The sequence below is a fragment of the Apilactobacillus kunkeei genome (genome assembly GCF_001421115.1).
In the GTDB taxonomy this organism is placed as follows: Bacteria; Bacillota; Bacilli; order Lactobacillales; family Lactobacillaceae; genus Apilactobacillus; species Apilactobacillus kunkeei_F.
The window spans coordinates 1-115,343 of record NZ_JXCW01000004.1; the positions used below are offsets into that span (position 1 = coordinate 1).

Here is a 115,343-nt window from a genome sequence, read left to right on the forward strand (position 1 = left end):
CTAGAAGGATACACCTGTTCCCATGCCGAACACAGAAGTTAAGCTTCTAAACGCCGATAGTAGTTGAGGGATCGCCCTCTGCAAGGGTAGGACGTTGCCGCGCGTTATTCCGAATTAGCTCAGTTGGTAGAGCACCTGACTGTTAATCAGGTTGTCGTCAGTTCGAGTCTGACATTCGGAGTTATAACTGGTCTTGGAGAGTTGTCCGAGTTGGCCGAAGGAGCATCATTGGAAATGATGTAAACGGGTGAATGCCTGTTTCAAGGGTTCGAATCCCTTACTCTCCGTATACCTTATAGTTATGACCCGTTGGTCAAGTGGTTTAAGACACTGCCCTTTCACGGCAGTAACATGGGTTCGAATCCCGTACGGGTCATTTATATTTGGAGGATTAGCTCAGTTGGGAGAGCATCTGCCTTACAAGCAGGAGGTCACAGGTTCGAGCCCTGTATCCTCCATTCCAAATATATTGGACTGGTTCGTTGGTCTAGTTGGTTTAGGACGCCTGCCTGTCACGCAGGAGGTCACGAGTTCGAGTCTCGTACGAACCGTTGTTGTCATTGACAACATAATTGAATATTTATCTATAGCAAAACATAAATGGTATGGCTCGGTAGCTCAGTTGGTAGAGCAACGGATTGAAGCTCCGTGTGTCGGCAGTTCGATTCTGTCCCGCGCCATTTATGGAGGGGTAGCGAAGTCTGGCTAAACGCGGCGGACTGTAAATCCGCTCCTTCGGGTTCGGTGGTTCGAATCCACTCCCCTCCACCATAGGGATATAGTATAATGGTAGTACAACGGTCTCCAAAACCGTTGGTGCGGGTTCAACTCCTGCTATCCCTGTTAATGTTGCTATGGCGGTAGTGGTGAAGTGGTTAACACATCGGATTGTGGTTCCGACACGCGTGGGTTCGATTCCCACCTACCGCCCTTTTTAATTGGGCTATAGCCAAGTGGTAAGGCACTGGACTTTGACTCCATTATGCGCTGGTTCGAATCCAGCTAGCCCAGTTGAATTCGAACTAAAATGGCGGTATAGCCAAGTGGTAAGGCAGAGGTCTGCAAAACCTTTATCATCGGTTCAAATCCGATTACCGCCTTTGGCTTCATTTTAATATTATGCCGGAGTGGCGGAATTGGCAGACGCGCTGGACTCAAAATCCAGTGATCGCAAGATCGTGTGGGTTCGAACCCCACCTCCGGTACTAATTAAAAAAGACTATCCGAAAGGGTAGTCTTTTTTTGTATTTGTGATTACTTTAAAAAATATTAAAGTTATGATATTATTTTAAGAGTTATAAGCGTATTCCCGATAGGATTCACCTTGATAGTGAAGATGCCTTGTAACCAAATTAATAGGGGGAATCATTAAAATGCAAGAAAGACATTTATTTACATCAGAATCTGTTTCAGAAGGACATCCAGATAAAATTGCTGATCAAATCAGTGACGCTATTCTAGATGAAATGCTAAAGCAAGATCCTGATTCCAGAGTTGCTTGTGAATGTTCAGTAACTACTGGTTTAGTATTAGTTTTTGGTGAAATTACTACCAAAGCTTACGTTAACATTCAAAAAATTGTTAGAGAAACTATCAAAGAAATTGGTTACGACAATGACCAATACGGTTTCGATGGTAATACTTGTGCAGTATTAGTTGCCATTGATGAACAATCACCTGATATTGCTCAAGGTGTTGATGATTCTCTAGAAACTCGTGACAGTAGTGAAGATGCTCTAGATAAGATTGGGGCAGGTGACCAAGGTTTAATGTTTGGTTACGCTGTTGATGAAACACCTGAACTAATGCCACTACCAATTTCTCTAAGTCACAAATTAATGAGAAAAATTGCTGACTTAAGAAAAGATGGTACAATTCCATACTTAAGACCTGATGCAAAGGCCGAAGTAACTGTTGAATACGATGACAACAACAAGCCAGTTGCGGTTGAAACTGTTGTTTTAAGTACTCAACATGATTCAGATGTTACTTTAGAACAAATTAGAAAAGATGTTATCGAACAAGTAATCAAGGCTGTTATTCCAGCTGAATTACTAAATGACAACACCAAATTCTTCATTAATCCTACTGGACGTTTCGTAATTGGTGGACCTCAAGGTGACGCCGGTTTAACTGGTAGAAAGATTATTGTTGATACTTACGGTGGAGCTGCTCACCATGGTGGTGGTGCATTCTCTGGTAAGGATGCTACTAAGGTTGATAGATCAGCAAGTTATGCTGCTAGATACATTGCTAAGAATATCGTTGCCGCTAAGTTAGCTACTCGTATTGAAGTACAAGTTGCTTACGCTATCGGTGTAGCAAAGCCTGTTTCAATTTCTGTAAATACTTTTGGTACAGCTACTGTTTCAGAAAACGACCTAATTAAAGCAATTAGAGAAATTTTTGACTTAAGACCAGCTGGTATCATTAAGATGCTTGACTTAAAACGTCCTATTTACAAGAAAACAGCCGCTTACGGTCACTTTGGTAGAACTGATGTTGATTTACCTTGGGAACACACCGACAAGGTTGAAGAACTACAAAATTTCTTTAAATAATATATCTTAAAACGATAAAGACGATTTATTTGTAGAAAATTACTTATAAATCGTTTTTATTTTGATGGAGGAACAATGAGTATTAATACGCAAAAGAACAATGTTTTATTAGTTACCATATCATTGTTTATCGCTACATTTATGAGTGCCGTTGAAGGAACGATTGTATCAACTGCGATGCCCACAATTGTAGGGGATTTACATGGTGTTTCAATTATGAACTGGGTGTTCTCAGTTTACCTACTTACCAACGCGATATCGACACCAATCTATGGGAAATTATCTGACCAATTCGGTAGAAAGAAGATTTTCATCTTTGGGATTGGAATCTTTTTAATCGGATCAATTTTTTCCGGATTGTCTAATTCGATGACAACATTGATTATTTGGCGAGCAATTCAAGGGGTCGGTGCTGGTGTAATTATGCCATTATCCTACACGATTGTTGCTGATATCTATTCAGACGAGAATAGGGGTAAAATCTTAGGATTAAACGGTGCTATTTGGGGAATTGCATCCATTATGGCGCCTTTAATCGGTGGATTTTTAGTTGATAGTCTTAGTTGGCACTGGGTTTTCTTTTTAAACTTGCCACTAGGAATCATTGCTTTAATTATTTTTATCATGAGTTTTCATGAAAAACACGTCGTGGTTAAACAATCAATTGACTATCTAGGAATGGTTTATCTATCACTATTATTACTATCATTGATGTACATCATCCAATTGATTAGTGATTTATCAGATAACTGGCAACCAATTTCATACTGTATTTTCTTCTCAATATTATTGTTAATCTTATTTGTAAGAAAAGAACATTGTGCTGAAAACCCAATCATTCCAATGAAGTTATTGAAAAACAGAACGTTTGTTATTCAAAACATCATTGCCTTTCTAATCAGTGGGTTCTTGATGGGGCTAGAAGTTTATCTTCCAGTTTGGACACAAGGAATCTTTGGTTATCCAGCAACGCTTTCCGGACTAGCTATCACACCAACTTCAATTCTTTGGATCTTTGGTGCATTTGTATCTGGATGGCTATTATCAAAAATGAAGGCATTTTACGCTACAATGTTTGGTTTATTCTTCATTTTAGTCGCTGCCATTTGGGTAGTATTGCTTCCATTTACCGTCTCATTTGCTTGGTTCTTTGCCATCGCAGCAATTTGTGGAATCGGTTTTGGTATCACCATTACCAATGGAACAGTTATCTCACAAAACAGTGTTGAAAAATCAGACGTTGGTGTTGCGACATCATTCAATACATTATGTAGAATCTTTGGTCAAACATTGATTGTGGCCGTTTTAGGTATCGTGATGAATAGACAATTAACCATTGGAATTCTTCATACTGATGGTGCCAAAATGGATATGATTAATAAAATTGTTAATGTTAAAACTGCTCATTTAGTTCCTGCTAAGTTAATGGAACCATTAAGAAACGTGATTTACGACTCACTACACAAAGTATTTTGGGTATGTTTGTTTATCGTTATCTTTGCGGTAATTGTAAACTTATATGATCGTATTTTAGCTAAAAAATAAAATAAAAAATTCCAACTTTAATTAGTTGGAATTTTTTTGTATTGCCAATAGGATAGGTGGGCAATGGACCTGATTGATAAATTGATATTGCATAACAGAAAATGATTTTTGATTTAAACTTTGAGCATATTTTATAACAGCGTTCTTTTCCTGTGGACCGCCATCGTGACCGTAGTACAGAACTAAGACGACAATGCCGTTTTCCTCTAGTTTGTCCAGGCACTCCTTAATCGCTGTCAGGGTGGTGTCAGGTTTGGTAATAATGTCCTTGTTACTTCCCGGTAGGTATCCAAGGTTAAAGATGGCGGCATTAATTGATCCATCGACTAGGTTTGCAATATTTTCATGACCAGTATTAAAAAGTGTGACATTGCTACTTAAATTTTTGTCAACTAATCTCTTTTTGGTGTAGTTAATTGCTTCTTCCTGCACATCGAATCCGTAAACTTTACCATTTTCACCAACTAACTGTGATAGAAATTCAGTATCATTGCCTTTTCCGACGGTTGCATCAACGACGGTGTCGCCGTTTTGCACCAATTGTGATAATAGGGTATGACTATATCTAACTGCTGGTTGAATTTTCATTATTTAATGCTCCTTAATTAATAACTATCAATAATTCTAACACATTTGATAATTGTCCTTGATTTTAATTCTGTAGACTGGTATATTTAAAATAATTAAATTACCGAATAGAAATTGTTGATACGAGGTAGTAGATTGGCGTTGCTTTTCAGAAACTAAATGGCCGCTGTGAATTTAGACCAATGCTAATTGAACTAGTCGTAGAGATCTTGACTGAATCTCAGTAGGTTAAGACGTTTTCCGCGTTAAGGACTTGAGATGTATCTATATTTTATAGATAAACTTAGGTGGTACCGCGGAATTTTCGTCCTATAGGCTTTATAGCTTATAGGACTTTTTTTATTCGATAACTGATTAAAGGAGGAATTTTTTATGGCTTATAATCACAAAGATGTTGAAAAGAAATGGCAAAAATATTGGGAAACCAATGAAACTTTTAAAACAACAAATGATGAAAACAAAGAAAATTACTATGCTCTAGATATGTTCCCATATCCTTCTGGTCAAGGACTTCACGTAGGACATCCTGAAGGATACACTGCGACTGATATCATGGCTAGATTTAAGAGAATGCAAGGAAAGAACGTATTACATCCAATTGGATTTGATGCATTCGGTTTACCTGCAGAACAATACGCATTGAAGACAGGTAACCATCCTGGTTCATTTACTCAAAAGAACATCGAACACTTTAGAGAACAAATTAAGTCATTAGGTTTCTCATACGACTGGGACAGAGAAGTTGATACTACTGATCCTAAGTACTACAAGTGGACTCAATGGATTTTCGAACAATTATACAAAAAAGGTTTAGCTTACGAAGATGAAATCGAAGTTAATTGGGCTCCAGACTTTATGGGTGGAACCGTTGTTGCTAACGAAGAAGTTATCGATGGTAAGACTGAACGTGGTGGATACCCAGTATACCGTGTTCCAATGAAACAATGGGTATTAAAGATTACTGCATACGCAGATCGTTTAATCGATGACCTAGACGACTTAGACTGGCCAGAAAGCATTAAAGAAATGCAAAGAAACTGGATTGGTCGTTCAAAGGGTGCCAGCGTATTCTTTGGTGTTAAAGACCATGATGAAAAGATTGAAGTCTTCACAACTAGACCAGATACATTATTCGGTGCTGGATACATTGTGTTAGCACCTGATCATGATTTAGTAGATAAGATTGCTACTGACGACAATAAAGAAGCAATTGAAGCTTACCGTAAGGAAGTTGCTACTAAGTCTGATTTAGAACGTACTGATTTAAACAAAGACAAGTCTGGTGTATTTACCGGAGCTTACGGAATTAACCCAGTTAATGGTGAACAAATTCCAATTTGGATTGGTGACTACGTTCTTTCATCATACGGAACTGGTGCAATTATGGCTGTTCCAGCACATGATGACCGTGATTATGAATTTGCCAAGAAATTTGACCTTCCTATCAAACCAGTTATCGAAGGTGGCGACATTGAAAAAGAAGCATACACTGGCGACGGTGTTCACATTAACTCAGACTTCTTAGATGGTATGAACAAAAAAGATGCCATTGACGCTATCGTAAAATGGTTGGAAGACAATAAAGCAGGTCATGCTAAGACTAACTACCGTTTAAGAGATTGGATTTTCTCACGTCAAAGATACTGGGGTGAACCAATTCCAGTTATTCATTGGGAAGACGGTGAAACTGGTTTAGTACCAGAAGATGAACTTCCATTGGTATTACCAGAAACTGATAACATTGAACCATCAGGTACTGGTGAATCACCATTAGCTAACATCGACGAATGGGTAAACGTTGTTGATGAAAATGGTCGTAAGGGTAAACGTGAAACTAACACCATGCCACAATGGGCTGGTAGTTCATGGTACTACTTAAGATACATTGATCCACACAACGATAAGATGATTGCTGACCCTGAATTATTAAAGAAATGGCTACCAGTTGACCTATACATTGGTGGTGCAGAACATGCTGTTCTTCACTTACTATATGCACGTTTCTGGCACAAGGTTCTTTACGATTTAGGTGTTGTTCCTACCAAGGAACCATTCCACAAGTTAGTTAACCAAGGAATGATCTTAGGTACTAACCACGAAAAGATGTCTAAATCAAAGGGTAACGTTGTTAACCCGGACGATATCGTTGAAGAATACGGTGCAGATACATTGAGATTATACGAAATGTTTATGGGCCCATTAACCGAATCAAAACCATGGAGTACTGAAGGTATTAATGGTGCCAACAGATGGGTTAACCGTGTTTGGAGATTAATGATCGATGACGAAGACAAACTTCGTGACCGTATCACTACTGTAAACGATCATAAATTAGATAAGATTTACAACCAAACTGTTAAGAAGGTAACTGACGATTACGAAAACCTTCGTTTCAACGTTGCAATTTCAAGCATGATGGTATTTGTAAACGAATGCTACAAGCAAGATAGTTTATTCCTAGACTACATGGAAGGCTTTGTGAAGTTAGTTTCACCAATCATTCCACATATGGCTGAAGAACTATGGAGCAAGTTTGGTCATGACGACAGCATTACTTATGCTAAATGGCCAGAATACGATGAAAGTAAACTAGTTGATGATGAAGTACAAATCGTAGTTCAAGTTAACGGTAAGGTTAGAGCTCATATTAAGGTTGCCGCTGATGCATCTAAGGATGCTACTCAAGAAGCAGCTATGAGTGACGACAAGATTAAGGCAGATATTGAAGGAAAGACAGTTAGAAAGGTAATTGTTGTTCCTGGTAAGATTGTAAATATCGTTGTTAACTAAAGAAAAAGAGTGATAATTTAACGATTATCACTCTTTTTTTGTGTCTAATAGTGGTATCATGTTGATTACGAGTAAAATATTGATTAAAATGAACAAGTTAGAGAAATTTGAAAGTGGGAATGCGATATGCATGAACAAGATAAAAATATGAAAGACAATTTAGCTCAGGATAAGATGATTGAGGGATCCGCATGGATGACTGCGGGGAGCATCTTATCAAGAGTATTGGGAGCAATATACATAATTCCTTGGAGAATGATGCTTGGTGTTCTGTATTTACAAGCTAATTCATTGTATGTACAAGGATATAATTTTTATAGCATGATATTAATTATTTCAATTGCCGGAATCCCATCCGCAATTGCCAAACAGGTTGCTCATTATAATGCCTTAAATGAGTACGGTGTCAGTGTTAGGTTGTACAAACGAGGATTATTATTATCACTAATCACAGGGATTGTTTGTGCATTAATCCTATATATCGGAGCACCTGCATTTGATAACGGAAATCCTGATTTAATTCCGGTTATGAGATCATTATCATGGGCCGTATTAATCATTCCAACCATGAGTTTAACCCGTGGTTACTTCCAAGGATTCCAAGATATGGCACCTTCAGCCATTTCACAATTTGCTGAACAACTATTCCGTGTAATATACATGTTGTTAGCAGTTTTCTTTATCATTAAAGTTATGCATGGTAGTTGGGTTACTGCTGTTTCACAATCAACATTTGCTGCCTTTATTGGTTCGGTTGCAGGATTATTAGTTTTAGGATGGTATTACTTAAAACGTCGTCGATACTACCGTTCGTTGGTTAAGAATAGTAATAATGAAATCCATGTAAATGCTAATAAACTATATACGGAAATAATTCAACAAGCTGTCCCATTTGTTATTCTTGGTGCCGGGATTACTATTTTTCAATTAATTGATCAATTTACCTTCTTTAAGATTATGCATGTTGCCACAAATGCTTCAAATTTAGTTTTGAATCAATTATATGCAATTTTTGCAGGTAACGCCAACAAGCTAATTATGATTACCATCTCACTTGCTTCATCTATGGCAATCACAGTTGTTCCCTTACTATCAGAAGCGTACACAAAGGGTAATAGAAAAGAAATTAGCCACCAAATTTCAAGTGGATTTGTGCTATTCTCATTCGTGATGATTCCAGCAGCGTTAGGGATGACTGCTATTGCTGGTCCATTAAACCGAGTCTTTTACGGAACTGGTAATGGGGCACTATCAGCTAACGTATTAGCATTCTCATCCATTATTTCAATCTTCTTTGGATTGTTCACCGTTGTGACTGCGATGATGCAAGGGATTTCTCAAAACAAGGTTGCCGTTAAGTACTTTGTTTATGGAATTATTGCTAAAATTATCACTCAGTTCCCAATGGTATTCTTCTTCAAGGAATTCGGCCCTTTAATTTCTTCTGCAATAGGGTTCATGGTTGTAAATGGATTGATTATCAATTCATTGGATCGTCAGTTCAAGATTAGAAGTGATAAGATGCTAAACCAGATTAACTGGATTGTATTATTCGCACTTGTAACTTACCTTGTTGCGTTAGCATCAGTATATGCTGGTAATATGATTATTGGTTTATTGATGAATCCATTTACTAGTGTTGGAAGTTTAATTGTTGTAATAATTGCTACTTCATTAGGTGGATTTGTTTATGTTTACTTGGCACTGAAGAGCAGAATTGCCAATATAGTGATTGGAAGTAAAGCAGACTCTTTAAGACGAAAATTACACATTAAATAAAACTGAAAGCATGGGTAATTAAGATGAAAAATAAAGATATATTTACGCATCCATTAATCGCAATCCTATTGGCAATAACCAGTGGTGGAATTGACGCCTATACCTTCATCGAACAAGGCGGGGTATTTGCCGGATTACAAACAGGTAACTCAATTTTATTTGGGATTAGTTTAGCTAATCACGACTTTGCTCAATCTTTGAAGTATATTTTCTCAATTATTTTCTTTGCACTAGGAATTGTGATTATCAAGGTAATGCAAAGAAAACTGGACTCCATCAATACACGAAAAGTGATAATCATGTTTTATGAAATTGTGGTTATTATGCTCGTTGGTCTATTAGTCAAAGATACCTCATCAGTTTTAATCGTGGGACTGTTATCGTTAGTATCAGCTGCCCAATTACAAGAATTCAAACTGCTAAAGGGCAATCCTTTTAATCCACTTATGATGACCGGAAACATTAGCAAGATCGCTAATAATGCTTATTTGGCACTGGTTGATCATGATAAAAAAGCCAAATCACTATTGATTGATACCATCATGGTAATTACAAGTTTCATTCTAGGAACTTTCATCATGGGGATTGTCGACCATTATCTAAATGCTTATTCAGTACTAGTATTAATTATTCCATTATCGTTGGTAATAATTTTTAACTTTATAAATCGTAAATAAAAAAGACGGAATCAATTATGATTCTGTCTTTTTTTTGTTTGCTTTCATGAATTCAGGGATGTGTTCAATGATTTGGGTAGGAAGAACAACATATTGCTTTTCTGCTAATTGATCTGCGATTGCACTGTGGGCGTATACTGCAGATAAAACAGCATTAGTTGTATCTGAGAATTGTGCGACGAATCCGGCAACCATTCCAGCTAAAGTATCACCCATGCCACCAGTTGCTTGAGCAGGGGTACCACCAGGGTTAACCCAGATATTATCGTTATGGTATACCTTGGTATGGTGTGATTTAACAACAACTGTAGCGTTTAATTGTTTAACTGCTTTTTGATTGTTTTCATCGGTTTGGTCACTGATTTTGATACCAGATAATCTTTGCCATTCCATTTGATGTGGTGTGAAAATAAGATTTGCATCTGGCAGGTCAAGATTATGGTTGGCGATAAGTGTAATTGCTGAACCATCAATAATTAATTTTTGTGTTGGTTGGATGTTATTGAAAACAGTCTTTAAGATTGTCAGACTGTTTTCGTCAGTTCCTAGGCCTGGACCAATTAGGACAACATCGAATCCGTTAAGCATTGATTTAATGCTATCTAAATCGTTAAAGTCTACAAACATTGCCTCAGGAATATGGGTATGAAGACTGGAAAGATTGACCGGATCTGTAAAAGTAGTTGTTAATCCTGCACCAGAATAGACACAGGCCTTAGAAGCCATGATAATGGCACCGCCAAAGTTATTAGTGCCACCAATAATACCAACTCGTCCAAAGGTGCCTTTATGGCTATTATTTGGGCGTTTAATAATGGTGTTATTAACGATGTCAGTTGAAATTTCTGTCATATTAATTCCTCCTAACGCTTTATCTTCAGTATATCACTAAAAATTTGGTACTTCATTGATGTGTTTTTATTAGATTATGCTAAAATATATGGAAAGGTAAAGGAGGATTTCAAAATGATTAATTGGGATAAATTAGCTCAAGACTACAAAGAAGATTACCTAAAGGATTTAGCTGATTTAATTTCTATCGATAGTGAAAGAAATGATAACGAGGCTACTGATGAATTTCCTTTAGGACCTGGTCCAGCTAAAGCATTAGTAAAGTACTTAGAGTTTGGTAAACGAGACGGTTTCACTGTCAAGAACCTAGATAACCTAGTTGGTTACATAGAATACGGTAGTGGAGATAAGACATTTGCTATTTTAGCCCATGCTGATGTCATGCCAGCCGGTGAAGGATGGGACAGCAATCCATTTGAAATGATGATCAAAGACGGTAAAGTATTTGGTCGTGGTGCCTCCGACGACAAGGGACCTGGTTTGGCAGCATACTATGGTCTAAAGATGATGAAGGACCAAGGAATTGAACCTAACTGCAAGATTCGATTCATTATTGGTACTGATGAAGAAAGTAACTGGACTGGAATGAAGCATTACTTCAAGTTAGAACCAGAACCTGACTTTGGATTCTCTCCAGATGCTCAATTCCCAGTTATTAATGGTGAAAAAGGTAATACAACATTTGAAACTACTTTTGGTACTAACCAAGAAGACTCAGCTGATTACTACTTAGCTAACTTCGATGCCGGTTTAAGAGAAAACATGGTACCAAGGGATGCTTTTGCTGATGTTAAGACTGCATTTAAAGACCAAATGGCAGAAGAATTCTCAACATTTATGCAAGATCGTAAACTAGACGGTGGTTCTGAAATCACTGAAGATGGTATTAAGTTACACTTAATTGGTAAGTCAGCACACGGAATGGAACCAAGAAATGGTGTTAATGGTGGAACATTCCTAGCTAACTTCCTACGTGGCTATGATTTTTCTGGTGATGCTAAGAACTTCATTAAGTTTGTTGCAGAATTTCTACACGGTGATTCTCGTGCAAACAGAATCGGTGCTAACTACACTGATGAAATCATGGGTGACTTAACAATGAACGTTGGTATCCTAAAGTTCAACCCAACTGATGGTGGTTTCGTTAACACTAACTTTAGATATCCTAAGGGTATTAGTGTTGAAACCATTGGTGAATACCTAAACCAAGCTGCTAAGGTAATGGATGGAACTGTTAAGAACACAGATGACATGGTTCCTCACTATGTTGATCCAAAAGACCCAATCGTAAATAAACTAATCAATGTTTACCGTGAACGTACTGGTAAGACTGAAGCTCAACCACAAGTTGTGGGTGGTGGTACTTACGGTCGTATGATGAAGAGAGGGGTAGCATTCGGTGCTGAATTCCCTTGGACTGTAAACACAATGCACCAAGCTAACGAATACCAAGTTGTAGACGACTTGATGTTAGCAATGGCAATTTATGGTCAATCAATCTTTGAACTAGGTACATTAGAAGATAACTAAACACAAAAAAATCCCAAATCATTATGATTCGGGATTTTTTATTATCTGATTTTTTTAAGTTCTTCATCAATCATGTTTAAAACGATGTCGACGTTAGCATCTTCTGATAGGTCATATTTTTGAAGGTCAATCTTCATCTTAGGACTCTTATCATATTCTTCATACCATTGTTTGTATGCTGACCACATGTGATAGTAATATTCTTTTAACTTAGGATCGTTATCGAATTGTTCGTAGTCACGGCCGCGCATTTTAATTCTGTGTAGAATGGTTTCAAAATCGGTTTCAGCATATACCATTAGGTCTGGAGCTTTTTTAGGAAGTTGATCTAATTCGCTCATCATTTTGTCCAATAATTCTAGGTAAATTTTCAATTCCATGTCTGAAATATTACCTTCAGCATTATTTTGTTTTGTGAAAAGGGCATCTTCATAGATTGATCTATCTAAGATATTGTTATCATCTGATAGCGCCTTTTTAATCATTGAAAAACGTTTGTTTAAAAAGTAAATTTGTAATAAGAATCCATATTGTTCCGGATTGTTATAGTACAAAGGCAAAACAGGATTTTCACCAACTGGTTCATAGAAGGCCTTAGTGCCTAAATGTCCTGCGATTTTACCGGTCAGAGTTGTCTTACCAACACCAATCATCCCTGCTGTAATTATCACCATATTAACTCCTCATTTTTTGAAATAGTAATAATATTTTATCATATTTTAAAACCGAACTTAATATCAAAAAGAAAAACCCAGGCATAAAAATACCTGGGTTTGTTGTTATTTGTTATTTTTTTGTTCTGAAAGTAAATCACGGATTTCACCCAATAGGATGTCAGTCTTGGTATCCTTAGGAGTAGTATCGCGTTTTGAAACTTTGTTGTAAGTTCTTACGATCAAGAATACAACGAAGGCAACAATCAAGAAGTTAATAACATCGTTGATGAAACTACCGACTCTGAAGTGAGCTGAACCCACTGAGAAGACGATTGATGATAAGTTCATTTGACCCATGAAAATTCCAATTAAAGGATTAATCAAGTTAGAAGTAAATGACTTAACGATGGTTGTAAATGCTGAACCAATGATTACACCAACGGCTAAATCTAAGACATTACCTTTAGAGATGAATGCTTTGAATTCTTTAAACAAATTGCAAACCTCCTTTCACTATGTAACTACATTTAATACTAACATAAAAAATTATAAAGAATTGCTTAAATCTGTATACTTAAGATATTTTTAGGAATATTATGAAACTACATAAGGGGTGATACGAGTGAATTATAGAAAAACAATTATTGCGACACTAAGTGCCTCTGTTTTATTGGGAACAGCATTTAACTACAACGTTGATGCTCAAGCTAAGAAAACAGTACATAAGGTCAAGATTCATAAGAAGGCCAAAGCTAAATCTAGTTCAGTGACTTCAAACTTCGCGATTATTCTAAAAACCAGGAGTAATAGCAAACTAGAAAATTATGTTTTGACCAAGCATAAGAAGTTCTTATCTACCAAACAGTTTGCCAATCGTTATGGACAAACCAATAGAACTGTCGCTGCAATTCAAAAGTATTTCAAAAAGTATCATATTAAGACTACCAAGTACGCTGGTAACCTTGTTTTAAGAGGTTATGGTAGCAAGACTAACATTCAAAAAGCGCTTAAGTATAAGCAAGTGAGAGTGAAGGTCAACGGTAAGTTCGTCTACCGCCCAAACCACGAACCAAAAATGAGAGGGAATCTTCAAAAGCATGTTAATGGATTCATGGGGCTAAGTAATTATGATCACGTTAATAGCAATGCTGCTAAGAAAACTAAGAGTAGTTCAATGAAGCGTAGCCCTAAGGACTTCATCAGTCGTTACGGTGCAACCTCATTAAAACAAGCTAAACGTGGTGATAAACACGGAATTGGGATTATCTCATTTGGTGGCTTCAATAATTCTGACATTTCCAGATTTTGGAAGAAGGTAGGGGTTCCTTCAAGCATTAAACGAGTTCACGTTTACAAGGATGTCTATGCCTCAATCAAGTCACAAAGTGATGAAACTACAATGGATATCCAACAAGCTGGTGCAATTGCGTCTAAATCAAACATCAATGTTTATATTTCTCAACCAACCATCTCTGGAATGGTAGAGAGCTTCGCTAAAGCAATCAGTGCTAACAAGTCCGACAGTTTATCATTGAGTTGGGGAATTAGTGAAGCCGAACTACAACAAATGATGAATGAAGGGTTCATTTCTAAGAACTACAATTCAATTATGAATAGCTTGTTACTACAAGGTGCTGCACAAGGAATTAGTATCTTTAATTCAACCGGTGATAACGGTGCCTATGATGGTATTGAAGGTGGGGTCACTGGGTTAACAGTTGAATCTCCAGCTTCATCTCCATTCATTACAGCTGTTGGAGCAACCAGTGTGCCAATCAATTATACTGTCAACGGTCACAAGGTTAAGATTGATAGGGAACGTGCATGGTCAAATGATTTCTTATATCCATACTTTAACCAATTGAAGCTATATAACAGTGATCAAAATAGTTTCCTAAGCACTTACTTTGCTGGAACCGGTGGTGGTTTCAGTAAGTTCAACCAAACACCTGCATACCAAAGTAATGTCAGTGGTGTAAATAGTTACAATGCTATTCAATACTGGAACATGGATAGTGGTTATGCAAAACAATACGCAAAGCCAACTCAAACTTCTGGAACTGCATCTGGTAGAAACCTACCGGACATTGTTGCTAACGGTGATCCTCAAACCGGATACACTGTGTTATATAACAACCAATGGTTTACCGATGGTGGGACAAGTATTGTAGCTCCTCAAGTTGCTGCGGTAAATTCTTTATTCGCTACTAGAGCAAACCATCGTTTCGGATTATGGAATCCACAATTATATGCGCTTGCTAACAATGGCAACTCACCATTTAACACTTTAGATTCTGATAAAGACAATAGTAACTTGTATTACACCGGACAACCCGGGAAGAAATACAACCAATCTACTGGTTTGGGAACCGTTAACTACGGTAAGTTATATCAATTAATGAAATAGAAAAAAGCCATCCTAATTAGGATGGCTTTTTTTAGTTATTTATTAGTCTAGTGGTTCGTTGATTCGTTCTAACATTTCCTTAGCAATTAAGGCATGCTTTGAATATTTCTTTAATTGATGGGTAGTGATTTTAGTAGCAGTCATTTTTTCAAATGCAGCACTGTAATCAATAGCGACAGTGTCAGCTGGAATCTTAATTGGTTCTAAGATACGCTTCTTGAAAGCATCACAAGAATCTTGATAAGCCTTTTGTAATCTTTCAACAGTTTCATCATAGCTGTGTGAGATTAAAGACTTTGCGAAACGAAAATCCTTACGATTGTACTTGTTACAAATGAACATTACTAAACCAATCATTTTATCTCTTTTTTCTTCTGCCATAATTTCATCTTCTTTCGATTAGATATTGTGTCTATGCTTTAATTATAGTATTAAAAATTTATTTTTCTCAAGAAAACAGATTATCTTTATAAATTCTTAATTATTAAACAAGATAAATGAAATTGATGCTTATAACTACTATAATTGTTACTACAAAGTGAATTCAGGAGGATTGAAATGCCAAATCAAGATTATATCGAGGTTCATAATGCTTTTCAAAACAACTTAAAGCACTTGGATATCAGCATCAAAAAACATGCGATTACTGTATTCACGGGACTATCTGGTGCCGGAAAGTCATCGCTTGTTTTTGATACGATTGCCGCTAACTCTAGAAGAGAGTTAAATGAAACATTTCCTAGTTTCACACAACAATACCTACCAAAGTATGGAGCTCCACATGTAGGAAGAATCGACAATCTACCTGTAGCGATTGTGATTCAACAAAAGAAGGTCGGTAAAAATCCACGATCAACACTTGCTACCTACACTGGAATTTATTCATTATTGAGATTATTATTCTCTAGAATTGGTAAGCCTTGGGTTGGATACTCTGATACATTTTCATTCAATTTACCTCAAGGGATGTGTGATAAGTGTCAGGGGCTAGGTTACATTGATCACATCAATCCAGATAAGGTAATTGATTACGATAAGTCATTAAACGAAGGGGCAATTACATTCGTAAGTTTTGGCCCTGGAACATGGCGTTGGAAACGTTATGCATACACTGGCTTATTCGATAATGATAAGAAGATTAAAGACTATTCTGAAAAAGAATTAAATGATTTATTATATGCACCTCAACACCATTTAACTGATGCTCCTAAGGAATGGAAGAAGTCCATTTTGTATGAAGGTGTCATTCCAAGAATTAAACGTTCAATCATCGAAAGTAAAGAAGGAGAACATCACAAGGAAGCCATTCAAGAAATCGTTACGAGAACGGCTTGTGATAAGTGTCATGGTACTAAGTTAAGACCAGAAGTGCTTACTTGTAAGATTAATGGATATAATATTGCCGATGTCTTACAAATGGACTTAAACCATGTCATCGAATTCCTAGACTCAATCGATGAAAAGCTAACAGTCGATTTATTGAGAGAACTAACTACTAAGATTCAATCATTAATCGATTTAGGTTTAGGTTATCTAACATTGGATAGAAGTACTGACACATTATCCGGTGGGGAAACTCAAAGAATTAAGATTGCTAAATACATGAATAGTTCATTATCTGACATGGTTTACATCCTAGATGAACCAAGTGTTGGATTGCATCCAGCGGATATTAAACTAATCAGTCATGCGTTGAGAAAATTAAAGGATAAGGGCAACACAGTCCTAGTCGTTGAACATAACCCAGAATTGATTCCAATTGCCGACTACGTTGTCGAAATTGGGCCTAAACCGGGTAAAGATGGTGGAAAGATTATGTTCGATGGCAAGTATTCCGACTTACTTAAGAGTGACACCATCACTGGTAAGTTATTACAAGAACCATTGGTATTTAAGAAAGCCAAGGATTTCAATGACACCTTAGATTTAAGGGATGTAAACATTCATAATCTAAAGCATGCCAATGTATCAATCCCATTAAATGCACAAACCGTTATTTCAGGGGTTGCTGGATCTGGTAAGAGTTCATTAATCCAAGCGGTCAAGGACAAGCTAAAGACTGGCTACATTGATTTAACTCAAGATGCCGTTGGGGTAAACATTCGTTCAACTCCAGCTACTTATCTAAATATCTTAGACGATATTAGAAAGTTATTTGGGGATGCCAACAAGGTGTCACGACAACTATTTAGCTACAATGGAAAAGGTAAATGTCCATTATGTAAGGGTCGTGGAGTCCAAATTACTAACATGGCATTCATGGATCCCGTTATTCAAACTTGTGAAAAATGTCATGGAAAACGTTACAGTGATGAAGCATTACAATACAAACTAAATGGTTTAGATATTGCTGAAGTATTGAACTTATCAATTAAAGAAGCAATTAAGTTCTTCAGTGACGTTGCCGAAATCCACGACAAACTTGTTAATATGCAAAAGGTTGGTTTGGATTATCTTTCACTTGGCCAATCACTTGATACATTATCAGGTGGGGAAGTTCAAAGATTAAAACTTGCATTACAACTAAACAAGACAGGTACCGTTTACTTGTTAGATGAACCAACTGCCGGGTTGCATATGAAGGATGTTTCGATAATGACTAATCTATTCGATGAATTAGTAGAAAAGGGTAATACCCTAATCATTGTTGAACATAATTTATCTGTAATCAGTAAGTCAGATTGGATGATTGACGTTGGTCCTAAGGCGGGTCGTTACGGTGGTGAAATCTTATATTCAGGAACACCAAAAGACGCTTTAAATGACGCTAAATCAGTCACAGGAAACGCGATGAAAGAGTATAACAATGCTCGTAAATAAAAGACGCTTGGCAGCGTCTTTTTGTTTTATACAAATTTATATCGGATTTTAGACGATTTCACTGGACAGAAGAGTAGATATGATTATACTTAATAATATTAGTTTGTGTACTATATAAATTTGTATCATTGATTAAATTGCTATTTTTATGGCCTAAAATCTAAATATTTTGTTACAATAAAATAAGTACGATTAAAAAGTAACTAAAAATTATTAATATATTAAAAAACAAAGGGGAATAAAACTTATGTGTGGATTTTGTGGATATGTAAATCATAAAGATGTGCCTAACGACACCATTGAAAAGATGGCTAATCGAATTAAGCATCGTGGCCCTGATGATGAAAAGTATTTCCAAGACGATAAGGTATCAATGGGATTCCGTCGTCTATCAATTATTGACTTAGCTCATGGTGGTCAACCACTATACAGTAAAGATAAGAAGAAAGTATTAACCTTTAACGGTGAAATTTACAACTACCAAGAAATTAGGGATGAATTAATTTCTGAAGGTTGGGAATTTGAAACTGATGTTGACTCAGAAGTTCTAATTCGTGGTTACGAAGCATGGGGTCCAAAACTATTGGACAAACTTCGTGGTATGTACGCATTCGTTATCTATGACAGTGCTAACAACGAAATCTTCGGTGCTCGTGATCATTTCGGAATCAAGCCATTATACTACTACGACGATGGCGATGCATTTATGTACGGTTCTGAATTAAAAGCATTCTTATCAAACCCTGCATTCAAGAAGGAATTAAACCTAAAACTTCTACCAATTCACTTAAGTTTTGAATTTATTCCATCAGCAGAAACAATGTTCAAGAACGTTTACAAAGTAATGCCTGGTACTTACTTCATTCACCACATTGATGAAAAGAAGACTGAAACACACAGATATTACAAGTTTAACTACGATCACATTGATGAATCACAAACAGTTGAAGAAGATGCCAAGAAGATTGAATCAATTGTTAAGGACTCTGTAAAGGCCCACATGATTGCCGATGTTGAAGTTGGTAGTTTCCTATCAAGTGGTGTTGACTCAAGTTACGTTTTAAATGAAGCTTCAAAATTAAAACCAATTAAGTCATTCTCACTTGGATTCAACGATTCTAAGTTTAGTGAATTATCATGGTCAACTGACTTTGCTCAACAAATCGGTCAAAAGAACACACCAATCAAGATTACTGGTGATGACTACTTTGATTTCCTACCAACTATGATGTACTACATGGATGAACCACTTTCAAATCCATCAGCTATTCAATTATTCTACTTAGCTCAAGGTACTAGTAAGGAAGTTAAGGTTGCTCTATCTGGTGAAGGTGCTGATGAATTCTTCGGTGGTTACAATACTTACCTAGAAGCAATTCCTTTTGAAAGATACCAAAAATACGTTCCTGGATTTATCCGTAGTGCATTAGCTAAGATTGCTACTAAGATGCCTCGTTTCCATGGTCGTCGTTTCTTAATTCGTGGTGCTCAACCATTGAGTGAAAGATACTACCGTGTTAACTACGTATACAACTACGATGACAGAAACAAGTTATTAAAGGATCCATCATTGAACGTTGATTCAGGTGCATACTCAAAATACATTTTTGATGAAGTAGCTGACAAAGACGAAATGACTCAAATGCAATACTTTGATATCAATGCATGGTTACCATTTGATATTCTACAAAAGGCTGACCGTATGAGTATGGCTAACTCTCTTGAAGTTAGAACTCCATTGGTTGATAAGAAGGTTGCTGAATTTGCTGCAACTATGCCAATTAAGACTCGTATCAACAAAGAAGGTACTAAGATTTCACTTCGTAAGGCAGCTGAACGTGCATTACCTGACAAGGTTGCTATGAAGGAAAAACTTGGTTTCCCATCACCAATCGCATCATGGATCAGAGAACCTAAGTTCCATGAAAGAATTGTGAGAGCATTTACTTCCGACGTTGCTGAAAAGTTCTTTAACACTGATGAATTGTTAAGAATTCTAAAGGAACATGATGAAGGTAAATCAAGCATGCAAAAGATTATGACACCTTACCTATTTATTCTATGGTATGAAGTATACTTCCCAGAAGATACAAATGCTGATACTATTAACAAGGTACAACTACAAGCATAATTTTTAAATCTTGATATAAGGAAGTAAAAACAATGGCTCTTGGAATTGATGAAATAAAGACAATATTAACTGAACATGGACTAATACAAGAAATTGTATCAGGTGAGGATGTTTCATTTGATGAAGTAACTTACGATTCCAGAAATGTTAAACCAAATACATTGTTCTTTTGTAAGGGTAACTTCAAACCCGAATACTTAGCGATGGCTAAGGAAATGGGTGCGACTGGTTATGTTGCCGAACAAAAGTATGATGAAGGTAATGGCTTAACTCAAATCATTGTGAATAACGTGCAAAAGGCAATGTCTCTAGTAGGCGCTGCCTTTTACTGCTACCCTCAAAATGATTTGTTTGTTATTGCTTATACCGGGACTAAGGGGAAGACAACATCTTCTTACTTTGCTAAAAGTATTTTAGATAACGCCAATAAAAACAAGACAGCATTGATTTCTACAATTGATACTGTTGTTGGAAATGAACCATCACAACGTTTTAAGTCACATTTAACCACTCCAGAATCATTAGATGTTTTTAACTATATGAGACAAGCAGTCGATAATGGAATGACTAGTTTGGTGATGGAAGTTTCATCACAAGCATACAAAAAGTTAAGAGTCTACGGACTTCATTTTGATGTGGGTATTTTCTTAAATATTTCACCGGATCATATTGGTCCAAACGAACATCCAACATTTGCTGACTATCTACATTGCAAGGAACAATTAATGGTTAATTCCACACATTGTATTATTGATGCAGATACAGATTACATGTTAGATGTCTATGAAGCAGCTAAAGCAACTACTGACCCAGATAAAATTTATCTATTCAGTAGAGATAAAAAAGAATTTAAAGACGTACAAATTGATTTCAATTTCTCAAGCATCTCAGACACAATCGATAGCAATGAAATTAGAGTTGTTGCTAATAGCCAAAAAGCTAAGAAAATGAATGTCGAAGATGACTACAAGATTGGCGTTGTTGGGGACTATAACGAAGCTAATGCAATGTCTGCAATTATCGCTTCTGCATTGGATAATGCTAGTGCAGACGACGCCAAAAAAGGATTGAAGGATGTATTTGTTCCAGGAAGAATGGAATCATACAAATCCAAGCATAACGGTACAATTTACGTTGATTATGCCCATAACTACGCCAGTATGCATGCACTATTAGGATTCTTGAAGAGTAATAATCCTGATGGCAAGGTAATTGTGGTAGTAGGAAGTCCTGGTAATAAGGGACTAGATCGTAGAGAAGGTTTTGGAAAAGCTTTAACCGAAAGTGCAGATATCGCATTTTTAACTTCTGATGATCCAGCCTTTGAAGATCCAAAAGACATTATTAACGAAATAGATTCTTACATTAATCATGATAAAGTTGACGTTCATATTGAACTAGACAGAAAAATGGCTATTAAAAAGGCTATTCACGCCGGTGATAATAATGCTATGATAGTAGTTGCTGGTAAAGGAAGAGATCCTTACCAAAAAATCAACGGCGTAGATACTCCATACGAAACAGATCCCGTCGTGGTACAAAATGTTTTGAGAGGGATAGATAATGAGTAATTTAGAATCTAATTTTACAGTTGTTCTATTAGGTAGTGATTTCAATGCTTATGGAATGGCTCGTTCATTATACGAAAAATACAGAAAACCCGTGAAGGCATACGCTGAACAAGCACTTGCACCTACACGTTTTACAAAAATTGTTGATTTAACTTTGATTGATGGATTTAGCGAAGATCCAAAATGGATTGAATCAATGAAAGAACTTAAGAAGGAATATGCATCACATGAAGAACCAGTTATCTTAATTGGTTGTGGTGATGGTTATGCTGAATTAATTTCAAAACATAAGGATGAATTAGAAGATGTTTTTGTTTGCCCATACGTTGATTATGACTTAATCAAGAAATTAAACAGTAAAGAAAACTTCTATAAGTTATGTGAAGAATACGATTTGCCATATCCAAAGACAAAGATTATTTCTAAGAAAGATTTTGAAAGTGATGAAAAGATTGAACAACCATTTGGTTATCCAGTCGCATTAAAACCTACCAACAGTGTTGAATGGTTGGATGTTCACTTTGAAGGCAGAAAGAAAGCATTCATTATTGAATCACAAGATGAATTTGAAGATATAATTGAAAAGATTTATACCAATGGATATACTTCTGATTTGATTCTTCAAGACTTTATCCCTGGTGATGACAGTAACATGCGTACTTTAAATGCTTACGTTGACAAGAACCACAAGGTTAAGATGATGTGTTTAGGTCATCCATTATTGGAAGATCCATCACCGGCCGCTATCGGTAACTATGTAGCTATCCTTCCAGAATATAACGAAAAGCTATATTCAATGGTTCAAGGATTCCTAGAAAAGATTAACTATGTTGGTTACGCTAACTTCGACATGAAATACGATACTCGAGACAATACTTTCAAACTATTTGAAATTAACTTGAGACAAGGTAGAAGTAGTTTCTTCGTTAGTTTAAATGGTTACAACTTAGCTGATTGGGTTGTTAGAGATTACGCATTTGATGACTTATCAGATAAGGAAACTGTATACGCTAACGAAAACAAAGACAATCGTTACCTATGGCTAGGTGTTGGCGAACAAGTCTTCAAGAAATATGCTAAGGACAACGCAGATAAAGAATTTGCTCTTCAATTAATCAAGAAGGGCCAATACGGTACTACTTTCTGGTATAACCGTGATAAGAGCTTTAAGCGTTGGTTATTAGACGTTTGGATTAAGCATAACTACGCAAAGAACTTCAAACGTTACTTTAGCGAAAAATAGGGATGATAAAATGAGACATTTCTTTTCAATTATTGGTGGAATGGGAACAGAAGCTACCGAAAGTTACATTCATTTATTGAATCAACGAACACCAGCTAGTAATGATCAGGAATATTTAAATTATATCCTTGTAAATCATGCGACTGTCCCAGACAGAACCAATTACATTTTAGACAATACTAAACCAAACCCATTGATTCCATTAAAGGAAGATATTAAGCAACAATCACAATTAAATCCTGATTTCTTTGTGATTCCATGCAACACTGCCCATTTCTTCTTTGATGAATTACAGTCAGCAACGAACGTGCCAATTTTGCATATGCCAAAAGAAGCTGTTGCTGAAATCAGTAATGTGTATCCTAATGCTAAAAGAATTGGTTTGATTGCTACCAAAGGAACCATTTTCGATGGTATTTATGATACAGAAGTGCAAAACGCTGGTTATGAAATTGTAAAACCAACTGAGCATATTCAAGAAGAAACAATGGATTTGATATATAAATATGTCAAAGAACAAAATAAAGTTAACAAAGAACTATATCATCACATCTTAGATGAAATGAAAAACGAGATGGATTGTGATGTAATCATCTTGGGTTGTACAGAATTATCTGTGGCTGAAGAACGTGCTTCAGATCATGACTACCCAGTGATTGACGCTCAATCAGTCTTAGTTGACCGTTCAATTGAATTAGCTTTAAAGAACAGAGAAAAAGACATCGAATAATTCGATGTCTTTTTTATATTACGTTATAGATAGTGATGCCAATCAAAGCGATGATGACTACGATTAGGCCGATTACATTGAAATTAATAAGGTGATTTTGTTGTTTGTTTGTATAGTTTAATTCTGTTAGACCGCCAAGTAGAACAGCTAATACATCAGCGAATATTGCGGTGTTGAAACGATGATCCGAAACTCGAATGGTGATAACGATTTGCGTAATCAGTATTAATATATATATTACTCGACTAGCAATTAACCATTGGATGACTCTCTTAACGGAGACCCTGGTGATACCAATTATGGTTACTGCTATATAAATAAATAACATTATTAGTGTTAAGCTAGCCCACATAATATCTCCTCCTAATAGGTATTTTATCATAAATAATCATAATAAAACTTGAATTAAAATATTAGAGTGATAGAATGACTACAACATTAAAGGAGGTATGCTTTATGACAAGAAAAATTGGTATTATTGGAGACGGGAACGTTGGTGCTGCAGTAGCTCATCATATTGTCGTTTCAGGAATTGCAGATGATTTGGTCATGATTGATCACAACGATGCAAAGGTGAATTCAGATGCATTAGACTTTAGGGATGCAATGTCTAATCTTAAGTTCCATACAAATATTGAAGTTAATAACTATGCCAGTTTAGCTGATGCAGACGTTATTATTTCAGCGGTGGGGCACATGGAATTAATTAATGCTAATAAGGATAAACATGACCGTTTTGCCGAGCTAACAGCTAACGTTGAAGAAGTCAAAGACGTTGCAAAACACATTAAAGAGTCAGGTTTCCATGGGATTATTATTGTAATTACTAATCCAAACGATGTCATTACCTCCTTATATCAACGCGAAACAGGTTTTGCCAAAGAACGTGTTATCGGAACTGGTACATTACTTGATTCAGCAAGAATGAAGAGGGCAGTTGCGGCCAAACTTAACATTGATCCTCGTTCAGTAATTGGTTACAACCTAGGTGAACACGGTAATTCTCAATTTACTGCATGGTCAACAGTTCAAGTATTCGATAAGAGTATTTTTGAATATGCAGAAAAATATAATATTGACTTAGATGAAATCGATAATGATGCTCGTATGGGTGGATTTACGGTTCATAGTGGTAAGGGGTACACTAACTTTGCTATTTCAGCATCAGCTGTTAAGTTAGCTGAAATTGTTTTACAAGATGCTAAAACAGAATTAGCTGTCTCAAATTACCGCGAAGAATATGGTACATACCTATCTTATCCAGCAATTGTTGGACGAAATGGAATTGAAAAACAAATCGATTTAGATCTTCCTGAAAATGAACAAAAACAACTACAAGCATCAGCAGATTATATTAATCAAAAAACTCGCGAAATCATTGATTAATCAGTGATTAGGAGATATTAATATTTTCTAAAAAAATACCTTGATATTAATAACGCGTTTTGATATTATCAATATCGCGTTATTTTTTATTAAGGAGGCAAAAAGATGGCTGAACCAAAAGAATTACAAATTGGCGACCACGTTTCTGCACCTAGATTCGGTTATTTAAAACATGACTTTGCTGGAACAATTGAAAAAGTATACGAAAATTCAGTAATGGTCTTTATCGACGAACACCATGAAGAAGATGGCATCGTCGTTAATGAATACAATAAGCGTGCGGTTGTTAGCAAGAAAGTTGCTAAACCATCAAAGAAAAAAACAGCTTAACAAACTTACCAAAAATTGTAACGTGTGATATAATAATTTTTGTATCTGCGGGTATAGTTTAGTGGTAAAATATGAGCTTCCCAAGCTCAGGTCGCGGGTCCGATTCCCGTTACCCGCTTTGTCGCATAAACCGACAGATACTGTTCGATAATAAAAGACTAGTAGACATATTCCATTAACAAGCGACATCGGATTTGGTGAGAGCCGATGATTAGGATATGTTGAATTCGCACTTTTTAGAATTATGACTAATTAAATAATAAAGCGGATATTTTATATCAAATAGAGTGGTACCGCGGGTTATTCCGTCTCTTACAATTATTAATATTGTAAGAGACTTTTTATATATTTATGGAGGTTTTGGATAATGGAAAACAAAGAATTAGTTGCTAATGCTCTATCTAAAGCATTGGACAACGAACTATCTGTAGAAGACATTCTACCAAAAATTGAAAGACCTAAAGATTCAAAAATGGGTGATTTAGCTTTCCCTACATTTATTTTAGCTAAAAAGTTTAGAAAGGCACCTCAACAAATTGCTGCTGACGTAGTAGAAAAGATTGATCAAAGTTCATTTGACCATGTTGAAGCTGCTGGACCATATGTTAACTTCTTCCTAGACAAGTCTAACTTCAGTGAAGACGTTCTATCAGCTGTATTAGACCAAAAGGAAAACTATGGTCAAAACGAAGATGGTAAGGGTGGTAATGTAACCATCGATATGTCTTCACCAAATATTGCAAAGCCTATTTCAATGGGTCACTTAAGATCTACTGTTATTGGTAATTCTGTTGCCGAAATCCTACGTAAAAATGGTTACAACCCAATTAAGGATAACCACTTGGGTGACTGGGGAACTCAATTTGGTAAGTTAATCACTGCATACCTAATGTGGGGTAACGAAGAAGACGTTAAAAAAGATCCTATCAATAATCTAGTTAAGTACTACGTTAAGTTCCACAAGATTGATAAGGAACAACCTGAACTAGACGATGTTGCTAGAGATTGGTTTAGAAAACTTGAAAATGGTGATGAACAAGCAACTAAACTATGGAAATGGTTTAGAGAAGTATCACTTGAAGCCTTTGGTGAAATCTACGACAAGTTAGGTATTACTTTTGATACTTACAATGGTGAAGCTTTCTACAACGACAAGCTACAAGACGTTGTTGATTCACTACAAGAAAAAGGTCTATTAAGCAAGTCACAAGGTGCTACAATCGTTGACTTACAAAAATACGATTTAAACCCTGCATTAATCTTGAAGAGTGATGGTGCTTCACTATACATCACTAGAGATATTGCAACTGCAATTTACCGTGACCAAACTTATCATCCAGCTATGAACCTATACGTTGTTGGTTCAGAACAAACATACTACTTCAAGCAATTGAAGGCTGTATTAATGGAAATGGGTGTTCCTTCAGCTAAGAACTTACACCACATCCCATTTGGTCTAATTACTGTAAATGGTAAGAAATTATCAACTCGTTCAGGTCGTATCATCTTATTGGACGAAGTATTGAACGAATCAATTGCAATTGCTAAGAAGCAAATTGCTGAAAAGAACCCAGATCTTCCTAACAAGGAAGAAGTTGCTAAAGAAGTTGGTGTTGGTGCCATCGTCTTCGGTGACTTGAAGAATGAAAAGATTAACAACATCGACTTTAACTTAGAAGATCAATTGCGTTTTGAAGGTGAAACTGGACCATACGTACAATACGCTCGTGCACGTGCCGAAAGTATTTTACGTAAAGCTGGTGACATTGACTTTTCAAACGTTGACAAGAAGCTTAACGATGCAGAATCATGGAACGTTATTAAGTTACTAAATGACTTCCCAGCAAGAGTTAAGATGGCTTGTGATGAATTTGAACCTTCAGTTATCGCTAAGTACTCATTAAGACTTGCTAAGTCATTTAACAAGTACTACGCTCACACTAAGATTTTGGATGATGATGAACAAAGAGATGCTCGTTTAGCATTAGTTAAATCAGTATCAATCGTTCTTAAAGAATCACTAAGATTACTTGGTGTTAAGGCTCCAGACGAAATGTAATTAAAGAAAACAGGTTTAACAATTAGTTAAATCTGTTTTTTATTTTACCAATTAGAGTTGATTTGGGTTAAAATAGTATTAATATCATCATCAGTGAAGGAGTAATCATACTAGATGAAAAATGATAAAAAACCAAAAAGTGCTTTTAAAAAGATTTGGCACCGATACCAACTAACTCGTTGGATTATCGTCATGTTTTTATTACTATTTTTTGTAATGAGTGCTTATTGCACATTTGTTGCAAAGACCACGCATGTTCAAGACCTGCAATCATCTTTGGAACAATCTACCGTAATTTACGATGGTAATAATAAAAAGGCCGGTAAAATCTATTCACAAAAAGGAACATACGTTGGATTTAAGGATATTTCACCGAATATTCCAAACGCAATCCTATCAACTGAAGATAGAAACTTCTACAATGAACATGGTTTTTCTGTTAAGGGATTTGGCCGTGCGATACTATTAATGATCAAGAACAAGATTATGCGTCGTGACTACATTAGTGGTGGTGGAAGTACTCTTACTCAACAATTGGTAAAGAATGCTTACTTAACCCAACAACAAACTTTCAGCAGAAAGTTAAAAGAACTATTCCTATCCATTCAAGTTGAAAATGTATATAGCAAGAATCAAATTTTAACTATGTACATGAATAACTCATATTTCGGAAATGGTGTCTATGGTGTTGAAGATGCATCAAGACGTTATTTTGGAATGAATGCTAAGGATTTACCTGTTCAAGATGCTGCTGTAATTGCAGGGATGCTAACTAATCCAAGTGCATACAATCCTGTTGATCACCCCAAGCTAGCCTTGGATAGAAGAAACGTTGTTTTGCAATTGATGGCTGATAACAATAAGATTAGTCAATCAGAAGCAAACAAGCTAAAGAAAACACCAATCCAAGTAAAGAATACCTACCAATACAAGGATGGTTATAAGTACCCATACTACTTCGATGCTGTAATTGATGAAGCGATTAATAAGTATGGATTATCCGAATCTGACATCATGAACAGAGGATACAAGATTTATACAACGCTAAATCAAGATCAACAAAACAGTATGCAAGATGATTTTGCTAACGATAGTAATTTCCCAAGCAACGCATCTGATGGTACTAAGGTTCAAGCTGCTTCGATTGCTTTAGATCCAAGTACTGGTGGAGTTACTGCCGTGGTTGGTGGACGTGGTCAACACGTGTTCCGTGGGTACAACCGCGCAACCCAAATCAAACGTCAACCAGGTTCAACCATTAAGCCACTAGCTGTTTACACACCGGCTTTGGAAAACGGTTATAACTACAATGACATGCTTCAAAATAAGAAGACATCATATGGTTCTAACAAGTACACACCAGAAAACTACAACAACGTATATACAGGAACCGTTCCTATGTACACCGCGTTAGCACAAAGTATGAATGCACCAGCTGTATGGTTGCTTCATAAGATTGGTGTCGACAAGGGTTATGAATCAGTTAAGTCATTTGGTTTGCCTGTCCAAAAGAAGGATAAGAACCTTGCCTTAGCTTTAGGTGGCCTATCCTCAGGTGTATCACCACAACAAATGGCTGGTGCTTATACTGCGTTTGCAAATGAAGGTAACATGACTACACCTCATTACATTAGAAAGATTGTTGATTCTTCAGGAAACGTAATTGTTAATAATGAATCAGTAACTTCTAAGAAGGTAATGTCAAAAGATGTCGCTAATAAGATGACTAGTATGATGCTAGGTGTCTTCGATAACGGTACTGGTGCATCCGCTAAACCAAGTGGATACTCAATTGCCGGAAAGACTGGTAGTACTGAAGCCGATAATACCGGTGACTCAGATGCTACAAGAGATAAATGGATTATTGGATACACACCAAAAGTAGTTGTTGCTACCTGGGAAGGTTTCGATAATACCAACGCCGGACATCACTTGGAAAACTTAAGTGGTACCGGAGTAGGACCATTATTTAAGACTGAGTTACAACAAATCTTACCAACTACTGGTAATAATAACTTTAGTGTTAAAGACGCCGCTTACATGGATTCACAAGAAAAGAAGGCCAACAGCTCTTCTGATTCCAGTTTCTGGGATAGTGTTTCTGACGGTGCCAACCAAGTATCAAAGAGTCTCGGAAAAGGCTGGGACAATTTAAAGAAGAACGCAAGTAATTGGTGGAATGATGCCAAGAAATTTGTTGGAGACTAAATTGACCAATTAATATAAAACGTCGTATCATTGTTATTAAGTGATACGACGTTTTTAGTTAAAGGAGTAGTTAAATTGAAATTTATTCATGCCGCTGATTTACATTTAGAGAGCCCATTTAAGGGTTTGAAGAATGATGAAACTCCAAATGGATTATGGAAACAAATATATGAATCTACCTTCAAATCCTTTGAAAGAATCGTAAATGATGCCATTGAATACGATGTTGACTTCGTATTATTGGCCGGTGACTTGTTTGATCGAGACAATCAAACCCCTAAGACTTATGATTTCTTTCAATCACAAATGCAAAAGCTCAATGAACACAATATTGATGTATACATGATTTATGGAAATCATGATTATTTTGATATGCAAAAAGAATCGATATCATTCCCAGATAATGTTCATGTCTTTGATAACGAAGTTGAAACCAAAACATTTACTTTAGATGGTAAAAAAATAGCCATTACCGGTTTTAGTTATGCCAATAAATGGATTACAGACAAGAAAATCGATGAATATCCATTGAAAAATGATGTAGACGTGCAAATAGGGATGCTACACGGTGGTTTGGAACAAACAGGGGATCATTATGCTCCATTCTCATTAGATGACCTTATAGGCAAGAAATATGACTATTGGGCATTAGGTCATATTCACAAACGCCAACAACTAAAAGAAAACCCACTGGTATTTTATTCTGGTAACATTCAGGGAAGACATAAGAACGAACCAGGCGATAAGGGATACCTGTTAGTTGATGATGAAAGTGGCAAGTTGGAAGCACAATTCCATGCCACATCATTAATTGATTGGTTAACACTTGATTTAAGTATGGATTTTGTTGATGTTGAAAGTGCCAAAAATCATATCCTACAAGTATTAATGGGTAATAAGTATGAAAACATGCAGTTAATTAGTTTGAACCTTATCTTGAATAACCCAATTTCCGATGGTCAAAGACAGGACTTAGAATATCGAGTTACCAATGCGTTAAGTAAGGACTATGAACAACTAAATGCATGGATTTATGAAATTAACGTCAGATTGAGCGACGATCAAAAGATGTCATCAATTGACCAAGATATTTGGGATGAGGCACAGGAAAAAGTGTTCTCCGAAGATAAAATTAGTTCCGTTTCTAAATCATTACGGAAGTATGATTTTATTGCACAACACTTGGATGACTCCAAAGAAGACTTGATGGAACAAACAAAAATGAAGCTACTAGGTGGAAAGGAGGATACGGATGAAGATTAATAAGTTAGAAGTGCTAGGTTACGGTAAATGGCACGACGTATCCTTTAATTTTAATGATGACAACCTACAAATCATATTTGGTAACAATGAAGCAGGGAAAACAACGTTGCTCAGCCTGATTGAAGGGATTTTATTTGGTTATGTCGATGGACGTGGAAGTGCATATGAACAATATATTCCACGTGACACTAAATCATATGGTGGGAAACTAACAATCACCACCGATAACAATCGTCATTTTATTCTAACTAGAATTGCCGGAACCCATGGTGGAGAACTATCAATTTACGATATCGATAATGATATGCAAACCTCAAATGACATTTTAGAAAAAATCTTAGGACCAATTGATCGAGATACCTTTGAACAACTATTTTATTTCGGTGATTTAGATATTAAGCAAATTTCTAAGTTGAGTAAAAATGAATTAGTTAGTCGCATTCAAAAGGTTGGGTTTGTCGGAAGTGACCAATGGTTAGAATTAAGAGACAAGTTCGACAAAGAAGCAAAGGACTTATACGCACCCACCGGTCGTAAGCCACCTTTGAATCAAAAGCTGAAAGAATACGATGATTTATTGAACAAGATTGCTGAAAGCAAGAATAGTTTAAATGATTACAACCAATTGATTAGTCAAAAGAATGCTGTAGAAGCATCCATGAATCAATCTAAGCAAAAGGTTAGTGAGTTAGAAAAGAAACTAAGTCAGTTAAATCATTTCAAACAAGTTTGGCCTGTCTATCAACAACTTTCATCTTTAAAGCAAGACAAATTTGAATTCAAAGGTGGATTCTCCGATGACGACGTTAAACAGTTTAATGAATTAACCAATCAACTATTCTTAATCAATCAACAAATCGATAGTATCGAAAAATCCATTAACCAATTAAATGCTTCAATGAACAACGATGATGATTTGAAGAAGTTCAATGATTACAAGACAGAAATTGATAAACTGGTTCAATCATTCTCCAAAGTGAATGAACAAATCAATCAATTAAGCGTTAGCCAATCAATGATCAATGAAATTAATCGCCAGGATAGTCAACAAGTTGTTGCTAGCAAGGATGACATCGTTACAATTCAAGGCATTAAACAACAATTAGCGGAACTTCAAATAAGAAAGCAAAAGCCATCTAATAGTTTTTCTATCATTGGTTTAATTGGTGTAGTTATTGGAATTGCAATGCTTACCGTATTACCAGGAGCGTTAAAACTAGTCGGGATTATCGTATTATTGCTTAGTGGGATTTATACTGGATCCGTTAAGTTTAAGAAAAATGAAGATAGTAATTCCAATCAAGAACGTGATGCATTAAATAATCAATTAGTAGATTATGGTAATAAGTATTCCTTTAATGTAGAAAATGTTGATGACTGGGTATCAGAACAAAAATACTTAGCTCGTAAGACTCAAGATAATAGTCAAAAGGCTAAGTATGAAGAAGAAATGAATCAACTAAATGGAAGTCTAAAAGCATACTTTGCTGAATGGCAACGAGTATTTGGTGGCCTTAACATTAATGATTCATTTGATAATCAACTTTCACAAATTCGTACTTATCTAAATAAGATGAATGAAGAAAATGCGATTAATTTACGAAACAATAATCAATTGCAAAACTATCTCCGACAAAAATCATCATTAATTGATAAACAAATCCAGTATAAGAAGGACTATTCTGAATTTTTGAACACTAGAAAAGTCGATAATGGTGATGAATTCAAAGAGATTGTGGAACAACAAAGAAATCATTCAATTAAAGCAGCACAGTTACAAAACGTTAAGGATCAAATTACCGATGATGACGTAAAGGTTTTAGATACTTTTAACGACGTAACTGAATTGGACAATCAATTGAATGAAGCGGATGCAGAAATGACTACTGAAAAACAATCATTACTAAATGCTTCCCAACAATTAGAAAGTTTAAACATTCAGTTGAAACATGTGATTGCTGATGGAACCTACAATGAGCTTGTGCAAAAGCAAAGTAACTTAGAAGCAGAAATCAATGAAATGGTTGATCAATGGATGAGCATGAAGTTAGCTAATTCCTGGATTGACGAATCATTGAACATTGCGACTGCCGATAGAATTCCGTTGTTCGAATCCAAGGCAAAAGAATTCTTTGCAATCCTGACCGATAATAGATACACAGGAATTACTTACTACAAGAGCAAGTTAAAGGTAACTAGGGATGACAAGGTTCAATTTGATGCTGGAGAACTATCCAGAGGAACAATTGAACAACTATACTTAGCCTTGATTTTGTCACTTTCTGTGGTATTCGGTAGCGACTATCGTTTGCCATTAATCATCGATGATGGACTAACTGAGTTCGATCAACAACGAACAGATAACGCAATTAAGCTATTAGACAATATCAGCGAATCAATGCAGGTGATTTATGTTACTTGTGATTCTGATATTTTAAAACTAGTAGATGACAAAGCAGTACTCAATTTAAATGAATACTAAAAAAAGACTCCGGAAAATTCCGGAGCCTTTTTTATTTAACTATTATTTGCTGCTTGATGAGCTAGTTAAGTATGATGATAGGATGTTTTGTAAGTCCTTATCCTTAATTTCAACTCCACCATTCTTAAGAACCTTAGTTACAACGTTCTTTAGAGTAGTGCTGTCGCTTAACTTAGAAGTAGCAATTTGATCTTTTAGATCGTTAATGTGGTCACTGTATGAACCCTTCTTAGGGTGGTTAACCATTTGGATAATTTGGTATCCGTATTGAGTCTTAACAGGTGTCTTAGTGTATTCACCGTTTGATAACTTGTAAGCAGCTTTTCTAAATGCTGAATCGATGCTTGAGTCAGTGTTATCAAATGGAGTTACACGACCTGACTTGTTCTTGTTTGAAGTGTCTTTTGAGTACTTCTTAGCAAGATCTGAGAACTTCTTACCATCCTTAAGTTCTGAGATAACTTTTTCAGCAGTCTTCTTGTCAGATACTAAAATTTCGTTAACAGTAACTTTTGGTTGGTAGTTCTTGAATTGTTTCTTTAGGTCAGCTGTTGAGTATGAAATGTTAGCTCTAACGGCAGCCTTTAGAAGTAGGTTAGATTTTAGTTGGTTCTTGAAACTAGTAGTAGTTAAACCTTGTTGTTCAAGTAAAGTTTCAAATTCTGAACCGTATTGACTCTTGTATTGGTTGTATTGAGCGTTTACTTCTGATGAAGAAACCTTGTTACCATATTCCTTGTTCAATACCTTGTCTAAAATCATTTGTTGTAGAACTTGTTTACCGTTTGAAGTGTTCTTCATGCTGCTGTAGTATTCGCTTTGGGTGATTTTACCACCGTTAGTAACGGCAACAGTCTTATCACCACAGGCAACTAATGAAACACTTAGTAATGCACCGGCAAGTCCAACTAGAACTTTTTTATTCATAATGTAATACACATCCATTTCTTTATTTTATCTATCATTAACTGATAGTTTTACGTTAACACATAGTAAATTCTATCACAAAAAAACTTAAGAAATTTTTAAATTTATTTAGTGATATTATTAATTCTTTGGTTAATTAAATCTACATGCGGATTGATTTTGAATTGATATTCATCAATATCTCTTTGCATAGCTTCAATAGTAGGCTTTGACTTGCTAACTTCATCTTGTAACTTGGAGATGTTAGCAGTTAGCTTATTTTTTTGATCTAAAACGTTCGAAACGCCATTGATTTTATCCTTAGTAGATGAATAAACACTGTTGGCAAATTCTTTTGGATCACGTTTAGTAACAACTAGATAAGCGGCCAAACCAGCTGCAGATAATCCTAGTAGCTTTAGCATTGATTTAATCATGCTTATTCCTCCAATGAACTAATAATATTTGCTTTAATTTGTTCAAAAGCTTCTTCATTGTACTTATCTGAGTTGTCTTGAAAGCTCATAGAGAAGCCATCGTTTTCACTATATCTAGGAATAAGGTGGAAATGTGAATGGAACACAGATTGATATGCCAATTCACCGTTGTTATTTACGATGTTCATTCCTAAAATGTCTGGAGCTGATTTTTGAATTGCTCTAGCAATCTTAGGAATTCTTGAAAATACTTGTTCAGCAAGTTTTTCATCATATTCGTAGATATTAGCAACATGTTTTTTTGGCACAACTAAAGTGTGACCAGGTGTAGCTTGTGAAATGTCCAAGAATGCTTTCACATATTCATCTTCGTAAATAGTGTAACTAGGAATTTCACCATCAATTATTTTGCAGAATACACAATCACTCATATTATTCTTCCTTTCTTTGATATTACTGTGATTATATACATATTAACATAAATTAAGCTTAAAGGAACTTGTGATATAATTGACGTTAATAAATTTCATAGGGGTGATATTCCGTGTCATTAAAAGTGGATAATTTAGTGGGTGGATACTCACGAATTCCAGTACTAAAAGATGTATCATTTGACGTAAAAGACGGCGAATTAGTCGGCTTAATCGGTTTAAATGGTGCAGGGAAGTCAACCACAATCAATCATGTCATTGGATTGTTAAGACCATTTTCTGGATCAATTAAGATTAATGGAATCGCAATGCAAGATGATATTGAAGAATATAAGAAACAAATTGCATATATTCCGGAATTTCCGGTTTTATATAAAGAACTAACTTTAAAAGAACATATTGAAACCACCATTAAGGCTTATGACCTAGACGAAGAATCTGCATGGGAAGATGCTAATAAAATGCTAAAGATGTTTAGACTAGAAAATAAACTTGAATGGTTCCCTGTTAATTTCTCAAAGGGGATGCGTCAAAAGGTGATGATTCTTTGTGCGTTTATCACAAATGCCAAGCTATTCGTCATTGATGAACCATTCTTAGGTTTGGATCCTGTCGCAGTAAATGACTTGCTTAACTTAATTGAAGAACAAAAGAAAAAGGGCAGCAGTATTCTAATGTCTACCCACGTATTAGATACAGCCGAAAGATTCTGTGATCGTTTTGTTTTGATTCACAATGGGCAAATCAGAACAGAAGGAAATATTCAAAAGCTACAGGATGAATTTGGTAGCAAAGATAGTTCCTTAAATGATATTTACTTGAAGCTTGCAAAGGAAGAATCTAATGAATAGTCTTTTTAATCAGCGTTTGCAATCCCATTTCACGCAAATGTCTAAGTATTTAAGATATGTATTTAATGATTTCTTTGTGATCGCATTAATGTTTATCATTGGTGGAATTGGCTATCAATATGCAATGTTTATTAAACACCTTCAAGCAGGACAATGGTGGGAAAAACTAGTCTTAGTAGTTCTTATATTAGTTGTTATTCAACTAAATAATTTGGTCACTTTTGTAAAAAGAGCCGACTTCGTCTTCTGGTTACCAAAGGAAAAAGAATTCTTTACTTTCCTACGTGGTGGCTTAAGATACTCGAAGTCTTTGGCAGTCATTGTCCAAATTGTGGCATGGTTTGTCATGATTCCATTTATTGAAAAGGCGATGGTGACTACTAACATTGCTGCAATTTCGATGTTTTTAGTAATCATGGTTATTTTAAAGATGATGATTTTAAACTTTCAAATGATTGATAACTACCATCACAATCGTAATTCTTTGAATAATAAAATATTCTACCGCGTGATTTTTCCATTTGTGGTTGTTGCTTTAGCCACTTATATTAATGTTTATGTGGGTGTGATAATTGGCATTGTGATGTTGATTTTGTCGCATTTATTGGTTGCTAAACTCAAACTAAAAAGCATTGATTGGCAAGTAGTGATCGAAAAGACGGAAAGCCATGAAAACAGTCTTAATCGCTTCTTCAACATGTTTACCGATGTTGAAAACATGCAAGGAGCAGTTAAAAGACGTCGTTATCTTGATTCAATGTTTAAAATGTTCAATGATGACGTTTATTCAGTCCTATATTCGAGAGGAATATTTAGAGATGAGGAAATTAGTGGTTTATTAACACGAGTTTCTATTTTGGGTGCAATCATCATTGGAGCAATTAAACTAGAATGGATGGCCATTTTAATCGCATTGCTATTTATGTATTTGATTGTGTTCCAACTGATTCCATATTTTACTAATTTCGAGGACAATGTCTTTACCTCGTTGTATCCAATTAACTTTGATCAACAAGTAAAATCATTTACCAACGTGATTGGTAAGATAATGATTTTAGTGATTATTGTATTGATGATCGGTTCCATCTTCATGTTTAATTTATTAGGATCATTAATGTTATTGTTGGCGTTAGTGATTGAATGGATTTTATTGATTAAAATATATGTACCAAAGAAAATAAAAAAAGCCAGTTCAAATTATTGATGTTGCTTGACGTAGCTATTAAAAAGCCAGTAAAATAGGTAACAGAATAAAAATAGAACATTTGGCAGATTTAATTAGTCAAAACCTTGGTTTTGGCTATTTTTTATGAGGAGGATAATTCGTGAGAGTTAGAAATAAGCCATGGGCAGACGGTTATATTAAAGATAACCAAAAGTATATCGTGACTGATCCTGAAAACTGGATTGGCAAATGGTCACAACGTTTTGAAAAAGAACAACCAATTCATATTGAAATTGGAACAGGAAAGGGTCAATTCATCGTTGAAATGGCCAAAAAGCATCCTGAAGTGAACTTTTTAGGTATCGAAATTCAAAAGACAGTTATTGCAATTGCTTTGAAAAAGGTAGTTGAAGCTGATTTACCAAACCTACAATTGGTTCATACCGATGGTGCAGGTGTAGATACTTTCTTTGGTAAACATGAAATTGATACAGTTTACCTAAACTTCTCAGATCCATGGCCAAAGAAGCGTCATGCTAAGAGAAGACTTACTTCACCAACATTCTTGGATAGTTACAAAACAATTCTAAAGGAAGACGCTCCTGTCGTTTTCAAGACCGATAACCGTGGCTTATTTGAATACTCTGTAATTACTTTCAATAATTACGGAATGTACTTCGACTTATTATCACTTGATTTACACAATAGTGAATACATGGAAGATAATGTTGAAACTGAATATGAACACAAATTTAGTAGTAAGGGTCCAATCTACAAGATTGTTGCTTACTTCAACAAAAAAGAAGACTAATTAATAGTCTTCTTGAAGTTCGTTAATCCATTTGAATTGATAGTTAGAATTAATTTCAAAGTATCGTTCAATTATTTCATCGTTTTCTAAAACGTTGATAGCACCAACGTAATCTTTATTGTTATTCTTTTTCATAACCCAGCTACCGTAAACTTTACTTTTGTTTAAAGTATTTTTTGCGTGAGTTATTTGTAGGTTAATTTTTTTAATATGTTTTTCTTGCTTAATCTTTTTAGCAACTAAAACACTAGTGCCGATAACTCCAATGGCAAGGGTTGAAACGATTGCGTTTTTAGACTTAATGATATATCACATCCTTTTTGTATAGGATACATTATATTACATTCAAATTTATAATCAAACTGCATCGAAAATAGCAAGAAATAAGTTATAATAAAGAAAAAATAATTGGAGTGAATAAACATGGAACAATTACCAACAATGAACTTAGATGAATTAAAGAAGACTGTTAGCGATGGCAAGTACATGCTATTCTTCTCAGCTGACTGGTGCCCAGATTGCTCATTCATCAAACCAGCAATGCCAGAAATTGAAGCAGAATACCCAGATTACAAATTTATCGCAGTTGATCGTGACCAAAACATTGATTTAGCTGCTGATTTAGCAATCTTTGGTATTCCAAGCTTTGTTGCATTCGAAAACGGTGAAGAAATTGGCCGTTACGTAAACAAAGACAGAAAAACAAAGAAACAAGTAGAAGAATTTATCGATTCTCTATAATAATTAATATGTGGAAGGTAAGATTTAATGTTAATTGCAAGTTATAACCCAAAACAAACTGGTGACATTTTAGTTGTCATCTTGGATGAAGACGCGAAAGAACAAAAGGTAGAACAAATTGGTAATGTTGTCAGAATTTCTGATGCAGAAAACGACCACGTTACTGGTTTTAACTTTACTAACGCTTCTCAAGTACTACCACGTCTAAAGGAAGTAAACGGTGAAGTTACCTTAACTCAAGAAGATTTAGATGCCCTAAACAAGTCATTATCTGATAATGGAATTAAGGACACTATTGAATTGGATACTGATCCAAAGTTTGTTGTGGGATATGTAAAATCTGTTAAAGAACATCCTAAGTCTGACCACCTAAAGATTACTGAAACTGAAATTAATGATGGTAAGACACTACAAATCGTTAGTGGTTCTCCAAACATGCAAGAAGACATTAAGGTCGTTGTTGCCAAAGTTGGTGCAATGATGCCTGATGGACTAATCATTTGGCCTGGTGAATTGAAGGGTGAAGAAAGTAACGGAATGATTTGTTCAGGTCGTGAACTATTAATTCCAAATGCACCACAAAGACCAGGTGCTTTGATTCTACCTAACGATTACCAAGAAGTTGGAGAAGCTTTTGATTTTGATAAAGCTGACACATTATTTTCAAAATAAGTAAGAAATAGGGGATTTAAAAATCCCCGCTATACATAAATTTTTAGATTAAGGATGACGCTTGAATGGAACACTATGACGGACCTGCTTTTTACCGTAAATATAACGTTTTAGGTAAAAACGATGAATTAAAACATAATAATAAGTCTAATAAAAGTGAATCCCGAACTAATAGAGATGCAACTGTAAGACAAAGTAATGATTCTGAAGATTATCTTCTACTTAACAGAGATAATCCAATTGCTAAAAGAGCAGCCGCTTTTAAACCTAGTCATAATTCAACTAGTGGCTCAAAAGTGCAATTCTACCAAAATGAAACTTCTAGCAAATTCAGAAAAATTATGAATCAACTTGATCGTCACAATGAAGAATTAATTGGTATGACAAGTGATGATACTGGAGCTATTGATTTAGATCGAGAAGAAATTAACACTTCTGAAGACGAATCAATTGCAACTAGTCAAGCTGATGCAGTTGATAAACAATCAATCGAACAATTTAATGACATAGAAGCAGAACCATACTCAACACCTTATATCGATAGAAGTAAGGCTGCTGAAAGTGAAGCAGAAGCCAAAGAAGCAGTTGTGGCTGATAGTGAATCCGTTTCTGTAAGCGACACTGTTGCTGATGTTACTGAGACTTCAAGTAATGAAGTCCCACAAAGTGCTGAACAAAGCAATTCATCTAACCAGTCTTCATTTAATAAGTTTATGGGGATGGTAAATCATGATGTTGATGATCAACTAGTATCAGAATCAGAAAACGATGCTGAAGATGATACTCAAACTTATGACTATTACGGTGATGGATCTGACTGTAATAGTTACGCTACTTCAGATAGCGATGATATTGTCTCTTCACATGCTGAAGTAAATAATTCATCAGTTGATGGAGATACTACTCAATTTGTTTCATCTGATTATGATGTTTCAAACAATGAAGAAGAAAGTACCGAAATTGATGAAGCAGCAACTAAAACAAGTATTAATGAAGATAATGAACATGTTGAAGAAACACATGAAGAAAAGAGAAACATTGAAAATCATGGATTAGGACACTCTTTAGCATCAATCTTGAATCAAGAACAAAACGTGCAAAAAGATTTGTCTATTTTTAATGATCGTCCAGTAGCGCAATCAGACGTTTCCGAAGAAGATGATACATCTGAGGAAGAATATCACCATGATGAAAGTGTGTCTGCTGATTACGACGATAAGGGTTACCAATTCCCATCTATGAATTTGTTGGAACCATCAGATGAATTTGAAGATGATTCAATGGATGATTGGATTGAAAATCAAGCTGAGATCTTGGATGAAACACTCCGTGCTTTTAATGTGGATGCAAATGTAGTTGATTGGACCAATGGACCAACAGTTACACAATTCCAAATTAAACTTCAACTAGGGGTGAAGGTAAGTAAGATTACTAACCTAACAGATGACTTGAAACTAGCACTGGCTGCCAAGGACATCAGAATTGAAGCGCCAATTCCTGGAAAGACAACTGTAGGTATTGAAATTCCAAATCCCAAACCAAGACCGGTTAGATTATCCGAAGTATTGGATACGCCACAGTTTGAAAAGACAGATAAACCACTTACTGTTGCTTTAGGGGTCGACCTAACAGGTAAGCCTCAAATGACAGACTTGAGTAAGATGCCTCATGGTTTAATTGCCGGGGCAACTGGTTCAGGGAAGAGTGTGTTCTTAAATAGTTTATTAATTTCACTACTATACAAGGCCACTCCTGCCCAATTAAAGATGATTTTAATTGATCCTAAGGCCGTTGAAATGGCGCCTTATGATAAATTGCCACACTTACTTTCACCAGTTATTTCAGATCCAAAACAGGCTTCTGCAGCTTTGAAATGGTCTGTTAAGGAAATGGATGAAAGATATGAAAAACTTGCTGCAGCAGGGGCAAGAAACATCGAACAATTTAATCAAATGGCTGAACAAGCTGGTGAATACACCAAGAAGATGCCTTACATCTTGATTGTAATCGATGAGTTGGCCGACTTAATGATGGTCGCTTCTAATGAAGTTCAAGACTACATCGTTAGAATTACCCAAAAGGCCAGAGCGGCAGGTATTCATTTGATTGTTGCTACTCAAAGACCTAGTGTTGATATTATTACCGGTACAATCAAGAATAATATTCCAACACGTGTTGCCTTCATGGTATCCAGTCAGGTTGATTCAAGAACCATTATCGATACCGCTGGTGCCGAAAGATTACTTGGAAAAGGTGATATGTTGTACTTAGGAAATGGAGCAAGTCAATCTGCTCGTTTACAAGGTACATTTGTCACTAATGATGAAATCGAACGAGTAACCGATGAAGTTAGAAAACAAGGTGAACCTAAGTATGCCTTCCAACCTGATTCATTGTTGAAGAGCGTAAACCAAGTTGAACAACAAGACGAATTGATGCCAGATGTTTTGGAATACATTTCCAATGAAGAAACAGTATCTACATCAAAACTACAAAGAGTCTTCTCAATCGGATACAATCGAGCGGCCAGTTTGATTGATGAGTTAGAGAAGCATAATTATGTATCAGGTCAACATGGCTCCAAACCGAGAGATGTATATTTAACCGAAAGTGACTACAAAAAGTTAAATATTTAAAAAAGGGGCGCCATATCAGCTCAAATCTGATATTATAAGATTAATGAGAGATAAAAGGAGCATTTAATTATGGATGCAAAGAAAATATATCACTTTGTCGGTGTTAAAGGTACAGGAATGTCGGCAATGGCAAGAATCCTTAAAGATAGAGGATACGAAGTACAAGGTTCAGACATTGATAAATACACATTTACTCAAGTTGGTCTAGAACAAGCTGGAATTAAAGTACTTCCTTTTAACGTAGATAACATTAAAGAAGGTTTAACTGTAATTGCAGGTAACTCATTTACAGATGATCAACCTGAAATTAAAAAAGCAAGAGAAATGGGACTACCAGTATTTAGATACCACGAGTTCCTAGGTGAAATGATTAAGGGACATACTAGTATTGGTGTTTGTGGTGCCCATGGTAAGACAAGTACTACCGGTTTATTAGCCCACGTTTTATCAGGAATTGCACCTACTGATTACCTTATCGGTGATGGTACAGGTAAAGGTGTTCCAAATGCTAGATTCTTTGCATACGAAGCTGACGAATACCGTCGTCACTTCTTAGCAACTAGCCCAGATTACGCAATCATGACTAACATTGACTTTGATCACCCTGATTACTACACAGGAATCGAAGATGTTAAGAGTGCATTCCAAACATTCGCTAACCAAACAAAGAAAGGTATCTTTGCTTGGGGTGACGATGAAAACCTAAGAGACATTAAAGCTGATGTTCCAATCTATTATTACGGTACTAGAGAAGACGATGACTTTAGAGCTGTTAACGTTGTTAAGAGCACTTCTGGTTCAGAATTTGATGTTGAATACAAGGGTAAGAAATTAGGTCATTTCCAAATTCACTTATATGGTGAACACAACGTGTTGAACGCACTAGCAGTTATCGCTGTTTCATACTTCGAACACGACAACCTAGACGAAGTTCAACGTGAACTAGAAACTTTCAAGGGTGTTAAGAGACGTTTTGCACAAAGAAAAGTTGCTGACATGACTATTATTGATGACTATGCTCATCATCCATCAGAAATTGACGCAACCATTGATGCTGCAAGACAAGAATACCCAAATAAGAAGATTATTGCGGTATTCCAACCACACACATTTAGTCGTACTATTGCTTACCTAGATGATTTCGCTAAGAGCTTAAACAAGGCTGATGACGTATACATCACTAAGATTTACAGCTCACCACGTGAAAAATCAGGTAAGATTTCAAGTGCTGACTTAGCAAACAAGATTACTAAGAATGGTGGCTTAATTGAAGCTGAAAACATGTCACCATTACTTGAATATCATGACGCTGTTGTCGTATTCATGGGTGCTGGAGATATTCAAAAGTACGAAAGAATCTACGAAAACTTGTTGAATGATGTAACAAATAACATGAATTAAACACTTGTAGTTTCTTACGATTCTGGTAGAATACTTCTAACACATCGTAAACAAGGAGGTTTATGGATTTTATGAATAACTATGATCAAGCTGGACGTCGTTTAGTAAATGACGCTTTCGGGATGAACAGATTTTTAACTAAAACCTATGGATGGATGACTCTTTCAGTATTAATTTCTGGAATTGTTGCTTATCTAATGGGTGGAATGTACCACACTAGTTTTAACTATGGAACAACTATTGTAGGTTTCATTCTATGGATTGTGTTAGCTTTTGCTACTCAATCAGTTGCTATGCGTAATGCATTCGCTGGATTTATTTTGTTAGTGGTCTTTTCAGCATTAACAGGTGGATTGTTCTCATATGTATTTATGTTTTACAGTTCAACTGCAATTGCTGAAGCATTCTTTACTACTACCATTGATTTCGCCATTATGGCAATCATTGGTGTTACTACAAAGAAGAGCTTAGATAAGATTGGAACTCAAGCAATGGCTGCCTTTATTGCATTACTTGTTGTAAGTATCATTAATTTGTTCTTACACAACCCATTATTTGACCTATTCATTTCATTTATTGCTGTTATCATTTTTACAGCATTTACTGCTTATGACAGTCAAAAGATTAAAGAAGCATTTAACGAATATGGTTCTGAAGTATCAGAAAATGGTTTAGCCATTAATGGTGCGATGATTTTATACATGGACTTTATTAACCTATTCCTAAACTTACTAAGTATTTTTGGAATTGGTGACAATAACAGATAATAAAAAAGATGGTGCTTATACAACACCATCTTTTTTATTTTTTATATAATATACTATGCGTGCATGTTAAAATTAAATTATCGAAGAAAACGGTAAGGAGAATTATATGTCTGATAAGAGATTATTATTAATCGATGGAAATAGTATTACTTATAAAGCCTTCTTTGCTTTAATTAAATTAGTAGATCGTTTTACTAATAACGAAGGGGTACATACTAACGCAATTTATGGTTTCAACAACATGCTAAATATCATGTTAGATAAAGTAAAACCTACTCACGTTTTGGTAGCCTTTGATGCCGGAAAATCTACATTTAGAACAGAAATGTACTCTGATTACAAGGCTGGTAGAGACAAGACTCCTGAAGAATTAGTTGAACAATTCGACTACGTGAAAGAACTATTAAAAAATCGTGGTATTAAATATTACCAACTAAAAAATTATGAAGCAGATGACATTATCGGGACACTTTCAAAACAAGCCGATGGTTTGGGATTCGATACAACCATTGTTACTGGAGATAACGATTTAACTCAACTATGTTCAGATAAGACGACTGTATCAATTTCTAACCGTGGAGTTTCTGGTGTTGTGAGATACGATACTGACTATGTTAAAGAAACAATGGGAATAACTCCAGAACAAATTATTGATTGGAAAGCCTTGAAGGGTGATTCATCTGATAACTATTCTGGTGTTACCGGTGTCGGTGACAAGACATCCCTAAAACTAGTTAAACAATTTGGCAGCGTGGAAAACCTGTATGACCATCTTGATGAGGTTTCAGGTAAGAAACTAAAGGAACACCTAATTGAAGATAAGGATGAAGCTTTCCTAGCCAAGAAGTTAGCTAGAATTAATCGTGAAGCTCCAATCGAAATTTCAATTGATGATACAGTATATCAAGGAGATCATCTAGATGATTTGATCGCGTTTTATCGTCAAATGAACTTTAGAAAATTCCTTAGCGAAATGAACACCACTCAAAATGCCAATATGAAGGATATTGAATACGTTGAAGTTAGTGACGATACATTATCTAAAATTGCTAAACAAGGCAGCGACAAGGTGACATTTTATCTTGGTATGGATGGTGACAACTATCATGATGCTCCATTTATTGGATTTGCTTTAAAGATTAACGATAAGATCTACCTATCAAGAGATGTTGAATATTTAAAGAGTGATCAGATTAAAGCAATCATTGAAAGCAATGATGTTAAAAAAGATGTGTTTGATGCTAAGAGAACCTATGTTGGTTTAAATCGTTTAGGCATTACATTAAACAACGTTGATTTTGATTTATTGCTATCTTCATACTTATTGGACACAAACGACAATAGCAATGATTTAGGTAAGGTTGCTAATCGTCATGATTATTTTGATGTTCAATCAGATGATGATGTATATGGTAAGGGCGCTAAGCGTCATATTCCTGAAGACGACAAGTTATTTAACCATTTTGCTAGAAAGTTAAATGCCATTGACGCACTTAAAGATAAGCTATTTGATGGTTTAAAGGAAAATAACCAATGGGACCTATATACCGATGTTGAATTACCATTAACATTCGTATTAGCCAGAATGGAAATTGCTGGTGTGGTAGTAGATAAAGATGTTCTAAACGAGATGCAAAGCAAACTTTCTGAACGTTTGGAAGAAATCAAACAAAACATCTACAACGATGCTGGTGAAGAATTCAATATTGCATCCCCTAAGCAATTGGGTGTTATTCTATTTGAAAAATTACAGCTACCTGTAATTAAAAAGACTAAGACCGGCTACTCAACTGCAGTGGGTGTGTTGGAACAACTTGCTCCTGACTACCCAATCGTTGAAGCAATCCTGGAATATCGTCAACTATCCAAGATTCTATCAACCTATGTTGAAGGATTATTATCCGATATTCATGGTGATGGTAAGGTTCATACTAGATACTTACAAACTCTTACCCAAACAGGAAGACTATCTTCTGTCGATCCTAACCTACAAAACATCCCAGTAAGAACGGAAGAAGGACGTAAAATCAGACAAGCGTTCGTGCCTAGCCATGATAACTACCAAATCTTCTCATCAGATTATTCTCAAATTGAATTGAGGGTACTTGCTTCTATTTCTGGTGACAAGAACATGCAAGATGAATTTATCCATAATGATGATATTCATGCATCAACAGCCAGAAGAATCTTTGGATTAAAGGATAACAGTGAAGTAACTCCTGAACTTCGTCGTCAAGCTAAGGCCGTTAACTTTGGAATTGTTTATGGAATTTCCGATTTTGGTTTAGCTAAGAATACTGGAATTAGTCGTAAGGATGCTAAGGAATTCATTGAAAAGTACTTTGCTGAATATCCTGGCGTTAAGAAATACATGGATGAAAGTGTTGAAAACGCAAAGAAAAATGGTTATGTTGAAACTATCCTTCACCGTCGACGCTATCTACCAGATATCAATTCAAAGAACTTTAACCTAAGATCATTTGCAGAAAGAACAGCAATGAACTCACCAATCCAAGGTAGTGCTGCTGATATCATCAAGATTGCAATGATTAAGATGGAAAATGAATTAAACAAACGTGGCATGAAAGCCAAGATGTTATTACAAGTGCATGATGAATTGATTTTTGAAGCACCTGATGAAGAAATTGAAGTATTAAGCGAATTAGTATCCAAGGTAATGGACTCAGCTGTTGAACTTAATGTTCCGCTAAATGTTAAGAGCCATTACGGTAAAAACTGGTACAGTTTGAAATAAATTAAGTGAGGTTTAATGATATGCCTGAATTACCTGAAGTAGAAACTGTTAGAAGAGGTCTTACTAACTTAGTGGAAAGTGCTAAGGTGAAGACAATTGATGTATTATATCCCAAAATGATTAATGTTAGTGCAAAGGAATTCAAGGATACTCTAGAAGGCCACACTATTAATCGTATTGATCGTCGTGGTAAATACCTACTATTCAGATTTGATAACAAAATGACTTTGGTATCACATCTAAGAATGGAAGGTAAGTATGACGTAGAACCTGATGGAACTGAACCAACTAAACATACTCATATTATTTTCCATATGGATGATGACCGTGAACTAAGATACAAAGATAGTCGTAAGTTCGGTCGTATGTACTTAGTTAAAAATGGTGACGAAAAGACTCTTTCTGGTATAGGAACAATTGGTCCTGAACCAACTGATGAAACTCTAACATTTGATTACATGAAATCGATCATGAACAAGGCTAGAGGAAAGATTAAACCATTCTTACTAAACCAAAGCAATATTGCTGGATTAGGTAATATTTACTGTGACGAAGTTTTATGGTTGACCAAGATTCACCCTGAAACTCAAACTAACTTAATTACTGATGAAGAAATTGAAGAATTAAGAAAGAACATTATTGCAGAAATAAAAATGGCAATTAAGGGACATGGAACTACTGTTCACTCTTATTCAAATGCATATGGAGAAGCTGGATCATTCCAAAACCATCTACATGTGTATGGTAGAAAAGGTGAACCTTGTGAACGTTGCGATACCTTATTAGAAAAGATTAAGGTTGCTCAACGAGGCACAACATTCTGTCCTAACTGTCAAAGAAAAGTGGTTGAATAACATGACAAGAGTAATTGGTTTGACTGGTGGCATTGCCACCGGGAAATCAACAGTGTCTAAGTATCTGGCAAGTGTTGGGTACGAAATCATTGACGCTGATAAAATTACTCACCAGGTTCAATCAAAAGGCAGCAAAGGTCTAGAGGCTATTGCTGCCTTTTTTGGTAAAGATGTTATCAAAGAAAATGGTGAGTTAAATCGACAAAAATTAGGTTCAATCGTGTTTAACGACAGGTCTAAACTAATTGAACTAACCAGAATCATTGATCCATTCATTCGAAGTGAAGTAATCAGAATAATTAATGAGACTAAAAATGATGTGGTCATCCTGGATGCACCGACCTTGTTTGAAAATGGTTATCACTTTATGTGTGATGACATTATTAGCGTTGTTTGCGATTTTGATGAACAAGAAAAGCGCCTGATGGAACGTGATTATTTATCTAAAGAAGAAGCGGATTCAAGAATTAAGAGCCAATGGCCTTTAAAAATTAAGGCAGAATTGTCCACTTATGTGATTGATAGTAATGGAAGCATTATGCAAACACGCAATCAAGTGGTAAAATTGTTTAATAACATAGATTAATTGAGGTGAAACATATGCAATGTCCTCATTGCCATAAAAACTCTTCGAGAGTAGTTGACAGTCGTCCTGCCGAAAATGGCCAGGTAATCAGACGTCGACGTGAATGTGAAAATTGTAATTACAGATATACAACATTTGAAAGAATTGAACAAACACCATTATTAGTTATTAAAAACAACGGCAATCGTGAAGAATTTGATCATGAAAAGATTCTTCGTGGAATTATTCGTTCTGCTGAAAAACGTCCAGTGCCAATGGATGCAATGACATCTATCGCAGATAAGGTTGAAAACCGAATCCGTTCATTAGGTGAAAACGAAGTGTCCAGCCAACTAATTGGTGAATACGTGATGAAAGAACTAGTGAATGTAGATGAAATTGCTTATATTCGATTTGCTAGTGTTTATCGTCAATTTAAAGATATGACGGTCTTTTATAATGAACTAAAAGAGGTATTAGATAAGGACCAAAAAAATAAGAAATAGCGGGGAATTAATATGACAGATCAATGGCGAGAGGTAGATCCTCTATCCAAGTTTATATTGTTGGCAGATGATGACTTATCTGACTTACAAAGAACTTCTTTGGATGTTTTATATCAACCAATCATTGGTGTCTTGCCCTATGCTTTGATTAACAATTTTTGGCGTATGAGTCATGAAAAAAAGACACATCAAGCACATAGTCATTTTGAAACCTTGTCTTATTTGAGTGTCGATATGAAATCATTCTACGATGCCCGCTTGAGATTAGAAGCGTCTGGGTTGATGAAGACATACATCAAGACTAGTGATAAGGGCGAAAAACAATACGTTTATCGTCTAGTTAGTCCACTATCCGTTAATGATTTCTTTATGGATGATTTACTAAGCGTTTCACTATTACAAGTTATTGGTGAAGATAGATACGTTGACTTATACAATGAATTTATCAGACCTGGATTTGATTTATCCGAATATAAAGACGTCTCAAAAAACTTTCTTCAAGTGTTTAACATTCGTGATAGTGAAGTTACCAATACACCAAAGGCAGTTCAACGAGTAAAAAATAGTATTAAAGATAATAGTAATGACGTTAAAGCTGGTCCAGTCATCGAAAAAAGTGATGACTTTGACTTTAACTTGCTATTAGACATGCTAAATCAATCTTACGTTAATACATCTGATGTTAAGAAGAATATCAATCTGATTAATTCAGAGCATCAATTGTACGGTATCGATGAGATTGAAATGGCTAAATTGATTGAAAAGGCAACTAATGTTACCAATAACGTCTTTGATCCAAACAATTTTAAGATTTTGGTATCAAGACAATTTCAATCAAATGCGGCTAACATATCACGTGAAGCCACCACTGCTGATAAATCTACTGAGACAGATAGCAGTGAATTAAATGCTCAGGAAAGACAATTGATTAAGTCGGCTAGTGAATATGCACCAATCGAATTTTTAAACTATTTGAAGAACGCCAAGGGTGGTTATGTTCACAGCAATGAGGAACGCATGATTTCTGACTTGGTTTCTAGACAAATTCTAAAACCAGAAGTAATCAACATGATTGTTTATCATCTACTAATTGATCAAGAAAAGTCCGGTTTAAATAAGAACCTCTTTGAAGCAATTGCAGATAACTGGTCACAAAATAATGTTACCAATGCAAGTAAGGCAATTACTTTCATCAAGAACAGACAAAAAGAATTAAATAAACCTAGTAGGAAACGTGCTTATAATAGTCGTAAATTGAATGTTAAAGAAACCCTTCCTGATTGGGCAAAAGATAACGAAAAACAAAAAGAATATGGTAAAGTTAGAGATTATACTAGACAGGAATTAGAATCTAGGCTTGAAAAGTTTCGTAAAAACAGAAAAGAGGGTAGAGAATGAAAAACTTAAGTGATGAGTTTGCAAAGACTTTAAGCAAACCAAAATACAATGAACGTTACCAACAATCAGTCAATGCTGTTTTGAATAACGAAGACGTTAAGTCATTTTTAAACAAGCACAAAGACGAGTTGGAAGATGATGTTGTAAAACGCTCAATGTCCAAGCTATATGAATTCGTGCAAGAAAATAACAAGCTAAAGAATAATCAACCCACAACAATTCCTGGATATACGCCAGTATTGGTCGTTAACAAGGGCTTGGTTGATATTTCATATGTTCCCACTCAAGAAACTAAGGATAATATGAAGAAGGCTAAGGTACTCAAACGAATTCATGCAGTAGAAATGCCTAAAAATATCAAAGATATTACTATGGATCAGTTTGACTTAGGTGGAAATGATAGCCTTCGAGGGAAAGCTTTTGGAGCAATTTCTGATTTCATCGAGGAATATACCAACACTCCTAAGAAGTGGCACCAAGGGATGTATCTATACGGTGAATTTGGTGTTGGAAAAACCTTCCTAATGGCTGCAATGGCAAATGAATTAGCCAAGAACGGATTTGAAGTAACATTGGTTCACTTCCCGAGTTTTGCAGTTGAAATGAAGAGTGCGATTTCAAGTAACTTGGTTGCTGACAAACTAGATGCAATTAAGAAGACGCCAGTCTTAATCCTAGATGATATTGGTGCTGATTCTATGTCATCATGGGTAAGGGATGATATCTTAGGTGTTATTCTTGAATACAGAATGCAAAATTCACTAAGTACATTCTTTACTTCAAACTTCTCAATGCAACAATTTGAAGAAGAACACTTAGCTATTAACAATAAAGGTGACGTAGAACCACTTAAGGCTAAACGAATCATGCAACGTGTTCACTACTTGGCAAAAGAAGTAGGGATGTTTGGTCAAAATCGTCGCCCACAATAATTAATGCTTGACAATTTAAGCGTGACTGTCGATAATAAAGACAGTTGATAAAAGACATGATTTCAAATCTCGACTTACAGGGAGAGGATACATTTGCTGGAAGTATCTTCATGTTCAGGTTTGAGGTTACCACTTTTATTTTAAATCAGAGGAAAATTCTGAATCGGGTTGTTTCGTTATAGACTATTATGAGGCCTATTTGTTTGTGCAGATAGGTAGAATTCGGGTGGAACCACGTTTATAACGTCCCTAGTGTCTATTTATTTAGATGCTAGGGACTTTTTTGTTTCTATTCGAAAATTACACAAGGGAGTGCTCTATTATGGCAAAGATTTCATTTGAATTTCCTGACGGTAGCGTAAAAGAATTCGATCAGGGAGTAACTACTGAAGATATCGCTAAATCAATCTCAATTAGTTTAGCTAAGAAATCAGTAGCTGGTAAGATTGACGGAAAAATGGTTGAAATTGATTTACCACTTGAAAAAGGTGGCAAGATTGAAATCGTTACAAAAGATACAGAAGATGGTCTAAAGGTTCTACGCCAAACAGCTTCACAATTATTAAAAGCTGCCCTTGCTGACCAATTTAACAACATTCAATTTGGTGAAAGTACTTCTGATGAAGATGGTTTCTTCGTTGATACTGATAAACGTGACTCACAAGTTAGTGCTGATGAACTATCACAAGTAGAAGAACGTATTAACAAAATGGTTTCAGACAACGTAAAAATCGAAAGAAAAGTATTATCTCTAGAAGATGCTTTAAAGCAAGTTGATGGAGATCCATACCAAGCTAAGTTAGTTAACGAATTAGCTGAAGACGGTCAAGTTGTCTTTTACCAAATCGGTGACTACCTAGGTTTAGGCGAAGGTGTTGTATTACCAGAAGCTAAGGCTGTTAAGGAATACAAGTTACTTTCAGTTGCCGGTGCATACTGGGAAGGTAAATCATCAAATCCAATGCTACAAAGAATCTTCGCTACAGCATTCTACAAGAAAGCTGATTTAGAAGAAGATTTAAAGAGAAGACAAGAAGCTAAAGAAAGAGACCACAGAGTTATCGGAAACAAGTTAGACTTATTCTTCGTTGACCCTAAGGTTGGTGCTGGTTTAGCTTACTGGATGCCAAATGGTGCTACTATCCGTCGTGTTGTTGAAAGATACATCATCGATAAGGAATTAGCTAACGGTTACCAACACGTTATTACACCAGTTCTAATGAACCTAGATGCATACAAGACATCTGGTCACTGGCAACACTACCGTGAAGACATGTTCCCACCAATGGACATGGGTGATGGTGAAGAACTAGAACTACGTCCTATGAACTGTCCTAGTCACATTCAAATCTTCAAGCACCACATTCGTTCATACCGTGAACTACCAATGAGAATTGCTGAACTTGGTATGATGCACAGATACGAAAAATCAGGTGCTTTATCAGGTCTACAACGTGTTCGTGAAATGACTCTAAATGATGGTCACACATTCTTAAGACTAGACCAAATCCAAGACGAATTTAAGAAGGTTCTTGGTTTAATGGTTGAAGTTTACAAAGACTTCGATATTAAGAATTACCACTTCAGATTAAGTTACAGAGATCCTAAGAACACTGAAAAGTACTTCGATGATGAAGAAATGTGGAGCAAGTCACAATCAATGCTTAAGGGTGCCATGGATGACCTTGGTTTAGACTACGTTGAAGCAGAAGGTGAAGCAGCATTCTACGGTCCTAAGCTTGATGTTCAAACTTACACTGCAATGGGTAATGAAGAAACTCTATCAACTATTCAATTAGACTTCATGCTACCTGAAAGATTTGATCTACACTACGTTGGTGAAGATGGTGAAGAACACCGTCCAGTTATGATGCACCGTGGTTTAGTTTCAACTATGGAAAGATTCATTGCTTACCTAATCGAAGTATACAAGGGTGCATTCCCAACTTGGTTAGCTCCAAAGCAAGTTAAAGTTATTCCAGTAAGTATGGAAAAATACGGTGACTACGCTAAGGAAGTTAACAATAAGTTAGCTGCATTAGGTATTCGTTCAAGTGTTGATGACAGAAACGAAAAGATGGGTTACTTAATTCGTGATGCTCAAACTAACAAGATTCCATACACAATCGTTGTTGGTGAAAGTGAAATGAACTCAAACCAAGTTTCTGTACGTAAGTACGGTGAACAAGATAGTGAAAGTTTAAGTCTTGATGACTTCATCAAAGAAATTCAAGAAGACATTAGTAACTATTCAAGAGAAAAATAATAAATGTTATTGACATGTACCACTCATGTGGTATTATATAAGTAACGAAAAAGCAGAAGCATCCCGCTTCTCGCCTGAGTGATCGAAAGAGATGGCTAGGCATGATATCGGATTAACCTTTGATTTAATGTTCAAAGGACCAAAAGCGGGTGCTCAACTGTGGGCATCCGCTTTTTTTCTGCTTTTTAATATACTTGGAGGTGAATTACCATAGCAAACGATATGATGGTTAATGATGGAATTCGAGCTCGCGAAGTTCGTTTAATTGGTGCTGATGGTGATCAATTAGGTATTAAGTCAAAGGACGAAGCAATGCAAATTGCTGAAGCTGCTGGATTAGATCTAGTAGTTGTTGCTCCAAAGGCTAAGCCAATGGTTGCTAAAGTTATTGATTACGGAAAATACCGTTTCGAACAACAAAAGAAAGCTCGTCTATCTCGTAAGAAGCAAAAGGTAGTTAGTGTTAAGGAAATTAGATTAAGTCCAACTATTGATACTAATGATTTTAATACTAAGTTGAAGAGAGCTAAGACATTCATCGCAAAAGGTGAAAAAGTTCGAGTTTCAATTCGCTTTAAGGGACGTGCCATCACACATAAGGAAATTGGTCGTGATGTTTTAAACAGAATGGCAGATTCTACATCAGATGTTGCTAGCGTTACTCAACGAGCAAAAATGGATGGAAGAAGTATGTTCCTAATGCTCGCACCTAAGTCAAGCGATAAAAATTAGATAGTATTTTTATAATACTTAAGTTAAATTAAGGGAGGATTTTTTCAATGCCAAAGACTAAATCAAATCGTGCAATTGCAAAGCGTTTCAAGAAAACTGCTAAAGGTGGTTTAAAGAGTGCTAACGCATTCACAAGTCACCGTTTCCACGGTAAGACAAAGAAACAACGTCGTAACCTACGTGGTACAAGCATGGTAAACGATACATTAGCAAGCAAATACACAAAGATGTTTTAATTAATACTTTTAAGTAAGACATAATTTAGGAGGATTTAAATATGCCAAGAGTTAAGGGTGGAACAGTTACTCATGCACGTCGTAAGCGTGTTTTAAAAGAAGCTAAAGGTTACCGTGAAGGTAAGCACAGTCTATTCAAGACTGCTAAAGATCAAGTTATGAAGTCACGTGAATACGCATTCCGTGATCGTCGAGCAAACAAAGGAAACTTCAGAAGATTATGGATTGCTCGTATCAATGCTGCTGCTCGTATGAACGGCTTAAGCTACAGCAAGTTAATGCACGGTTTGAAACTTTCAAACATTGAAATGAACCGTAAGATGCTAGCTGACTTAGCAGTTAACGATGAAAAAGCATTTGCTTCATTAGCAGAAACTGCAAAGAAAGCTATTAAATAGTCTATAAAAACTTTCACCACTTAAGGTAAGTAGGTGGGAGTTTTTTTCTTATTATGGGCACTGCTATTTTTGGTGCTCATACAATACATAATATTATTGAGGAGAATTAAAATGATTTCTAAGTTTAAACCAACATGGATGATTCCAGTCGTATATAATATTTCACCATCAAAACTAAAAGACATGGGGATTAAGGCCGTTTTTAGTGATCTAGATAACACCTTGATTCCTTGGAACAATCCTGATGGAACTCCTCAATTAAGAGAATGGATATCTGAACTAAGGAAAAACAATATTGAATTAATTGTTATTTCAAATAATAAACATAACCGAGTTCAAAGAGCGCTAATAAGTTTGAAGTTAAACTTCATTTCTCGCTCCTTAAAGCCACTACCTAGAGGTATTAATAAAGCTTTGAGAGATTACCATTTACACCACAAAGAAGTAATTATGTGTGGAGATCAATTATTAACTGATGTTTGGGCTTCCAACAATGCAAACGTTAGAAGCGTGCTAGTTAAGCCATTAATTGAATCCGATGCTTGGAATACTAAGCCTAATCGCTTCTTAGAAAAATTAATATGGAAAAAATTAAGAAAAAAATATGATGATTTAGACTGGCAGGAGGATATAAATGACAGAAATTAATCAATTACAAGACGAAGAAATTAGATGTATTGGTTGTGGTGCGTTAATTCAAACCACAAATCCAGATAAACTTGGATACACTCCTAATTCTGCGCTTGAAAAGGGCAAAGAAAGTGGCGAAATTTACTGCCAACGTTGCTTTAGATTACGTCACTACAATGAAATTTCACCAGTTAGCTTAACTGATGATGATTTCTTGAAGTTATTAAATCAAATTAGAGATGCCAATGCGCTTATTGTATACTTGGTTGATGTCTTCGATTTTAACGGAAGCTTAATTCCTGGATTACACCGTTTTGTAGGTGATAACCCAATCATGTTAGTTGGTAACAAGTCTGACTTACTACCAAACTCACTAAAACGTTCTAAACTAAAGGATTGGATTAGACAACGTGCTAACGAAGCTGGAATTCGTCCAATTGATGTTGAACTAGTTTCCGCTAAGACTAATGAATCAGTTGATGATTTATTAAAGAACATCGACAAGTACAGAAATGATCGTGATGTTTATGTTGTTGGTGTTACTAACGTTGGTAAATCAACATTGATTAACCAAATCATTAGACAAAATACTGGAATCAAAGAATTAATCACTACTTCAAGATTCCCTGGTACTACACTAGACAGAATCTCAATTGATTTGGAAGATGGTCATGAATTAGTAGATACACCAGGTATCATTCATAAGGAACAAATGGCACATTACCTAAACGGTAAGGACCTAAAGATTGTTCAACCACAAAAGCCAATCAAGCCAAAGGTTTACCAATTGAACCCAGAACAAACACTATTCTTTGGTGGTGTTGCCCGTTTTGATTACGTTCAAGGTGACAAGAAGCATGGTTTTACTGTTTATGTTGAAAACAACTTACTAATTCACCGTACTAAGTTAGCAAATGCTGGCAGCTTCTATGACAAGCATTTTGGTGAATTATTAACTCCACCAAGTAGTGAATCAATTGATGATTTTCCAGAATTGGTTCGTTTCGAATTCAAGACCAATCAAAAGAGCGATTTAGTATTCGAAGGACTTGGATGGATTACCGTTCCAGCAGGTGTAGTTGTAGCTGGATGGGCACCTAAGGGTGTAGACGTATTAGTTAGAAGAGCAATGATATAAAAAGCGAGGTACAAAATTGAAATTACGCGGAAAACAAAAAAGATATTTAAGATCACAAGCTAACAGAATGAAGCCTTTATTCTCTGTTGGGAAGAATGGTTTAAACGAAACTTGGTTAGAACAAGTATTGGATGCTTTACACAGACGTGAACTAATCAAGGTTAACATTCAACAAAATTCTGATTTAGAAGTTAGTGATGTTCAAGAATACATTGAAGCAAACAGTGACATCAATGTTGTTCAAACAATTGGAAAAACATTACTATTATTCTTGCCTGCAAGTAAGGAAAAATTCCAAATTTACTCTGTAGAAGTTAGAAATATTTAGAGGAGTTCTTATCAATGCATAGTGAAAAGGTGCAAACTTTACCTAAGTTAAAATCTTTAAACAAGCGCAAAAAAATCGGGATTATTGGTGGAACCTTTAATCCGATTCATAATGGTCATCTATTTATTGCGGATCAAGTAAGGAGTCAATTAGGACTAGAGAAGGTATATTTTATGCCTGATTTTATTCCACCTCATGTTGATCATAAGGATGCGATTGATGCTGATGACCGCGTTAACATGGTTAATCTAGCAATCAACGATAATGATAAGTTTGACATTGAGATGTTAGAAATCATCAATCGTGGTAAAAGTTACACCTATAACACTATGGTAGAATTAAAGAGAAGACATCCTGATTATGAATACTACTTTATTATTGGTGGTGACATGGTTGAATACCTACCTAAATGGTATCGGGTTGATGATTTATTCAAACTAACTCATTTCGTAGGTGTCAGAAGGGAAAACTATCCAATGTCGACCAACTATCCCGTGATATGGGTAGATGTCGCCAAGCTGGATATATCTTCAACCTTAATTCGTAAACTGGTATCTAACCATCAATCAATTCGATACTTGGTTCCAGATGCAGTTTTAAAATATATAAAGGAGCATCATCTTTATGAATAATGTTGAATTAACATATACAAATAAGTACATCCCTTTATCTAGAGAAGAACTAATCGAAAAACTAAACAATGCTTTAACCCAATCAAGATTTGAACACGTTTTACGTGTTGAACAAATGGCGATTGAACTAGCAAAGAAAAATGATGTAGATGTTGAAAAAGCAAGTGTTGCTGGACTTTGCCATGATTACGCTAAGCAAAGACCAGATGACGATTTCATCCAAGTAATTAAGAAGTACCGTTTGGATGATTTGTTGTTGCAATACGGAAATGCAATTTGGCATGGTGAAGTTGGTTACTTAATGGTTCAAAACGAATTGGGTGTTACTGACATCGACATTTTGAATTCTATTAAGCATCACACCACTGGTGCAAAGTACATGTCAAAGTTAGAACAAATTGTATACATGGCTGACTATATCGAAATGGGACGCGACTTCCCTGGTGTAGAAGAAGCACGTGAGATTACATTTAACAATCTAGCTGACGGGGTGGCATATCAAACTAAGCACACTCTACAATATTTAATTAGTGCTAATAAACCCGTTTATCCAAAGACCATTGATACCTATAACGAATGGGTAAATGGATCAAACATCAAATAACGAGGAGATTTCAAATGAATAGTAAAGAAAAATTAGAAGTAATTGTTAAAGCAGCGGACAGCAAGAGAGCTCACAACATTGTTGCTTTAAACGTTCACGAAGTTAGTTTAATGGCTGACTACTTCGTAATCATGGATGCAGCATCAAACAGACAAGTTAAGTCTATTGCTGACGAAGTTGTTGACCAAGCTGAAGAAGCTGGTATCAGTGTTAAAGAAGTAGAAGGTAAAGATACTGCTAAGTGGATTCTATTGGACTTAGGTGACGTTATTGTGCACGTATTCCAAGAAGATGAAAGAGAATACTACAACCTAGAAAAACTATGGTCAGATGCTGATTCAGTAGACGTTTCAGAATGGGTTAAGGACTAGTCAAATGATTTATCAAGAATTCGCAAAATTCTATGATGAATTATTTGATGAAACGATGTATGATCAATGGCTTTCTTTTGTAAAAGCGAATGTATCAAAGAATAATTCAATTATGGACATGGCTTGTGGAACCGGACGCTTATTAGCGCTATTGGCCGCTCAAAACTATAATGTTTGTGGTATGGATTTATCTGAAGACATGCTTACACTAGCTGAAGAACATTTAAGAGATATCAAACCCGATATGCCATTAATTCAAGGTGATATGACTGAGATGGAAGGAATCCCTAACTTTGATGTAATTACCTGTTTTGATGACTCATTATGTTACTTACCAGATCAAAACGTATTACAAACTGCGTTTGAAAAGGTACATGAACATCTAAACGATGATGGACAATTCTTATTTGATGTAATTACGCCATATCAAACAGATGTCGTATATCCGGGATACATGTATAATTACCATGATGATAGCAATGCTTTCATGTGGCAATCATACTTGGGTGACGAAGATCACTCAGTAGAACATGACTTAGTATTTTTTAAGTACAACGAGTCAATCAATGCATATGATCAATTTAGTGAAATTCATTTGGAAAGAACTTATAAACTTGATATTTACATTGATTTATTAAAGAATGCAGGATTCAAAGATATCAAGGTTAGTGCAAACTTTGGTAAAGACGAAATCACTGATACTACAACCAGATGGTTCTTTGTATGTAAGAAGGGATGATTCGATGAAAGCTGTTGGTATAATTGCTGAATATAACCCGTTTCATAATGGGCATAAGTACCAAATTGAGCAGGCAAGACGAGCAACTAATGCCGACGCAGTCATCGTAATCATGTCTGGAAATTGGGTACAAAGGGGCCAACCCGCTATATTAGATAAATGGACTAGGGCACAAATGGCATTAGAAAATGGTGCAGATATGGTAATAGAGTTACCTGTTCAATGTGCTGTGCAGTCTGCTGATATATTTGCTTTGCATGCGGTGAACATTTTAGCTAGTCTTAAGTGTGAGTGGCTATCATTTGGTAGTGAACATCCAAACATTAACTTTAATGGTCTTGCTAATATTGATTTAAATGAAACTAAAATAGATCAAGATTACACCAAAAGCTATGCTGAGCTAATCAGGGATGCACTAACTAATGCGACTGGAGAAGATGTCAGTGCACCAAATGATGTATTGGCGTTAAACTATGCAATCGCGAACCTAAAAAATAATCATCAAATGAAGCTAGTACCGATTAAAAGAAACGGTGCTAACCATCATGATCATGATTTAAATACCGATGTGTCCATTGCTAGTGCTTCTTCAATAAGAGCCGCTATCTTAGATAATAGTAAGGAACTGGCCCAATATCTTCCCGATAACACTGATATCGAAGTTTTAAAGAAGCATGTTGCTTGGGAAGATTTTTGGCCATTATTAAAATATAAGATTGAAACATCAAGTATTGATGAATTAAATCATATCTATCAAATGACTGAGGGATTAGAATATAGACTAAAGAAGTATATCTATGAAGCACAGTCGTTTGATGAGTTTCTACGCTTAGTTAAATCTAAACGCTACACATACGCAAGACTTCAACGTCTATTCGTTTATACGCTCTTAAATTGGCGTAAAAGCGATGATTTGAGTCAAGAGTATGTCAGAGTATTAGGCTTTAATAAAAGCGGTAGAGCGTATTTGAATGACATTAAGAAGCAAATAGAAATGCCTGTAATTACTAAGATTAATAAGGAACTATCTGAATCAGAATTAAATTTTGATGTAGTATCCGGTAGGATTTATGAAAATATAAATCATATTCCTCAAGATGCAGGAAAAATTCCATTAATTTATTAATTTTTAGGCCGGGTATCAAGGATATGACCTTGACAAACTAACTTCTTAATATGTATAATTAACGCTGTTGCATTAGGAGGAATAGACATGAAATGGTTCTTAAAGGAACTATCAGAATACAAAAATAAGCCACTTTCAGTATCAGAAGATATGAACTTATCTGATGATATTATGAGTAGATATAGCAAGTATGTTATTTCTGCTGATGACGATATTCACGTTGCTGCTAACGTTTTCTCTGAAAACGGTGATGCAATCGTGACTGCTCGTGTAACAGGTAAGATTGTGGTTCCTTCATCTAGATCATTAACTCCGGTTGAGTTACCATTGGATTTCTCAATTAACGAAGTTTATGTTGAGACTAACTTGCGTTTGAAAGAACGTGAAGATGAAGGTGAAATTGCTTTCCTAGTAGATGACGAAGGCGAAATTGATTTTGATAAATCAGTTTCCGATAACATCATCCTACAAATTCCAATGCACATTTTGTCTCCTGAGGAAATCGAAACTGGTAAAATGCCAGAAGGAAATGACTGGGAAGTTATTTCTGAAGACGATTTAGCTGAACAAGAGGCAAATGATAAAAAAGTAGATCCACGTCTTGCTAAGTTAAAGAACTTCTTTGACGATAGTGATAATTAAGCAAGACTTAAAAATTTTTCACTAGTGGATATTTTAATATAAAGGGGGTTTTTGCATTGGCTGTACCAGCAAGAAGAACTTCAAAAGCTAAGAAGGGTATGCGTCGTGGTCACATTAAGTTGGCTAACCCAGGTTTGAGTGCTTGCCCAAACTGTGGTGAATTACGTAAACCTCACATGGTATGTCCTAGTTGTGGATACTATGATGGAAAACAAGTTGTTAATGAAAACAACTAATTAAATAAAAAGCTACCAGAACACCATGGGTCCTGGTAGCTTTTTTTGTTATGTAAGTATAATTATTTTATTTATCTAACCATTTATATTAAACTTAAATCGAGAGAATGGTTCGTTTTCTAATTTAAAATAGTAAATTGGTGAAAAAATTTAAGATTTTAATAATAATATTCGGATTGAGCCCTTCTATTATGAGAAAAAACGTGATAAAATGTACAAAGTAAGTTAAGATTTTCTAAAATAAATGGAGAGGTGTAATTTAATGAGCCGTATTTTGATAATTGAAGATGAAAAAAGCTTAGCTAGATTTGTAGAGTTAGAGTTGAAGCATGAAGGTTACGAAACTCAAGTAGCCTTAGACGGTCGCGAAGGACTAGAAGAAGCACTTAACAACGACTATGATGTTATTCTTTTAGATCTTATGTTACCAAAGCTTAATGGTATGGAAGTTGCTAGAAGACTTCGTGAAAAGAAGACAACTCCAATCATTATGATGACAGCAAGAGATTCTGTTATTGATAGAGTTTCAGGATTCGATCATGGTGCAGATGACTACATCGTTAAGCCATTTGCTATCGAAGAATTATTAGCTCGTGTTAGAGCATTACTTCGTCGTATTGATATCGAAGGTGACGAAAACGCTGAAGACCAAAAGGTTGTTTACTTTAAGGACATTACTGTCGAAAAAGAAAGTAGAATCGTAAAACGTGGAGACGATATTATCGACTTAACTAAGCGTGAATACGAATTACTACTTACTTTAATGGAAAACGTAAACGTTGTATTAGCCAGAGACGTTCTTTTGACTAAGGTTTGGGGATACGATTCAAGTGCTGAAACAAACGTTGTTGATGTTTACATCCGTTACCTAAGAAACAAAATTGATAGACCTGATCAAAAGAGCTACATCCAAACTGTTAGAGGAACCGGTTACGTGATGAGATCATGATTTCCAACCATGATGATAAAGTTTCAAAGACAGTAAGCAGCAATCGAAGATGGTTTTCTCTTAAATGGAAATGGTCAATTGGATCAGCAATTATAATTTTTGTAATTCTATCAATTTTTTCTTTTTTGATTTACAACCGTTTTTCTGATGTCTTATTACACCAGGAGAACTCACGTACTATTGAATCGGATGTAACGATATCAAATCGATTAAGAACGATTAATCGATCATTGGATGAAAAGACAGTTAGTTCTGCTTTAAATCCAAACAGTGGTTTTAGGGACGGCAACCCTAATAATGGAATGTCAACAGACGTTTATTCTGATTCTATTTATACTAACTTATTTAGTAAGGATATCGTGGTTAGTGTATACAATAAGAATTCAGACCAAATCTTCTCATCGAAGAAGTCGCCAAAAAAGATTTACAATTTCAAACCGGTAGATAGCCGTAAAACGGTTATTACCAAGAACTCAGGTAAGACAATCTTAGTTTTAGATTCACCAATCTATTCTGCCAAGACGCATGAATTAATTGGTTATCTAAGAGTAGTTGATTCAATGTCTGACTACAATTTGTACATTAACAAATTAGCCGGAATTTTATTTGTAATTTTAATTATTGGTATCTTCTTCTCTGCTGCATTGTCGTACTTTCTATCATCATACATGCTTCGTCCAATCAAGATTATCTCTAACACCATTCATAGTGTTAAAGAATCTCCTGAAACGGACAGTCGTGTGCCTAAGTTGACTCAAAACGATGAGTTGACTGACTTAGGGGACTTGTTCAATGATATGATTGATACAATGCAAAGATACATTGATCAACAACAACAATTCGTTGAAGATGTTTCCCATGAATTAAGAACTCCGGTCGCTGTAATTCAGGGACACTTAGACATGCTTTCTCGTTGGGGAAAGGATGACCCTGAAGTCCTAGATGAATCAATTAAATCTTCAATCTACGAAATTAATCGTATGAAGAGTTTAGTTCAAGAAATGTTAGATCTTTCTCGTGCTGAACAAGTTGAAATCAACTATGGAAACAAGACAACGGATGTTCAAGATGTTGTTCATCAACAATACAATGATTTCCAAATGATTCACCCTGATTACAAGTTCATCTTAGATGATGATATTGGGGAAGAAACAATCATTCAAATTTACCGTAATCACTTGGAACAAATCTTGATTATCTTGTTAGACAATGCTGTTAAGTATTCTAAACAAAGAAAGGAAATTCATATTTCACTTTCTCGTAAGTATCGTTATGTCGATATTGCGGTTCAAGATTTTGGTGAAGGATTAAGCCAAGAAAGCATTGATAAAATCTTTAACAGATTCTACCGTGTTGATAAGGCTAGAAGTCGTAACCAAGGTGGTAATGGTTTAGGACTATCAATCGCTAAGCGTTTGGTAGAGGCCTATAACGGTAAAATCAATGTTGAAAGTTCATCGGGATATGGATCAATCTTTACAATTTCATTCCCAATCCTTTCAAAGGATAAGATTGAACATTTGAAACAACTAGATATGAATACTAAGCAATAAGCGCAATAAAAAAAAGCACTGCAATTAAGCAGTGCTTTTTTCGTGTTATTTATTGTTTTGATGTTTGTATACCAAACCAAATGGAACTAAGTTTTCGTTACCTTCTTTAATACGTTGAATGTTACTTCTGTGCTTAATGAAAATAAAGATTGTTAGAATAATACCAATAACGCCAAGTACGTAATCATGATCCAATAAAATCAAGATTGTGATTAATGGAAATGAAATCATACTTGCTACACTAACCATACTAGTTAGGTAGGTAAATGAAATTTCAAAGATAAAAGCACATAAGAATAAGATTGGATGAATTGCTAGTAACATTCCGGCACTAGTAGCAACGGCTTTACCACCCTTAAACTTAGCAAAGATTGATAATGTATGTCCCAATACAGCGAATAAACCAAATACGATTGGTGATACGTTATAGATATGGAAGAATGTTGGTAGCAATGTTGCAATGGTACCCTTTAGAATATCTAAAACCATAACGACAGCACCGGCAGTCTTACCAAGTTCTCTAAATGTATTGGTGGTTCCCATATTTCCAGAACCTAACTTGGTAATATCTTTATCGAAAAAGACCTTACCAATCCAGATTCCATTAGGAATTGCCCCTAACAAGTAGGCGACAATTAATAAAATTGTGATTTTCAAAAATGGTTCCTCCCAAAAATTAACTATCTATTAATTTTACCATTTTTAAGCATTATGACAACATCTTCTCTATATAGGACGTTTAATATTCCCTTTTAAAAGCGTTTTAAATAAGGTAATATATTATATTGTATGAAAGGGAGTGCGTTACGATGGCTAAGAAGTCAGAAAATTATAATGATGACTCCATTCAGGTCCTAAAGGGTCTGGAGGCAGTTAGAAAGCGCCCTGGTATGTATATCGGTTCTACTGATAGCAAGGGTCTTCATCATTTGGTATACGAAATTGTAGATAATGCGGTCGATGAAGCATTAGCAGGATATGGTGACGAAATTGACGTTACTATCCATAACGATAATAGTATAACTGTGGTGGACCACGGACGTGGGATGCCAGTGGGAATGCATTCATCAGGTAAGCCAACTCCCGAAGTTATCTTAACCGTGCTACATGCCGGTGGTAAGTTCACCGAAAACGGTGGATACAAGACTTCAGGGGGACTACACGGGGTTGGATCAAGTGTTGTTAATGCACTTTCAACTCACTTAAGCGTGACAATCGTAAGAGATGGCTACAAATATGAAGAAGATTTTGAAAATGGTGGTCAACCAATTGGAACTTTGAAAAAAATTGGTAAGACAAGTGAACACAGTGGAACAACTGTAACATTTAAACCAGATTCAGCAATCTTTACTACCACAATTTATAACTATGAAATACTAAAACAACGTTTAAGAGAATCTGCCTTCTTGTTAAACGGAATTAAAATTACTTTAACTGACGAACGTGAAGGTCAAGAACGAAGCGATGAATTCTATTTCAAAGATGGAATCAAGGAATTCGTTCAATACTTAAATGAAGACAAACACACATTGGGTAACATTATGTACTTTGACGGATCAAAAGATGGTGTTGAAGTAGAAGTTGCCGCACAATACAACGATGGTTATACAGAGAATACATTATCATTCGTTAATAATGTGCGTACCAAAGATGGTGGTACTCACGAATCAGGATTTAGAAGTGCCTGGACTAAATCATTTAACGACTTTGCTAGAAGAGTAAAGTTACTTAAGGATAAAGAAAAGAACCTAGATGGTAGCGATGTTCGTGAAGGACTATCTGCAATCATCTCTATTAAGGTGCCCGAAGAAATGCTTCAATTCGAAGGACAAACCAAGGAAAAGCTAGGAAGCCCAGAAGTGCGTTCTATCGTCGATAACATCGTTTCCGAACAATTGGGTTACTACCTAATGGAAAACGGTGAATTCGCCCATGAATTGGTTCATAAGTCCCTTCGTGCCCGTAAGGCCAGAGAAGCTGCGCGTAAGGCCAGAGATGAAAGTAGAAATGGTAAGAAGAAACACAAGAAGGAACGTCTACTATCAGGTAAGTTAACACCAGCTCAATCTAAGGATGTTTCTAAGAACGAATTGTTCCTAGTCGAAGGGGACTCTGCCGGAGGTTCTGCTAAGCAAGGCCGTGACAGAAAACATCAAGCTATCTTGCCACTTAGAGGTAAGGTTTTAAATACCGAAAGAGCTAAGTTAGACGATATTCTTAAAAACGAAGAAATTAGTACCATGATCTACACAATCGGTGCCGGAGTGGGTCCAGAATTCAATATTTCTGATGCCAACTACGACAAGGTTATTATCATGACCGATGCCGATGATGATGGTGCTCATATTCAAATTCTACTATTAACATTCTTCTACAAGTACATGCGCCCAATGGTTGAACAAGGTCGTGTCTACATTGCACTACCACCGCTATACAAGATTCAACAAAAGTCCGGTAAGAAGAATCATGTTGATTATGCATGGACCAATGACGAATTAACCGAAAAGTTAAAGGAATTCGGTCAACACCCAGCTCTTCAAAGATTTAAGGGTCTAGGTGAAATGAATGCTGATCAATTATGGGAAACTACTATGGATCCTGAAAACAGAACATTAATTCAAGTTCAAATCGACGATGCTGCACTAGCCGAAAAACGTGTTACTACATTAATGGGTGACAAGGTTGAACCAAGACGTGAATGGATTGAAGAAAACGTTAAGTTTACACTTGAAGAAGACGGCAGTATCTTAGATACCACCAAAGAAACAGAAAACGAGTAGATAGGAGGAACTATAGTGGTTAATCATTCAGTTATTGAAAAACTAACGCTTGAACAAATCATGAGTGAAAGATTTAGTAGATACTCTAAGTCAATCATTCAAGAAAGAGCGTTACCAGACGTTCGTGACGGATTAAAACCGGTTCAACGTCGTATTCTATACGCCATGAATAAAGACGGAAATACTTATGACAAGGGATTTAGAAAGTCTGCTAAGTCCGTTGGTAATGTTATGGGTAACTTCCATCCCCATGGTGATAGTTCAATCTATGAAGCATTAGTACGTATGAGTCAAGAATGGAAAATCAGAGAACCATTAATCGAAATGCACGGTAATAATGGTTCAATGGATGGAGATCCAGCTGCGGCTATGCGTTATACAGAAGCACGTCTAAGTAAGATTGCTTCTGAAATGCTAAGAGATATTGATAAGGATACTGTTGATTGGGTGCCTAACTTTGATGACACCGAAAATGAACCAACAGTATTACCATCTCGTTTCCCTAATCTATTAGTTAATGGTGCAACCGGGATTTCATCAGGTTATGCAACCGAAATTCCTCCTCACAACCTATCTGAAGTATTAGATGCTTTGATTTACCTACAAAAGCATTCAGATGCTACTTTGGATGACTTAATGCAATTCATTAAGGGACCTGACTTCCCAACAGGTGGAATCGTACAAGGTCTAGACGGCATTAAGAAGGCTTATGAAACTGGTCGCGGTAAGATTATCATCCGTTCTAAGACAGATGTTGAAGAACTACGTGGTAACAAGACACTTATTCGTGTAAGTGAATTACCATATGAAGTTAATAAGCTACAACTAGTTAAGCAAATCGATGAAATCAGAATTAACAAGAAGATTGATGGAATTGCTGAAGTTAGGGATGAAAGTGATAGAAACGGTCTATCAATTGCGATTGAATTAAAACGTGATGTTGATGCTACCGGTATTCTTAACTACCTATTCAAGAACACGGATCTACAAATCAACTATCACTTTAACGTCGTTGCAATTAATAAGATGCGACCAGAACGCCTATCATTAAAGGAAATTCTAGAATCATACCTAGATTACCAACGCTTGATTGTTGCTAAACGTACTAAGTACGACTTAGACAAGGCAATGGCAAGACAACACATTGTAGATGGTTTAATTAAGGCCTTATCAATTTTAGACCAAGTTATTAAGACCATTCGTGCAAGTGATAACAGAAAAGATGCATGTAATAACTTAATCTCTGAATTCGACTTCTCTGAAAAACAAGCAGATGCGATTGTTAAGTTACAACTATACCGTTTAACTAATACCGATGTGGTTGAACTACAAGCTGAAAAAGATAAGTTAAGTGCAGACATTCTAGAATACAACACCATCTTAAATGACAAGAACGAACTAAATAAGGTATTAACCGAAGAGTTCAAAGACATTAAGAAGGCTTATGGTAACGATCGACTTACTAAGATTGAAGCAGAAGTTGAAGAACTTAAGATTAGTAAGACTATCACAGTGCCAGAAGAAGACGTTGTTGTGCTAGTCAGTCATGACGGATACTTAAAACGTAGTAGTGTTCGTTCATACAAAGCCTCAGAAGTTGAAGAAAATGGTCTAAAGGAAGACGATTATCCAATCTTCTTAGAACAAATGACGACACTACAACACTTATTCATGTTTACTAATAAAGGTAATCTAATCTATCGTCCAGTTCATGAAATTACAGATGCTCGTTGGAAAGAAACCGGTGAACATATTTCTCAAACTATCGGTTTAGCCGATGACGAAGAAATCATGAAGGTCATGTCATTTAAGACGTTGAAAGAAACTGGTAAGTTTGTAATCTCTACTAGTGACGGATACATCAAACAAACTGAGTTTGATAAGTTAACTCCTGGTAGAAACTACCGTTCAAGACCAGCTGTATTTGAAAAACTAAAAGATGATAGTGCAAACGTAGTTAATGTTGATTACCTAGCAGATGCAAATGCTAATCCAAATGTCTTTATTGCATCTAACGTTGGACTAGCTACTTGTTTTGAATTAGATGAAGTATCATATTCTGGTGCAAGATCTACTGGTGTTCGTTCAATGGACATTAGGGATGAAGAACAAGTTGTTGATGTGCAACTAGTAGAACAAGACGATAAGGTAGGGATGATTACCCAACGCGGATTCTACAAGAACATGAAGGTAGATGAAGTACCTCTTGCTAGTCGTGCAAGAAGAGGGGTTCAAGTTCTAAAATCATTGAAGAAGAACCCACATGAATTGGTTGACTTTGTAAAACTAGAAAAGGCAACTGACAGCTTTAACCCAATTAGAGTATTTACTAATAGACGCCGTGTCCATGATATTATGCCAGGTGACCATCCAGTAAATGATCGTCAATCAAACGGTTCTGCTGTTATGGATGTCGATGCTGAAGGTACACCAACCAGCATGGCTGTATTACATCCAGAAGTAGTGGCGAATATTAAGTAATATAACTCCAATAGAAATATATTATTATTATCATAAAATATATTGTTATTTTATGATGGATAGGTTATTATATTTTAATGAACTATTAATAGATAATAATATGTAATAAATGATATAGGGGTATAAGCATGAAAAAAACTAAGCAAGAAAATATTTTCTCTTCTAAGACACTTTCATACTTTTTGCAATTAGCAGAAACTATGAATTACACTCAGGCTGCGCAAATTTTGGGAATTACACAACCTGCGTTAACTCAACAAATTAAAAAACTAGAAAAGACAGTTGGCGCTCCATTGTTTTACTCAATTGGTAAAAAGCTAAAGTTATCATCTGCCGGTAACATTATGCTTAAGTCAACTAAAGATATTTATGAAATTCTAAACCAAACTGCTGATGAAATTGAACAATCAAACAGTGCATCAACTGGTGACATTAACATTGGTGTTCTATCATCAATCCAAGTTAAAGTTTTTGAAAAGTTCATTGCTCAACTTTACAAGAAGAATCCTGAACTAAAGGTTAACCTAAGAATGTTAACTCGTAAGGAAATTTGGGAAAGTTTGGAAAACAACCGTATTGATTTAGCAATTATGTACTTACCAGATTCATCAATTAAGAACTGGAAGCCATACGAAGCTCAAAAGATTATGAGCGATGACTTAATGTACATTCACCACAACGAAAAATTAGCTGGTAAGGATAAGATTAAGTTTAAGGACACATTGGATCGTCCTTGGGTTACTTACCCAGAAGATTACTTCTTAGATTCAATCCTAAAGACTGAATACAAAGATCAGCTTCTAGATAATCCTAAGAGTGGCGCTTGCTTCTCAACTCCAGACCAAATTTTACGTTTTGCTGTTAATACTGGATTAAATACTGCTCTTCCAAGTTCATTTATGATTGACAAAGATGTCAAAACATTGGAAGATAATAATACATGGGTTGCCCGTTTGAATCCAAATATCAATTTTGATTTAGCATTCGTTTACAGATCTAACAAGAAGATGATTCCTCGTGTTGGTTCATTCCTAGACGAATTCGATGCCTTCTTAGATGAAGAAGACTACCTATCAAGATTAAAGGACAACTACTAAAAATACGAAGGAAGTTTTATTATGGCTAAAGAATTAGTTTTCGGACACCAAAGTCCAGATACTGATGCAATTTGTGCAGCTATCGAATATGCATATTTACAAAATAAACTAGGATACGACGTTGAAGCCGTTGCTCTAGGTACTCCAAACGAAGAAACTAAATTTGTTTTAGATTACTTCGGTCAAGAAGCACCTCGTGTTATCACTGAAGCTTCATCAGAAGTAGACTCAGTTATGCTAGTAGATCATAATGAACCTCAACAAAGTGTTTCAGATATTGATAAATTAACAGTTACTCACGTAGTTGATCACCACAGAATTGCAGATTTCAACACTGAAAAACCTGTATTCTACCGTGCTGAACCAGTTGGTTGTGTAAGTACTGTATTATTTGAAATGTTCAACGAAAAGAATGTTGAAATTCCTGAAAAATTAGCTGGTCTAATGCTTTCAGCAATCATTTCAGATACTTTATTACTAAAATCACCAACAACTACTGATGTTGATAAAAAGGCTGTTGCTGAATTAGCTAAGATTGCTAAGGTTGATGCTGAAGAATATGGTATCAAGATGCTAAAAGCTGGTACTAACGTTGATGCTAGATCTGACAAGGACCTAATCGACGGTGACGCTAAGTCATTCACTATGGGTGGCAAAGCAGTACGTATCGACCAAATCAACACTGTTGATTTAAACGACGTATTAAAACGTAAAGAAGACTTATTAAAGGCAATGGAAGAAGAAGCCAAAGCAGAAGGCTACGACTTATTCTTAGTAATTGCTACCAACGTATTAGACAGTAATTCTGAAGCCATCGTTTACGGTGAACCAAAGGATGCTGTAGAAAAAGCATTTAACCAAAAAGTTTCAGAAGATACAATTGCACTTCCAGGTGTTGTATCAAGAAAGAAACAAGTTGTTCCTCAATTAACTGATGTTTTAGACTAATACTAGGACGTATTTAAAGGACACATCCTAATGGGTGTGTTCTTTCTTTATATAAAAATATATCTGACAGCGTTGCTTCCGGAATACGGCTGTCTCAAATAAAAACAATAGGAGATCTTCAAAATGGTAAAGGTATTTAGAAATTTAGCTACTTCAAAGACAATGGATTTATTAGGAATCGCAATTATTTTCTTATCAGCGTTTCTTTCAGGTTATTTATTCGAATCACTAAACGATGTGACTCATTGGGGCCATTGGGCAATCTTTGTTCCATTCGGACTAATTAGTGCTTTTGACGCGTGCATGTCAATCATGTCTACTAGATTGGTTGGTCGTTTTAGTAATCTAGGTAACTGGATTGGTGTTCCTGAAATCATTCTTGGATGTGCAATTGATTACCTATTGGGAAACCATGGGGCAATTTTAACTTATCCAATCAGTTTTATTATCCAAATTTGGGCAATTAGAACATGGACTAACTCTGATAAATTCAAGAAATCTGATTTCATGAATACCAAAAAGGGACAAATTGTCTTCGTACTATTGTCATTATTATCACTAGCATTTAGTTTTGGTATTAATTACATCGGATACGGTAGTTTAAATTCATCTGATTCTGTTTTATATGTATTAACTAGTTTTGTGTTCGGAATTTCATTGATCGCAAATATCATGAATGCAATGAAGATATCTACACAATGGAAATTCTGGCTATTATACGACTTTATTCAACTAGCTAAGGCAATTAGCCAATTCAACTTTGCAAACGTCGGTAAGTACATTTATTACATTCTAATGGCACTTGCTGGTAATGCATATTGGAAGGATTAATTAATATGTTTTTCTGTGCTAATAATTTGCATTATTTTTTATAATCGTTATCATTATAGTTATGTCGTGTACGATATATCTCCACCGGATATATCAGATCAAGCAAAAGGAGCTGTTACGATTATGAAGAAATACAGTGAAGAAGAATTAAGAAGTAGATTAACTGACGAACAATACGAAGTTACTCAAAACGCCGGTACAGAAATGCCATTTTCAAACGAATATGATAACTTTTTTGAAGATGGTTTATACGTAGATATTGTATCAGGTGAACCTTTATTCACTTCAAAAGATAAATACAACTCTGGATGTGGTTGGCCAGCATTTACTAAGCCAATTGAACAAAGCAGCATTAAGAGTAATTTAGATACCTCACATGGTATGGTGAGAAACGAAGTAAGAAGTAGCGAAGCTAACTCACACTTAGGTCACGTCTTTCCTGATGGTCCTAAAGACAAGGGTGGATTGAGATACTGCATTAACTCAGCATCATTAAGATTCATTCCAGTTAACAAGTTAGAAGAAGAAGGCTACGGCCAATACGCTGCAGAATTTAAATAGGAAGGGAGATTTGTTTTATGAGTAAAGATACAGCTATTTTCGCAGGAGGATGTTTTTGGTGCATGGTTGAACCATTTGACCAACAACCGGGAATTGAAAGTGTTATCTCAGGTTACACTGGAGGGCACGTTGCAAACCCAACATACGAACAAGTATGTAGCCATACAACAGGTCATACTGAAGCCGTTGAAATTACATTTGATCCTGAAGTAATTTCATACAAGGATTTAGTCGAAATTTACTGGAGACAAACAGATCCAACTGACGCTTCTGGTCAATTCCAAGACAGAGGTGACAGTTACCGTCCTGTTATCTTCGTTAACAGTGAAGAACAAAGAAAAATTGCTGAAGAATCAAAGAAGCAATTAGCTGAAAGCGGTATGTTTGACGAACCAATCGTTACATCAATCGAAGATGCTAAACCATTCTATCCAGCTGAAGACTATCACCAAGATTTCTACAAGAAGAACCCATTAAGAGCTCAAATTGAAGAATTAGGTGGCCGTCAACAATTCAAGGATACAAAGTGGGCTAAATAATAATAAAAAGGTTCCTAGCTTACGCTAGGAACCTTTTTTTAATACTTATGTCTGTAATAGTGGCGACGTGAATGGTATTGTCGATGTTCTGATTCTTTCTTGTATTCCTTACGATACTTTCTTTCGTAGTGTTTTTTAATTTCGTGATGAACAACACCTGCTACAACGGCATCTCTTACGTAGTGGTGTTTTCTGTATGAGTTACGGTGATTATTGAAAGATGGTGCATTTGCAGGTGTAGGAACCTTAATCTCGTTATTTATCTTGGATCTACCGGTTGCATAGTCGAATTCAACACCAGGTTGAACATTGAAGATGTAAACATTAAAGTTTAGACTTCCATCAGTTGAAATAGCTTGCATATGAACACCACGAGCCATTAATTCATTTCCTCTAAAAATAGGGGTAACTTGGAAAATAACCCTTTTATCTTTTCTAAGTGCTTCTCTTACTTGTGATTCGTAAATTGTTTGTAGTTTTTGATTACTGAATGCGGTTTGGGTAAATAAGTTCTTCAAATTATTTTGATCACCAGATTGTACTGATGGTTCGTATTTACCATTTACACTAATTCCCTTAGATAAACTGTAGGCAATTTCATGGCCACGATTGATAATAGCATCATTATTAACGAACTTTTGGTGCCATCCAGTTGGTTGAACCACTTGTCTGGTTCTTAGGCTGTCGTTGGCAATATTACGCTTTTCTAAGTAGGCAGTATTACCCTCAGATGTTCTGTTTAAGGAATCTAGATTAGTGTATTCAACATGATTGTATTTCCAATCAGATGCTTTTAGGTTAGATGCATCATTGTTCACCGTCATGATTGCTGACGTGTTATTTTGATAGTTTAGTGACGCTAAATCACTTGTATTCGTATTTGGCAAATCTTTGGTAACGTCTGATGATTTGCTGCTCTTGGTAGCAGTCTTTTCGTTACTATTATTTGCACAGCCACTTAGTACTAATGAAAGTCCAATAGTAAGAGTGGTCATTAGTTTAGTATATTTCAATTAAAAATCCTCCTAATAAACCTATGTATGATAAAATAGTTGTCTAATGTTAAATACGTAAGGAATGTTATTTTTGGCGCTAAGAAAAACGCATATTGCTTCAGCAGAAGCAGTAATGATGGGTTATGCCATTTCAACTAATCAACCTTTACCAATTATCATAACTGAGACAATTGGAGTATGGATTGGTAGTCAACTTCCTGATATTGATCAAAGACAAACTAGAATAAATAAGAAAACCGGTGTAGAAACATCCGTTCTGACCTTATGGGGTCATCGAACCTGGTCACACAGTATTTGGATACCAGCCTTCCTATTTATTTTAGCACGCTACAGCTCTAATAGCCCAATCCTAAATGGAATAAGTGTCTATGGATATAAAGTGATGGGATACTTTTATTTTACGTTGGTTTTGGGTTACTTCTTGCATGAACTATTAGATGCTTTTTCAGTTGAAGGAATTAGATGGTTATATCCATTAGGAAATCGTAAAATCATACGTAAGAAGGGCATATTTAGATACAAGGTTCATAGTATGAAAGAAATCATGATTAGATATGTTTCCGTTACGATTGTAGTGATTGAATTGATTTTATATTTATATAAAAACTTAAAATAAAAAGGGGTGCATCTAAGACGCATCCCTTTATTTATTTTCTCTTAATTGATCAACGAATTCTTTACTTGGCGTTACAAAGATGGTCTTTTGACCTTCGTAAATAACAAATCCAGGCTTAGAGCCATTTGGTTTTCTGATTTTTTTAACTTGAACATAGTCAACAGGAACGGTTGCTGAATCCCTTGCTTTAGAGAAGTAGGCGGCAAGCATTGCAGCTGTTTCGATTGTTTCATCATCTGGATTGAAGTCCTTGATGATAACGTGAGAACCATGAATCTTTTGCGTATGCAACCAAGTATCTCTCTTATCAGCATCCTTCATTGTTAACTTATCGTTTTGAAGGTTATTCTTACCTACAAGAATGTGAATGCCTTTGTCAGTAATAAATTCTTCAGGTTTACTAATCTTGGTATTCTTATTTTTATTTTTAGAATTACGGTTGTTATGATGCTTTAAATAACCTTCGTTTTTTAGTTCGACTTTGATGTCGTCTAAATCGGATGGATTGGCAATCTCAATTTGTGAAAGGATGTTTTCAAAGTAGTCAATTTCATCATTGGTCTTCTTTAATTGTTCAGTCACAAATGAGACAGCATTCTTTTCCTTTTGATAACGTTTAAAGTATTTTTGCGCGTTTTCTGAAGGAGTTAACTGATTAGAAATACTGATGTCGATTTCGTTTCCATTATCATAGAAATTAGGAAGGGCAATCTTAGTCATTCCTTTTTGAATCTTGTATAGGTATGTGGTAAGAATTTCACCCTTAATACGATATTCATCGGCATACTTAGTATTATCCAAGGTTTTTTCAAGTTTTTTCTTCTTGTTTTTATTCTTCTTTAACTCACTTCTAGCAACCTTAATTAATTGGCCACCTTGTTCGCGGACACGATCCAATCTAGCTTTTGTTTCGTAGAAGTTATCTAGCAATTCGCTTAACGTATCATATTGAATGTTATTGTCTTCAAAAGGATAGACATTAAAACTATTGCTCTTATCATGTTCAATCATGGTTGGGATTGGATTGTTGAAGTGATTAAAGAACTTATCAAACTTATCTTTGACAGCACCATCTTGATGCATTGCTTGAGCAAGATATAATGATGTGTCTTTACCTAGTCCTTGGATTCTCTTACGTAGTTCGGATGATAGAACCTCTTGGTTAGGGAATTCTTTAGTTAAGTCTTCAATTTTTTGATAATCAACGTTTTCAGCAAATGGATTAACCATGTCTTGGTTTGGTGGGGTGATGTATGTGTCACCAGGTAAAATGGTTCTGTATCTATTCTTATCTGCACCAATTCGTTTGATTGCATCGATGATTCGCATATCATCTTGTGTATCTACTAAGATGATATTACTGTGTCTAGCCATGATTTCTACGACTAAACGCATTTCCTTTAAATCACCAATTTCGTTTCTAGTTGTGAAATGAAAAATCATTACACGGTCATTATCGATTTGGGATACTTTCTTTAAAACTGATCCACTAAGATGTTTTCTTAATGTCATTGTGAAAGTAGTTGGTGTGTGCGGATTAACGTATGGAATTCTTGAAACTTGCACACGCGCATAATTAGGGTTGGCTGAAATTAAAATTGGGTAGTTTTTATGGTTGGATCGAACTGTTAACACAATTTCGTTATCATATGGTTGATTGATTTTGGATACTCGACCACCTGAAACTAATCGATTTAATTCACCAGTCATTGCATGAGTAAATGATCCATCAAATGACATTATCTCATCTCTCTTTCGTACAAAGTATTACATTCTAGTATAACTGATATACAAGCAAATTAGCAAAAATAACAGAGTTCTCATGATATAAATATGTTTTAATGTTATAATTTTATTTATAAATAATCGTATGTATTATGAAAAAGGATGAAAGATAATGAAAATTGCAATCGTAACAGATAGTACTTCTTATTTATCAAAAGAAGAACAAGAAAAATATGGAATTCATATTGTTCATATGCCTGTAATGATTGATGGTAAAAGCTATGAAGAAGGCAGCAACATCTCAACAGATGAATTCTATGAAAAACTAAAAAACTCACAATCATTCCCAAGTACATCACAACCACCAATGGGTGAGTTGATTAACTTGTATGATTCATTGGCAGATGAAGGTTACGACACTGTAATCAGTATTCATTTAGCAAGTACCATTTCTGGTTTTTACAATTCATTGTCAGCACTTGCACCAACCATTGAAAACATTAAGGTAATTCCTTATAACTCAAAGATTACCGTAAAACTAATGGGTAACTTGGCAATCGAAGCTGCAAAGAAGGTACAAGCGGGGGCTAGCGTCGATGAAATCATTGAACATTTAGATCACGTTAGAGATACTATCGATGAAGTATTTGTTGTTGATGACCTACAAAACCTTGTAAGAGGTGGAAGACTATCAAATGCTTCAGCATTCCTTGGTAGCTTACTTAAGATTAAGCCATTACTGACTTTCGATAAGAAGAGTAATGAAATTGTGGCTTTTGAAAAGGTAAGATCTCGTAAGAAGGCACTTAAACGTACTGAAGAAATCTTCAAAGAAGCTGCATCTAAGGTTGATTATCCATTAAAAGCAATCGTGATTAATGGTAATGATCCAGAAGCTGGACATGAATGGAAAGAAAATATTCAACAATTATATCCAGATATGAGTATTGAAGAAAGTTACTTTGGACCTGTTATTGGTACCCATTTAGGTAACAAATCTCTTGCTCTAGCTTGGATGATTGATACTGACAAAAAGGACTAGTTTATGCTAGTTCTTTTTTTATCATTAAAAAACAATTAGAAAATACATTGCTTTTTCTAATAATTAGTTCTATACTCATAACAACTTATAAAGATATGAGGTGTTGTTTATGAAATACGGAATTATTGGAGCAGGAGCAATGGGATACAGGTATGGTGTTTTATTGCAAGAGAATGCTGGCGTGGAAGTAGATTTCATCGAAACCTGGGAACCTAACATTGAGAAGGTAAAGGAACAGGGTGGTGTTTACGTTTCACGTGACCACGAAAATAAACATTTAGTACCGATTAATATCTTTTATCCAGAAGATTATAAAGGACATCCAGATGTTTGGATTATCTTCAAAAAACAAATGCAACTGGAAGAAGAACTTAAGCGAGATAGTGCTGCTGGAATCTTCCATGATGATCAATATGCTTTTTCTGCAATGAATGGAATGGGGCATTTTGATAAGATTGAAAAGTATTTTGACAAAGATAAAATTGTTTGTGGTACTGCAATGATTGCGACCGTTTTAAATGGACCTGGTGATGTTGACTTCATGGGACCAGTAAACGGTGAAGCAATGCATTTAGCACCATACAATGATAAAGAACCTGATGAAACTGTTAAGGCTCTATTTAATGACTTGAAAGAAGCGAAATTAGGACCAATCATGGCCGATAATTGGATTAACATGTGTATGACAAAAGTAGTGTTCAACGCTGTTGTTAACACTCTTTGTACAATGTTTGAAGTTCAAATGGGACAATTCATTCAATACCCCAAAGCTCCTGAAATGGCTCGTCAATTATTTAACGAATCATTTGATGCATGTGAAAGAGCAGGGATCTATATGGATGAAACTAGAGATGAACAAGTTCAATCAGTTATTGATACAAGCCACACCCTAAAATATCATTATCCTTCAATGTATCAAGACTTCTCAAAAGGTAGGGAAACAGAAGTTGATTACATTAATGGATATATTGCCAAATTAGGTAGAGAAAAAGACTACGTTTGTCGCACTCATGAATTTGTTGTAAATCAAGTTCATTTGGTTGAACAAATGAGACAATTCAAATAATTAGTCACCAAATATAATTGTTTTGTAATTATAAAAATGATAGTATTAAGTTGTAACAAAAAAATTGGGAGTAGGTAGTTATGCGTAAAGTGCAGATGGAACGGAATGTGAACGTCTGACGAAAACTTAGGTTGCGATGTAACTGCCGCATTCGCCACAACTTTTTATAATATCAACTTTTTATAATTATATGAGTGGCAGCTCCACTAGGAGATGTCTTTTGATGAATGTTTCAACTTTATTCAGGGTTCCACGTATTAACGTAAGGGACGCCGCTACAATTGCTATTTTAATGGCAATGACTTATGTTTTAGGAAGAGTCGGTATACATACACCAATCGTTGTATTTACTTTCTCATTTTTAGCTACTGCTGTATTGGCTTCAATGTATGGACCAATCGTAGCAGGAATCGTAGGTGGGGTATATGACGTATTCGTTACCATCCTAAGCGGTCAAATGTATTTGCCTGGATTTACTGTATCAGCCGTTCTATCAGCTTTCATTTTTGGTTTATTCTTATACAAAAATGAAAAGTTCAGTCCATGGAAAGTTATTTTAGCTCAATTGATCATCACATTATTAGTAAATACTTTCTTGAATACTCTATGGTTATCAATGTCCACATTGACAGCTGGATACAGTTTCAAGGTATTCTTAATGACTAGATTGATCAAACAACTTATTACAACACCAATCCAAATGGTGTTACTAGTAGTTGTGCTAGGCAATCCAATTATGCAAAAGTTGATAAAATCTCGTTGGAAATAATTTAGATTTGGAGTGTAATTATGAGTACTATCTATGATTACCAGTTAACTGAAATGAATGGGCAATCCATCAATTTTGGTTATTTAAAGGGTAAAGTTATCTTAATAGTTAATACAGCTAGCAAGTGTGGTCTTGCTGGACAATTAAAAGATTTACAATACTTATATGATAAGTACAAGAATCAAGGACTTGTCTTAGTTGGTGTACCATCCAATCAATTCCATATGGAATTAAATAGTGATGAAAAGACCAGCGAATACTGTCAATTACATTATGGGGTTACATTCCCAATGGCTAAACAAGCAAAAGTAAATGGCAAAGATGAATTACCATTATTTACATACTTGAAGTCAGCATCTGGTAAGGGTCGTATTAAATTTAATTACACCAAATTCTTGATTAATAAGAATGGTGAATTCGTAAAACGTTACTCACCATTAAAGAATCCACGTAAAATTGAACAAGATATTATCAATGAACTAGATCAATAACTAAAAGCATCCGTTTCGGGTGCTTTTTTTGTATAAAGGGGGGATTTAGCAGTGTTTAATCAGGAAACATTAAAGGAGACGCGATTAAGAACAATTGAATCATTAAAAGATTTATATGGTTTATTAGTTTCATCAGCAATTACATGGTTAGTAGCGTTAATTGGTGTTGCGTTAGAGACATTTCAAAACACACTAGAACGTGCATATTACTTTTTACCAAGTATGACACCTAAACATTTTGATAAAATTTATCATAACGATTTATCAAACACGTTCAAATATGGCTTTTTAATAATAATGAGCGCGATAGTATTATTTATTATTCTAATGTGGTTACAACGTAAACATGCATCTGTGATCCGTCGTATGGGTTGGTCAATCATTATTATTGTTATGGGTGGTTTGGTAATGGCACAAACACTTACTAATGTTTACATGAATCATGATAAAGGTATCAATTATTATCATCCAGAACGCATGTATGAACACCATAAAGGAGGAAAATAATTATGATTAATTATGGATCCAGCTATGTAATACAAGGTTTAATTGCAAAAGCAATATATTTATGGTTTATAACAACAGCCGTGGTATTGATCATAGTTATAGCAATGTTATTTGTCAGAAATTACTGGCGCGTACTAAAAGGAAAATATTAAATATATTAAGAGCATCCAATACGGATGCTTTTTTTATTCATATATTGATGGGGAATACAGAGAACGCTTCTCAGTTTATTTAAAATTACCTACTTTACATAATATATATTATGCGAAGTAGACTTAAAAAGAAGAATTAGCAATAATTTTCAATTTTACATTTATTTATAACTTAATTTGATTTATATATTCCCGTAATATGTTTATGGTATGATTTGTATAAATTCTTTGGAGGTTTTATTTATATATGATTACCTTTAGCAATCTATCTGGTAATAATGATCCAAGTTATTGGTTAGATCTTTATTCAGATTCGTTTCCAATTAACCAACGAATTGATTTCAATGATTTAACTAATATTGCTAATTCTAATGATTCCGTTCAAATGTTGTTAATTCAGTTAAACGCTCAAAATGTCGGCATTATTTATCTTGTTGATTTTGACGATCAAGCATTCATATTATATCTTGCTATTGATGCTAATATGCGTGGTAACGGTTTAGGAAAATCCACCATAAACGCCTTAAAATCAAGGTTTAACGATGGTTTTATTCTGGAATCTGAATCTGTTTTAGTCGATTCTGCTAATCCTAAACAACGAAATGCTAGATATCGTTTCTATACCAATAACGGTATGATTGATACTGACTTAGCAAGCAAGGATTCTGATGACGAATTCCACCTACTTACTTCAAATAAGGATGCTGGTGTTGATCTATACAAGAAAGCTAACCAAATCCTTGGCTTAGACGTGGATGTAATTAAATACCATAAATAGCAAAAAAATAGGACGCTCTCTGCTGCACGTTTAAATGTTTGTATGTATAGTTATACATTTGCGTGCAGTGTGAGACGCCCTAAATACATAAGATTATTTTGATAAGACTTATAATGATGGTTTTTAAGTTTCATATGATAAAATGCATTCATACTTAATTTTAAGGAGAAGCAAAATGAATGTTTTAAAGTTAAAAAGATCTACATATTTAATTATTGGGATAATAATTATATTGGTTGCTCTGTGGATTAGAAATACCATTGATAATGGTAAGTTTTATCAATTTACAAATAACAATGCTGGATTGCTTGTAAAAGCTGATGAAAACAAAAAAATTATTTGGAAAATGGTAAACCAAGACTCAGATATTACATATCTATATTTCAACAAGAATAACCAAGTATTAATTGCTGAAGACAAATCTGATCTAAATGGAATCTATAAGAATCCAAACAATTACAGTGATGATATCGGAACATTTAAAAATAACGGTGGCGAAATTACTTTCAACATCAAGTACGACGAAGAACAAGTTAACATCAAACTTTACAATTTAAAGAAGGTTAACGACAACAAATTTGTTGGTATTAGTGAAACTGACTCTGGTAGTACCTCATTTAAGAAGAACATCACAATTACCAAAGATGGTTATATTAAGTAAAAAAGGGCGTCTACGTCTGTTAAAAAAAGCATTCCAAAATGGAGTGCTTTTTATTTGTCATCGATTAATCTAAATTTGATTTTAGCCCCTACTTCTTGGGAACTATTAGCATGATCAACTTTGACATTTAATTGTTTGAATGGGAAGGTTGCTTGCATATGAGTAACTCTATTAGACATATCAGGCATATTCTTCATTAATTCGTTAATATCCAATCTCTTGGTGTAGAAACGAACAAGTGCCCTAACCCAATTAATTCCGGTTGCTCTACTTAAGAATATTGTTTCAGTTAAACGTAGCGGTCTAATACCAACATACTCTGATTCGCCATTCTTATTTTGATTAAACAAGATTTGGACTAATCCAATCCAGTTGGAACTTTGAATATGGGATTTAGATTCTTCAATATCTCTTTGTAATGCTTCATCATCTAAGACATATGGCGTTTCGTATGCAGTTACATAATCTAAGTCACTCTTATTATTACTAATTAGCTTTTCTGTTGAGATGAAGTAACTTTCATCTTGAGCCACAAAGAAGTTTAGTGCATAGGTAACATCCTTAGGTAAAACAACCCCTGTTTCTTGATCAGGTGGTAATACTTGAACGTTTAAATCAGTGTATTTCTTCAATTGCTTTAGTAAGAAATGTCTGTTTCCTGGAATGAATACTCTAACTGGTTTTTCCAGTTCAATGATATTTAGAATTGCCCCTAATTGAATTGGTTCAATATATTGCTTATCACTAATTTGTGGACTTAATGATAATGCATTTGGATTGTTATTCATCACAATTGTCTTGTAACCGATTTTGTGTAGTTGGATTAACATTTCAGCTGTGTAGTAATCAGCAGCTGTATTAGGACCTAGCTTGTTTCCACCACGGCCGATTACTAGAGCGGTCTTCTCTGATTCTTGACTAGATTCGTTTTCAATTTCATAACTACTGTAGAAAGAACGAATGTTTTGATCAAATTCACCAGCTGAAGGTTCAATTGCCTTATATGTTGGGTATTCACCAGCAGCGTGATATAACTCTCTAACTTTTTCGATTGGTTGATGCCATGTTTCAGCCATCATACCATCACCAAAGCCATGATCATGAGCAACTTCAATGGTGCTTAGTTTCATTGGTTCTTTAATTATTAGTTCTTCTACATCCAATAATTCTTTTAGTTTGTAGAAATAGAATTGGTTAATCTTAGTTAATTCTTCTAATTCATCAACTTGGTAACCACGTCTTAGCGCTTCAATTAGCACTAATAAACGGTCTGACTTAGGGTGAATCAATTGACTGATTAATTCATCACTACTGATTTCGTACATGCTTGGGAGAACATCACGAGGTGAGAATTGAGAACTACGCAAAGCTTTCAACATTGCTTCTTCAACAGTCCTACCTACCCCAATCGTTGAACCAACAGACTTCATTGTAGTATTTAGATGTTGATTAGCTTCTGGAACATTATCAAATGGCCAGACTGGCATCTTAATTACCACGTGGTCTAATGTTGGCTCCATGATTGGTGTTAAACGGTGATAGTTAGCGTGTAATTGAATTTCTGGTAATGAATTACCTAGTAAAAGATTTGTACATACGTAAACTAATGGATAACCTGTAGATCTCGCAGCTAGTGCTGAACTACTGTTAATCAACGGATTAATTTTTGTGATGTAGTAATTACTACCATCGTTAGGATCTAGGGCAAATTGAATATGACATAAACCAACGATATTCAATAAGTCCATCATCTTAAACGTTGCAGTTCTTAGACTTTGATACTCAATATCGCCCAGTGTTTGAACTGGAGAAATTACGATTGAATCACCAGAATGGACACCAACAGCATCGATATTTTCCAAACCACTAATTAGAATCTTGGTGTTGGTTTGATCCCTAACCGCAACAGTTTCGATTTGTTTGTAACCAACGATACTCTTTTCAATGATACATACGCTGTCGTCTTTAAATTCGTCTTCTAACATGTCAGAAAGTTCTTCAGCATTATTACAGATGATTCTTTCAGTACTTTCCTTACGGCTAACTTTTTTGATGTTAACCGGGAAACCAATTTCTCGAACGACTTCAAATGCTTCGGATTCACTTCTAACGATTTTAGAAGGTACTGCTGGTTCATCGATACTATTAATAGCAATCTTCATCTTATCTGGATTATTAATAACCTTTAAAGACTCTTTAGAGATCCCTAAAACACGGACTCCTAAATCACTTAGAATTCCTTGGTTTAATAGTTCTTGTGTAACGTGAATTGCTCTTAATCCCCCAGCGATTGGAATAATTGCATCAGGAGATTCCTTCTTAATTACATCAAGAACATTTTTTAAATTAATTTCTTTTATAAATACATTAGCCGGTTGAACTTCTGAAAGTGTAAGTGAAAAAGGATTATTATCAATCACTAAAACTTGAACGCCATTTTTCTTTAAGGCTGTCATCATTTGAAATGCAGCAGCATCAAGCTCAGTTTCACTACCAATTTTAGAAGGTCCACCACCTAAAATTAATACCTTCTTGATTTTATTATCTATCATTAGTTATCTCCTTTGTGAGCTAACGTTTTCTAGAAATTCTTCAAACAAGTCTGCACTATCTTGTGGACCAGGTCCACCATCTGGTGAGAATTGAACAGAAAAAGCAGGATAATCACGATGTCTGATACCTTGGACAGTACCATTAACTAAATCAACATATGTAATCAATAACTGATCATGGATGATTGATTTAGGATCAACAGCATATCCTTCGCTTTGTGATGCATAGATGATTTGATTGGTAATAACTTGTCTAATTGGATGATTACTACCATGATGTTCTCCGTCTAATTTGTAAACGTTGGCATCATTGGCTAATGCAAACAATTCATGTCCTAATCCCATCGCAAACATTGGGATTTCTTTTTGGACTTCTCTAATCATCTGTAAGACAGAATCTGGTAAATCTCTTGGAGAACCAGGTCCGGTTGATAAAACAACACCATCAGGGTCTAAATCAAATATTTCCTGGCTAGTTGTTTCAAATGGCATCACAATAACGTTACAATCAAGGTCAGCCAACTTACGTAAAATACCGTATTTAAGACCGAAATCAATCAATACAATATTGTATCCATCACCAGTATTTGGAAATGGAGCCTTAGTAGATACTTGATTTACTTGTTGGTTAGTAAGCACCGTTGCATGAAGTTGATCAAAAGCATGTTCGTCATCCATATCAACAATACTTGCCTTCATTGTTTGTTTTCGATTTAATCGTCGTGTTAATTCTCTAGTATCAATTCCAGCAATACCAGGAATGTTATGTTGCTTTAAAAATAAATCTAAGTTTAAGTTTCCTAATCTATTGGTAGAAATATTGGAGTATTCTTTGACAACTACTCCTTTAGAATTAGTTACAATCGCTTCAAAGCTTTTGTGGTTAATTCCAGTATTACCAATAGATGGCTGTGTAAACACAATGATTTGATTATGGTAAATTTGATTTGTTATAACTTGTTGATAGCCTAACATATTAGAATTTACAATAATTTCTCCAGTTGTGGTTGCTTCAGCTCCGAAGGCTCTACCTTTATATGAAGTTCCATCTTCTAATATTAAATATCTAGTGGTCATAACAACAATCTCCTTAAATATTTTATTTAAGAGTTACTTTTCATCAATTTCAACAGAATCTTGATCATCGATTTCATCAACTTGAACATTGATGATTTCTTGTTTTGAAGTTGGAATGTTCTTACCAACAAAGTCAGCTCTAATTGGTAATTCACGGTGTCCACGATCAACTAATACAGCTAATCTGATGTTCTTTGGACGTCCTAATTCAGCAATTGCTGATAAGGCAGCGTTAATAGTTCTACCAGTGAATAAAACGTCATCAACTAAGATGATGTTTTTGTCCTTTAATGAAACAGCTTCATCAGAAAGAACTGCTGGTTCGTTGTCAGTGTGTTGAATATCATCACGATACTTTGTAACGTCGATTCCAACTACAGGAACTTCTTTGTTTTCAAGTTTTTGTAAACGGTTAGCAATGCGTTTAGCAAGATAAATCCCACGAGTCTTAATACCAACTAATACTAGGTTATTTACCCCTTTATTTTTTTCGATAATTTCGTAAGTAATACGAGTTAACGCTCTTTGCATGGCCATTTTATCAACAACGACTTTACTCATTACAAATCCTCCTATTTTTGATTGTACTTATTTCTTAATTTAGTAATTGTTTGTTCAAAAATTTCTGGCAATGGTGTTTCAAAAATCATTTGTTCGTTGGTTTTTGGATGAACGAAGCCTAATTTCTTAGCATGTAAGAATTGCCCATTACCCTTTAAAGTATTCTTGGGTCCGTATAGAGGATCCCCTGCGAGTGGATGACCAATATACTTCATATGAACTCTAATTTGGTGCGTACGACCTGTTTCTAAGAAACATGAAACAAGTGTATATTCTCCACCGAATCGTTTTAAAACCTTAAAATGAGTAACGGCATTCTTTCCATCATCTACGATTGCCTGTTTTTTACGGTCTTTTTTAGATCTACCAATTGGTGCGTTAATAACGCCACTATTTTCTTTGATATTTCCATGTACTAACGCAATATATTCACGAATGTTTGATTTATCCTTTAGTTGTTTGGATAAAGATTCATGAGCATAATTATTCTTAGCAACCATTAATAGACCAGATGTATCTTTATCAATTCTATGAACGATTCCCGGTCTATAGGTTCCATTAATTGTTGAAAGTGGTGAATGATAAAGTAATGCATTCACTAATGTATGATCAGGATGTCCTGGAGAAGGATGGACAACCATTCCTTGCGGCTTATTGACGACAATTACATCATCATCCTCATATACAATATCAATGTCGATGTTTTCAGGTTCCACGTTCATTGTTTCTGGTTCAGGAATGGTTACCTGAATTACTTCACCGTCTTTAACATCGTATTTTGCCTTTTTCTTTTGTCCATCCACCAAGACTAATCCGTCTTCAATCAAACTTTTGGCTCTTGAACGACTTAAATCTTCAACGTTATCAGTTAATGATTTGTCTAGTCGAACATTTCCCTTTGTGACTGTATAAGTTACTGTATCTTTAATCTAAATCACCATCTCTTAATATTGCAAAAAATAACAAGATAATTCCGAATGTAATGCAGATATCTGCGAAGTTAAACACTGGGAAATTAATAAAATCAACTTGGAACATATCAACTACATAACCTTGTAAGAAACGGTTAATGAAGTTACCTAAAATTCCAGCTAATAAAATTGTTGTACTTGTTAAATAAAGCTTTCTACCCTTTAATTTTATCATAAAATAAACAATCGCTACGACTGCTACTAAGGTAATAATTGAAAACAACCATTGTTGGCCTTCCAAGATACTCCAAGCAGCACCACTGTTATGCAGATTGGTAATTGATAATACTCCAGGGATGATTGTTGTACTCGATGTTTCTGAAATGTTTGCAGAAATCCAAATTTTGATTGCTTGATCAATTCCAACAAGGGCACAGAAGCTAATTAAAATATATACAATTGGCATTGAAAAACTCCTTTAGAATAGTCCGGTAATCTTACCATCATTATCAATATCCATGTCTAAAGCGGCTGGATGTGATGGTAACCCAGGCATTGTTAGAATCTTACCAGTTAATACAACGATGAACCCTGCACCTAGTTTAGGTTGGATGTCAGAAACATTAATCGAGAAGTCAACTGGTGCTCCTAACTCTTTAGCATTATCAGTGAATGAGTATTGAGTCTTAGCGACACAGATTGGTAACTTATCCCAACCGTTTTTAACCAATTTCTTTAGTTGTGTCTTAGCTTTATTACTTAATACAACACCATTTCCGCCATAGATTTTGGTAACGATGGCGTTTAACTTGTCCATAAAGTCATCATCGTTGTTGTATAGTGGTTTAAATTCTTGATTGTTGTCACATACATTAACTAATTCTTCAGCTAATTCTGTTGCACCAGCTCCACCATTTTCCCATACAGTTGTATTGAATGGTTTTACACCTTGTTCTTTGATGTAATCGTTTAGTGCGTTAATTTCTTTTTCAGTATCGCTAGTAAATTCATTTACAGCAACTACAACCGGTTTGTTGTATTGCTTCATGTTAGCAATGTGTCTACCTAAGTTTTTAGCACCCTTTAGCAATGCATCTACGTTTTCTTGATTTAAGTCGTTTTTGTTAACTCCACCATTTAATTTTAATGCTCTAACAGTAGCAACAATAACAATCGCATCTGGACGTTTACCTAGCTTTTCAGATGTAATGTCTAGGAACTTTTCTCCACCTAAATCGGCACCGAAACCAGCTTCAGTAATTGCGTAGTCCGCATGTTGAATGGCTGCTTTAGTAGCTAAAATACTGTTACAACCATGAGCAATATTAGCAAAAGGTCCACCATGAATGAATGCTGGAGTGTGTTCTAGTGTTTGAACTAAGTTTGGCTTGATCGCATCCTTTAATAGTAAAGCTAATGCACCAGTAACGCCCAAATCACTAACAGTAACTGGTTGTCTATCGTAGTTGTAACCAATTAGGATTTTACCTAATTTTTCTTTTAAGTCGTTTAAATCTTCACTTAAACATAAAACTGCCATGATTTCACTTGCGACAGTAATGTCAAAGCCATCTTCACGAGGAACACCAGATGTACGTCCACCCAATCCAACGATTACGTTTCTTAATTCTCGGTCGTTAATATCAACTACTCTCTTCCAGGTAATTGTTCTAGGATCAATGTTTAACTTGTTACCATGATGAATATGATTATCAATTAGTGCTGATAAGGTGTCATGTGCTTCAGTAATAGCAGGAAAATCACCAGTAAAGAATAGGTTAATATCTTCCATTGGAGCTACTTGAGCATATCCACCACCAGTAGCACCACCCTTAATTCCCATAACAGGTCCAAGTGATGGTTCTCTTAGTGCAATTGCTACAGACTTATTAATTCTGTGGAATGCGTCACCTAAACCAATGGTTAAAGTTGTTTTACCTTCACCAGCAGCGGTTGGATTAATTGATGTTACTAAAATCAGTTTACCGTTTTTTGAACCTGCGAATGGTAAGTTGATTTTCGCTTTATATTTACCATAAGGATCCATTTGATCGTCACTTATATTTAAACTTGATGCAATTTCGCTAATGTTTTTTAACTCAGCTGATTGTGAAATTTCAATATCTGTTTTCATGGTAAGAACATCTCCTAGAATTATGTAATTTATTTTTTTAGTAAGTTGCTTAGCTCAATTATTGAATTGACAGGCAATAGCAATCTATAGTGCTTTTTGTTAACTTCAATATCTGCAGTATGCTTAGTGAAACTAACGTTATCAATGTCGCTAATATTTGCTTCCAACCATTTTGGATTCATTAGCTTACTTACTGTTATTTTATCATCTTCAATGGTAATTCTTCTAAAAATAATTTGGAAAATCGCAAATAAGAAGAATACTAAAAAGAAAAAGATTGTAATCCATTGAATCACTGTTACTTCAAGCCAGAAAATAATTCCAATAAATAGAAGAGCAAAGGTCCAAGCCCAAGTAATTACTGTATATAAAGGTTCTGGCTGGTATAAAAATGTTCGTTTTTGGGTTATCATTAAGTAAAACCTTCCTTTGGAGAATTAGATTATGTTTAAATTATACACTGATGCGGCCACAATGAACAATTCTGGGAACAGTTCTTGTGGAATTTTAATTGTTCATGATAGTGAACAATACCAAGAAAAACTTAAATTAACTTCAAAAGACAATCATGAAGCAGAGTTTGAAGCTTGTCTCCTTGGCTTTAAGGCGATTTCACCGTTAACCAATAAGGACTCAATCATTGTTTATTATACAGACAGTAAAATTGTTCATGAAAGTTTAGAAAAACAATACGCTAAACACTATCAAGAATATGTTGATCAAATTCTAGAAGAACAATCTAAGTACAGTATGGTAATTAATAATTGGATTCCAGATACAAAAAATGAAGGTGCCCATAATCTTGCGACACAGGCCCTTCACTTATTTTACTAATTTAATATAATTTTCAATTGGTTTACGATATTCATCGAGATCGTAATCGACTTTATCAGCAATCATTTCTGCTAAAATCTTACCTACTAAAGGTCCAGTTGTTAAACCAGATGATCCTAGTCCACTGCCGACTAGGATTTTTTCGTATCCAGGGATGCGTCCAAAGAATGGAGCGAAATCTGAGGTATATGCTCTGGTTCCAATCTTTACTCTAATTAGGTTTTCAGCATTAATTTGATTAGACATGCTGTGAGCACTATTTAATAGGTCATCAATAATATCCGCATCGGCAGATAAATCGAATCCTTTATCATTTTCATGACTAGCTCCCACAATTAAACGTCCATTACCTAATGGGATGAAATCTGATTCACCTTCAGGCATTACAACTGGCATATCAACGTTAGCACCAAGAATTTGAGTGGTAGATAACTCAATTAATTGTCCCTTTTGCGGTCTAACATCAACATCTAAAGGAAGTTCTTTTAAAATGTCCTTCGTCCAAGCACCAGTTGCTAAGATAATATTATCGAATTCTAAAACTTGTCCATCTAATTCAACATTACCATCTTTATTAATTGATACAGGTTGATTGATTATTGTTAAATTCTTTTTCTTAGCGATCTTGGTCAAATGACTAGCGTATTTATCACCATTCAATCTAGCACCACCTGAAACAAATACACCAGGATAGGAATTATCAATAATCGGAACGAATCTCATTACCTCATCTGCAGTTAATTCCTTAATTTCACCAATAGTATCAGTTTCATCACGACGTTCTTCAGCTAATTGATAAAGTTCTTTTAGCTTTTCAGAATCTTCACGTGTAATGATGGTACCGCATTGGTTATAAATGCTTTCAGGCATTTTGGATTGCTTAGATATTTGTCTTAACAATGTTGCCCCGTCACGAGCTAGGTTATACCATTTTTTGTTTCTTCTCTTTGATAACCATGGCGAAATGATACCTGCAGCTGCCTTTGTGGCTTGACCGTTACCATCATCAAACATGGTTACTTTAAAATCATTACCAGAATCTAGTTGGCTTAAGAAATAAGCTGCCGTTGATCCGACAATTCCGCCACCAATAATCGCTATTTTCTTGGTCAATATATACACCCTTTATTTTCTAATCTTTTTACCCCAGAATTGGAAATAATCGGTTCTTAAGTAACCGTTGTATAGTTTACGAGTCTTAGTTGGAGCTTGGCCGTAGAACTTATCAAATTCCAAATCTGATGTAAGGAAGTACTTAGACCAACTAGTCATTGGTTTAAATACGCGTCCTAAGCCCTTGTATAGCTTACGAACTTCTTGTTTATCACTTAAACGTTCACCATATGGTGGGTTTGAAACAACCACACCATTAATCTTGTCAGTCTTGAAGTCTAAAACTGACAACTGCTTAAATTGAATATCATGAAGTAATCCAACTTCTTGAGCATTTACTTTAGCAATATCAATCATGTTTCCATCTACATCAGATGCCATGATATCAAGTTCTTTGTCGTAGTCAGCTTTTTCATCAGCTTTGTTTCGAACATCTTCAACGACGTCTTCATCTACCCAATCCCATTTTTCACATGAGAATTCACGGTTAAAACCAGGTGCAATGTTTCTTGCAATCATTGCTGCTTCGATTGGAATAGTTCCAGATCCACACATTGGATCTAAGAAAGGCATGTCTGGGTACCAACTAGTTAACATAATTAGTGCTGCAGCCATATTTTCCTTGATTGGTGCAGGACCTTTGGCAACACGGTAACCACGTTTGAATAAACTTTCACCAGTTGTATCTAGAGTAACTATAACATGATCTTTATTAATTCTAGTTTCAAGCTTGTAAAGTTGACCGGTTTCTGGAAGTCTTGTACGACGGTGGTATGTTTCATTTAATTTATTTACTACCGCCTTTTTAGCGATTGCTTGAACGTCTGGAACACTGTGTAATGCAGAGTTGTGTGAACGTCCGTTCATTGGGAATTGAGCATCCATTGGTAACAATTCGTCCCAAGGAAGTGATTTAACATTTTGGAATAAATCTTCAAAAGTCTTAGCTTCGAATTCACCAACAATAATTTCAACACGATCGGCGGTTCTTAGCCAAAGGTTAGTATTGATAATGTCTTCAATTGTTCCTTCAAATCTAACTCTTCCGTTTTCGACTTGAACTTCATAACCCAAGTCACGAAGTTCTCTACCAACTAAAGCTTCAATTCCGGCGGCACAAGTGGCCATTAATTTAAAAGTTTTCATTTAATTCATCCTTTTTATGAATTATTTATTTTCAATAAAAAAAGGGAGGAAGAAAACTTCCACCCTTTTCCTGAATGGTGTACATTCCTGTAAGCCATGTTTTGTGCTTTATATTTAAGTCAGGCCTTTAAATATAAAGTAGTAATCATCTATCTGAGAAATAAATTTCTCCCCCACACTTGGTTCAATTTCCGTGTGTGAAGCTCCCCTACCAAAGTTTGGGTTTCCCGCTCGCGGGGTTTACCGCGTTCCACCAGTATCGTTTCCGATCCTGTATCGTCACTGTGGCACTTTCAGAAGTACTAAAGCATAGCAAAAACCTTAGCTCGTTTCTTCGCCATTACTACAAATTGTAGTCCCCCGGCTTATTTTTTCACCGAGCACGAACACTACAAGCATCGCAGCTTGTGCGAGAGTGGACTTTCCTCAGCCAACATAAGTTGACCGCGATTACTCAGAACATACACCAGTTATTAACGATTAATATCTGTCATGCTACTTGGTCCTTCAGTAGAACCAAATACACGTTGTTCTAGGTTAGATACACGTTTTAGAAGTTCATTTTCAATACGTGTTCTACCTAAAGTATCATGATTTGATGGTGCTGAATTTGAATCATTGAAATAACCAGATGGAGAAACGCTTGGTTCTGGTGTAACAGTACCAGCAGATTGCTTTAATCTTTGTACTTCCATTCTTAGTTGATTGTTTTCGTTTTCTAGACTATTGATTCGGTTATCGAATGCTTGGTAGTCCTTGATAATACCGTCCAAGAAAGTATCTACTTCATTTGGATCGTACCCTCTCATCTTTTGAGAAAAAGTCTTTTCTAAGATGTCCTTAGGGGTAAATTGTATATTGTTCATTATTCACACCTCATATCATAAATAATCACGAACAAGTATTATTGTACCAGAAATTTAAACATTTTCAATTTATTCCTCAAAATTATTTAAATTATTTTGGTACTCATTCGCGGCTTCTTGTAGTTCGTCAAAATCAATTAAATGATAATCATAGTCATGTATTTCTGAAAATCTTTTAATCTGCTCATAATCATATTGTGTTTTACCAGGATTGTCAACATCATAGATTAGTAGCGCTCTATCCGTGTGGTTGAGCATAAAATCCTGATATGCTCTTAACTGCATTGGTGATTTATATGGATCATTAGAAACACTGGCAGAGAAGTCTACTTTATTAATACTTTGTGATAATTTCATTTGATTTTGTTCGTTCCATTGGTTACCAAACTCCTTGAATGGTAGCATCATAGAAATTTGAAATTCATCTGGATATTCCTCTTTTAGCTGATCTGCTACTTCGACTGTCCATTGTTCGACACCCATTTGACCACCAGTTATTATCCAATCGACCCCATCTTCAATTGCTTGTTTTAAATTATTTTCAATTACATTTTTGATAACTAGTTCTTTTGGATCCTTATCACCAAACACGCCTAGTTCATAACTTCGATATCCGGTTACCCAAAGTCTTGAGATATTAACACCCCCCACCTTATTATCAACTTTTTAGTACTAATGGTATAATATCATTAATAAACTTACAGTAATAATTTATTATTTTTTGAAAGGTGGTACACATGGCTATCCGTTATCCAAATGGTAAGGCTTATAATACCGGCTTGGATAAAAAGAATTCATCACCCAAGAGTAGATACGTAAAACCAACATTATATGGTGGTCGTGGAATGACTCTTGAAGAAGAATTGAATCGAAGCAATGAGTATTATTTAAGTAAAGATATTGCCGTAATACACAAAAAACCAACCCCTATTCAAATCGTTAAAGTCGATTATCCTAAAAGAAGTGCAGCTACGATAAAGGAAGCGTATTTTCGTAAGGCATCTACTACTGATTATAATGGTGTATATAAAGGAAGATACATTGACTTCGATGCAAAGGAAACTAAAAATAAAACATCGTTTCCACTATCTAACTTCCATGAACATCAGGTAGAACATATGAGAAAATGTATTGATAATGGCGGGATTTGTTTCGCGATTATCAAATTCGTAGTGTTAGATGAAGTTTATTTATTCAAGGCTTCCGACCTCTTTTATTTCTGGGATAAGCAAAATAATGGTGGAAAAAAATCCATAAAAAAGGATATAATTGAAGAACTTGGTTATAAAATTAATTATTCATTAAATCCCACGATACCTTATTTGGATGCCGTGGATGAATTAATATAGACCGTAAAGGAGAATAGTAATGTCTCAAAACAATCCTAACTTGGACAGTCGTGTCCAAAGAAACCAAAAGCAACATAAATCGTCTAAACACGCTACATGGATCAAAAAGGTCATTGTAGGTGGATTAGGATTTATTTCATTGCTAATCGTGCTAGGAAGTATCGTCTTCATGATTTATGCTTCCAGTGCACCTGAAATTAGTTATCAATCACTATCAAGTGATAACTCAACCAAGATTTATGACAATTCTGGCCATGTTATTTCACGATTAGGTGTTCAAGATCGAGATTATATCAAGTCCGACAAGATTCCTAGTCAGCTAAAGAATGCGATTGTCTCAATTGAAGACCGTCGTTTCTACAAGCATCATGGTGTTGACCCAATCAGAATTATGGGAGCTTCATTATCAAACATAACTTCTGGATCTTTAAATCTTCAAGGTGGTTCTACACTAACTCAACAATTAGTTAAGTTGTCAGTGTTCTCTACTGCTGCTTCTGATAGAACTTTCAAGAGAAAGGCTCAAGAAGCATGGTTAGCACTTAAGATTGAACGCACTTATTCAAAGCAACAAATTCTAGAATTCTACATTAATAAGGTATACATGGGTAACAACGTATACGGTATGGAAACCGCTTCTGAATACTACTTCGGTAAATCATTAAGTAAGCTTTCCATTGCACAAACTGCTTTACTAGCTGGTATGCCTCAATCACCTAGTTACTACAACCCTTACGTATATCCTCAATATGCAAAAGAAAGAAGAAACGAAGTATTGAACGCTATGGCATCATATGGTGCTATTACTCAAAAGCAAGCAGCAGATGCTAAGAAGACAAGTATCAAGTCTGGTTTAGTTAAGAATCCTAAGAACAGTTCATTCGAATCTGTTAAAGAAAAATATATTGATTCATATCTAAAACAAGTTATTCAAGAACTTAAAGCCAAGGGTTACAACACTCAATCTGGTTTGAAGGTTTACACTAACTTAGATTTATCTGCGCAAAAGAAACTTTATGATTTAGCAAATAACGATGCATCCGTTGGATTCCCTAACAACACCATGCAAGTTGGTGCAACATTAGTAAATCCAAAAACTGGTGCCGTTAACGCAATGATTGGTAATAGAAAGACTGATATTCAATTAGGTTTAAATAGAGCCGTACAAACCGATAGATCAAGTGGTTCTACTGCAAAACCATTAATGGATTACGGTCCAGCAATTGAATACCTAAACTACCCTACTTATCAATTAGTTCACGATACTCCTTACACTTATGCTGGAACTAGCACAACTCTAAAGGATTTTGATGGTAGATATGAAGGTACAATTTCAATGCACAAGGCATTGGTTGAATCAAGAAATATTCCAGCCATCAGAACTCTTGAAAATGTTGGTGTAAGTAAGGCAACCGACTTCTTAAGTTCATTAGGTATGTCATTCAGTGATCCACTATCACTACAAAATGGTATTGGTTTATACATTTCAACCGAACAAGAAGCTGCCGCTTACTCAGCATTTGCTAACAATGGTGTATATCACAAACCATACTTAATTAGTAAGGTTGTTACTCCTGATAACGAATCACATGATTTCAGTTCTGAAGGTTCTCAAGTAATGAGTCCTGCTACTGCATTCATGATGACATCAATGCTAAAAGGTGTTATGAACCAATCAAACGGTTCTGGTACTGCAGCCTACATTCCTGGTTTATACCAAGCTGGTAAGACAGGTACTACTCAATACCCTGACAACACTTACAACGGTTATCTACCTGCATATGCAGCAATGGATTCATGGTTCACTGGTTACACTCAAAACTATGCCCTATCTGTTTGGACCGGATATGATCACCCTTATCAAACCGGTAATTATATAACAGCCGCTCAAACTGATATCGCTCAAAGAATTTACAAGTACGAAATGCAATACATTTCTCAAAACCAAACTAATAGCGATTGGGTAAAACCAAGTAATGTAACTGCTGTTAAGTCTGGTGGTCAAACTGAGTACTACAAAGACGGTTACTCATCTATTCAAGGTGATAAGACAACCGGTTATGCTGGTGGATCACTTTCATCAGTACTAGATAGTACTAAGAAGCAAACAAAGGATACTAAGTCAAACAAATCATCAGATGATGATGACGACAAGGATTCTCAAAAGGATAAAAACGAAGCTAAGAAGAGTGCTGGTTCAAACGGTAACAACAATAATGATTCAAACAAGAATCAACAAAATAACCAAAACCAGAACAACAATAATGGTAATAACACAAATAATGCCAATAATAATAATCAACAAAATAACAACAATGGCAATAACAACAACCATTAATTTATAGCTACGAAAAAAGCACCTAGAAAAATTCTAGGTGCTTTTTTATTTGTATTATTATTTATCAATTTTAAATAAAGGAATATCTGGCTTATTTTGTGTTCCCTTATCGCTAAATTTAGCGCTCTTGTTAAACTTTTGTTCATGGTTGCGACGATTACGTTCAACATCAGCTGGCGTCTTGATATTAGCTTTTTCCCAGTTGACTAGAATTCTATCCATATACTTCAAACTATATACTTGATTTAAAACAGACTCTCTAAGCGCCAACTTAATCATTTGAGGATCGTATTCATCATCATTAATCCATTGATTGATAGTTTCAATTTCGATTGGCGATAATGGTCGACCAAATTCTGATTCGATGGAATTAAATACCTTTTTACGATCTGATTCTGTAACCTCATTGGAAGGCATATTACCTTCCAAAACTTCGTTTGAAGTTTCATCTTCTGAAGTTTCTTGATCTAATTCTGATAACTTTTCGTACATTAAAGAGAAATCATAGACATCAAAAGCTTGCCCTTTTGCATTTGATAGTGTCTTAATTCTCATTAATTTTTTCTCAACTAGTTCATGCAAGACTTGGTAAGCCTTTGCGTTTGAAAAACCAGTCGCGTTGGTGATCTCGTTGATATCAGGGAAATAATTACCTATATCGATGTTTCTTTTAATTTGAAGATAAATCACCAGTTGGTCACTATTCATTCCTAATTTAGGATAATTCTTTAATAGATAATTAGAAATGGTAGTTTGACCTGATTGAAGTATCGTCTTTGCAAATTTATCCATTAAAACATACCCCTTTATCTATACGTTAGCAATAAATCTTAGTACTTTACCTGTCTTAAAATCAATGACAGCATAGTTTAATTCATTTTTAGAATTAAAGTAGCTAACTGCCCAAGCAGGTTTTTCGTTAAAGATTGTTGGAGCAACACTAATCAACTTAGCAATTCTTTGCTTTTGGTTAGCGACACTTTTGGCTTCATTTGCTGAAATCCCATCTTTGACGTTGGCAACATTAATGCTACCAGTCTTCTTTTCAATTATTACGTATTGTTTTTGGTTGTCTTTATTAGGACCTTCAATAGTGTAATAAGTTCTATTTAAATCAGACATGTAGAAGTGATCAACTGATTTAATACCAACCTTCTTTTCTGCCAATGTAGTCGCTTGGTGCTTAGCAGATGAAAGCGGTTGTCTAGCCCATAGGAATAGACCCATGATTATTAAAAATAAAACGATAATGACTCCGATTAACCATTTAAAAATTCTGAAATAGTTAATCTTCTTTAAAAACGAAACGTTCATCTTCTGACTCCCTTACACCTTTTTTAGTTTTTCGATAATCTTTCTTTTATCAAGTAGTTGTGGCTTGATATGACTCGGAATTAAGTCAATTAGATTACTACCATATGGTCCTTCAATGACTTCCTTATCTCTTAGATAAATTAATCCCTTTGAACCAGATAATTCTATCACATCTTTAATCGCATCTTTGATATTTAGGATGCTCAACGGTATGGACAATCCATCATTTGGATTACCATGCTCACTGTTGATTAAATCATATTGCGCTTGTAAGTAGATATCATCAAAAGAATCGATAGCCATTGAATCAATGATTAATGTATTTATTGGTTTATTCTTGTTACGTAACGATTTTAATAAATCATTATTTCCAACAATTATGTTCTGTGAATCAACCACAATCTTCTTAACGATTTTGTCGTCATTTCCACTGAAATCCTGACTTAAGATGACGTTCTGTTCATTCACATCTGATTCATACAAGGACTTGGCAATTTCTTTTACTCGTTGTTTGGAACGAGTAAGAATAAATGAATTACCCTTATTATACTTCATCACTTTTTCAAGTGGCATCGGAATTTGCAAGGCTTCATCTAGGATCAAATTAACTTGTCCATTTAAATCATTTTCATCTTCAAACTTAATCATTCGTGTATTTTGACGTTTTAATTCCAATTTATCGTAGAAATATTGAGAACGTTTTGAAGAATAGATAGCACTATCTAAGAAAATAATCCCCTTGAAGTACTTATATAGTTCGTTTGGTAGAATGTTTTCATTTCTAACCAATCCACCATACAATAATCCATTTTCAACATCCTTATCTTCATTAACACTAAAAGCGAAGACTAGTTGTTTACCTAATTTGTTTAGCTTAAACAAACGAACTAGGTTATTTTCGATGAATGAACAGTATTCTTCTAACTTATCGAAGAACGCATATAAGATGGCTTTGTCGTGACCATTAAAATAATTAATTGATCTCTTCATGTCATCAACAATGTCCAAAATAGTTTGTTGGTTTCTAGAGATTGAATTAAATAATGATTTCTTGTTCAAGACAAATGTCTTAAATCTTTCAACATCTGGTTTAACGATGTATCCATCAACAGTTCGATTAAGCTTACTCTTGGAATAAAAAGCATTCAGAAAGTCATCCTTAATTGTTTCAAACTGATCGGTGTTCTTGGCTAATAAGTTTTCAATCTTCTTAGCCATGCCAGCTAGCTTTTTAGCTTTACTAAATATATCAAACACGTTTCTGTTATGAGTTTGATACATCAAGTTAGTGATGTGATTACAGATAATCTTGTTTTCACTTAACTCGAATTGAATTCGATAGTTATCTAAGGCATTATCGCTTAGCCTTCTAGAATCTTTAATCACTAAGTATGGATCGTTTTGGTGCAATCTTTGCACGTTTTGTAGTAAATAATCATGAGATACCAAGATTACGTTAGCACTTTGGTAATCATGAGCTAACTTCTTAATGTAGTATCCTCTGTTTTGTTCATCGCTAACAACGTTTAAGAAGTAGTTTTGGTTATTATCCTTGTCCAGCTTTAATTCATTAATATCACCAGTTTTGGTAAATGTTAGCCAAATCAAAATCTTACACTTTAGAAATTCAGTGTTCTTAGAGTTACTAACGACATTTAAGCTATCTGAAAACTTATCCAAATCGATATAATCAGTGACTGGTCGAACAATTAAACATTTCAGACGATCAGAAGTGATTTTATTAATATTCTTCACTTGATTAACCAATGCTGATTCTGAATTAAAATCTTCGTCGCCAGCAATCACAATCTTTTGATCCTTCTTAAGTAAATAACTGAGTGGGAATAAATAACTAAAGTCATAGTTAAACTCCCTATTTTCCTCAATTAGTAAATTATTACTTTCTGATGCTGAATGATAGTTGCCATAAATCGAATTCATCAATTTGTTTTCGGTATTATTAAACTGAGTAACCCCTTTAAACATCTTTGACTTCTTCCGTTTATTATTAGGGTATTTCAACTCTATGAAGTCACTATCAGTATGATATTTAATTTTTCTAACCTTTAGATTTTTGATGTTCATAATCTTAGGATTATCATCTTTGTGTTTTAAATGATAAGCCCGGGTAAACATGATTAAAGTATCCATCGGAAGGGATGGATTAATGTCTAAAATCTGTTTAACGGTCTTCTTTGGTAAATTATCCAATTGGTGTAACAAGATAATTAAGATTTTAGCAGTTGCTAGTGCGTCACTGCTTGATGAATGTGGATGATCATGAACGATATTTAGGTTTTTACTTAAGTCTGTAAGCTTGTAGCTAGGTTCGGTTGGTAATAGCAATTGACTTAACGTAACAGTATCAATCGCCTTATTAGTTAGTTCTTTATGATTCACCCTTTTAAATTCAAAATTTAAAAATGGGAAATCAAAATTGACGTTATGCGCAACAAAGATTGTCTTATCCAGTAACTGATAAATCTTATCTGCTACTTCGGCAAATGTTGGTGCATTAACGACTGTTTGGTTTGATATTCCAGTTAATTTTGTAATTTCAGTTGGAATACTAATTTCAGGATTAATAAATGAATTAAATGATCCAATAATCTTGTTGTTTTGAACAAAAGTACAACTAAATTGGATGATTCGATTAGTATAGTTGGACTGACTACTACCAGTAGTCTCAATGTCCACCACTGAAAAAATGGTATTACTCATGATTTCGTTCACCAATCTTTCAAAAAATACTTAACTTAATAATACTACATTTATTAGGTGTTTATCTATTATTTCAGGACACAAATATAAATATTTAAGTTATTTTTATTATGATGATTTTATGATAATATTAACATTAAGAGAAAGTGAGCGATAACATTGACAAATCAAGCAATTGGACATAGTCATGCCAAAATAATACTTATGGGCGAGCACAGTGTTGTATATGGACAACCGGCCATCGCACTACCCGTTCCTAAAATTGACTTAAACGTTAGAATAATGGAAAAGCAAAATGGTATTTACATTAATAGTAAGTACTTCATTGGTAACTTAAATAACGTCCCCAATGACCTATTAGGAATTAAAAACTTAATTGATAGCACCCTTGCTAAACTGCACAAAGAGGATGCCTCTTTTGAGATGATTATTGATAGTTCAATTCCATCTGAACGTGGAATGGGTTCTTCAGCAGCAACATCAGTTGCCATCGTTAAAGCATTATTTCACTACTTTAACGTCAGTTTTGATAAAGATTTATTGCTTGATTTAAGTAATGTTGAAGAAACAATCACCCATGGTAACCCTTCTGGTTTAGATACCGCAACAGCTGGATCAGATAATCCAGTATGGTTTATTAGAAATGAAACTTTAAACGAAATTAATTTCAACTTAAATGCTGTACTAGTAATTGCCGATTCTGGTATCAAAGGAAGAACCGATATTGCGATTAACTACGTTAAGCAACAACTAAATAACAATAGAGAAGACACCATGAAATCAATTAAACATATTGGCGAACTGGTTACTCGTGCTAAGTTTGATATAGAAAACGATAATCCAATTGAACTTGGTAAACTAATGACTGAAAATCAAAAAGAATTAAAGAAATTAAAAGTAAGTAACGATAAAATTGATGAACTAGTTGAAATCGCTAATCGAAATGGTTCATTAGGTACCAAGCTAACTGGTAGCGGACTTGGGGGATGTATCATTGCTTTAGCAAGAAACATCCATGAAGCCCAAAGTATTGAAAATGCGCTACTAAAAGCCGGTGCCTTAGATACCTGGATTCAACCTTTTAACTAAAACTCGGAGGAATTATACAAAATGTTAGGTGAAAAAATTACCGCAAGAGCACACACAAATATTGCCTTAGTTAAATATTGGGGAAAAGAAAATGAAAAGTTAATTATCCCTGCTAATAGTAGCCTATCGCTAACACTTGATGAATTTTATACTGACACAAGTGTTCAATTTGATGAGTCTCTTAGTTCCGATGAGGTTACCTTAAACGGTAAGGTTGTTGATGATGAAAAAATCACCAAATTCATGGATATCATCCGTCAAAAAGCAAACATCAATACATTTGCTCGCATTGAATCAACCAACCATGTTCCTACTTCAGCTGGCCTAGCATCTTCTGCTTCTGCATATGCTGCTTTAGCTGCTGCTGGTAGTAAGGCTTACGGACTTAATCTAAGTCAAAAAGATCTATCCCGTTTAGCAAGACGTGGTTCCGGTTCCGCAACGCGTTCAATATTTGGTGGCTTTGCTGCTTGGAATAAGGGAAATGATGATGAATCCTCATATGGTTACAGCATTGAAGATCCAGTAAAAATGGACGTTAATATGATTGCAATCATTCTTGATAATCAACCTAAGAAAATTAGTAGTAGAAAAGGAATGAAAATTTCTATTGAAACTTCTCCCTACTATCAAAGTTGGATTCAACAAACTACCGCTGATTTTAAAACAATCGAAGAAGCAATTAAGGAAAATGACTTTACCACTTTAGGTAAAACAGCAGAACTAAATGCTATGAGAATGCACTCACTAACATTAAGCTCTGATCCTTCTTACTTATACATAAATGCCGATAGTCTTGAAGTCATTAACATAGTTAAGGAATTAAGAGAAAACGGCGTTGAATGCTATTACACAATGGATGCAGGCCCAAATGTCAAAATCATTTGTCAAAGTGACAAAATCAGTGCAATCACTGATAAGTTGTCAGATAAATTTTCTAATGATCAAATCAAAGTATCTGGACCTGGTGAAGAAATAAAGTATCTATAAATTGAAAGGACTAATTTAAAATGATTTCTGTAAAAGCACCCGGAAAGCTATATATTGCTGGTGAATATGCTGTGGTTGAAAACGGATATCCGGCTATCATTGTTGCAATTGATCAATATATTACAGCTAATATTAGTGAATCCGAAAATAATGTTGGTGTTATTCATTCAAAGCAGTATGAAAATGACAAAATTGAATGGGTCTACGATAATAATCAAATCAAACCTCTAAACGATAACAGTTCTTTCAACTACGTAATTTCAGCAATGAAAACATTTGAAACATATGTCGAAGAATTAAAAATAAATCATAAGTTATATAACATTGATATTGATAGTAATTTAAACAGTGAAGACGGTAAAAAATATGGATTGGGTTCCTCAGCCGCGGTAACTGTCGCAACAATCAAAGTTTTAAACGAACTATATGGTTTACACTTAAGTAAACTGAAAATATTTAAACTAGCTGCCATTTCTCATTTAAGCATTCAAGGTAACGGTTCATTGGGTGACGTCGCTGCTAGTAGTTTTGGTGGTTGGATTGCTTATAGTTCATTCGATAAAGATTGGTTAGCAAATCAAACCAATCTAAAAGACATGATGGAACAAAGTTGGCCTCATCTAATGATTGAACCACTTACCCCACCTTCTGACCTCGAATTACTTATTGGCTGGACAGGAACCCCTGCTTCAACTTCCAATTTACTTAAGAGCGTTGAATCATCATCAAACGTTGATAGATACAAGCAGTTCTTAGTAAAGAGCAAGCATTGTATCAATAAGATGATCAATGGTTTTAAAAATAAAGATATCGCTGTAATTAAAAATCAAATTAAAGAAAACAGAAATATCATCATCGAATTAGCCAGTTTCACTGGTATCGACATCGAAACAAGTAAATTAAAACGACTATGTGAAATCGCTGAAGAATATAACGGTTCGGGAAAATCTTCTGGCGCCGGAGGTGGAGATTGTGGCATTGCCATTGTTGAAAAACAATCCCCCATTAAAGATATCGAATCAAAATGGACAGAAAATGGCATTATCCCACTTCACCTAAATATCTACTCAGAACAGGAGGCATAATCAATGGTCAGTATCCAATCTCATCGAAAAGATGAACACGTTTCATTAGCTATTAAATTCTACGATAAAACCAGTCATGCAGGTTTTGATCAACTAAGATTTGTCCATCAAGGGATTCCGGAAATCTGTTTGGATGATATCGATACATCAACAACTATCGAAAATATCAAAATGGACTTCCCAATCTATATCGAAGCCATGACCGGTGGAAGCGAATATACAAAGAAGTTAAATCAGAAGCTAGCTAGAATCGCAAAGAGTACGGGGATTGCTATGGCCACTGGTTCTCAAAGTGTCGCACTAAAAGACAATTCTGTTGCTTCTTCTTTTGAGATTGTTAGAGAAACCAATCCAAATGGAATTATATTTTCAAATCTAGGTGCTTCAGCTGATGTTTTAAGAGCTAAGGCATCGGTAAAAATGATGAATTCTGATGCGATTGAAATTCATATTAATACTCCGCAAGAAATGATTATGCCCGAAGGTGATCGTGAATTTAACTGGATTAAAAATATTAAATCCATTCAAGAAGAACTCGCCTGCCCTGTCATCGTTAAAGAAGTTGGTTTTGGTATGACTAAAGAAACCATTCAACAATTAGTTGATGCTGGTGTTAAAAATATTAATATTAGCGGTAAAGGTGGTACTAGTTTCAGTAAGATTGAAAACTACCGTAGAAAGAAACAAGAAATGGATTATTTAGAAGATTGGGGACAAACAACCGTTGAATCCCTTCTAGAAGCTCAACCATTTAAAGATAAAACTAATATCATTGCTTCCGGCGGTATTAGAACACCACTTGATGCCGTTAAAGCAATCGCACTTGGCGCTAATTCCGTTGGAATTGCAGCCCCCATTCTATATTCACTGATCAAGAACGGTGAAGAAGAAACCATTGAATTCATTAATGACTTTATTTATGGAATGAAATCAATAATGACTATGCTGGGTGCCAAAAACTTATCAGAGTTACAAAGTAAAAAATTAATATTGAGTTCGGATCTTCTATCTTATGTTTCCCAACGAGGACTTCCCTACTAATTTAAGCAAGCGATTTTTGCTTGCTTTTTTCTTTTATTTTTATAAGTTAAAGTAACTTTATACTTTTAACCAAACTAACAAAAAAGACTCCTGTATTTATTTCAGAAGTCTCATTTTAAACTTTTAAACGATACCTATAACTGATTAGTTAATTATATGGGCCTTAAGTATTAAATAATATCAAGTAGCAACTATAGTAAAACCTTTGAAATCACATATAAAACAAGATAATATGCAATAATTGCCAGAACCGCTACATGTAACTTATCTATTTTACCATTTTGATTACCTGATATGATTGAATAAGTTAATCCTGTTAAACTATTGATTTTAGTAATAACCAATAAAATAAAAAACAATTTTAGTGCATTGAATCCTTGAACAAATAGTCCAAGTAAAGCCAAAAGTAATATAATGTTTGAAATGTTTGTGAAGGCGGCCAGTTGGTTCAAGTACTCAAAAAAATTAACCTTTTGTTTTGAGTTCTTTGAAATTAAGGTTGTTTCCAACAAATCCAACCATTATAAACGCCAATATCATAAGAATTACTAACAAATCAATCTTTCTAGCAATAGTATTTATTACACTTGAAAAAGCTGATTTTGACGAAAATCCTACCAATCCATCAACAGCAATCTTGATAATGTAAGTGGCACCGTTATAATGTTGACCGTTTGAACTATTAGAAAGATCAAGTAACTTATCAAAGAAAGTTATTGATATAAGAACTGAAATAACTGCACTAATGATAAATGAAATTAACCCAAAAGACTTATTTTTAGTATTTATTGATCTTGATGGTGATGTAATTGAGCTTAAGAACCAATTAAAGTAACGGATTAAGAGTTCTTTTGACTTTTTAGTATTTTCATCTGTAAAAACTCTAGATTGTCCTTTTTTTAAATTGGTGTTTGATTGTGAACTTATATTAATTTGAGTTCCGCACTTAGGGCAACGCTTGGCTCCTTCTTCTAATTTGTAACCACATTTCGGGCAATATTTAATACTCATAAAAGATTCCTCCAAAAAATATGTAATTAAATAATATTACGCAGAGGACAATCCTAACATACTTTTCAGTTAATAATATTATGCTAGGATTATATTTAGATAATTTTATAACTAGACAAACGTATAAAAAGAGCTGCACTAATTTGCAACTCTTTTTATTTATTAATCTACGTTAAATCTCAATCCTTTAGGGAAGAAGTTTTTAATTGTACCATTTACAACCTTACCAAAACCAACTGGTTGGTTCTTGCAGATTAGTTGGTACCATCCCTTCTTAACATCCTTATCACAGTTGATAACGTCCCCATGAACATATTGTTTCCAATCGTCTTCAGATATTTCTAAACGATTAACGACTTCATCACTATGCAAAGCTAATGCTAATGCATAACTTGGTTCAAAACGTTTCTTCTTAATTGTTCCTAGGTGTAGTCCTGGACGCATCACCTTTAATCCCTTCAAATCAGGAAGTGTATTATCAAATGTGTATAATTGATCTCCGAATAAAATTAAGTGTTTTGGATCAAAGTTATTTAGGTTTGCTTCCTTAAACTCGTTCCACAGTTTCTTATCATCAATTGATAGGTTACTTTGCAGACGATGCTTAATCTTCTTAGCGTTACCTTCATCGTTACTAGATAACTTGGAAACAAAGTGACCTTCACCCTTGAAGTGATTAGGGAATAGTCTAACCGTATTAGTTAATTCTTCATTCCCATCTGCCCATTGTGGTTTACCACTTAGCATCCCATCGTATTTCTTAATTGGATCGATGGAGAAGTCATAAGTGTCTTTCATCCATTCAACAATTTGTTCATCCTCTTCTGGGGCAAACGTACATGTTGAGTAGATAATCTTACCACCTGGTTTTAGCATCTTAACTGCTTGTTCAATGATTTCCTTTTGACGAGTAGCACATTGACTTGGATAGTCCGCATTCCAATATTGGATGGCATCGTTATTCTTTCTAAACATCCCTTCACCAGAACATGGCGCATCGATTAGAATCTTATCGAAGAAACGTGGAAAGTGCTTGGCTAGGTTATTTGGATTTTCATTTAGAATTAGTGCGTTTCTAATCCCAAATCTTTCGACGTTTTCTACTAGTACCTTAGCACGCTTATGATCGATTTCATTGGTTACTAGTAGTCCCTGGTTATCCATGTAACTAGCAACATGGGTTGTCTTCCCACCGGGAGCTGCACATAAGTCCAATACGTAATCTCCTGGTTTGATATCCGCTACTTCACCTACATACATCGCACTAGGTTCCTGTGAGTAAATCGCACCACTTTGATGTTCAACACTCTTACCGTTTACATCACCATAGTAGCCATATTGGCAGTATTCAATTGATTCATTATCAGGTTCTGCTGGCATGTGTTCTTTTAATGGATTAATTCTAAATCCAGGATTGGTCTCTCTATCTAGACTGGCAAAGAATGATTCTGCGTCATCCCCCAGTAGTTTTTGATATTTAGCTTTAAAATCGTTTGGTAATTGCACGAGATTACTCCTTTTGCATTGACTTACATTTTTTAATTAGTTAACATATTACTATTATATTTTTTTAAAAGAGGTGAAACAACTACATGGATAAGAAACTTATCGCAATTGACCTTGATGGAACTACACTAAATAGTGAGTCAAAGGTTTCACAAAAAACTATTAATACTTTAAATAAAGTAATTGATTTAGGTCATGTTGTCAATATTGTATCAGGTCGTCCACCACGTTTGATTACAGACATCTATAACCAAATTGGTTTAGACAATCCTTTAATTAGTTTTAACGGTAGTCTAGGATACAATCCACTAACTGATTGGAATAAGGCTTACGAATACAATATCAATCGAGATATCGTCTTTGATGTCTTAAAACAAGATAAAGACTTAGGGATTAACCTAATGGCCGTTGAAGGTAAAGAACTATTCTTGGCTAACCGTGAAGCAAACGATGAAGTTGGTTTCTTCCCAACTAGTCTTGAACCTTCTGAATTCATTACTAAAGAGAACTTAAACGAAAACCCAATTTGTCTAACACTACAAATTCAACACAACAAGATGGATAAATTCATTAACTATGTAGATCGTAACTATGGTGATACCCTACAAATTTCACCATGGGGAGGTCCTGATTCAATCGTTGAATTAGCATCTAAGGACGTTAGTAAGGAAACTGGTCTAGAAGTACTATCTGACTACTACAATATTGACCAATCTAACATCATTGCTTTTGGTGATGAATTTAACGATGAAACCATGTTGAAGTACGCTGGCTTAGGGGTTGCTATGAAGAATGGTCAACCTAAGATTAAACAACTAGCCGATGACGTTACTAAGTACGATAACGATAATGACGGTTTAGCTCGTTACCTAGACGAATACTTTGAACTATAAAAAGACTTGAGATTAACTCAAGTCTTTTTTCTTTTGCTTATTTATTCGGATGAAACATTTGCGTACTCTTAACCGCTAATTGCCAACCTTCATAGTAGTGGTTACGTTTATCTTCATCCATCTTAGGATAAAACTCGTCTTGTTTTGGTTTAATTTGCTTAATCTCATCGATATCTTTCCAAAAGCCGACTGCTAATCCTGCTAAGTAAGCAGCACCTAATGCAGTAGTTTCTGATATGGATGATCTTTCAATTGGTGTATTTAAGATATCTGATTGGAATTGCATCAAATAATCATTTTGTGCTGCCCCACCGTCAACCTTTAGATGTTTCAAGTCCAATTGAGTATCATCAACCATGGTGTTAACAACATCCTTGGTTTGATATGCTAGTGAGTCCAAAGTAGCCTTAACAAAGTCTTCCTTGGAAGTAGCTCTAGTTAACCCAAAGATTGCTCCTCGACTGTCTTGGTCCCAATATGGGGCTCCTAGGCCAGTAAATGCAGGAACAACGTAAACATCATGGTCATTGGTAGAATTAAATGCTAATTCCTGGGTTTCTTTAGCATCGCTAATCATTCTAAGGCCATCTCTTAACCATTGAATGGCGGAACCTGCGACAAAGACACTTCCTTCAAGGGCATAGTTAACCTTTCCGTCAATTCCGTATGCAATGGTCGTTAGTAACCCACGATTAGACAATACCGGTTTATTTCCGGTATTCATGACAATGAATGAACCAGTTCCATAGGTATTCTTAATACTGCCGGCTTCTAGTCCTAATTGACCGAATAACGCTGCTTGTTGGTCACCCGCAATTCCAGATACCGGAATTTGCACACCGTAAAAAGCGTACCCAGCAGTGTAACCATAAATTTCGGATGATGATTTAACACTTGGCAATATTTGTTTTGGAATATCCAAAGCTTTTAGGATTTCATCATCCCAACTTAGCGTGTGAATATTGTACAACATCGTTCTACTTGCATTGGAATAATCAGTCGCATGAACATGACCACCGGTTAGTTTCCATAGAATCCAGGTATCAATGGTTCCAAACAAAATATCACCATTTTCCGCCTTTTCTCTAATACCATCGACATTATCTAACAACCACTTAATTTTAGTGGCTGAGAAGTATGAGTCGATAACCAAACCGGTCTTTTCATGGATCATATCGGTATAACCAACGGCTTTTAAATCATTCGCAATGTCACTAGTTTGTTTTGATTGCCATACAATTGCATTATGAACTGGTTCACCGGTAATTCTGTCCCACATAACGGTGGTTTCTCTTTGGTTGGTAATCCCAATTCCACGAACCTTATAAGGCGGTATCTTGGAGTGAATCAATGCTTCTGAGATAACGGTCTGCACAGCGTCCCATATTTCATTAGCATCGTGTTCAACCCATCCTGATTGAGGGAAAAACTGTGTAATTTCCTTTTGTGACTTACTTACCACTTCACCACTATGATTAAAAATCATGGCACGAACACTGGTAGTTCCCTCATCAATTGACATTATATACTGTTCGTTTTGCATCTTATTTCCTCAGTTATTATTTTTCGTCGCTCTTTAGTTTACCTGCAACACTGTAGTTACTCTTCTTCATTTCGTTTAAAACGATGTGAACGTGTTCAGCTGGTGCACCAGTGTTCTTTACGATTGCGCTGGTAACGTCAGCAACAAGTCCCTTTAATTGTTCTTCATTTCTTCCTTCGATTAAATCAATATGTACTAATGGCATAATCATTCTCCTAATCTATAATTTTATTCTGATTATACTTTAGATACTTATATATTTCAATTTTTTAAAAGTTTAATGTACAATTATAGAAATGAAACTAACGAGGGAGTGTTTAACATGCCAAAGTTTCCAGAATACGATGCATGTACTAGTATCTTAGTCGGTAAGAAGGCATCTGTTGATGGTTCTACCATGATTGGTCGTAACGAAGATTGCAAAGCAACCTGGCCAAAACATTTTGTTGTTCATCCTCATAAGGAGTATAAGGAAAAACCAGTGTTTAAAGCGCAAGAAAACGCCTTTACAATGGAATTACCTACTGTTAGGGGTAAATACACCGCTACTCCAGAATGGACTAATAAAGAGGGATTATTTGAAGAAGAAGGTATTAACGAATACGGTGTTGCTATGAGTGCTACCGAAAGTGCCTACTCAAATAGTTATGTATTAGGATTTGATCCACTAGTTGAAGACGGTATCAGCGAAGCTTCTGTTGTCACAGTTGTCCTACCATACGTGAAAACAGCACGTGAGGGTGTTAAACGCCTCGGTGAAATCGTCTCCAAGTATGGTTCAAGTGAAAGCAATGGTATCTTATTCTCAGATCAAGAAGAAGTTTGGTACTTTGAAATTGGTTCCGGTCATCAATGGGTTGCGATGAGAATCCCTGATGATTGCTATGCCGTTGTATCCAACCGCCTAGCCATTCAAAACATCGACTTCGATGACCCTGACAACTTTATGTGGTCAGAAGATATCATTGATTTCGTAAGAAAGAACCACTTAAATAACTCTAATAACGGTAGTTTTAACTTTAGAGAAATCTTTGGAACTAGAAATGAATCTGACCTATACTACAACAACCCACGTGTTTGGTACGGCCAACGCATGTTTAACCCAGAAATTAAACAAGATCCAGAATCATATGACTTACCATTCGTCAGAAAACCAAGTCGTTTAATCTCCGTGCAAGATGCTAAGGACTTCTTAGCATCTCACTACCAAGGCACTCAATTCGACCCAGTTGGTAAAGGTAGTCACGAAGATAAGACTAGATACCGTCCAATTAGTTTGGCAAAGGCCCAAGAATCACACGTCTTACAAATTCGTCCTAACCTTCCAATCGAAGTTGGTGGTATTCACTGGTTATCAATGGGTGTTGCCGCACAAAGTGTCTTTATTCCATTCTTTGCCGGCATCAAGGATACCCCACTTGAATACAAAATTGGTAAGCTAACCTATGAACCAAAATCTGCATACTGGATTTTCAAACTGGCTGGAGTGCTATTGGATCCACACTATAATACATTCGTTGATGTTGTCGGTGATGTCCAAGAAAATCTTAATATCTACTTCCAACAAAAGATTAATGAAGCTGATATCAAGGCCAATGATTTAGCACCTCAAGAAGTTTCTGATTTTGTCACAAAGATCAGTAATGAATGTGCTGAATATGCAATGGATAGTTATAGACATCTATCATACGAAATGATTTCAAAATCAACGGACTTTTCAAAGTTAAACTATAATACAGACGAAAACCTATAAAATAAAAGGATGACAATTAAGTCATCCTTTTTTTGTACAAAAAAAGAGCAACGCATAAGCGTTACCCTTCATTTTAGATATAAATTTTATCTTAACGACGACGTGCTTCTTTAATACGAGCAGCCTTACCATGACGTTCGCGTAAGTAGTATAGCTTAGCACGACGTACGGCACCACGACGAGTTACTTCTAACTTAGCAACACGTGGTGAGTGTAGTGGGAAGATACGTTCAACACCTACACCTGAAGTGATCTTACGAACAGTGTAAGTAGCTTGGATACCTGTACCGTGGCGTTTGATAACAACACCTTCGAATACTTGGATACGTTCGTTGCTACCTTCAACAACCTTTACAGATACCCTGACAGTATCTCCGGCTCTAAATTCTGGAACATCACTCTTTAGTTGTTCCGCGTTAATCTTTGAGATTAATTCGTTTTGACGCATAATATAACATCCTCCAACTAGCATTCTTGTCTTTACTTGTTGCAACAGCGGAATACCGTTTTTATTTAACTATAAAAATAGTCAATTAGAATACTAACATAACCACAATTACTTGTAAAGATTATTTTATTCTTCTTCTATTTTTACTTCCGCTAACAATTTCTTTTGTAAATCAGTTAATTGACTGTAATCAATTAAGTCTGGGCGTCTAAGATAAGTCTTTCTTAGCGCCTGTTTTTCTCGCCATTCTTCAATCTTTTGGTGGTTCCCACTAGTTAACACATCGGGTACTGTCATGCCCCTGAAATCTGCCGGTCTAGTGTATTGCGGATATTCTAGTAATCCACTTGAGAATGAATCACCTGGTGCAGATTCATCGTTACCCAAAACATCAGATAATAATCGAGCGGTTGCATCAATCATCACCATTGCTGGTAGTTCTCCACCGGTTAAGACAAAGTCCCCCAATGAGTATTCATCGGTAACTAGGGTCTTAATTCTTTCGTCATATCCTTCATAGTGACCACAAATAAATGTTAAATGGTCTTCCTTAGATAACTTTTCGGCCTCTTTTTGATCGAACTTCTTTCCTGCTGGATCCAACAGAATTACACGTCCTTTAGAAATGCCTTCCTTAGCAGCTTCTTCTTGGGTGTGAGCAAGTGCATCAAAAATTGGTTGAGCTTGTAATAACATTCCCGCACCACCACCAAATGGGTAGTCATCAACGTTACCGTGCTTGTTGGTCGAATAGTCTCTAAAGTTAGTAATATTAATATCTAATAATCCTTTATCCTTTGCTTTTCCAAGGATTGAATCACCCAAAGGGCCATCAAACATATCTGGAAACAAGCTTAAGATATCAATCTTCATCGTCGAGCCCCCTAGGAACATCCACAGTAATTACTTCATCGTCTAAATTAACATCTAAGATAACTGAATCAATCTTAGGTAATAATAAATCGGACTTGTTATCACGTGAGACAACCCAAACATCATTGGCACCTGGTGAAAGAATTTCCTTAACGGAACCAATCTTTTGTCCATCAGTATCTAAAACATCTAAACCAATGATTTGGTGATAGTAGTATTCGCCAGGTTGTAAGTCATCACTATCAAGTTGATCTTCAGCAATCTTTAATTCTGAAGGTTTTAAGTATTCAACATCATTGATAGTTGGCTTGTCTTTAAAGTGTAGCAAGATGAAGTTCTTATGCGTTCTAACACCATCGATCACTAACTTTTCGCTCTTAGTATCATTTAAAAACGCATAAACTTCATTACCAACTTTAAAACGTTTTTCAGGGAAATCGGTAATAGACATTACACGAACTTCACCACGAAGTCCCTGAGTATTTACAATCTTTCCAATATTATAAAAGTTCATTATTCATTTCCCCTTTTATGTTAAAAAACTCTTAAACAAAACACCAAGGTTTCATTTAAGAGTTTTTATTCTTACTATCATCAATAATCAGTCTTACGCGCTTATCACCAGAAACACGAGCACTGTAAACAATCGTACGAATTGTTTGCGCTACATGGCCCTTTTTACCAATAATTCTACCAACATCAGCAGGATTGGTAATAAGATGATATTCATAGAAACGATCCGATTCACTATGATCGATAGCAACATCCTCTGGGTATTCCACCAGTGGTTTTACGATTTTTTTAATCAGCTCATCAAAATTAGTCATAACTCGATATCACTTATTTCTTAGAGTATTTAGCTTCATGATATTTCTTCATGATACCAGCATCAGATAGTAAGTTACGTACAGTATCTGAAGGTTGTGCACCCTTGTTTAACCATTCGAAGATATCTTCTTCTTCTAGTTTAACAGTACTTGGTTGAGTTAATGGGTTGTAAGTACCAACAGTTTGGATGAAACGACCATCACGAGGGCTACGTGAATCAGCAACTACAACACGGTAGAAAGGACGCTTCTTTGAACCCATTCTCTTCAAACGAATTTTAACAGACATTAATAAACACCTCCTGTATTTCTTTTAACGATATTAAATATAACAGTTATTTAGATGCTTGTAAAGGTTTTTTTCTTTACACCATGATTTTTTTATTGAAAATCAGCTAAAAGAGCATTTTTTGCCAGTTGATCCATGTATTTTTCGTTATAAATAACAAAATTATGGACGTTTTGATAATCATCGAAATCGATTTTAACATTCTCAAATATCTGGTTTCTAACTAACTCCTTGGCTAAATTAACATCTTTAACTGACATCTTTACCACAAATGGTGAGTCTTCATAAATCTCATCCCAAGAATTAGATAGTAATGCCTTTGCTCTTTTAATATTCACGTTATTATTAATCGCCATTTTTAATATATCCGGTTTTAACATTTTATCACATCCTAATCTGGTCTAAGTATAAAACGTTGGCTTTTTGATTGCGTACTGATAAATCGTCGTAGTAGTCCAATAGCACCCAGGTAATATTTAAGTTTGCTTGATTCAAATATTCTTCACCCTTACCGTCGGTGAAAACGATACATCCCTGCTTAGCCAATTTATGCTGGTTAACATAGTCAACAATGCTTTGGTACTTTGTACCCCCCTGCAATAACCGTTTATTGGATAACAGACTATCGATAATTACATGAACCTCCGCATCAAACGTATAGCAATTAACTTCGATATTTGGCATCGATTGAATTGCCTTAACAACACTAACCATGTTGGCATATTGATCATCACTGATTGAACCCGAACTATCGATAAAGACGTTCACATGTTCACTCTGACGTCTAATTATCCCTGGAAGGTCCATGCGATATGGCTGTCTACGATTAAACCGGTTATAGGTTTTATTTGGTCGATTACTCCTATTTCCGGTAATTCTGCTTACAATTTGCCGTAAATTGATTCTAGGCATTACAACAGACTTAACCTGCTTAGCAACTGCCATTGAAAGTTCACCGTGATATTGGCTATAGGCATCCCTTAATAGCCTATCGATTGTTTCT

General features: G+C 35.3%; 110 protein-coding genes, 13 tRNA genes, 1 rRNA gene, 1 other RNA gene, 2 riboswitches and 2 other annotated features (1 of these 129 running past the window's edge). Of the genes, 86 read left to right on the forward strand and 39 right to left on the reverse strand.

Annotated elements, in window-relative coordinates:
* From rrf to RZ55_RS02820, 15 genes are all read left to right on the forward strand, one after another.
* Window positions 1-103: ribosomal RNA gene (gene rrf / locus RZ55_RS02750) — 5S ribosomal RNA — on the forward strand; the annotation flags it as partial.
* Between the two features lie 5 nt (window positions 104-108).
* Window positions 109-181: transfer RNA gene (locus tag RZ55_RS02755), tRNA-Asn, on the forward strand.
* Window positions 182-195: 14 nt separating this feature from the next.
* Window positions 196-287: transfer RNA gene (locus RZ55_RS02760), tRNA-Ser, on the forward strand.
* A 16-nt stretch (window positions 288-303) separates the two neighbouring features.
* Window positions 304-376 (forward strand) — tRNA-Glu (locus RZ55_RS02765).
* A gap of 9 nt (window positions 377-385) precedes the next feature.
* Window positions 386-458 (forward strand) — tRNA-Val (locus RZ55_RS02770).
* Window positions 459-476: 18 nt separating this feature from the next.
* A tRNA-Asp gene (locus tag RZ55_RS02775) sits at window positions 477-551 on the forward strand.
* A 56-nt stretch (window positions 552-607) separates the two neighbouring features.
* Window positions 608-680: transfer RNA gene (locus RZ55_RS02780), tRNA-Phe, on the forward strand.
* A gap of 5 nt (window positions 681-685) precedes the next feature.
* Window positions 686-771: transfer RNA gene (locus RZ55_RS02785), tRNA-Tyr, on the forward strand.
* 1 nt (window position 772) lies between these two features.
* Window positions 773-843 (forward strand) — tRNA-Trp (locus RZ55_RS02790).
* 14 nt (window positions 844-857) lie between these two features.
* Window positions 858-930 (forward strand) — tRNA-His (locus RZ55_RS02795).
* Window positions 931-939: 9 nt separating this feature from the next.
* Window positions 940-1,011, forward strand: a tRNA-Gln gene (locus tag RZ55_RS02800).
* A gap of 18 nt (window positions 1,012-1,029) precedes the next feature.
* Window positions 1,030-1,100: transfer RNA gene (locus RZ55_RS02805), tRNA-Cys, on the forward strand.
* A 21-nt stretch (window positions 1,101-1,121) separates the two neighbouring features.
* Window positions 1,122-1,205, forward strand: a tRNA-Leu gene (locus RZ55_RS02810).
* Window positions 1,206-1,290: 85 nt separating this feature from the next.
* A riboswitch (SMK box riboswitch) is annotated at window positions 1,291-1,376 on the forward strand.
* Window positions 1,374-2,561, forward strand: coding sequence for a methionine adenosyltransferase (gene metK / locus RZ55_RS02815; RefSeq protein ID WP_041152197.1), 1,188 nt, complete (start codon window positions 1,374-1,376; stop codon window positions 2,559-2,561). Its footprint overlaps the riboswitch before it by 3 nt.
* 75 nt (window positions 2,562-2,636) lie before the next feature.
* The gene (locus RZ55_RS02820) at window positions 2,637-4,106 is read left to right on the forward strand and encodes an MDR family MFS transporter (protein ID WP_053792641.1); all 1,470 of its coding nucleotides are present in this window, start codon (window positions 2,637-2,639) and stop codon (window positions 4,104-4,106) included.
* Window positions 4,107-4,127: 21 nt separating this feature from the next.
* On the opposite strand, the gene RZ55_RS02825 is transcribed toward RZ55_RS02820, so the two are convergent.
* Window positions 4,128-4,694, reverse strand: coding sequence for a class I SAM-dependent methyltransferase (locus RZ55_RS02825; protein ID WP_057175701.1), 567 nt, complete (start codon window positions 4,692-4,694; stop codon window positions 4,128-4,130).
* A gap of 108 nt (window positions 4,695-4,802) precedes the next feature.
* Window positions 4,803-5,009 (forward strand) — a binding site (T-box leader).
* A 57-nt stretch (window positions 5,010-5,066) separates the two neighbouring features.
* On the opposite strand from RZ55_RS02825, the gene leuS reads away from it, so the two are divergent.
* The 3 genes from leuS (at window position 5,067) to RZ55_RS02840 (ending at window position 9,940) form a co-directional block, all read left to right on the forward strand.
* On the forward strand, window positions 5,067-7,484 hold the full coding sequence (gene leuS / locus RZ55_RS02830; protein WP_057175702.1) for a leucine--tRNA ligase: 2,418 nt from the start codon (window positions 5,067-5,069) through the stop codon (window positions 7,482-7,484).
* Between the two features lie 126 nt (window positions 7,485-7,610).
* Entirely contained in the window at window positions 7,611-9,263 is a 1,653-nt protein-coding gene (locus RZ55_RS02835; RefSeq protein ID WP_057175703.1) for a putative polysaccharide biosynthesis protein, read from the forward strand.
* A 23-nt stretch (window positions 9,264-9,286) separates the two neighbouring features.
* Window positions 9,287-9,940: a YoaK family protein gene (locus tag RZ55_RS02840; protein WP_057175704.1), complete on the forward strand. Its 654-nt coding sequence runs from the start codon at window positions 9,287-9,289 to the stop codon at window positions 9,938-9,940.
* 15 nt (window positions 9,941-9,955) lie between these two features.
* Here RZ55_RS02840 and RZ55_RS02845 read toward each other — a convergent pair whose 3' ends face one another.
* Window positions 9,956-10,792 (reverse strand): NAD(P)H-hydrate dehydratase, encoded by an 837-nt coding sequence (locus RZ55_RS02845; RefSeq protein WP_057175705.1) that lies wholly within the window; start codon window positions 10,790-10,792, stop codon window positions 9,956-9,958.
* Window positions 10,793-10,906: 114 nt separating this feature from the next.
* Here RZ55_RS02845 and pepV point away from each other — a divergent pair, with 114 nt between their 5' ends.
* On the forward strand, window positions 10,907-12,322 hold the full coding sequence (gene pepV, locus RZ55_RS02850) for a dipeptidase PepV (protein ID WP_057175706.1): 1,416 nt from the start codon (window positions 10,907-10,909) through the stop codon (window positions 12,320-12,322).
* 41 nt (window positions 12,323-12,363) lie between these two features.
* On the opposite strand, the gene RZ55_RS02855 is transcribed toward pepV, so the two are convergent.
* Window positions 12,364-12,996, reverse strand: coding sequence for a deoxynucleoside kinase (locus RZ55_RS02855; RefSeq protein WP_057175707.1), 633 nt, complete (start codon window positions 12,994-12,996; stop codon window positions 12,364-12,366).
* A gap of 105 nt (window positions 12,997-13,101) precedes the next feature.
* Window positions 13,102-13,473 (reverse strand): large-conductance mechanosensitive channel protein MscL, encoded by a 372-nt coding sequence (gene mscL, locus RZ55_RS02860; protein ID WP_034531247.1) that lies wholly within the window; start codon window positions 13,471-13,473, stop codon window positions 13,102-13,104.
* A gap of 127 nt (window positions 13,474-13,600) precedes the next feature.
* Here mscL and RZ55_RS02865 point away from each other — a divergent pair, with 127 nt between their 5' ends.
* Window positions 13,601-15,385: a S53 family peptidase gene (locus RZ55_RS02865; protein ID WP_057175708.1), complete on the forward strand. Its 1,785-nt coding sequence runs from the start codon at window positions 13,601-13,603 to the stop codon at window positions 15,383-15,385.
* A gap of 42 nt (window positions 15,386-15,427) precedes the next feature.
* Here RZ55_RS02865 and RZ55_RS02870 read toward each other — a convergent pair whose 3' ends face one another.
* Window positions 15,428-15,766 carry a hypothetical protein gene (locus tag RZ55_RS02870; RefSeq protein WP_034531245.1) on the reverse strand — a complete coding sequence of 113 codons (339 nt, stop codon included), beginning with the start codon at window positions 15,764-15,766 and terminating at the stop codon, window positions 15,428-15,430.
* Window positions 15,767-15,943: 177 nt separating this feature from the next.
* On the opposite strand from RZ55_RS02870, the gene RZ55_RS02875 reads away from it, so the two are divergent.
* The 5 genes from RZ55_RS02875 (at window position 15,944) to RZ55_RS02895 (ending at window position 23,880) form a co-directional block, all read left to right on the forward strand.
* A complete protein-coding gene (locus RZ55_RS02875; protein ID WP_057175709.1) occupies window positions 15,944-18,205 on the forward strand; it encodes an ATP-binding cassette domain-containing protein in 2,262 nt (753 codons plus the stop codon).
* 247 nt (window positions 18,206-18,452) lie between these two features.
* A complete protein-coding gene (asnB, locus tag RZ55_RS02880; RefSeq protein ID WP_034531242.1) occupies window positions 18,453-20,336 on the forward strand; it encodes an asparagine synthase (glutamine-hydrolyzing) in 1,884 nt (627 codons plus the stop codon).
* A gap of 32 nt (window positions 20,337-20,368) precedes the next feature.
* Window positions 20,369-21,907 carry a UDP-N-acetylmuramoyl-L-alanyl-D-glutamate--2,6-diaminopimelate ligase gene (locus RZ55_RS02885; protein WP_057175710.1) on the forward strand — a complete coding sequence of 513 codons (1,539 nt, stop codon included), beginning with the start codon at window positions 20,369-20,371 and terminating at the stop codon, window positions 21,905-21,907.
* Window positions 21,900-23,150 (forward strand): carboxylate--amine ligase, encoded by a 1,251-nt coding sequence (locus RZ55_RS02890; RefSeq protein WP_034531239.1) that lies wholly within the window; start codon window positions 21,900-21,902, stop codon window positions 23,148-23,150. The genes RZ55_RS02885 and RZ55_RS02890 overlap by 8 nt, the downstream gene beginning before the upstream one ends.
* A 10-nt stretch (window positions 23,151-23,160) precedes the next feature.
* Window positions 23,161-23,880 carry an aspartate/glutamate racemase family protein gene (locus tag RZ55_RS02895; protein WP_053792649.1) on the forward strand — a complete coding sequence of 240 codons (720 nt, stop codon included), beginning with the start codon at window positions 23,161-23,163 and terminating at the stop codon, window positions 23,878-23,880.
* Between the two features lie 13 nt (window positions 23,881-23,893).
* Here RZ55_RS02895 and RZ55_RS02900 read toward each other — a convergent pair whose 3' ends face one another.
* The gene (locus RZ55_RS02900; protein ID WP_057175711.1) at window positions 23,894-24,232 is read right to left on the reverse strand and encodes a DUF1516 family protein; all 339 of its coding nucleotides are present in this window, start codon (window positions 24,230-24,232) and stop codon (window positions 23,894-23,896) included.
* Between the two features lie 104 nt (window positions 24,233-24,336).
* Between RZ55_RS02900 and RZ55_RS02905 the strand changes: the two genes are divergently transcribed.
* The 7 genes from RZ55_RS02905 (at window position 24,337) to RZ55_RS02935 (ending at window position 33,608) form a co-directional block, all read left to right on the forward strand.
* On the forward strand, window positions 24,337-25,266 hold the full coding sequence (locus RZ55_RS02905) for an L-lactate dehydrogenase (protein ID WP_034531234.1): 930 nt from the start codon (window positions 24,337-24,339) through the stop codon (window positions 25,264-25,266).
* Window positions 25,267-25,371: 105 nt separating this feature from the next.
* Window positions 25,372-25,596, forward strand: a complete 225-nt coding sequence (locus tag RZ55_RS02910) for a hypothetical protein (RefSeq protein WP_034531232.1) — start codon at window positions 25,372-25,374, stop codon at window positions 25,594-25,596.
* Between the two features lie 47 nt (window positions 25,597-25,643).
* Window positions 25,644-25,714: transfer RNA gene (locus tag RZ55_RS02915), tRNA-Gly, on the forward strand.
* Window positions 25,715-25,963: 249 nt separating this feature from the next.
* Window positions 25,964-27,655, forward strand: a complete 1,692-nt coding sequence (gene argS, locus RZ55_RS02920) for an arginine--tRNA ligase (RefSeq protein ID WP_034531231.1) — start codon at window positions 25,964-25,966, stop codon at window positions 27,653-27,655.
* Between the two features lie 114 nt (window positions 27,656-27,769).
* On the forward strand, window positions 27,770-29,863 hold the full coding sequence (locus RZ55_RS02925; protein ID WP_034533678.1) for a transglycosylase domain-containing protein: 2,094 nt from the start codon (window positions 27,770-27,772) through the stop codon (window positions 29,861-29,863).
* Between the two features lie 75 nt (window positions 29,864-29,938).
* Complete coding sequence (locus RZ55_RS02930) at window positions 29,939-31,126, forward strand: metallophosphoesterase family protein (RefSeq protein ID WP_057175712.1); 1,188 nt, start codon at window positions 29,939-29,941, stop codon at window positions 31,124-31,126.
* Window positions 31,116-33,608: an ATP-binding protein gene (locus RZ55_RS02935; RefSeq protein WP_057175713.1), complete on the forward strand. Its 2,493-nt coding sequence runs from the start codon at window positions 31,116-31,118 to the stop codon at window positions 33,606-33,608. The genes RZ55_RS02930 and RZ55_RS02935 overlap by 11 nt, the downstream gene beginning before the upstream one ends.
* 42 nt (window positions 33,609-33,650) lie before the next feature.
* Here the strand turns inward: RZ55_RS02935 and RZ55_RS02940 are convergent, their stop codons facing one another.
* From RZ55_RS02940 to RZ55_RS02950, 3 genes are all read right to left on the reverse strand, one after another.
* Window positions 33,651-34,535 carry a peptidylprolyl isomerase gene (locus RZ55_RS02940; RefSeq protein WP_225351440.1) on the reverse strand — a complete coding sequence of 295 codons (885 nt, stop codon included), beginning with the start codon at window positions 34,533-34,535 and terminating at the stop codon, window positions 33,651-33,653.
* A 104-nt stretch (window positions 34,536-34,639) separates the two neighbouring features.
* Window positions 34,640-34,951, reverse strand: coding sequence for a hypothetical protein (locus RZ55_RS02945; RefSeq protein ID WP_034531224.1), 312 nt, complete (start codon window positions 34,949-34,951; stop codon window positions 34,640-34,642).
* 2 nt (window positions 34,952-34,953) lie between these two features.
* A complete protein-coding gene (locus RZ55_RS02950) occupies window positions 34,954-35,382 on the reverse strand; it encodes an HIT family protein (protein ID WP_034531222.1) in 429 nt (142 codons plus the stop codon).
* Between the two features lie 113 nt (window positions 35,383-35,495).
* On the opposite strand from RZ55_RS02950, the gene RZ55_RS02955 reads away from it, so the two are divergent.
* The 3 genes from RZ55_RS02955 (at window position 35,496) to trmB (ending at window position 38,209) form a co-directional block, all read left to right on the forward strand.
* A complete protein-coding gene (locus RZ55_RS02955; RefSeq protein ID WP_057175714.1) occupies window positions 35,496-36,233 on the forward strand; it encodes an ABC transporter ATP-binding protein in 738 nt (245 codons plus the stop codon).
* Window positions 36,226-37,437 carry an ABC transporter permease gene (locus RZ55_RS02960; protein WP_057175716.1) on the forward strand — a complete coding sequence of 404 codons (1,212 nt, stop codon included), beginning with the start codon at window positions 36,226-36,228 and terminating at the stop codon, window positions 37,435-37,437. The genes RZ55_RS02955 and RZ55_RS02960 overlap by 8 nt, the downstream gene beginning before the upstream one ends.
* A gap of 121 nt (window positions 37,438-37,558) precedes the next feature.
* Window positions 37,559-38,209, forward strand: coding sequence for a tRNA (guanosine(46)-N7)-methyltransferase TrmB (trmB, locus tag RZ55_RS02965; RefSeq protein ID WP_034531218.1), 651 nt, complete (start codon window positions 37,559-37,561; stop codon window positions 38,207-38,209).
* On the opposite strand, the gene RZ55_RS07320 is transcribed toward trmB, so the two are convergent.
* Entirely contained in the window at window positions 38,210-38,344 is a 135-nt protein-coding gene (locus RZ55_RS07320) for a hypothetical protein (protein WP_257719911.1), read from the reverse strand.
* Between the two features lie 288 nt (window positions 38,345-38,632).
* Between RZ55_RS07320 and RZ55_RS02970 the strand changes: the two genes are divergently transcribed.
* The 27 genes from RZ55_RS02970 (at window position 38,633) to RZ55_RS03100 (ending at window position 64,016) form a co-directional block, all read left to right on the forward strand.
* Window positions 38,633-38,950 (forward strand): thioredoxin family protein, encoded by a 318-nt coding sequence (locus RZ55_RS02970; RefSeq protein ID WP_034531217.1) that lies wholly within the window; start codon window positions 38,633-38,635, stop codon window positions 38,948-38,950.
* Window positions 38,951-38,977: 27 nt separating this feature from the next.
* Window positions 38,978-39,622 (forward strand): YtpR family tRNA-binding protein, encoded by a 645-nt coding sequence (gene ytpR / locus RZ55_RS02975; RefSeq protein ID WP_034533656.1) that lies wholly within the window; start codon window positions 38,978-38,980, stop codon window positions 39,620-39,622.
* A gap of 65 nt (window positions 39,623-39,687) precedes the next feature.
* Window positions 39,688-42,258, forward strand: a complete 2,571-nt coding sequence (locus tag RZ55_RS02980) for a DNA translocase FtsK (protein ID WP_171823253.1) — start codon at window positions 39,688-39,690, stop codon at window positions 42,256-42,258.
* Between the two features lie 69 nt (window positions 42,259-42,327).
* A complete protein-coding gene (murC, locus tag RZ55_RS02985; RefSeq protein ID WP_034531212.1) occupies window positions 42,328-43,659 on the forward strand; it encodes a UDP-N-acetylmuramate--L-alanine ligase in 1,332 nt (443 codons plus the stop codon).
* Between the two features lie 71 nt (window positions 43,660-43,730).
* Complete coding sequence (locus RZ55_RS02990; protein WP_034531210.1) at window positions 43,731-44,426, forward strand: Bax inhibitor-1/YccA family protein; 696 nt, start codon at window positions 43,731-43,733, stop codon at window positions 44,424-44,426.
* A 106-nt stretch (window positions 44,427-44,532) separates the two neighbouring features.
* On the forward strand, window positions 44,533-47,181 hold the full coding sequence (polA, locus tag RZ55_RS02995; protein WP_057175718.1) for a DNA polymerase I: 2,649 nt from the start codon (window positions 44,533-44,535) through the stop codon (window positions 47,179-47,181).
* Between the two features lie 20 nt (window positions 47,182-47,201).
* On the forward strand, window positions 47,202-48,035 hold the full coding sequence (gene mutM, locus RZ55_RS03000) for a bifunctional DNA-formamidopyrimidine glycosylase/DNA-(apurinic or apyrimidinic site) lyase (RefSeq protein WP_034531208.1): 834 nt from the start codon (window positions 47,202-47,204) through the stop codon (window positions 48,033-48,035).
* 1 nt (window position 48,036) lies between these two features.
* On the forward strand, window positions 48,037-48,621 hold the full coding sequence (coaE, locus tag RZ55_RS03005; protein ID WP_057175720.1) for a dephospho-CoA kinase: 585 nt from the start codon (window positions 48,037-48,039) through the stop codon (window positions 48,619-48,621).
* 14 nt (window positions 48,622-48,635) lie between these two features.
* Entirely contained in the window at window positions 48,636-49,106 is a 471-nt protein-coding gene (nrdR, locus tag RZ55_RS03010) for a transcriptional regulator NrdR (RefSeq protein ID WP_034531205.1), read from the forward strand.
* Between the two features lie 12 nt (window positions 49,107-49,118).
* Window positions 49,119-50,504 carry a replication initiation and membrane attachment family protein gene (locus RZ55_RS03015; protein ID WP_081034496.1) on the forward strand — a complete coding sequence of 462 codons (1,386 nt, stop codon included), beginning with the start codon at window positions 49,119-49,121 and terminating at the stop codon, window positions 50,502-50,504.
* The gene (dnaI, locus tag RZ55_RS03020; protein ID WP_057175724.1) at window positions 50,501-51,436 is read left to right on the forward strand and encodes a primosomal protein DnaI; all 936 of its coding nucleotides are present in this window, start codon (window positions 50,501-50,503) and stop codon (window positions 51,434-51,436) included. The genes RZ55_RS03015 and dnaI overlap by 4 nt, the downstream gene beginning before the upstream one ends.
* A gap of 322 nt (window positions 51,437-51,758) precedes the next feature.
* Window positions 51,759-53,702 (forward strand): threonine--tRNA ligase, encoded by a 1,944-nt coding sequence (gene thrS, locus RZ55_RS03025; RefSeq protein ID WP_057175726.1) that lies wholly within the window; start codon window positions 51,759-51,761, stop codon window positions 53,700-53,702.
* Between the two features lie 44 nt (window positions 53,703-53,746).
* Window positions 53,747-53,887, forward strand: a sequence feature (ribosomal protein L20 leader region).
* A gap of 37 nt (window positions 53,888-53,924) precedes the next feature.
* Window positions 53,925-54,434, forward strand: a complete 510-nt coding sequence (gene infC / locus RZ55_RS03030; protein ID WP_034533640.1) for a translation initiation factor IF-3 — start codon at window positions 53,925-53,927, stop codon at window positions 54,432-54,434.
* Between the two features lie 47 nt (window positions 54,435-54,481).
* The gene (gene rpmI, locus RZ55_RS03035) at window positions 54,482-54,670 is read left to right on the forward strand and encodes a 50S ribosomal protein L35 (RefSeq protein WP_034531197.1); all 189 of its coding nucleotides are present in this window, start codon (window positions 54,482-54,484) and stop codon (window positions 54,668-54,670) included.
* A 41-nt stretch (window positions 54,671-54,711) separates the two neighbouring features.
* A complete protein-coding gene (rplT, locus tag RZ55_RS03040; protein WP_034531196.1) occupies window positions 54,712-55,068 on the forward strand; it encodes a 50S ribosomal protein L20 in 357 nt (118 codons plus the stop codon).
* A 111-nt stretch (window positions 55,069-55,179) separates the two neighbouring features.
* On the forward strand, window positions 55,180-55,716 hold the full coding sequence (locus RZ55_RS03045; protein WP_057175729.1) for a YqeG family HAD IIIA-type phosphatase: 537 nt from the start codon (window positions 55,180-55,182) through the stop codon (window positions 55,714-55,716).
* On the forward strand, window positions 55,703-56,836 hold the full coding sequence (yqeH, locus tag RZ55_RS03050; protein WP_057175731.1) for a ribosome biogenesis GTPase YqeH: 1,134 nt from the start codon (window positions 55,703-55,705) through the stop codon (window positions 56,834-56,836). Before RZ55_RS03045 ends, yqeH begins: the two co-directional genes overlap by 14 nt.
* Before the next feature lie 16 nt (window positions 56,837-56,852).
* Window positions 56,853-57,164, forward strand: a complete 312-nt coding sequence (yhbY, locus tag RZ55_RS03055; RefSeq protein ID WP_034533636.1) for a ribosome assembly RNA-binding protein YhbY — start codon at window positions 56,853-56,855, stop codon at window positions 57,162-57,164.
* A gap of 14 nt (window positions 57,165-57,178) precedes the next feature.
* Window positions 57,179-57,796, forward strand: coding sequence for a nicotinate-nucleotide adenylyltransferase (locus RZ55_RS03060; protein WP_034531188.1), 618 nt, complete (start codon window positions 57,179-57,181; stop codon window positions 57,794-57,796).
* Window positions 57,789-58,400 carry a bis(5'-nucleosyl)-tetraphosphatase (symmetrical) YqeK gene (gene yqeK / locus RZ55_RS03065; protein ID WP_034531187.1) on the forward strand — a complete coding sequence of 204 codons (612 nt, stop codon included), beginning with the start codon at window positions 57,789-57,791 and terminating at the stop codon, window positions 58,398-58,400. Before RZ55_RS03060 ends, yqeK begins: the two co-directional genes overlap by 8 nt.
* Window positions 58,401-58,414: 14 nt before the next feature.
* On the forward strand, window positions 58,415-58,771 hold the full coding sequence (gene rsfS, locus RZ55_RS03070; RefSeq protein ID WP_057175733.1) for a ribosome silencing factor: 357 nt from the start codon (window positions 58,415-58,417) through the stop codon (window positions 58,769-58,771).
* A 4-nt stretch (window positions 58,772-58,775) separates the two neighbouring features.
* On the forward strand, window positions 58,776-59,510 hold the full coding sequence (locus RZ55_RS03075; RefSeq protein WP_057175735.1) for a class I SAM-dependent DNA methyltransferase: 735 nt from the start codon (window positions 58,776-58,778) through the stop codon (window positions 59,508-59,510).
* A gap of 4 nt (window positions 59,511-59,514) precedes the next feature.
* The gene (locus tag RZ55_RS03080) at window positions 59,515-60,636 is read left to right on the forward strand and encodes a nucleotidyltransferase (protein WP_057175737.1); all 1,122 of its coding nucleotides are present in this window, start codon (window positions 59,515-59,517) and stop codon (window positions 60,634-60,636) included.
* A gap of 87 nt (window positions 60,637-60,723) precedes the next feature.
* Window positions 60,724-61,278, forward strand: a complete 555-nt coding sequence (locus RZ55_RS03085; protein ID WP_057175739.1) for a DUF177 domain-containing protein — start codon at window positions 60,724-60,726, stop codon at window positions 61,276-61,278.
* Between the two features lie 56 nt (window positions 61,279-61,334).
* Window positions 61,335-61,514 (forward strand): 50S ribosomal protein L32, encoded by a 180-nt coding sequence (gene rpmF, locus RZ55_RS03090; RefSeq protein WP_034531177.1) that lies wholly within the window; start codon window positions 61,335-61,337, stop codon window positions 61,512-61,514.
* A gap of 262 nt (window positions 61,515-61,776) precedes the next feature.
* Window positions 61,777-62,463, forward strand: a complete 687-nt coding sequence (locus RZ55_RS03095; protein ID WP_034531176.1) for a response regulator transcription factor — start codon at window positions 61,777-61,779, stop codon at window positions 62,461-62,463.
* Window positions 62,460-64,016, forward strand: coding sequence for a HAMP domain-containing sensor histidine kinase (locus RZ55_RS03100; protein WP_051592164.1), 1,557 nt, complete (start codon window positions 62,460-62,462; stop codon window positions 64,014-64,016). Before RZ55_RS03095 ends, RZ55_RS03100 begins: the two co-directional genes overlap by 4 nt.
* 45 nt (window positions 64,017-64,061) lie before the next feature.
* On the opposite strand, the gene plsY is transcribed toward RZ55_RS03100, so the two are convergent.
* Entirely contained in the window at window positions 64,062-64,673 is a 612-nt protein-coding gene (gene plsY, locus RZ55_RS03105; RefSeq protein ID WP_057175741.1) for a glycerol-3-phosphate 1-O-acyltransferase PlsY, read from the reverse strand.
* Between the two features lie 152 nt (window positions 64,674-64,825).
* Here plsY and parE point away from each other — a divergent pair, with 152 nt between their 5' ends.
* The 7 genes from parE (at window position 64,826) to msrA (ending at window position 73,253) form a co-directional block, all read left to right on the forward strand.
* On the forward strand, window positions 64,826-66,796 hold the full coding sequence (gene parE, locus RZ55_RS03110; protein WP_057175743.1) for a DNA topoisomerase IV subunit B: 1,971 nt from the start codon (window positions 64,826-64,828) through the stop codon (window positions 66,794-66,796).
* A 12-nt stretch (window positions 66,797-66,808) separates the two neighbouring features.
* Window positions 66,809-69,277, forward strand: coding sequence for a DNA topoisomerase IV subunit A (gene parC, locus RZ55_RS03115; protein WP_414827443.1), 2,469 nt, complete (start codon window positions 66,809-66,811; stop codon window positions 69,275-69,277).
* Window positions 69,278-69,405: 128 nt separating this feature from the next.
* Entirely contained in the window at window positions 69,406-70,374 is a 969-nt protein-coding gene (locus RZ55_RS03120; RefSeq protein WP_034531170.1) for a LysR family transcriptional regulator, read from the forward strand.
* A gap of 21 nt (window positions 70,375-70,395) precedes the next feature.
* A complete protein-coding gene (locus RZ55_RS03125; protein WP_034531169.1) occupies window positions 70,396-71,322 on the forward strand; it encodes a manganese-dependent inorganic pyrophosphatase in 927 nt (308 codons plus the stop codon).
* Between the two features lie 123 nt (window positions 71,323-71,445).
* On the forward strand, window positions 71,446-72,153 hold the full coding sequence (locus tag RZ55_RS03130) for a nicotinamide mononucleotide transporter (protein ID WP_034531166.1): 708 nt from the start codon (window positions 71,446-71,448) through the stop codon (window positions 72,151-72,153).
* A 123-nt stretch (window positions 72,154-72,276) separates the two neighbouring features.
* Window positions 72,277-72,714, forward strand: a complete 438-nt coding sequence (gene msrB, locus RZ55_RS03135; RefSeq protein ID WP_034531165.1) for a peptide-methionine (R)-S-oxide reductase MsrB — start codon at window positions 72,277-72,279, stop codon at window positions 72,712-72,714.
* Window positions 72,715-72,731: 17 nt separating this feature from the next.
* The gene (gene msrA / locus RZ55_RS03140; protein WP_034533624.1) at window positions 72,732-73,253 is read left to right on the forward strand and encodes a peptide-methionine (S)-S-oxide reductase MsrA; all 522 of its coding nucleotides are present in this window, start codon (window positions 72,732-72,734) and stop codon (window positions 73,251-73,253) included.
* A gap of 38 nt (window positions 73,254-73,291) precedes the next feature.
* On the opposite strand, the gene RZ55_RS03145 is transcribed toward msrA, so the two are convergent.
* Complete coding sequence (locus tag RZ55_RS03145) at window positions 73,292-74,266, reverse strand: DNA/RNA non-specific endonuclease (RefSeq protein ID WP_057175745.1); 975 nt, start codon at window positions 74,264-74,266, stop codon at window positions 73,292-73,294.
* Window positions 74,267-74,339: 73 nt separating this feature from the next.
* Here RZ55_RS03145 and RZ55_RS03150 point away from each other — a divergent pair, with 73 nt between their 5' ends.
* The gene (locus RZ55_RS03150) at window positions 74,340-74,885 is read left to right on the forward strand and encodes a metal-dependent hydrolase (RefSeq protein WP_057175746.1); all 546 of its coding nucleotides are present in this window, start codon (window positions 74,340-74,342) and stop codon (window positions 74,883-74,885) included.
* A 27-nt stretch (window positions 74,886-74,912) separates the two neighbouring features.
* On the opposite strand, the gene RZ55_RS03155 is transcribed toward RZ55_RS03150, so the two are convergent.
* The gene (locus RZ55_RS03155; protein ID WP_057175748.1) at window positions 74,913-76,625 is read right to left on the reverse strand and encodes an NFACT RNA binding domain-containing protein; all 1,713 of its coding nucleotides are present in this window, start codon (window positions 76,623-76,625) and stop codon (window positions 74,913-74,915) included.
* Between the two features lie 157 nt (window positions 76,626-76,782).
* Here RZ55_RS03155 and RZ55_RS03160 point away from each other — a divergent pair, with 157 nt between their 5' ends.
* The 7 genes from RZ55_RS03160 to RZ55_RS03190 all read left to right on the forward strand — a co-directional run bounded on the left by RZ55_RS03160 (window position 76,783) and on the right by RZ55_RS03190 (window position 82,076).
* Window positions 76,783-77,652 (forward strand): DegV family protein, encoded by an 870-nt coding sequence (locus RZ55_RS03160; protein ID WP_034531158.1) that lies wholly within the window; start codon window positions 76,783-76,785, stop codon window positions 77,650-77,652.
* A gap of 109 nt (window positions 77,653-77,761) precedes the next feature.
* Entirely contained in the window at window positions 77,762-78,718 is a 957-nt protein-coding gene (locus RZ55_RS03165) for a ketopantoate reductase family protein (RefSeq protein WP_057175750.1), read from the forward strand.
* A gap of 64 nt (window positions 78,719-78,782) precedes the next feature.
* Window positions 78,783-78,877, forward strand: a riboswitch (THF riboswitch).
* A gap of 64 nt (window positions 78,878-78,941) precedes the next feature.
* On the forward strand, window positions 78,942-79,487 hold the full coding sequence (locus RZ55_RS03170) for a folate family ECF transporter S component (protein ID WP_034533619.1): 546 nt from the start codon (window positions 78,942-78,944) through the stop codon (window positions 79,485-79,487).
* 20 nt (window positions 79,488-79,507) lie between these two features.
* Window positions 79,508-79,978, forward strand: a complete 471-nt coding sequence (locus RZ55_RS03175; RefSeq protein WP_057175752.1) for a glutathione peroxidase — start codon at window positions 79,508-79,510, stop codon at window positions 79,976-79,978.
* A gap of 51 nt (window positions 79,979-80,029) precedes the next feature.
* Window positions 80,030-80,485 carry a hypothetical protein gene (locus RZ55_RS03180; RefSeq protein ID WP_057175754.1) on the forward strand — a complete coding sequence of 152 codons (456 nt, stop codon included), beginning with the start codon at window positions 80,030-80,032 and terminating at the stop codon, window positions 80,483-80,485.
* Window positions 80,486-80,884: 399 nt separating this feature from the next.
* Window positions 80,885-81,415: a GNAT family N-acetyltransferase gene (locus tag RZ55_RS03185; RefSeq protein WP_057175756.1), complete on the forward strand. Its 531-nt coding sequence runs from the start codon at window positions 80,885-80,887 to the stop codon at window positions 81,413-81,415.
* Window positions 81,416-81,590: 175 nt separating this feature from the next.
* The gene (locus tag RZ55_RS03190; protein WP_057175758.1) at window positions 81,591-82,076 is read left to right on the forward strand and encodes a hypothetical protein; all 486 of its coding nucleotides are present in this window, start codon (window positions 81,591-81,593) and stop codon (window positions 82,074-82,076) included.
* Between the two features lie 50 nt (window positions 82,077-82,126).
* On the opposite strand, the gene RZ55_RS03195 is transcribed toward RZ55_RS03190, so the two are convergent.
* Genes RZ55_RS03195 through RZ55_RS03225 form a run of 7 tightly spaced genes read right to left on the reverse strand, consistent with a single transcriptional unit; the run spans window position 82,127 to window position 89,724 of the window.
* Window positions 82,127-84,628, reverse strand: coding sequence for a carbamoyl phosphate synthase (locus RZ55_RS03195; protein WP_057175760.1), 2,502 nt, complete (start codon window positions 84,626-84,628; stop codon window positions 82,127-82,129).
* A gap of 3 nt (window positions 84,629-84,631) precedes the next feature.
* Window positions 84,632-85,705, reverse strand: coding sequence for a carbamoyl phosphate synthase small subunit (locus tag RZ55_RS03200; protein WP_034531145.1), 1,074 nt, complete (start codon window positions 85,703-85,705; stop codon window positions 84,632-84,634).
* Window positions 85,706-85,738: 33 nt separating this feature from the next.
* On the reverse strand, window positions 85,739-86,266 hold the full coding sequence (pyrR, locus tag RZ55_RS03205) for a bifunctional pyr operon transcriptional regulator/uracil phosphoribosyltransferase PyrR (protein WP_034531143.1): 528 nt from the start codon (window positions 86,264-86,266) through the stop codon (window positions 85,739-85,741).
* A gap of 11 nt (window positions 86,267-86,277) precedes the next feature.
* Window positions 86,278-87,195 (reverse strand): RluA family pseudouridine synthase, encoded by a 918-nt coding sequence (locus tag RZ55_RS03210; protein ID WP_057175763.1) that lies wholly within the window; start codon window positions 87,193-87,195, stop codon window positions 86,278-86,280.
* On the reverse strand, window positions 87,191-87,643 hold the full coding sequence (gene lspA / locus RZ55_RS03215; RefSeq protein WP_057175765.1) for a signal peptidase II: 453 nt from the start codon (window positions 87,641-87,643) through the stop codon (window positions 87,191-87,193). The genes RZ55_RS03210 and lspA overlap by 5 nt, the downstream gene beginning before the upstream one ends.
* 12 nt (window positions 87,644-87,655) lie before the next feature.
* Window positions 87,656-89,311 (reverse strand): formate--tetrahydrofolate ligase, encoded by a 1,656-nt coding sequence (locus RZ55_RS03220; protein ID WP_034531139.1) that lies wholly within the window; start codon window positions 89,309-89,311, stop codon window positions 87,656-87,658.
* Between the two features lie 29 nt (window positions 89,312-89,340).
* The gene (locus RZ55_RS03225) at window positions 89,341-89,724 is read right to left on the reverse strand and encodes an EbsA family protein (protein ID WP_034531138.1); all 384 of its coding nucleotides are present in this window, start codon (window positions 89,722-89,724) and stop codon (window positions 89,341-89,343) included.
* 31 nt (window positions 89,725-89,755) lie between these two features.
* On the opposite strand from RZ55_RS03225, the gene RZ55_RS03230 reads away from it, so the two are divergent.
* A complete protein-coding gene (locus tag RZ55_RS03230; protein ID WP_034531136.1) occupies window positions 89,756-90,145 on the forward strand; it encodes a ribonuclease HI family protein in 390 nt (129 codons plus the stop codon).
* Here the strand turns inward: RZ55_RS03230 and RZ55_RS03235 are convergent.
* The 5 genes from RZ55_RS03235 to RZ55_RS03250 all read right to left on the reverse strand — a co-directional run bounded on the left by RZ55_RS03235 (window position 90,134) and on the right by RZ55_RS03250 (window position 93,906).
* On the reverse strand, window positions 90,134-91,258 hold the full coding sequence (locus RZ55_RS03235) for an NAD(P)/FAD-dependent oxidoreductase (protein WP_057175767.1): 1,125 nt from the start codon (window positions 91,256-91,258) through the stop codon (window positions 90,134-90,136). The genes RZ55_RS03230 and RZ55_RS03235 overlap by 12 nt on opposite strands.
* A gap of 12 nt (window positions 91,259-91,270) precedes the next feature.
* Window positions 91,271-92,404, reverse strand: a complete 1,134-nt coding sequence (locus tag RZ55_RS03240) for a THUMP domain-containing class I SAM-dependent RNA methyltransferase (RefSeq protein ID WP_057175769.1) — start codon at window positions 92,402-92,404, stop codon at window positions 91,271-91,273.
* 85 nt (window positions 92,405-92,489) lie between these two features.
* An RNA gene (gene rnpB / locus RZ55_RS07170) (RNase P RNA component class B) lies at window positions 92,490-92,866 on the reverse strand.
* 11 nt (window positions 92,867-92,877) lie between these two features.
* Window positions 92,878-93,270, reverse strand: coding sequence for a cell division regulator GpsB (gene gpsB / locus RZ55_RS03245; RefSeq protein WP_057175771.1), 393 nt, complete (start codon window positions 93,268-93,270; stop codon window positions 92,878-92,880).
* Between the two features lie 69 nt (window positions 93,271-93,339).
* Window positions 93,340-93,906: a DUF1273 domain-containing protein gene (locus tag RZ55_RS03250; protein ID WP_053792687.1), complete on the reverse strand. Its 567-nt coding sequence runs from the start codon at window positions 93,904-93,906 to the stop codon at window positions 93,340-93,342.
* Window positions 93,907-94,007: 101 nt separating this feature from the next.
* Here RZ55_RS03250 and recU point away from each other — a divergent pair, with 101 nt between their 5' ends.
* Both recU and RZ55_RS03260 read left to right on the forward strand, forming a co-directional pair.
* A complete protein-coding gene (gene recU, locus RZ55_RS03255) occupies window positions 94,008-94,619 on the forward strand; it encodes a Holliday junction resolvase RecU (protein ID WP_053792688.1) in 612 nt (203 codons plus the stop codon).
* A gap of 19 nt (window positions 94,620-94,638) precedes the next feature.
* Window positions 94,639-96,957, forward strand: coding sequence for a PBP1A family penicillin-binding protein (locus tag RZ55_RS03260; protein ID WP_057175772.1), 2,319 nt, complete (start codon window positions 94,639-94,641; stop codon window positions 96,955-96,957).
* A 57-nt stretch (window positions 96,958-97,014) separates the two neighbouring features.
* Here RZ55_RS03260 and RZ55_RS03265 read toward each other — a convergent pair whose 3' ends face one another.
* The 3 genes from RZ55_RS03265 to RZ55_RS03275 are packed head-to-tail and all read right to left on the reverse strand — an operon-like array spanning window position 97,015 to window position 100,992.
* Window positions 97,015-97,749: a DnaD domain-containing protein gene (locus tag RZ55_RS03265; RefSeq protein WP_057175774.1), complete on the reverse strand. Its 735-nt coding sequence runs from the start codon at window positions 97,747-97,749 to the stop codon at window positions 97,015-97,017.
* A gap of 18 nt (window positions 97,750-97,767) precedes the next feature.
* Entirely contained in the window at window positions 97,768-98,271 is a 504-nt protein-coding gene (locus tag RZ55_RS03270; RefSeq protein WP_053792691.1) for a DUF5590 domain-containing protein, read from the reverse strand.
* Between the two features lie 12 nt (window positions 98,272-98,283).
* The gene (locus tag RZ55_RS03275; RefSeq protein ID WP_057175776.1) at window positions 98,284-100,992 is read right to left on the reverse strand and encodes an exonuclease domain-containing protein; all 2,709 of its coding nucleotides are present in this window, start codon (window positions 100,990-100,992) and stop codon (window positions 98,284-98,286) included.
* Window positions 100,993-101,151: 159 nt separating this feature from the next.
* Here RZ55_RS03275 and mvk point away from each other — a divergent pair, with 159 nt between their 5' ends.
* Genes mvk through fni form a run of 4 tightly spaced genes read left to right on the forward strand, consistent with a single transcriptional unit; the run spans window position 101,152 to window position 105,197 of the window.
* The gene (gene mvk, locus RZ55_RS03280) at window positions 101,152-102,081 is read left to right on the forward strand and encodes a mevalonate kinase (protein WP_241772089.1); all 930 of its coding nucleotides are present in this window, start codon (window positions 101,152-101,154) and stop codon (window positions 102,079-102,081) included.
* 21 nt (window positions 102,082-102,102) lie between these two features.
* A complete protein-coding gene (gene mvaD, locus RZ55_RS03285; protein WP_057175778.1) occupies window positions 102,103-103,071 on the forward strand; it encodes a diphosphomevalonate decarboxylase in 969 nt (322 codons plus the stop codon).
* A 20-nt stretch (window positions 103,072-103,091) separates the two neighbouring features.
* Window positions 103,092-104,156: a phosphomevalonate kinase gene (locus RZ55_RS03290; protein ID WP_057175780.1), complete on the forward strand. Its 1,065-nt coding sequence runs from the start codon at window positions 103,092-103,094 to the stop codon at window positions 104,154-104,156.
* 3 nt (window positions 104,157-104,159) lie between these two features.
* Window positions 104,160-105,197: a type 2 isopentenyl-diphosphate Delta-isomerase gene (gene fni, locus RZ55_RS03295; RefSeq protein WP_057175781.1), complete on the forward strand. Its 1,038-nt coding sequence runs from the start codon at window positions 104,160-104,162 to the stop codon at window positions 105,195-105,197.
* 465 nt (window positions 105,198-105,662) lie between these two features.
* On the opposite strand, the gene RZ55_RS03300 is transcribed toward fni, so the two are convergent.
* Window positions 105,663-106,208: a zinc ribbon domain-containing protein gene (locus tag RZ55_RS03300; RefSeq protein WP_057175782.1), complete on the reverse strand. Its 546-nt coding sequence runs from the start codon at window positions 106,206-106,208 to the stop codon at window positions 105,663-105,665.
* 162 nt (window positions 106,209-106,370) lie between these two features.
* Complete coding sequence (locus RZ55_RS03305; RefSeq protein WP_057175783.1) at window positions 106,371-107,714, reverse strand: RsmF rRNA methyltransferase first C-terminal domain-containing protein; 1,344 nt, start codon at window positions 107,712-107,714, stop codon at window positions 106,371-106,373.
* 86 nt (window positions 107,715-107,800) lie between these two features.
* Here RZ55_RS03305 and RZ55_RS03310 point away from each other — a divergent pair, with 86 nt between their 5' ends.
* On the forward strand, window positions 107,801-108,607 hold the full coding sequence (locus RZ55_RS03310) for a Cof-type HAD-IIB family hydrolase (RefSeq protein WP_034533550.1): 807 nt from the start codon (window positions 107,801-107,803) through the stop codon (window positions 108,605-108,607).
* 37 nt (window positions 108,608-108,644) lie between these two features.
* On the opposite strand, the gene glpK is transcribed toward RZ55_RS03310, so the two are convergent.
* Together glpK and RZ55_RS03320 are read right to left on the reverse strand one after the other, a co-directional pair.
* Window positions 108,645-110,150 carry a glycerol kinase GlpK gene (gene glpK / locus RZ55_RS03315; protein WP_057175784.1) on the reverse strand — a complete coding sequence of 502 codons (1,506 nt, stop codon included), beginning with the start codon at window positions 110,148-110,150 and terminating at the stop codon, window positions 108,645-108,647.
* 16 nt (window positions 110,151-110,166) lie between these two features.
* A complete protein-coding gene (locus RZ55_RS03320) occupies window positions 110,167-110,355 on the reverse strand; it encodes a 2-hydroxymuconate tautomerase (RefSeq protein ID WP_034531102.1) in 189 nt (62 codons plus the stop codon).
* A gap of 117 nt (window positions 110,356-110,472) precedes the next feature.
* On the opposite strand from RZ55_RS03320, the gene RZ55_RS03325 reads away from it, so the two are divergent.
* On the forward strand, window positions 110,473-111,903 hold the full coding sequence (locus tag RZ55_RS03325; RefSeq protein WP_057175785.1) for a C69 family dipeptidase: 1,431 nt from the start codon (window positions 110,473-110,475) through the stop codon (window positions 111,901-111,903).
* Window positions 111,904-111,994: 91 nt separating this feature from the next.
* Here RZ55_RS03325 and rplS read toward each other — a convergent pair whose 3' ends face one another.
* The 7 genes from rplS to RZ55_RS03360 all read right to left on the reverse strand — a co-directional run.
* Window positions 111,995-112,351, reverse strand: coding sequence for a 50S ribosomal protein L19 (rplS, locus tag RZ55_RS03330; RefSeq protein WP_057175786.1), 357 nt, complete (start codon window positions 112,349-112,351; stop codon window positions 111,995-111,997).
* 126 nt (window positions 112,352-112,477) lie between these two features.
* A complete protein-coding gene (trmD, locus tag RZ55_RS03335; RefSeq protein WP_057175787.1) occupies window positions 112,478-113,224 on the reverse strand; it encodes a tRNA (guanosine(37)-N1)-methyltransferase TrmD in 747 nt (248 codons plus the stop codon).
* Window positions 113,214-113,738, reverse strand: coding sequence for a ribosome maturation factor RimM (gene rimM, locus RZ55_RS03340; protein ID WP_034533544.1), 525 nt, complete (start codon window positions 113,736-113,738; stop codon window positions 113,214-113,216). The genes trmD and rimM overlap by 11 nt, the downstream gene beginning before the upstream one ends.
* Window positions 113,739-113,793: 55 nt before the next feature.
* A complete protein-coding gene (locus RZ55_RS03345; protein WP_057175788.1) occupies window positions 113,794-114,051 on the reverse strand; it encodes a KH domain-containing protein in 258 nt (85 codons plus the stop codon).
* Window positions 114,052-114,064: 13 nt separating this feature from the next.
* A complete protein-coding gene (rpsP, locus tag RZ55_RS03350; protein ID WP_034531094.1) occupies window positions 114,065-114,340 on the reverse strand; it encodes a 30S ribosomal protein S16 in 276 nt (91 codons plus the stop codon).
* Window positions 114,341-114,432: 92 nt separating this feature from the next.
* Complete coding sequence (locus RZ55_RS03355) at window positions 114,433-114,720, reverse strand: hypothetical protein (protein WP_057175789.1); 288 nt, start codon at window positions 114,718-114,720, stop codon at window positions 114,433-114,435.
* 4 nt (window positions 114,721-114,724) lie between these two features.
* Window positions 114,725-115,343: the 3' portion of a vWA domain-containing protein gene (locus tag RZ55_RS03360; RefSeq protein WP_057175790.1), read on the reverse strand. The gene runs 611 nt beyond the window's last position; the window shows 619 of its 1,230 coding nt (coding positions 612-1,230); the start codon falls outside the window, past its right edge — the gene reads right to left on this strand; it ends in the stop codon at window positions 114,725-114,727.

Excerpts from the sequence above, each read along its gene's own strand:
- RZ55_RS03190 (WP_057175758.1), top strand. The coding sequence starts at position 81,591 with ATGAATGTTTTAAAGTTAAAAAGATCTACATATTTAATTATTGGGATA.
- RZ55_RS03320 (WP_034531102.1), bottom strand. The coding sequence starts at position 110,355 with ATGCCATTAGTACATATTGATTTAATCGAAGGAAGAAATGAAGAACAA.
- nrdR (WP_034531205.1), top strand. The coding sequence starts at position 48,636 with ATGCAATGTCCTCATTGCCATAAAAACTCTTCGAGAGTAGTTGACAGT.
- RZ55_RS03265 (WP_057175774.1), bottom strand. The coding sequence starts at position 97,749 with ATGGATAAATTTGCAAAGACGATACTTCAATCAGGTCAAACTACCATT.
- RZ55_RS02925 (WP_034533678.1), top strand. The coding sequence starts at position 27,770 with ATGAAAAATGATAAAAAACCAAAAAGTGCTTTTAAAAAGATTTGGCAC.
- RZ55_RS03155 (WP_057175748.1), bottom strand. The coding sequence starts at position 76,625 with ATGTCATTTGATGGATCATTTACTCATGCAATGACTGGTGAATTAAAT.
- RZ55_RS07320 (WP_257719911.1), bottom strand. The coding sequence starts at position 38,344 with ATGAAAAAGAATAACAATAAAGATTACGTTGGTGCTATCAACGTTTTA.
- glpK (WP_057175784.1), bottom strand. The coding sequence starts at position 110,150 with ATGCAAAACGAACAGTATATAATGTCAATTGATGAGGGAACTACCAGT.
- RZ55_RS02855 (WP_057175707.1), bottom strand. The coding sequence starts at position 12,996 with ATGGTGATAATTACAGCAGGGATGATTGGTGTTGGTAAGACAACTCTG.
- fni (WP_057175781.1), top strand. The coding sequence starts at position 104,160 with ATGGTCAGTATCCAATCTCATCGAAAAGATGAACACGTTTCATTAGCT.
- RZ55_RS02870 (WP_034531245.1), bottom strand. The coding sequence starts at position 15,766 with ATGGCAGAAGAAAAAAGAGATAAAATGATTGGTTTAGTAATGTTCATT.
- RZ55_RS03095 (WP_034531176.1), top strand. The coding sequence starts at position 61,777 with ATGAGCCGTATTTTGATAATTGAAGATGAAAAAAGCTTAGCTAGATTT.
- RZ55_RS03165 (WP_057175750.1), top strand. The coding sequence starts at position 77,762 with ATGAAATACGGAATTATTGGAGCAGGAGCAATGGGATACAGGTATGGT.
- RZ55_RS03275 (WP_057175776.1), bottom strand. The coding sequence starts at position 100,992 with ATGAGTAATACCATTTTTTCAGTGGTGGACATTGAGACTACTGGTAGT.
- msrA (WP_034533624.1), top strand. The coding sequence starts at position 72,732 with ATGAGTAAAGATACAGCTATTTTCGCAGGAGGATGTTTTTGGTGCATG.
- RZ55_RS03260 (WP_057175772.1), top strand. The coding sequence starts at position 94,639 with ATGTCTCAAAACAATCCTAACTTGGACAGTCGTGTCCAAAGAAACCAA.
- pyrR (WP_034531143.1), bottom strand. The coding sequence starts at position 86,266 with ATGAGTAAAGTCGTTGTTGATAAAATGGCCATGCAAAGAGCGTTAACT.
- rplT (WP_034531196.1), top strand. The coding sequence starts at position 54,712 with ATGCCAAGAGTTAAGGGTGGAACAGTTACTCATGCACGTCGTAAGCGT.
- dnaI (WP_057175724.1), top strand. The coding sequence starts at position 50,501 with ATGAAAAACTTAAGTGATGAGTTTGCAAAGACTTTAAGCAAACCAAAA.
- RZ55_RS02910 (WP_034531232.1), top strand. The coding sequence starts at position 25,372 with ATGGCTGAACCAAAAGAATTACAAATTGGCGACCACGTTTCTGCACCT.
- rplS (WP_057175786.1), bottom strand. The coding sequence starts at position 112,351 with ATGCGTCAAAACGAATTAATCTCAAAGATTAACGCGGAACAACTAAAG.
- coaE (WP_057175720.1), top strand. The coding sequence starts at position 48,037 with ATGACAAGAGTAATTGGTTTGACTGGTGGCATTGCCACCGGGAAATCA.
- RZ55_RS03300 (WP_057175782.1), bottom strand. The coding sequence starts at position 106,208 with ATGAGTATTAAATATTGCCCGAAATGTGGTTACAAATTAGAAGAAGGA.
- RZ55_RS03075 (WP_057175735.1), top strand. The coding sequence starts at position 58,776 with ATGATTTATCAAGAATTCGCAAAATTCTATGATGAATTATTTGATGAA.
- rpmI (WP_034531197.1), top strand. The coding sequence starts at position 54,482 with ATGCCAAAGACTAAATCAAATCGTGCAATTGCAAAGCGTTTCAAGAAA.
- RZ55_RS02835 (WP_057175703.1), top strand. The coding sequence starts at position 7,611 with ATGCATGAACAAGATAAAAATATGAAAGACAATTTAGCTCAGGATAAG.
- mutM (WP_034531208.1), top strand. The coding sequence starts at position 47,202 with ATGCCTGAATTACCTGAAGTAGAAACTGTTAGAAGAGGTCTTACTAAC.
- RZ55_RS02875 (WP_057175709.1), top strand. The coding sequence starts at position 15,944 with ATGCCAAATCAAGATTATATCGAGGTTCATAATGCTTTTCAAAACAAC.
- metK (WP_041152197.1), top strand. The coding sequence starts at position 1,374 with ATGCAAGAAAGACATTTATTTACATCAGAATCTGTTTCAGAAGGACAT.
- rsfS (WP_057175733.1), top strand. The coding sequence starts at position 58,415 with ATGAATAGTAAAGAAAAATTAGAAGTAATTGTTAAAGCAGCGGACAGC.
- RZ55_RS02840 (WP_057175704.1), top strand. The coding sequence starts at position 9,287 with ATGAAAAATAAAGATATATTTACGCATCCATTAATCGCAATCCTATTG.
- leuS (WP_057175702.1), top strand. The coding sequence starts at position 5,067 with ATGGCTTATAATCACAAAGATGTTGAAAAGAAATGGCAAAAATATTGG.
- RZ55_RS03345 (WP_057175788.1), bottom strand. The coding sequence starts at position 114,051 with ATGACTAATTTTGATGAGCTGATTAAAAAAATCGTAAAACCACTGGTG.
- RZ55_RS02905 (WP_034531234.1), top strand. The coding sequence starts at position 24,337 with ATGACAAGAAAAATTGGTATTATTGGAGACGGGAACGTTGGTGCTGCA.
- RZ55_RS03015 (WP_081034496.1), top strand. The coding sequence starts at position 49,119 with ATGACAGATCAATGGCGAGAGGTAGATCCTCTATCCAAGTTTATATTG.
- RZ55_RS03230 (WP_034531136.1), top strand. The coding sequence starts at position 89,756 with ATGTTTAAATTATACACTGATGCGGCCACAATGAACAATTCTGGGAAC.
- RZ55_RS03160 (WP_034531158.1), top strand. The coding sequence starts at position 76,783 with ATGAAAATTGCAATCGTAACAGATAGTACTTCTTATTTATCAAAAGAA.
- argS (WP_034531231.1), top strand. The coding sequence starts at position 25,964 with ATGGAAAACAAAGAATTAGTTGCTAATGCTCTATCTAAAGCATTGGAC.
- RZ55_RS02960 (WP_057175716.1), top strand. The coding sequence starts at position 36,226 with ATGAATAGTCTTTTTAATCAGCGTTTGCAATCCCATTTCACGCAAATG.
- msrB (WP_034531165.1), top strand. The coding sequence starts at position 72,277 with ATGAAGAAATACAGTGAAGAAGAATTAAGAAGTAGATTAACTGACGAA.
- RZ55_RS02970 (WP_034531217.1), top strand. The coding sequence starts at position 38,633 with ATGGAACAATTACCAACAATGAACTTAGATGAATTAAAGAAGACTGTT.
- RZ55_RS02820 (WP_053792641.1), top strand. The coding sequence starts at position 2,637 with ATGAGTATTAATACGCAAAAGAACAATGTTTTATTAGTTACCATATCA.
- RZ55_RS03225 (WP_034531138.1), bottom strand. The coding sequence starts at position 89,724 with ATGATAACCCAAAAACGAACATTTTTATACCAGCCAGAACCTTTATAT.
- RZ55_RS03240 (WP_057175769.1), bottom strand. The coding sequence starts at position 92,404 with ATGAAAACTTTTAAATTAATGGCCACTTGTGCCGCCGGAATTGAAGCT.
- RZ55_RS03120 (WP_034531170.1), top strand. The coding sequence starts at position 69,406 with ATGAAAAAAACTAAGCAAGAAAATATTTTCTCTTCTAAGACACTTTCA.
- RZ55_RS03080 (WP_057175737.1), top strand. The coding sequence starts at position 59,515 with ATGAAAGCTGTTGGTATAATTGCTGAATATAACCCGTTTCATAATGGG.
- RZ55_RS03200 (WP_034531145.1), bottom strand. The coding sequence starts at position 85,705 with ATGACCACTAGATATTTAATATTAGAAGATGGAACTTCATATAAAGGT.
- lspA (WP_057175765.1), bottom strand. The coding sequence starts at position 87,643 with ATGCCAATTGTATATATTTTAATTAGCTTCTGTGCCCTTGTTGGAATT.
- gpsB (WP_057175771.1), bottom strand. The coding sequence starts at position 93,270 with ATGAACAATATACAATTTACCCCTAAGGACATCTTAGAAAAGACTTTT.
- rimM (WP_034533544.1), bottom strand. The coding sequence starts at position 113,738 with ATGAACTTTTATAATATTGGAAAGATTGTAAATACTCAGGGACTTCGT.
- trmD (WP_057175787.1), bottom strand. The coding sequence starts at position 113,224 with ATGAAGATTGATATCTTAAGCTTGTTTCCAGATATGTTTGATGGCCCT.
- ytpR (WP_034533656.1), top strand. The coding sequence starts at position 38,978 with ATGTTAATTGCAAGTTATAACCCAAAACAAACTGGTGACATTTTAGTT.
- parE (WP_057175743.1), top strand. The coding sequence starts at position 64,826 with ATGGCTAAGAAGTCAGAAAATTATAATGATGACTCCATTCAGGTCCTA.
- RZ55_RS02900 (WP_057175711.1), bottom strand. The coding sequence starts at position 24,232 with ATGTGGGCTAGCTTAACACTAATAATGTTATTTATTTATATAGCAGTA.
- RZ55_RS03220 (WP_034531139.1), bottom strand. The coding sequence starts at position 89,311 with ATGAAAACAGATATTGAAATTTCACAATCAGCTGAGTTAAAAAACATT.
- recU (WP_053792688.1), top strand. The coding sequence starts at position 94,008 with ATGGCTATCCGTTATCCAAATGGTAAGGCTTATAATACCGGCTTGGAT.
- RZ55_RS02845 (WP_057175705.1), bottom strand. The coding sequence starts at position 10,792 with ATGACAGAAATTTCAACTGACATCGTTAATAACACCATTATTAAACGC.
- RZ55_RS03290 (WP_057175780.1), top strand. The coding sequence starts at position 103,092 with ATGATTTCTGTAAAAGCACCCGGAAAGCTATATATTGCTGGTGAATAT.
- RZ55_RS03355 (WP_057175789.1), bottom strand. The coding sequence starts at position 114,720 with ATGTTAAAACCGGATATATTAAAAATGGCGATTAATAATAACGTGAAT.
- pepV (WP_057175706.1), top strand. The coding sequence starts at position 10,907 with ATGATTAATTGGGATAAATTAGCTCAAGACTACAAAGAAGATTACCTA.
- RZ55_RS03045 (WP_057175729.1), top strand. The coding sequence starts at position 55,180 with ATGATTTCTAAGTTTAAACCAACATGGATGATTCCAGTCGTATATAAT.
- RZ55_RS02945 (WP_034531224.1), bottom strand. The coding sequence starts at position 34,951 with ATGATTAAATCAATGCTAAAGCTACTAGGATTATCTGCAGCTGGTTTG.
- RZ55_RS03195 (WP_057175760.1), bottom strand. The coding sequence starts at position 84,628 with ATGATAGATAATAAAATCAAGAAGGTATTAATTTTAGGTGGTGGACCT.
- mvaD (WP_057175778.1), top strand. The coding sequence starts at position 102,103 with ATGTTAGGTGAAAAAATTACCGCAAGAGCACACACAAATATTGCCTTA.
- RZ55_RS03170 (WP_034533619.1), top strand. The coding sequence starts at position 78,942 with ATGAATGTTTCAACTTTATTCAGGGTTCCACGTATTAACGTAAGGGAC.
- RZ55_RS03060 (WP_034531188.1), top strand. The coding sequence starts at position 57,179 with ATGCATAGTGAAAAGGTGCAAACTTTACCTAAGTTAAAATCTTTAAAC.
- RZ55_RS03175 (WP_057175752.1), top strand. The coding sequence starts at position 79,508 with ATGAGTACTATCTATGATTACCAGTTAACTGAAATGAATGGGCAATCC.
- RZ55_RS03310 (WP_034533550.1), top strand. The coding sequence starts at position 107,801 with ATGGATAAGAAACTTATCGCAATTGACCTTGATGGAACTACACTAAAT.
- infC (WP_034533640.1), top strand. The coding sequence starts at position 53,925 with ATGATGGTTAATGATGGAATTCGAGCTCGCGAAGTTCGTTTAATTGGT.
- RZ55_RS03085 (WP_057175739.1), top strand. The coding sequence starts at position 60,724 with ATGAAATGGTTCTTAAAGGAACTATCAGAATACAAAAATAAGCCACTT.
- RZ55_RS02990 (WP_034531210.1), top strand. The coding sequence starts at position 43,731 with ATGAATAACTATGATCAAGCTGGACGTCGTTTAGTAAATGACGCTTTC.
- RZ55_RS03130 (WP_034531166.1), top strand. The coding sequence starts at position 71,446 with ATGGTAAAGGTATTTAGAAATTTAGCTACTTCAAAGACAATGGATTTA.
- RZ55_RS03125 (WP_034531169.1), top strand. The coding sequence starts at position 70,396 with ATGGCTAAAGAATTAGTTTTCGGACACCAAAGTCCAGATACTGATGCA.
- RZ55_RS02890 (WP_034531239.1), top strand. The coding sequence starts at position 21,900 with ATGAGTAATTTAGAATCTAATTTTACAGTTGTTCTATTAGGTAGTGAT.
- RZ55_RS02980 (WP_171823253.1), top strand. The coding sequence starts at position 39,688 with ATGGAACACTATGACGGACCTGCTTTTTACCGTAAATATAACGTTTTA.
- yqeH (WP_057175731.1), top strand. The coding sequence starts at position 55,703 with ATGACAGAAATTAATCAATTACAAGACGAAGAAATTAGATGTATTGGT.
- polA (WP_057175718.1), top strand. The coding sequence starts at position 44,533 with ATGTCTGATAAGAGATTATTATTAATCGATGGAAATAGTATTACTTAT.
- RZ55_RS02940 (WP_225351440.1), bottom strand. The coding sequence starts at position 34,535 with ATGAATAAAAAAGTTCTAGTTGGACTTGCCGGTGCATTACTAAGTGTT.
- rpsP (WP_034531094.1), bottom strand. The coding sequence starts at position 114,340 with ATGTCTGTTAAAATTCGTTTGAAGAGAATGGGTTCAAAGAAGCGTCCT.
- RZ55_RS02885 (WP_057175710.1), top strand. The coding sequence starts at position 20,369 with ATGGCTCTTGGAATTGATGAAATAAAGACAATATTAACTGAACATGGA.
- asnB (WP_034531242.1), top strand. The coding sequence starts at position 18,453 with ATGTGTGGATTTTGTGGATATGTAAATCATAAAGATGTGCCTAACGAC.
- RZ55_RS02935 (WP_057175713.1), top strand. The coding sequence starts at position 31,116 with ATGAAGATTAATAAGTTAGAAGTGCTAGGTTACGGTAAATGGCACGAC.
- RZ55_RS03100 (WP_051592164.1), top strand. The coding sequence starts at position 62,460 with ATGATTTCCAACCATGATGATAAAGTTTCAAAGACAGTAAGCAGCAAT.
- RZ55_RS03270 (WP_053792691.1), bottom strand. The coding sequence starts at position 98,271 with ATGAACGTTTCGTTTTTAAAGAAGATTAACTATTTCAGAATTTTTAAA.
- thrS (WP_057175726.1), top strand. The coding sequence starts at position 51,759 with ATGGCAAAGATTTCATTTGAATTTCCTGACGGTAGCGTAAAAGAATTC.
- RZ55_RS03325 (WP_057175785.1), top strand. The coding sequence starts at position 110,473 with ATGCCAAAGTTTCCAGAATACGATGCATGTACTAGTATCTTAGTCGGT.
- yqeK (WP_034531187.1), top strand. The coding sequence starts at position 57,789 with ATGAATAATGTTGAATTAACATATACAAATAAGTACATCCCTTTATCT.
- RZ55_RS02950 (WP_034531222.1), bottom strand. The coding sequence starts at position 35,382 with ATGAGTGATTGTGTATTCTGCAAAATAATTGATGGTGAAATTCCTAGT.
- RZ55_RS02895 (WP_053792649.1), top strand. The coding sequence starts at position 23,161 with ATGAGACATTTCTTTTCAATTATTGGTGGAATGGGAACAGAAGCTACC.
- RZ55_RS03185 (WP_057175756.1), top strand. The coding sequence starts at position 80,885 with ATGATTACCTTTAGCAATCTATCTGGTAATAATGATCCAAGTTATTGG.
- RZ55_RS02825 (WP_057175701.1), bottom strand. The coding sequence starts at position 4,694 with ATGAAAATTCAACCAGCAGTTAGATATAGTCATACCCTATTATCACAA.
- murC (WP_034531212.1), top strand. The coding sequence starts at position 42,328 with ATGGATGCAAAGAAAATATATCACTTTGTCGGTGTTAAAGGTACAGGA.